This is a genomic window from Caulobacter segnis (assembly GCF_029543125.1).
GTDB classification, from domain to species: Bacteria; Pseudomonadota; Alphaproteobacteria; order Caulobacterales; family Caulobacteraceae; genus Caulobacter; species Caulobacter segnis_D.
On the sequence record NZ_JARQWW010000001.1, the window covers coordinates 1 to 110161 of the forward strand.

General features: G+C 67.4%; 108 protein-coding genes and 1 tRNA gene (1 of these 109 cut by a window edge). 44 read left to right on the plus strand and 65 right to left on the minus strand.

The annotated features are described in order from the left end of the window. The 5 genes from P7B02_RS00005 to P7B02_RS00025 all read right to left on the minus strand — a co-directional run. On the minus strand, positions 1-692 hold a 692-nt coding region (locus tag P7B02_RS00005; RefSeq protein ID WP_277784245.1), incomplete at its 3' end, for a GTP-binding protein. A 55-nt stretch (positions 693-747) separates the two neighbouring features. Next, positions 748-2826 (minus strand): elongation factor G, encoded by a 2079-nt coding sequence (gene fusA / locus P7B02_RS00010; protein WP_277784246.1) that lies wholly within the window; start codon positions 2824-2826, stop codon positions 748-750. Positions 2827-2917: 91 nt separating this feature from the next. Beyond that, positions 2918-3391 carry a 30S ribosomal protein S7 gene (gene rpsG / locus P7B02_RS00015; protein WP_269716105.1) on the minus strand — a complete coding sequence of 158 codons (474 nt, stop codon included), beginning with the start codon at positions 3389-3391 and terminating at the stop codon, positions 2918-2920. Positions 3392-3403: 12 nt separating this feature from the next. After that, on the minus strand, positions 3404-3775 hold the full coding sequence (gene rpsL, locus P7B02_RS00020) for a 30S ribosomal protein S12 (RefSeq protein WP_269716104.1): 372 nt from the start codon (positions 3773-3775) through the stop codon (positions 3404-3406). A gap of 306 nt (positions 3776-4081) precedes the next feature. Further along, positions 4082-4417, minus strand: coding sequence for a zf-TFIIB domain-containing protein (locus P7B02_RS00025; RefSeq protein ID WP_277784247.1), 336 nt, complete (start codon positions 4415-4417; stop codon positions 4082-4084). 161 nt (positions 4418-4578) lie between these two features. On the opposite strand from P7B02_RS00025, the gene P7B02_RS00030 reads away from it, so the two are divergent. The 3 genes from P7B02_RS00030 (at position 4579) to P7B02_RS00040 (ending at position 7064) form a co-directional block, all read left to right on the plus strand. Further along, the gene (locus tag P7B02_RS00030; protein WP_277784248.1) at positions 4579-5607 is read left to right on the plus strand and encodes a hypothetical protein; all 1029 of its coding nucleotides are present in this window, start codon (positions 4579-4581) and stop codon (positions 5605-5607) included. Positions 5608-5686: 79 nt separating this feature from the next. Further along, positions 5687-6250, plus strand: coding sequence for a hypothetical protein (locus P7B02_RS00035; protein WP_277784249.1), 564 nt, complete (start codon positions 5687-5689; stop codon positions 6248-6250). Positions 6251-6713: 463 nt separating this feature from the next. Beyond that, positions 6714-7064: a hypothetical protein gene (locus P7B02_RS00040; RefSeq protein ID WP_277784250.1), complete on the plus strand. Its 351-nt coding sequence runs from the start codon at positions 6714-6716 to the stop codon at positions 7062-7064. 63 nt (positions 7065-7127) lie between these two features. Here P7B02_RS00040 and rpoC read toward each other — a convergent pair whose 3' ends face one another. Next, entirely contained in the window at positions 7128-11327 is a 4200-nt protein-coding gene (rpoC, locus tag P7B02_RS00045) for a DNA-directed RNA polymerase subunit beta' (RefSeq protein ID WP_277784251.1), read from the minus strand. A gap of 92 nt (positions 11328-11419) precedes the next feature. Further along, positions 11420-15490, minus strand: coding sequence for a DNA-directed RNA polymerase subunit beta (rpoB, locus tag P7B02_RS00050; RefSeq protein WP_277784252.1), 4071 nt, complete (start codon positions 15488-15490; stop codon positions 11420-11422). A gap of 339 nt (positions 15491-15829) precedes the next feature. On the opposite strand from rpoB, the gene P7B02_RS00055 reads away from it, so the two are divergent. Then, positions 15830-17767, plus strand: a complete 1938-nt coding sequence (locus tag P7B02_RS00055; RefSeq protein WP_277784253.1) for a M61 family metallopeptidase — start codon at positions 15830-15832, stop codon at positions 17765-17767. A gap of 69 nt (positions 17768-17836) precedes the next feature. On the opposite strand, the gene rplL is transcribed toward P7B02_RS00055, so the two are convergent. Both rplL and rplJ read right to left on the minus strand, forming a co-directional pair. After that, positions 17837-18226, minus strand: a complete 390-nt coding sequence (rplL, locus tag P7B02_RS00060) for a 50S ribosomal protein L7/L12 (RefSeq protein WP_277784254.1) — start codon at positions 18224-18226, stop codon at positions 17837-17839. A gap of 50 nt (positions 18227-18276) precedes the next feature. Beyond that, positions 18277-18795: a 50S ribosomal protein L10 gene (rplJ, locus tag P7B02_RS00065; RefSeq protein WP_277784255.1), complete on the minus strand. Its 519-nt coding sequence runs from the start codon at positions 18793-18795 to the stop codon at positions 18277-18279. A 354-nt stretch (positions 18796-19149) separates the two neighbouring features. On the opposite strand from rplJ, the gene P7B02_RS00070 reads away from it, so the two are divergent. After that, the gene (locus P7B02_RS00070; protein ID WP_277784256.1) at positions 19150-19878 is read left to right on the plus strand and encodes a glutathione S-transferase family protein; all 729 of its coding nucleotides are present in this window, start codon (positions 19150-19152) and stop codon (positions 19876-19878) included. A 111-nt stretch (positions 19879-19989) separates the two neighbouring features. Here P7B02_RS00070 and rplA read toward each other — a convergent pair whose 3' ends face one another. From rplA to P7B02_RS00095, 5 genes are all read right to left on the minus strand, one after another. Beyond that, positions 19990-20679, minus strand: a complete 690-nt coding sequence (gene rplA, locus P7B02_RS00075; protein ID WP_277784257.1) for a 50S ribosomal protein L1 — start codon at positions 20677-20679, stop codon at positions 19990-19992. A gap of 3 nt (positions 20680-20682) precedes the next feature. Next, entirely contained in the window at positions 20683-21114 is a 432-nt protein-coding gene (gene rplK / locus P7B02_RS00080) for a 50S ribosomal protein L11 (RefSeq protein WP_277784258.1), read from the minus strand. 131 nt (positions 21115-21245) lie between these two features. Continuing rightward, on the minus strand, positions 21246-21809 hold the full coding sequence (gene nusG / locus P7B02_RS00085) for a transcription termination/antitermination protein NusG (RefSeq protein ID WP_277784259.1): 564 nt from the start codon (positions 21807-21809) through the stop codon (positions 21246-21248). Between the two features lie 6 nt (positions 21810-21815). Continuing rightward, positions 21816-22100: a preprotein translocase subunit SecE gene (gene secE, locus P7B02_RS00090; RefSeq protein ID WP_277784260.1), complete on the minus strand. Its 285-nt coding sequence runs from the start codon at positions 22098-22100 to the stop codon at positions 21816-21818. 106 nt (positions 22101-22206) lie between these two features. Next, a tRNA-Trp gene (locus P7B02_RS00095) sits at positions 22207-22282 on the minus strand. A gap of 224 nt (positions 22283-22506) precedes the next feature. On the opposite strand from P7B02_RS00095, the gene P7B02_RS00100 reads away from it, so the two are divergent. Beyond that, positions 22507-22686 carry a hypothetical protein gene (locus tag P7B02_RS00100; RefSeq protein WP_277784261.1) on the plus strand — a complete coding sequence of 60 codons (180 nt, stop codon included), beginning with the start codon at positions 22507-22509 and terminating at the stop codon, positions 22684-22686. A 51-nt stretch (positions 22687-22737) separates the two neighbouring features. Here the strand turns inward: P7B02_RS00100 and P7B02_RS00105 are convergent, their stop codons facing one another. Beyond that, a complete protein-coding gene (locus P7B02_RS00105; RefSeq protein ID WP_277784262.1) occupies positions 22738-23139 on the minus strand; it encodes a hypothetical protein in 402 nt (133 codons plus the stop codon). Positions 23140-23399: 260 nt separating this feature from the next. Between P7B02_RS00105 and P7B02_RS00110 the strand changes: the two genes are divergently transcribed. The 3 genes from P7B02_RS00110 (at position 23400) to P7B02_RS00120 (ending at position 27437) form a co-directional block, all read left to right on the plus strand. Next, complete coding sequence (locus P7B02_RS00110; RefSeq protein WP_277784263.1) at positions 23400-24233, plus strand: ferredoxin--NADP reductase; 834 nt, start codon at positions 23400-23402, stop codon at positions 24231-24233. Beyond that, on the plus strand, positions 24205-25467 hold the full coding sequence (locus P7B02_RS00115; protein WP_277784264.1) for a molybdopterin molybdotransferase MoeA: 1263 nt from the start codon (positions 24205-24207) through the stop codon (positions 25465-25467). The genes P7B02_RS00110 and P7B02_RS00115 overlap by 29 nt, the downstream gene beginning before the upstream one ends. Before the next feature lie 104 nt (positions 25468-25571). Next, positions 25572-27437: a nucleoside-diphosphate sugar epimerase/dehydratase gene (locus tag P7B02_RS00120; RefSeq protein ID WP_277784265.1), complete on the plus strand. Its 1866-nt coding sequence runs from the start codon at positions 25572-25574 to the stop codon at positions 27435-27437. On the opposite strand, the gene P7B02_RS00125 is transcribed toward P7B02_RS00120, so the two are convergent. From P7B02_RS00125 to P7B02_RS00135, 3 genes are all read right to left on the minus strand, one after another. Further along, positions 27434-28942, minus strand: coding sequence for a phospholipase D-like domain-containing protein (locus tag P7B02_RS00125; RefSeq protein WP_277784266.1), 1509 nt, complete (start codon positions 28940-28942; stop codon positions 27434-27436). The genes P7B02_RS00120 and P7B02_RS00125 overlap by 4 nt on opposite strands. A gap of 79 nt (positions 28943-29021) precedes the next feature. Beyond that, positions 29022-29366, minus strand: a complete 345-nt coding sequence (locus P7B02_RS00130) for a P-II family nitrogen regulator (RefSeq protein ID WP_277784267.1) — start codon at positions 29364-29366, stop codon at positions 29022-29024. Positions 29367-29404: 38 nt separating this feature from the next. Then, on the minus strand, positions 29405-30172 hold the full coding sequence (locus P7B02_RS00135; protein WP_277784268.1) for a methyltransferase domain-containing protein: 768 nt from the start codon (positions 30170-30172) through the stop codon (positions 29405-29407). A gap of 83 nt (positions 30173-30255) precedes the next feature. Here P7B02_RS00135 and gloB point away from each other — a divergent pair, with 83 nt between their 5' ends. Next, on the plus strand, positions 30256-30981 hold the full coding sequence (gene gloB, locus P7B02_RS00140; RefSeq protein WP_277784269.1) for a hydroxyacylglutathione hydrolase: 726 nt from the start codon (positions 30256-30258) through the stop codon (positions 30979-30981). Continuing rightward, positions 30978-31436 carry a hypothetical protein gene (locus tag P7B02_RS00145; RefSeq protein WP_277784270.1) on the plus strand — a complete coding sequence of 153 codons (459 nt, stop codon included), beginning with the start codon at positions 30978-30980 and terminating at the stop codon, positions 31434-31436. Before gloB ends, P7B02_RS00145 begins: the two co-directional genes overlap by 4 nt. Here the strand turns inward: P7B02_RS00145 and P7B02_RS00150 are convergent. From P7B02_RS00150 to P7B02_RS00160, 3 genes are all read right to left on the minus strand, one after another. Further along, positions 31366-32142 (minus strand): DUF4908 domain-containing protein, encoded by a 777-nt coding sequence (locus P7B02_RS00150; protein ID WP_277784271.1) that lies wholly within the window; start codon positions 32140-32142, stop codon positions 31366-31368. The genes P7B02_RS00145 and P7B02_RS00150 overlap by 71 nt on opposite strands. A 96-nt stretch (positions 32143-32238) precedes the next feature. Then, positions 32239-32964, minus strand: a complete 726-nt coding sequence (phbB, locus tag P7B02_RS00155; RefSeq protein ID WP_277784272.1) for an acetoacetyl-CoA reductase — start codon at positions 32962-32964, stop codon at positions 32239-32241. A 60-nt stretch (positions 32965-33024) separates the two neighbouring features. Next, complete coding sequence (locus tag P7B02_RS00160) at positions 33025-34200, minus strand: acetyl-CoA C-acetyltransferase (RefSeq protein ID WP_277784273.1); 1176 nt, start codon at positions 34198-34200, stop codon at positions 33025-33027. A 212-nt stretch (positions 34201-34412) separates the two neighbouring features. Between P7B02_RS00160 and phaR the strand changes: the two genes are divergently transcribed. Further along, positions 34413-35069: a polyhydroxyalkanoate synthesis repressor PhaR gene (gene phaR, locus P7B02_RS00165; protein ID WP_277784274.1), complete on the plus strand. Its 657-nt coding sequence runs from the start codon at positions 34413-34415 to the stop codon at positions 35067-35069. A gap of 39 nt (positions 35070-35108) precedes the next feature. Further along, positions 35109-35438 carry a hypothetical protein gene (locus tag P7B02_RS00170; protein WP_277784275.1) on the plus strand — a complete coding sequence of 110 codons (330 nt, stop codon included), beginning with the start codon at positions 35109-35111 and terminating at the stop codon, positions 35436-35438. A 151-nt stretch (positions 35439-35589) separates the two neighbouring features. Here the strand turns inward: P7B02_RS00170 and P7B02_RS00175 are convergent, their stop codons facing one another. Further along, a complete protein-coding gene (locus P7B02_RS00175; RefSeq protein ID WP_277784276.1) occupies positions 35590-36324 on the minus strand; it encodes a glycosyltransferase family 2 protein in 735 nt (244 codons plus the stop codon). A 76-nt stretch (positions 36325-36400) separates the two neighbouring features. Here P7B02_RS00175 and P7B02_RS00180 point away from each other — a divergent pair, with 76 nt between their 5' ends. Both P7B02_RS00180 and P7B02_RS00185 read left to right on the plus strand, forming a co-directional pair. Further along, complete coding sequence (locus tag P7B02_RS00180; RefSeq protein ID WP_277784277.1) at positions 36401-38068, plus strand: ArnT family glycosyltransferase; 1668 nt, start codon at positions 36401-36403, stop codon at positions 38066-38068. Then, complete coding sequence (locus tag P7B02_RS00185; protein ID WP_277784278.1) at positions 38068-38973, plus strand: hydroxymethylglutaryl-CoA lyase; 906 nt, start codon at positions 38068-38070, stop codon at positions 38971-38973. Before P7B02_RS00180 ends, P7B02_RS00185 begins: the two co-directional genes overlap by 1 nt. On the opposite strand, the gene P7B02_RS00190 is transcribed toward P7B02_RS00185, so the two are convergent. The 9 genes from P7B02_RS00190 to cysS all read right to left on the minus strand — a co-directional run bounded on the left by P7B02_RS00190 (position 38900) and on the right by cysS (position 46751). After that, the gene (locus P7B02_RS00190; RefSeq protein WP_277784279.1) at positions 38900-39823 is read right to left on the minus strand and encodes a helix-turn-helix transcriptional regulator; all 924 of its coding nucleotides are present in this window, start codon (positions 39821-39823) and stop codon (positions 38900-38902) included. The two genes, P7B02_RS00185 and P7B02_RS00190, sit on opposite strands and share 74 nt — an antisense overlap. A 75-nt stretch (positions 39824-39898) precedes the next feature. Beyond that, positions 39899-40327 (minus strand): nuclear transport factor 2 family protein, encoded by a 429-nt coding sequence (locus P7B02_RS00195; protein ID WP_277784280.1) that lies wholly within the window; start codon positions 40325-40327, stop codon positions 39899-39901. 97 nt (positions 40328-40424) lie between these two features. Continuing rightward, on the minus strand, positions 40425-41354 hold the full coding sequence (locus P7B02_RS00200; RefSeq protein WP_277784281.1) for a glycosyltransferase family 2 protein: 930 nt from the start codon (positions 41352-41354) through the stop codon (positions 40425-40427). Beyond that, complete coding sequence (thrS, locus tag P7B02_RS00205; RefSeq protein ID WP_277784282.1) at positions 41351-43324, minus strand: threonine--tRNA ligase; 1974 nt, start codon at positions 43322-43324, stop codon at positions 41351-41353. Before thrS ends, P7B02_RS00200 begins: the two co-directional genes overlap by 4 nt. Next, entirely contained in the window at positions 43321-43614 is a 294-nt protein-coding gene (yidD, locus tag P7B02_RS00210) for a membrane protein insertion efficiency factor YidD (RefSeq protein ID WP_277784283.1), read from the minus strand. The genes thrS and yidD overlap by 4 nt, the downstream gene beginning before the upstream one ends. Before the next feature lie 56 nt (positions 43615-43670). Next, entirely contained in the window at positions 43671-44144 is a 474-nt protein-coding gene (locus tag P7B02_RS00215) for an iron-sulfur cluster assembly scaffold protein (protein WP_277784284.1), read from the minus strand. Between the two features lie 5 nt (positions 44145-44149). Continuing rightward, complete coding sequence (locus P7B02_RS00220) at positions 44150-44596, minus strand: SRPBCC domain-containing protein (protein WP_277784285.1); 447 nt, start codon at positions 44594-44596, stop codon at positions 44150-44152. Between the two features lie 25 nt (positions 44597-44621). After that, positions 44622-45140, minus strand: coding sequence for a DinB family protein (locus tag P7B02_RS00225; RefSeq protein WP_277784286.1), 519 nt, complete (start codon positions 45138-45140; stop codon positions 44622-44624). A 192-nt stretch (positions 45141-45332) separates the two neighbouring features. Further along, complete coding sequence (gene cysS, locus P7B02_RS00230; RefSeq protein ID WP_277784287.1) at positions 45333-46751, minus strand: cysteine--tRNA ligase; 1419 nt, start codon at positions 46749-46751, stop codon at positions 45333-45335. A 167-nt stretch (positions 46752-46918) separates the two neighbouring features. On the opposite strand from cysS, the gene folE reads away from it, so the two are divergent. Further along, positions 46919-47551, plus strand: coding sequence for a GTP cyclohydrolase I FolE (folE, locus tag P7B02_RS00235; protein WP_277784288.1), 633 nt, complete (start codon positions 46919-46921; stop codon positions 47549-47551). A 1-nt stretch (position 47552) separates the two neighbouring features. On the opposite strand, the gene P7B02_RS00240 is transcribed toward folE, so the two are convergent. Then, positions 47553-48461, minus strand: a complete 909-nt coding sequence (locus tag P7B02_RS00240; RefSeq protein ID WP_277784289.1) for a DUF817 domain-containing protein — start codon at positions 48459-48461, stop codon at positions 47553-47555. A 50-nt stretch (positions 48462-48511) separates the two neighbouring features. Between P7B02_RS00240 and hisI the strand changes: the two genes are divergently transcribed. After that, a complete protein-coding gene (gene hisI, locus P7B02_RS00245) occupies positions 48512-48904 on the plus strand; it encodes a phosphoribosyl-AMP cyclohydrolase (protein WP_277784290.1) in 393 nt (130 codons plus the stop codon). Positions 48905-48962: 58 nt separating this feature from the next. Here hisI and P7B02_RS00250 read toward each other — a convergent pair whose 3' ends face one another. Together P7B02_RS00250 and P7B02_RS00255 are read right to left on the minus strand one after the other, a co-directional pair. Continuing rightward, on the minus strand, positions 48963-50663 hold the full coding sequence (locus P7B02_RS00250) for an alkaline phosphatase D family protein (RefSeq protein WP_277784291.1): 1701 nt from the start codon (positions 50661-50663) through the stop codon (positions 48963-48965). Positions 50664-50774: 111 nt separating this feature from the next. Next, complete coding sequence (locus P7B02_RS00255; RefSeq protein WP_277784292.1) at positions 50775-53324, minus strand: TonB-dependent receptor; 2550 nt, start codon at positions 53322-53324, stop codon at positions 50775-50777. A 91-nt stretch (positions 53325-53415) separates the two neighbouring features. Between P7B02_RS00255 and P7B02_RS00260 the strand changes: the two genes are divergently transcribed. Both P7B02_RS00260 and P7B02_RS00265 read left to right on the plus strand, forming a co-directional pair. Then, complete coding sequence (locus tag P7B02_RS00260) at positions 53416-54408, plus strand: RluA family pseudouridine synthase (protein ID WP_277784293.1); 993 nt, start codon at positions 53416-53418, stop codon at positions 54406-54408. 43 nt (positions 54409-54451) lie between these two features. Continuing rightward, positions 54452-56155 carry an acyl-CoA dehydrogenase family protein gene (locus tag P7B02_RS00265; protein WP_431355788.1) on the plus strand — a complete coding sequence of 568 codons (1704 nt, stop codon included), beginning with the start codon at positions 54452-54454 and terminating at the stop codon, positions 56153-56155. Positions 56156-56230: 75 nt separating this feature from the next. On the opposite strand, the gene P7B02_RS00270 is transcribed toward P7B02_RS00265, so the two are convergent. Genes P7B02_RS00270 through P7B02_RS00280 form a run of 3 tightly spaced genes read right to left on the minus strand, consistent with a single transcriptional unit; the run spans position 56231 to position 58850 of the window. Beyond that, complete coding sequence (locus P7B02_RS00270) at positions 56231-57517, minus strand: IS1182 family transposase (RefSeq protein WP_277784295.1); 1287 nt, start codon at positions 57515-57517, stop codon at positions 56231-56233. 56 nt (positions 57518-57573) lie between these two features. Further along, a complete protein-coding gene (locus P7B02_RS00275; protein ID WP_277784296.1) occupies positions 57574-58194 on the minus strand; it encodes a TetR/AcrR family transcriptional regulator in 621 nt (206 codons plus the stop codon). A 5-nt stretch (positions 58195-58199) separates the two neighbouring features. Then, positions 58200-58850, minus strand: coding sequence for a TetR/AcrR family transcriptional regulator (locus P7B02_RS00280; RefSeq protein WP_277784297.1), 651 nt, complete (start codon positions 58848-58850; stop codon positions 58200-58202). A 217-nt stretch (positions 58851-59067) separates the two neighbouring features. Here P7B02_RS00280 and P7B02_RS00285 point away from each other — a divergent pair, with 217 nt between their 5' ends. Both P7B02_RS00285 and P7B02_RS00290 read left to right on the plus strand, forming a co-directional pair. Continuing rightward, positions 59068-59265 (plus strand): twin transmembrane helix small protein, encoded by a 198-nt coding sequence (locus P7B02_RS00285; RefSeq protein ID WP_277784298.1) that lies wholly within the window; start codon positions 59068-59070, stop codon positions 59263-59265. A gap of 2 nt (positions 59266-59267) precedes the next feature. Then, positions 59268-59846: a cob(I)yrinic acid a,c-diamide adenosyltransferase gene (locus P7B02_RS00290; protein WP_277784299.1), complete on the plus strand. Its 579-nt coding sequence runs from the start codon at positions 59268-59270 to the stop codon at positions 59844-59846. Between the two features lie 4 nt (positions 59847-59850). Here P7B02_RS00290 and P7B02_RS00295 read toward each other — a convergent pair whose 3' ends face one another. Then, the gene (locus P7B02_RS00295; RefSeq protein ID WP_277784300.1) at positions 59851-60168 is read right to left on the minus strand and encodes a hypothetical protein; all 318 of its coding nucleotides are present in this window, start codon (positions 60166-60168) and stop codon (positions 59851-59853) included. A 177-nt stretch (positions 60169-60345) separates the two neighbouring features. On the opposite strand from P7B02_RS00295, the gene P7B02_RS00300 reads away from it, so the two are divergent. From P7B02_RS00300 to P7B02_RS00310, 3 genes are all read left to right on the plus strand, one after another. Beyond that, positions 60346-61095: an electron transfer flavoprotein subunit beta/FixA family protein gene (locus tag P7B02_RS00300; RefSeq protein WP_277784301.1), complete on the plus strand. Its 750-nt coding sequence runs from the start codon at positions 60346-60348 to the stop codon at positions 61093-61095. Continuing rightward, complete coding sequence (locus P7B02_RS00305; protein WP_277784302.1) at positions 61095-62039, plus strand: electron transfer flavoprotein subunit alpha/FixB family protein; 945 nt, start codon at positions 61095-61097, stop codon at positions 62037-62039. Before P7B02_RS00300 ends, P7B02_RS00305 begins: the two co-directional genes overlap by 1 nt. 108 nt (positions 62040-62147) lie before the next feature. Next, positions 62148-62696 carry a hypothetical protein gene (locus tag P7B02_RS00310; protein WP_277784303.1) on the plus strand — a complete coding sequence of 183 codons (549 nt, stop codon included), beginning with the start codon at positions 62148-62150 and terminating at the stop codon, positions 62694-62696. Between the two features lie 293 nt (positions 62697-62989). Here P7B02_RS00310 and P7B02_RS00315 read toward each other — a convergent pair whose 3' ends face one another. The 4 genes from P7B02_RS00315 to P7B02_RS00330 all read right to left on the minus strand — a co-directional run bounded on the left by P7B02_RS00315 (position 62990) and on the right by P7B02_RS00330 (position 64732). Then, positions 62990-63121 (minus strand): hypothetical protein, encoded by a 132-nt coding sequence (locus tag P7B02_RS00315; RefSeq protein ID WP_277784304.1) that lies wholly within the window; start codon positions 63119-63121, stop codon positions 62990-62992. A gap of 143 nt (positions 63122-63264) precedes the next feature. Then, the gene (locus tag P7B02_RS00320) at positions 63265-63918 is read right to left on the minus strand and encodes a glutathione S-transferase family protein (protein ID WP_277784305.1); all 654 of its coding nucleotides are present in this window, start codon (positions 63916-63918) and stop codon (positions 63265-63267) included. Next, the gene (locus P7B02_RS00325; protein WP_277784306.1) at positions 63915-64388 is read right to left on the minus strand and encodes an SRPBCC family protein; all 474 of its coding nucleotides are present in this window, start codon (positions 64386-64388) and stop codon (positions 63915-63917) included. Before P7B02_RS00325 ends, P7B02_RS00320 begins: the two co-directional genes overlap by 4 nt. Further along, on the minus strand, positions 64385-64732 hold the full coding sequence (locus P7B02_RS00330; protein ID WP_277784307.1) for an ArsR/SmtB family transcription factor: 348 nt from the start codon (positions 64730-64732) through the stop codon (positions 64385-64387). The genes P7B02_RS00325 and P7B02_RS00330 overlap by 4 nt, the downstream gene beginning before the upstream one ends. A gap of 163 nt (positions 64733-64895) precedes the next feature. On the opposite strand from P7B02_RS00330, the gene P7B02_RS00335 reads away from it, so the two are divergent. Together P7B02_RS00335 and P7B02_RS00340 are read left to right on the plus strand one after the other, a co-directional pair. Further along, complete coding sequence (locus P7B02_RS00335) at positions 64896-65774, plus strand: LysR substrate-binding domain-containing protein (protein WP_277784308.1); 879 nt, start codon at positions 64896-64898, stop codon at positions 65772-65774. Between the two features lie 117 nt (positions 65775-65891). After that, positions 65892-66770 carry a 3-hydroxybutyryl-CoA dehydrogenase gene (locus tag P7B02_RS00340; RefSeq protein ID WP_277784309.1) on the plus strand — a complete coding sequence of 293 codons (879 nt, stop codon included), beginning with the start codon at positions 65892-65894 and terminating at the stop codon, positions 66768-66770. A 19-nt stretch (positions 66771-66789) separates the two neighbouring features. Here the strand turns inward: P7B02_RS00340 and feoB are convergent, their stop codons facing one another. Together feoB and P7B02_RS00350 are read right to left on the minus strand one after the other, a co-directional pair. Further along, the gene (gene feoB, locus P7B02_RS00345) at positions 66790-68661 is read right to left on the minus strand and encodes a ferrous iron transporter B (protein ID WP_277784310.1); all 1872 of its coding nucleotides are present in this window, start codon (positions 68659-68661) and stop codon (positions 66790-66792) included. 3 nt (positions 68662-68664) lie between these two features. After that, entirely contained in the window at positions 68665-68970 is a 306-nt protein-coding gene (locus tag P7B02_RS00350) for a FeoA family protein (RefSeq protein ID WP_277784311.1), read from the minus strand. 127 nt (positions 68971-69097) lie between these two features. Between P7B02_RS00350 and P7B02_RS00355 the strand changes: the two genes are divergently transcribed. The 6 genes from P7B02_RS00355 (at position 69098) to P7B02_RS00380 (ending at position 75520) form a co-directional block, all read left to right on the plus strand. Further along, positions 69098-70636 (plus strand): UbiD family decarboxylase, encoded by a 1539-nt coding sequence (locus tag P7B02_RS00355; protein ID WP_277784312.1) that lies wholly within the window; start codon positions 69098-69100, stop codon positions 70634-70636. A gap of 179 nt (positions 70637-70815) precedes the next feature. Continuing rightward, positions 70816-72627 (plus strand): M14 family metallopeptidase, encoded by a 1812-nt coding sequence (locus P7B02_RS00360; protein WP_277784313.1) that lies wholly within the window; start codon positions 70816-70818, stop codon positions 72625-72627. A 65-nt stretch (positions 72628-72692) separates the two neighbouring features. Beyond that, positions 72693-73094, plus strand: a complete 402-nt coding sequence (locus tag P7B02_RS00365) for an MAPEG family protein (RefSeq protein ID WP_277784314.1) — start codon at positions 72693-72695, stop codon at positions 73092-73094. A gap of 50 nt (positions 73095-73144) precedes the next feature. Then, positions 73145-74476, plus strand: coding sequence for a TldD/PmbA family protein (locus P7B02_RS00370; protein WP_277784315.1), 1332 nt, complete (start codon positions 73145-73147; stop codon positions 74474-74476). Then, positions 74476-75255, plus strand: coding sequence for a 3'(2'),5'-bisphosphate nucleotidase CysQ (locus P7B02_RS00375; RefSeq protein ID WP_277785150.1), 780 nt, complete (start codon positions 74476-74478; stop codon positions 75253-75255). Before P7B02_RS00370 ends, P7B02_RS00375 begins: the two co-directional genes overlap by 1 nt. 31 nt (positions 75256-75286) lie before the next feature. Continuing rightward, complete coding sequence (locus tag P7B02_RS00380) at positions 75287-75520, plus strand: DUF4170 domain-containing protein (RefSeq protein ID WP_277785151.1); 234 nt, start codon at positions 75287-75289, stop codon at positions 75518-75520. A gap of 6 nt (positions 75521-75526) precedes the next feature. On the opposite strand, the gene P7B02_RS00385 is transcribed toward P7B02_RS00380, so the two are convergent. Further along, positions 75527-76192, minus strand: coding sequence for a tyrosine-protein phosphatase (locus tag P7B02_RS00385; RefSeq protein WP_277784316.1), 666 nt, complete (start codon positions 76190-76192; stop codon positions 75527-75529). Between the two features lie 101 nt (positions 76193-76293). Between P7B02_RS00385 and P7B02_RS00390 the strand changes: the two genes are divergently transcribed. The 5 genes from P7B02_RS00390 to lpxK are packed head-to-tail and all read left to right on the plus strand — an operon-like array spanning position 76294 to position 82078. Beyond that, the gene (locus P7B02_RS00390) at positions 76294-78075 is read left to right on the plus strand and encodes an ABC transporter ATP-binding protein (protein WP_277784317.1); all 1782 of its coding nucleotides are present in this window, start codon (positions 76294-76296) and stop codon (positions 78073-78075) included. Beyond that, positions 78072-78770, plus strand: a complete 699-nt coding sequence (locus P7B02_RS00395; RefSeq protein WP_277784318.1) for a lysophospholipid acyltransferase family protein — start codon at positions 78072-78074, stop codon at positions 78768-78770. Before P7B02_RS00390 ends, P7B02_RS00395 begins: the two co-directional genes overlap by 4 nt. Before the next feature lie 7 nt (positions 78771-78777). Continuing rightward, positions 78778-79788 (plus strand): cation diffusion facilitator family transporter, encoded by a 1011-nt coding sequence (locus P7B02_RS00400; RefSeq protein ID WP_431355760.1) that lies wholly within the window; start codon positions 78778-78780, stop codon positions 79786-79788. Further along, the gene (locus tag P7B02_RS00405; RefSeq protein WP_277784320.1) at positions 79785-81044 is read left to right on the plus strand and encodes a 3-deoxy-D-manno-octulosonic acid transferase; all 1260 of its coding nucleotides are present in this window, start codon (positions 79785-79787) and stop codon (positions 81042-81044) included. The genes P7B02_RS00400 and P7B02_RS00405 overlap by 4 nt, the downstream gene beginning before the upstream one ends. Then, complete coding sequence (lpxK, locus tag P7B02_RS00410) at positions 81041-82078, plus strand: tetraacyldisaccharide 4'-kinase (RefSeq protein WP_277784321.1); 1038 nt, start codon at positions 81041-81043, stop codon at positions 82076-82078. The genes P7B02_RS00405 and lpxK overlap by 4 nt, the downstream gene beginning before the upstream one ends. A gap of 64 nt (positions 82079-82142) precedes the next feature. On the opposite strand, the gene P7B02_RS00415 is transcribed toward lpxK, so the two are convergent. From P7B02_RS00415 to purD, 3 genes are all read right to left on the minus strand, one after another. Next, positions 82143-83414, minus strand: coding sequence for a metal-dependent hydrolase family protein (locus tag P7B02_RS00415; RefSeq protein WP_277784322.1), 1272 nt, complete (start codon positions 83412-83414; stop codon positions 82143-82145). A 7-nt stretch (positions 83415-83421) separates the two neighbouring features. Next, positions 83422-84495, minus strand: a complete 1074-nt coding sequence (locus P7B02_RS00420; protein WP_277784323.1) for a phosphotransferase family protein — start codon at positions 84493-84495, stop codon at positions 83422-83424. A gap of 81 nt (positions 84496-84576) precedes the next feature. Next, entirely contained in the window at positions 84577-85854 is a 1278-nt protein-coding gene (gene purD, locus P7B02_RS00425; protein ID WP_277784324.1) for a phosphoribosylamine--glycine ligase, read from the minus strand. Positions 85855-86062: 208 nt separating this feature from the next. Here purD and P7B02_RS00430 point away from each other — a divergent pair, with 208 nt between their 5' ends. The 4 genes from P7B02_RS00430 (at position 86063) to P7B02_RS00445 (ending at position 91453) form a co-directional block, all read left to right on the plus strand. After that, positions 86063-89347 (plus strand): autotransporter outer membrane beta-barrel domain-containing protein, encoded by a 3285-nt coding sequence (locus P7B02_RS00430; protein ID WP_277784325.1) that lies wholly within the window; start codon positions 86063-86065, stop codon positions 89345-89347. 208 nt (positions 89348-89555) lie between these two features. Continuing rightward, complete coding sequence (locus P7B02_RS00435) at positions 89556-90602, plus strand: sulfate ABC transporter substrate-binding protein (RefSeq protein WP_277784326.1); 1047 nt, start codon at positions 89556-89558, stop codon at positions 90600-90602. A 36-nt stretch (positions 90603-90638) separates the two neighbouring features. Continuing rightward, positions 90639-90908: a SemiSWEET family sugar transporter gene (locus P7B02_RS00440; RefSeq protein WP_277784327.1), complete on the plus strand. Its 270-nt coding sequence runs from the start codon at positions 90639-90641 to the stop codon at positions 90906-90908. A gap of 98 nt (positions 90909-91006) precedes the next feature. Continuing rightward, positions 91007-91453, plus strand: coding sequence for a hypothetical protein (locus P7B02_RS00445; RefSeq protein WP_277784328.1), 447 nt, complete (start codon positions 91007-91009; stop codon positions 91451-91453). On the opposite strand, the gene P7B02_RS00450 is transcribed toward P7B02_RS00445, so the two are convergent. The 4 genes from P7B02_RS00450 to petA all read right to left on the minus strand — a co-directional run bounded on the left by P7B02_RS00450 (position 91450) and on the right by petA (position 95049). Continuing rightward, positions 91450-92226, minus strand: coding sequence for a peptidylprolyl isomerase (locus P7B02_RS00450; protein WP_277784329.1), 777 nt, complete (start codon positions 92224-92226; stop codon positions 91450-91452). The genes P7B02_RS00445 and P7B02_RS00450 overlap by 4 nt on opposite strands. A gap of 83 nt (positions 92227-92309) precedes the next feature. Then, positions 92310-93167 (minus strand): cytochrome c1, encoded by an 858-nt coding sequence (locus P7B02_RS00455; RefSeq protein WP_277784330.1) that lies wholly within the window; start codon positions 93165-93167, stop codon positions 92310-92312. An 8-nt stretch (positions 93168-93175) separates the two neighbouring features. After that, positions 93176-94495, minus strand: a complete 1320-nt coding sequence (locus tag P7B02_RS00460; protein WP_277784331.1) for a cytochrome b — start codon at positions 94493-94495, stop codon at positions 93176-93178. Positions 94496-94500: 5 nt separating this feature from the next. Beyond that, positions 94501-95049 carry a ubiquinol-cytochrome c reductase iron-sulfur subunit gene (gene petA / locus P7B02_RS00465; RefSeq protein WP_277784332.1) on the minus strand — a complete coding sequence of 183 codons (549 nt, stop codon included), beginning with the start codon at positions 95047-95049 and terminating at the stop codon, positions 94501-94503. A gap of 183 nt (positions 95050-95232) precedes the next feature. Here petA and P7B02_RS00470 point away from each other — a divergent pair, with 183 nt between their 5' ends. Then, positions 95233-95691, plus strand: a complete 459-nt coding sequence (locus P7B02_RS00470; RefSeq protein ID WP_277784333.1) for a tRNA (cytidine(34)-2'-O)-methyltransferase — start codon at positions 95233-95235, stop codon at positions 95689-95691. Here the strand turns inward: P7B02_RS00470 and P7B02_RS00475 are convergent. The 5 genes from P7B02_RS00475 to P7B02_RS00495 form a co-directional block, all read right to left on the minus strand. Further along, entirely contained in the window at positions 95688-97079 is a 1392-nt protein-coding gene (locus P7B02_RS00475; RefSeq protein WP_277784334.1) for a porin, read from the minus strand. The two genes, P7B02_RS00470 and P7B02_RS00475, sit on opposite strands and share 4 nt — an antisense overlap. Before the next feature lie 394 nt (positions 97080-97473). Then, positions 97474-99003 (minus strand): SulP family inorganic anion transporter, encoded by a 1530-nt coding sequence (locus tag P7B02_RS00480; RefSeq protein ID WP_277784335.1) that lies wholly within the window; start codon positions 99001-99003, stop codon positions 97474-97476. Then, complete coding sequence (locus tag P7B02_RS00485; RefSeq protein ID WP_277784336.1) at positions 99000-99695, minus strand: carbonic anhydrase; 696 nt, start codon at positions 99693-99695, stop codon at positions 99000-99002. The genes P7B02_RS00480 and P7B02_RS00485 overlap by 4 nt, the downstream gene beginning before the upstream one ends. Before the next feature lie 80 nt (positions 99696-99775). Further along, a complete protein-coding gene (locus P7B02_RS00490) occupies positions 99776-101101 on the minus strand; it encodes an ATP-binding protein (RefSeq protein WP_277784337.1) in 1326 nt (441 codons plus the stop codon). Continuing rightward, positions 101098-101805 (minus strand): response regulator transcription factor, encoded by a 708-nt coding sequence (locus P7B02_RS00495; protein ID WP_277784338.1) that lies wholly within the window; start codon positions 101803-101805, stop codon positions 101098-101100. The genes P7B02_RS00490 and P7B02_RS00495 overlap by 4 nt, the downstream gene beginning before the upstream one ends. Positions 101806-102166: 361 nt before the next feature. On the opposite strand from P7B02_RS00495, the gene hemF reads away from it, so the two are divergent. Continuing rightward, positions 102167-103039 carry an oxygen-dependent coproporphyrinogen oxidase gene (gene hemF, locus P7B02_RS00500; protein WP_277784339.1) on the plus strand — a complete coding sequence of 291 codons (873 nt, stop codon included), beginning with the start codon at positions 102167-102169 and terminating at the stop codon, positions 103037-103039. Here hemF and P7B02_RS00505 read toward each other — a convergent pair. From P7B02_RS00505 to P7B02_RS00535, 7 genes are all read right to left on the minus strand, one after another. Continuing rightward, positions 103036-103833 carry an alpha/beta hydrolase gene (locus P7B02_RS00505; protein WP_277784340.1) on the minus strand — a complete coding sequence of 266 codons (798 nt, stop codon included), beginning with the start codon at positions 103831-103833 and terminating at the stop codon, positions 103036-103038. The genes hemF and P7B02_RS00505 overlap by 4 nt on opposite strands. Position 103834: 1 nt before the next feature. Further along, the gene (locus P7B02_RS00510) at positions 103835-104527 is read right to left on the minus strand and encodes a hypothetical protein (protein WP_277784341.1); all 693 of its coding nucleotides are present in this window, start codon (positions 104525-104527) and stop codon (positions 103835-103837) included. A gap of 75 nt (positions 104528-104602) precedes the next feature. Next, entirely contained in the window at positions 104603-105244 is a 642-nt protein-coding gene (locus tag P7B02_RS00515; RefSeq protein WP_277784342.1) for an Isoquinoline 1-oxidoreductase subunit, read from the minus strand. Positions 105245-105293: 49 nt separating this feature from the next. After that, complete coding sequence (locus P7B02_RS00520; RefSeq protein WP_277785152.1) at positions 105294-106517, minus strand: CCA tRNA nucleotidyltransferase; 1224 nt, start codon at positions 106515-106517, stop codon at positions 105294-105296. A gap of 81 nt (positions 106518-106598) precedes the next feature. Beyond that, positions 106599-107243 carry a CoA pyrophosphatase gene (locus tag P7B02_RS00525; RefSeq protein ID WP_277784343.1) on the minus strand — a complete coding sequence of 215 codons (645 nt, stop codon included), beginning with the start codon at positions 107241-107243 and terminating at the stop codon, positions 106599-106601. Continuing rightward, a complete protein-coding gene (locus tag P7B02_RS00530; protein WP_277784344.1) occupies positions 107240-107800 on the minus strand; it encodes a DUF1285 domain-containing protein in 561 nt (186 codons plus the stop codon). The genes P7B02_RS00525 and P7B02_RS00530 overlap by 4 nt, the downstream gene beginning before the upstream one ends. A gap of 28 nt (positions 107801-107828) precedes the next feature. Then, positions 107829-108362 carry a GNAT family N-acetyltransferase gene (locus tag P7B02_RS00535; protein WP_277784345.1) on the minus strand — a complete coding sequence of 178 codons (534 nt, stop codon included), beginning with the start codon at positions 108360-108362 and terminating at the stop codon, positions 107829-107831. Positions 108363-108570: 208 nt separating this feature from the next. Here P7B02_RS00535 and P7B02_RS00540 point away from each other — a divergent pair, with 208 nt between their 5' ends. Continuing rightward, positions 108571-109839, plus strand: a complete 1269-nt coding sequence (locus P7B02_RS00540) for an MFS transporter (protein ID WP_277784346.1) — start codon at positions 108571-108573, stop codon at positions 109837-109839. Here P7B02_RS00540 and P7B02_RS00545 read toward each other — a convergent pair. Further along, positions 109836-110161: the 3' portion of a GNAT family N-acetyltransferase gene (locus P7B02_RS00545; RefSeq protein WP_277784347.1), read on the minus strand. The gene runs 154 nt beyond the window's last position; the window shows 326 of its 480 coding nt (coding positions 155-480); its start codon lies off the right edge, out of view — the gene reads right to left on this strand; the stop codon is at positions 109836-109838. The genes P7B02_RS00540 and P7B02_RS00545 overlap by 4 nt on opposite strands.

Sequence of the window (110161 nt, forward strand, 5' to 3'; positions counted from 1 at the left end):
GTGACCACGGTGCCGCGGCCCGAGATCGAGAACACGTCTTCCACCGGCATCAGGAAAGGCAGGTCCACCGGACGTTCCGGCTGCGGGATGTACTCGTCGACCGAGGCCATCAGGGCCAGGATCTTCTCTTCACCGATGTTGGCGTCACGGCCTTCGACCGCGGCCAGGGCCGAGCCCTTGGTGATCGGGATTTCGTCGCCCGGGAACTGGTAGGACGACAGCAGCTCGCGAACTTCCATTTCAACGAGGTCCAGCAGTTCCTCGTCGTCGACCATGTCCACCTTGTTCATGAACACGACCAGAGCCGGCACGCCGACCTGACGGGCCAGCAGGATGTGCTCGCGGGTCTGCGGCATCGGGCCGTCAGCGGCCGAAACCACCAGGATCGCGCCGTCCATCTGCGCCGCGCCCGTGATCATGTTCTTCACGTAGTCGGCGTGGCCCGGGCAGTCCACGTGGGCGTAGTGACGGTTCGCCGTCTCATATTCCACGTGCGCGGTGTTGATGGTGATGCCGCGAGCCTTCTCTTCCGGCGCAGCGTCGATGTCGGCGTAGTTCTTGGCGGTCGCGCCGCCCGACTTCGCCAGCGTGATCGTGATCGCAGCCGTCAGCGTCGTCTTGCCATGGTCAACGTGACCAATCGTGCCGATGTTGCAGTGCGGCTTAGTGCGTTCAAACTTTTCCTTGGCCATTTCTCTAGCTCCAGGACCCCAGAGGGGCCTTCAATGGTTGGGTTTCTGGGGTGTTTTAGGCGTACTTCTTGATCACTTCGTCGGCGACGTGTTGCGGCACCGGATCGTAGTGGTCGTATTGCATGGTGAACTGGGCGCGGCCCTGAGACATGCCGCGCAGGGTGTTCACGTAGCCGAACATGTTGGCGAGCGGCACGAAGGCGTTCACCACCGTGGCGTTGCCGCGCATGTCCTGGCCCTGGATCATGCCGCGACGACCGTTCAGGTCGCCGATGACCGAACCCAGGTACTCTTCCGGCGTCACGACTTCGACAGCCATGATCGGCTCGAGCAGCTTCGGGGCGCCCTTCTCGCGCAGTTCCTTGAACGCGGCGCGGGCCGCGATTTCGAAGGCCAGCACGCTGGAGTCGACGTCGTGGTAGGCGCCGTCGATGAGGGTCGCCTTCACGTCGATCACCGGGAAGCCGGCGAGCAGGCCGTTGTCCTTGGCGGACTCCAGACCCTTCACCACGCCCGGGACGTATTCCTTGGGAACCGCGCCGCCGACGATGGCCGACTCGAACTGGAAGCCCGAACCCGGCTCGCCCGGCTCGAAGACCACCTTGATGCGGGCGAACTGGCCCGTACCGCCGGTCTGCTTCTTGTGGGTGTAGTCGATCTCGACCTTCTTGCCGAGGCTTTCACGATAGGCCACCTGCGGCGCGCCGATGTTGGCCTCGACCTTGTAGGTGCGCTTCAGGATGTCGATCTTGATGTCCAGGTGCAGTTCACCCATGCCCTTCAGGATCGTCTGGCCCGACTCGTGGTCGGTGGAGACGGTGAAGGACGGATCTTCCGCAGCCAGCTTGGCCAGGGCCACGCCGAGCTTTTCCTGGTCAGCCTTCGACTTCGGCTCAACGGCGATTTCGATAACCGGGGCCGGGAACTCCATGCGCTCCAGGATGACCGGCGACTTCAGCGGATCGCACAGGGTGTCGCCAGTGCGGGTTTCCTTCAGGCCGGCCAGGGCGACGATGTCGCCGGCGTAGGCTTCCTTGATGTCCTCGCGGTTGTTCGAGTGCATCAGCAGCATGCGGCCGACGCGCTCGCGCTTGTCGCGGGTCGAGTTCATCAGGGACATGCCGGTTTCCAGCTTGCCCGAGTAGATGCGGCAGAAGGTCAGCGAGCCGACGAACGGGTCGTCCATGATCTTGAACGCCAGAACCGACAGCGGCTCTTCGTCCGAGGCCTTACGCTCGACTTCTTCTTCGGTCTTGAAGTCGATGCCCTTGGTCGGCGGAATATCCACCGGTGACGGCAGGTAGTCGACCACGGCGTCGAGGAGCGTCTGCACGCCCTTGTTCTTGAAGGCCGAGCCGCAGAGGATCGGATAGAACGCGCCGGTCAGAACGGCCTTGCGCAGGCACTTCTTGATGGTTTCTTCCGACGGCTCTTCGCCGCCCAGATAGGCTTCCATCGCCTCGTCGTCGAGTTCGACGGCGTTCTCGATCAGGTAGTTGCGGGCCTCGACGGCCTTGTCCATCAGATCGGCCGGGATTTCTTCGTCGCGGAAGGACGCGCCCAGACCGTCATTGTCCCAGACCACGGCCTTCATGCGGACCAGGTCCACCAGGCCCTTCAGGGCGCTTTCGGCGCCGATCGGGAATTGGATCGGCACGGCCTTGGCGCCGAGGCGGTCACGGATCGACTCGACCGACTTGTCGAAGTCGGCGCCGATCTTGTCCATCTTGTTGACGAACACGATCCGCGGAACCTTGTACTTGTCGGCCTGACGCCAGACAGTTTCGGTCTGCGGCTCAACGCCGGCGTTGCCGTCCAGCACCGTCACGGCGCCGTCGAGAACGCGCAGCGAGCGCTCGACTTCGATGGTGAAGTCCACGTGGCCCGGCGTGTCGATGATGTTCAGACGCTTGCCGTTCCAGAAGGCGGTCGTCGCGGCCGACGTGATCGTGATGCCGCGTTCCTGCTCCTGCTCCATCCAGTCCATGGTCGCGGCGCCGTCGTGGACTTCGCCGATCTTATGGGACTTGCCGGTGTAGTAGAGGATCCGCTCAGTCGTCGTCGTCTTGCCCGCGTCGATGTGGGCCATGATGCCGAAGTTGCGGTAGTCTTCGATTTTATGCGTGCGGGGCATTGGGGTCGCCTTGCAGAAACGGGGCGGAAAACGTGCGGCGCGGGCGGTTTATCTCAAACCGCCCGCGCCTGAAAGGGTCTGGTAAGAAAGGTTACCAGCGGTAGTGCGAGAACGCCCGGTTGGCTTCCGCCATCTTGTGGGTGTCTTCGCGCTTCTTCACGGCGGTGCCGCGGTTGTTCGAGGCGTCGAGCAGTTCACCGGCCAGCTTCTCGGTCATGGTGTTTTCACCACGCTTGCGAGCGGCGGTCACCAGCCAACGGATGGCCAGGGCGCGACGGCGATCCGGACGGACTTCGACGGGCACCTGGTAGGTGGCGCCGCCGACCCGGCGGGAGCGGACTTCGATGGACGGCGCGACGTTGTCGAGGGCCGAGTGGAAGGTTTCCAGGGGACCCTGGTCCTTGCGCTTGGCTTCGAGGATGTCGAAAGCGCCATAGATGATGTTTTCGGCGACGGCTTTTTTGCCTTCGTACATCACGTAGTTCATGAACTTGGTGACGACGAGATCCCCGAACTTCGGATCGGGAAGAACGTCGCGTTTCTCTGCGCGGCGGCGGCGGGACATATCGGTTCTTCCTTACTTCGGACGCTTGGCGCCGTAGAGCGAACGGCGCTGCTTGCGGTCTTTCACGCCTTGCGTGTCGAGCACGCCGCGCAGGATGTGGTAGCGGACGCCGGGCAAGTCCTTCACGCGGCCGCCGCGGATGAGCACCACCGAGTGCTCCTGCAGGTTGTGGCCTTCGCCGGGGATGTAGCAAACCGCTTCGATGCCGGTCGTCAGGCGCACCTTGGCGACCTTACGCAGAGCCGAGTTCGGCTTCTTCGGCGTCGTGGTGTAGACGCGGGTGCAAACGCCGCGGCGTTGCGGGCAGCCCTTCAGGGCGGGGACTTTATTCCGTGCCGGCTTGGGTTGGCGCGGCTTGCGGATCAGCTGGTTGACCGTAGGCATTCTATTCCGTGCTCGTGGAGGCGTGTGCCTTTCGGCCGAGGCGCCTCGGGGGTCCTTGTTTATGGTCCGGTATTCTAGGACCCGCTGAACGCGAAAACTCGCCGGCTGCTGGGGTTCAGCGCTTCCGGCGGGCCTGGTCGTCCGTGCGGGACATCCGGTTTCTCGGGGACAGGCGCGAGACCGGCCCTCGAAAAGAGGGCGGTTGATACTCGCGAAGGCCCGTCGCGTCAAGCGTTTGGGCCTGGAGCCGGCCAGCAGACGGGCGAAACGGTTAATGCAAAGTTTCCGCCCGCCGCCGCCCCTGGGTCAATCGAAGATGTCGAAGAGGTCGAAGCCCTTCTTTTTCTTCTTGTGGCGATAATAGTCATCGCCGTCGTAGCGATGACGCCGTTCGCGGTCGTCATAGGGATGGCTGCGCTTCCAGGCGTCGGGGTCGCGGTGGAATCCTTCGACCTCACGCTCGAATCGCTCGCGCGCCTGGACAGCCTCGCCCTGCTCCTCGCGACCGGCGGAGAGGATCTTCTCCAGCTCGCCCCGGTCCAGCCAGACGCCCCGACAGGTCGGGCACATGTCCAGCTCAACGCCGGAGCGGTTCACCGCCTGCATGGAGGTGTTGCAGTTGGGACAGAGCAGAAGCGGCATGAAGATGATCTCCCTTTTCCACTGATTTAGGCGCGCCGAACCGTTTCGCCATGCTCAAGGCGATTGTTTGGCCTTTCCCTCGCCCCGATTTAGCCGCTGAATCCAAGGGAACCAGATTCGGTTTCGGAAGCTTGAGCATATTGGGCAGGGGCGGACCGGTCTTGGCGACACGCAGACAGGCCATAGCGAAGAGACGCCATCGCAACCGCGATGCGACGATCTTCACCATATCCCTGGCCGCGCACATCGCCGTCCTCGCCTGGTTCGGCAGCCATATTCCCGACGCCTACAAGCTGCCGACGCTTGAGGATCCGCCGGCGGTGGACGTGGAGCTGTTCACCCTGCCGCCCGAAGACCCGGTGGAGCCGGTTCCCGAGTTCGCCCTGCGCCAGATCGACCCGCAGGAAATCCCGCAGGAGACGCCCCCGCCCCCGCCCTCGGTGCCGCCGGTGGTCATGCCCCAGCCGCCGCAACCGCAGCCCCTGCCGACGCCCCCCGCGCCGCAGCAGCGGGCCGTGGTCGCCCCTTCGCCCACGCCGGCCCCGCCGCGTCCGGCCCCGCCGACGCCTGCCCCGCCCCGTCCCGTGCCGCCGGCTCCCGTTCAGGCTCCCCCTTCGCCCGCCCCGCCGGCCGTGGTTCCCGCGCCGCCGACACCGGCCCCACCCTCTTCCGCCGTCCAGCCCTCGCCGGCTCCGGTGGCCGCGCCGCGTGCGGCGGACCCGGCCCCGCCGCGCCCGCGCAAGGTGGACGAGGACGCCCCCGCCGCGAACGTCGCACCGCTTCGCATGGCGCCCGTGCCCGGCCCCGCCGCGCCGCCCGCCGGCTCCGGAGCCCCGCCCTCTGGCGGCGGCGGCGCTGCCGGCCGTGACTTCACTGTCCGTCGTGACGGGATCGCGCCTGGCCCCCTGCCCGGCGCCGAGGGCGGCCTGCGCGCGGCCCTGCGCCGCTCCGGCGTCGGCTGCGCCAACCAGGACGCCGTGAAGCTGACCAAGGCCGAGCGCGACAAGTGCCTGGAGCGGGCCGGCGCCAACGAGGCCGAGGCCACCTCGCCCCTGCTCGGCATCAACAAGGGCAAGCTGACGGCCATGGACCGCGAGAAGGCGGACAAGGACGCCTACAACGCCTATCGCGGCGCCCGGGACGAACAGAGCTTCCCTGGTCTGCGCAAAACGATCGGCAAGCGTCAGTAGTCCGCCCAATCTCGGTCACGATTTCGCCGCCGCCCCATAGCCAAGCTTCGGCATGGGAAGACGAGGCGCCGCGACGGTGTTGCGATGGACGACTGTGGCCGCCGTCTCCCTATTGATCCACGCCGCCTTGTTGGCCTGGCTGGGCCTGCGCGCGCCGCGACCACAGTACGGAGAGCCGGCGGATCAGGCCCTGATCGAGATGGAGCTCTCCGCCGCCATCGCCTCTCGTCTGCGCCAGGACGAGGCGGCCGAGCGCGCCCCGAAAAGGCTGCGCCTTCCCGCCCCCTTCGATCCCGCCCCGCCCAGGCCCCATCCCCCCACGCCGCCGCCTCCCGGCGCGCCCGCGCCCGACAGCGTCGTCGTCGATCTGCGTGCGGCGCTGAAGCGGGCCGGGGTCGGCTGCTCAATGGCGCTGAAGGGCGAGGAGCGCGAGGAATGCCAGACCCGGCTGGCCGCCCGGACCATGGCCCGGGACATCGCCCCATTGCCCGCGACCGCCGGGGTCAACGCAGCCGCCGAGCGCGACTGGTCCCGGGAGTCCGCCCGCCGCCAGCGGGAACGCGACAAGTGGACCGCCTTCACCCGCACCCCCGGCATCGAGACCAACGACCGCGTCGGCAAGGCGAAGGAGATTCCGTTCTAGGATAAGGCGAATTTCGCCATTCGCCTTCGGCGGCCCGCCAAGCTCTGGCATGGGATGGAGGAACGGTCGATCGCGCATCTGGCGGCGGACGGTGACGACGGCGCTGGCGCTCGCTGCGCACGTCACCCTGTTTGCATGGCTTGGCCTGCGAGCACCGGCGCCGAGCTACCGAACGTTCGATGATCCATCCCTGATGACGGTGGAGCTGACGCCCCGCCCCCCATTCATCGCGACGGCGCCCAGCCTGCGGGGAGCAGGGCCTGATCCGTTCGACGCGACACCCCAGCACACCAGATCAACCTCTGTCGTGGCCCAGCCGCCAACCTCCGCCATCGCCTCCCCGCAAGCTGCCGGGCCTTCGGGCGGAGCGGACGCTGATCCACGCGCCGTCGCGGCTTTGCGGGCTTCGGTAGGGTGCGCCCATCCCGAACGTCTCGCGCCCGAGGAACGTGAGCGGTGCGAGATGCGCCAGACCCACGCCATGGCGCGCGCGCCGACCCTGCCCGCCCTCACCGGCATGGACCCGAACATGACGGCTTACTACGGGGCTGTGGCCCGGGCGAAGGCTCCCAGTCCCCCGCCCGTAAGGGGCTTCTCCATGGAGAAGGGCATCGAACCCTTGGGTCACACCAGCCGTAACACCAATGGTCGAGGCCCGGTCCTCGGCTGCGCGATCCGTTGGGGGAACGGCAAGATCGAGACCCCGGACAAGCCGCCTCACGGCCTGAAATGGGGTCCCTGCGTAATCGGTCCGCCCGCCGGCAATCTCAGCCCCGACGTCAACGTTCCTCTGCCGTCCAAGATGAAGCCCTGAACGCGAAAACGGCCCGGGATCGCTCCCGGGCCGTCTCGTTTCTTCCGAAGGCTGTCGCCCGGCTTATTCGGCCGGAGCAGCCTCGTCCGCCAGGGCGATCTCGGTCGGCAGCGGCTCCATCGCCTGTTCGCGGGACGCGGCCAGGGCCTCGTCGCGCTTGGCGGCGATGCGCTGCAGGCCGCGCAGATAGGAGCCCGTGCCCGCCGGGATCAGACGACCCACGATCACGTTTTCCTTCAGGCCTTCCAGCGTGTCGGTCTTGCCCTGCACCGAGGCTTCGGTCAGCACGCGCGTCGTCTCCTGGAACGAAGCCGCGGAGATGAAGCTGCGGGTCTGCAGCGAGGCCTTGGTGATGCCGAGCAGGACCGGCTGCGTGATCGCCGGGCGGCCCTTGCGGGCTTCAGCCTTGGCGTTCTCGTAGTCGACCTCGGTCTTGTCGAGGTGGTCGCCCTTGATCAGACCGGTGTCGCCGGGCTCGAGGATCTCGACCTTCTGCAGCATCTGGCGAACGATCACCTCGATGTGCTTGTCGTTGATCGGCACGCCCTGCAGTCGGTAGACCTCCTGGATCTCGTTGACCAGGAAGTCGGCCAGCGCCTCGATGCCCTGGATGCGCAGGATATCGTGCGGATCCGGGTTGCCGTCGATGATGTACTCGCCCTTGGTCACGAAATCCCCGTCGTGGACGGCGATGTGCTTGCCCTTGGGGATCAGGAACTCGACCGGCTCGCCCTTTTCGCCATCGGCGCTTTCAGGCGTGATCTTGATCCGGCGCTTGTTCTTGTAGTCGCGGCCGAATTCGACGCGGCCGTCCATCTCGGCGATGACCGCGCAGTCCTTCGGACGGCGGGCTTCGAAGAGTTCGGCCACGCGCGGCAGACCACCGGTGATGTCCCGGGTCTTGGCGCTTTCGGTGGGGATACGGGCGATGATCTCACCCGGCTTCACCTCGTCGCCGTCGCCGACCGACAGAATGGCGCCCACCGGCAGGAGGTAGCGAGCCTCGCCGCCGTTGCTCAGGCGCTTGTAGGCGCCTTCGCCGTCCAGGACGCCGAGGGCCGGACGCAGGTCCGAACCACGGGTCGAGGCGCGCCAGTCGATGATCACGCGGTTGGCGATGCCCGTCGCTTCGTCGGTTTCCTCGCGGACCGAGAAGCCTTCCACCAGGTCTTCGGCGCGGATGCGGCCGGCGACTTCGGTGATGATCGGGTTGGTGTACGGGTCCCAGTCAGCGAGGCGGGCGCCGCGCTTGACCTTGTCGCCGTCCTTCACCTTCAGGCGGGCGCCGTACGGCGGCTTGTAGGACTCGCGGTCCTTGCCGTCGACCTGCACCGTGACGGTCAGGTTGCGGCTCATGACCACCAGATCGCCGTCAGCGGCCTGCACAGTGGCGCCGCCGCCGATGCGGACCACGCCATCGTTGCTGCTTTCGAAGAACGACTGCTCGGCCACCTGGGCGGTGCCGCCGATGTGGAAGGTGCGCATGGTCAGCTGGGTGCCCGGCTCACCGATGGACTGGGCGGCGATGACGCCGACCGCTTCACCGATGTTCACCGGGGTGCCGCGGGCCAGGTCGCGGCCGTAGCAGTAGCCGCAGGCGCCGATCTTGGCTTCGCAGGTCAGGGCCGAACGGACCTTCACCGACTGCACGCCCGCACCTTCGATGATGTCGGCCATGTTTTCGTCGATGTAGGTGTCGGCCGGGCAGACCAGCTCGCCGTCCGTGGTCTTCACGTCCTCGGCCGTGAAGCGGCCCAGGATGCGCAGACCCAGCGAGACGAGCACGTCGCCGCCTTCGACCACGGCCTTCAGGGTGATGCCCTTGGTGGTGCCGCAGTCTTCCTCGGTGATGATGGCGTCCTGCGCCACGTCCACCAGACGGCGGGTCAGGTAACCCGAGTTGGCGGTCTTCAGCGCGGTGTCGGCCAGACCCTTGCGGGCGCCGTGGGTGGAGTTGAAGTACTCCTGAACGGTCAGGCCTTCCTTGAAGTTCGAGACGATCGGGGTCTCGATGATCTCGCCGGAGGGCTTGGCCATCAGGCCGCGCATCCCGCCGAGCTGCTTCATCTGGGCTTGCGAGCCACGGGCGCCGGAGTGGGCCATCATGTAGATGGCGTTGATTTCCTTCTCGCGGCCGTTCTCGTCCTTATGCTTCATCTGAAGCTCGGCCATCATCTCGTCAGCGACGCGATCGGTGGCCTTGGCCCAGGCGTCGACGACCTTGTTGTACTTCTCACCCTTGGTGATCAGGCCGTCGGCGTACTGCTGCTCATACTCTTCAGCCAGCGTGCGGGTCTCGGCGACGATCGCCTCCTTCCGCTGCGGGATGATGATGTCGTCCTTGCCGAACGAGATGCCGGCCTTGGCGGCTTCCTTGAAGCCCAGACCCATCAGTTGGTCGGCGAAGATGACCGTCGCCTTCTGACCGCAGTGGCGATAGACCACGTCGATCAGATTGCCGATCTCCTTCTTGGTGAGCGGCTTTTCGATCAGCTTGTGGCCGGTCGCGGCGTTGCGCGGCAGCAGGGCGGCGATCTTCATGCGGCCCGGGGTCGTGTCGATCACCTTGGTGACCGTCTCGCCTTGCGGGTTCACTTCGGTGAAGCGCGCCTTGATCTTCGAGTGCAGGCTGACGACCTTCGCGTCCAGGGCGGACTCGATCTCGGCCAGGTTGCCGAAAATCTTGCCTTCGCCCGGCTCGCCTTCGCGCGCCATCGACAGATAGTACAGACCCAGGACGATGTCCTGAGACGGCACGATGATCGGGCGGCCGTTGGCGGGCGACAGGATGTTGTTCGTCGACATCATCAGGACGCGCGCTTCCAGCTGGGCCTCGAGGCTCAGCGGGACGTGCACGGCCATCTGGTCGCCGTCGAAGTCAGCGTTGAAGGCGGCGCAGACCAGCGGGTGCAGCTGGATGGCCTTGCCCTCGATCAGCTTGGGCTCGAACGCCTGGATGCCCAGACGGTGCAGGGTCGGGGCGCGGTTCAGCAGAACCGGGTGCTCGCGGATGACCTCCTCGAGGATGTCCCACACCTGCGGCTGCTCGCGCTCCACCATGCGCTTGGACTGCTTCACGGTGCCCGACAGGCCCTTGGCGTCCAGACGCGCGTAGATGAACGGCTTGAACAGCTCCAGCGCCATCTTCTTCGGCAGGCCGCACTCGTGCAGCTTCAGCTCCGGGCCCACCACGATGACCGAACGGCCCGAGTAGTCGACGCGCTTGCCGAGCAGGTTCTGACGGAAGCGGCCCTGCTTGCCCTTCAGCATGTCGGCCAGCGACTTCAGCGGACGCTTGTTGGCGCCCGTGATCACGCGGCCGCGGCGGCCGTTGTCGAACAGGGCGTCCACGGATTCCTGCAGCATCCGCTTTTCGTTGCGGATGATGATGTCCGGGGCGCGCAGTTCGATCAGGCGCTTCAGGCGGTTGTTACGGTTGATGACCCGGCGGTACAGGTCGTTCAGGTCCGAGGTCGCGAAGCGGCCGCCGTCCAGCGGCACCAGCGGGCGCAGCTCCGGCGGGATCACCGGCACCACGGTGAGCACCATCCACTCCGGACGGTTGCCGCTCTCCATGAAGGCTTCGATGATCTTCAGGCGCTTGGACGCCTTCTTCTGCTTCATCTCCGACGGGTTGCCGGCCAGCTCCTCGCGGAGCTTCTCGGCTTCCTTCTCCAGGTCGATGGCCTTCAGCAGGCCCTGGACCGCCTCGGCGCCGATCTCGGCGGTGAAGCTGTCGTCGCCGAACTCGTCCTGGCAGCGGATGTAGTCGTCTTCCGACAGCAGCTGGTGCTGCTTCAGCGAGGTCAGGCCCGGCTCGGTGACGATGTAGTATTCGAAGTACAGGACGCGCTCGATGTCCTTCAGCGGCATGTCGAGCATCAGGGCGATGCGCGACGGCAGCGACTTCAGGAACCAGATGTGCGCGACGGGCGAGGCCAGCTCGATGTGGCCCATGCGCTCACGGCGAACGCGGGCGAGGGTGACTTCCACGCCGCACTTTTCGCAGATGATGCCCTTGTACTTCATGCGCTTGTACTTGCCGCACAAGCACTCGTAGTCCTTCGTCGGGCCGAAGATGCGGGCGCAGAACAGGCCGTCGCGCTCCGGCTTGAAGGTCCGGTAGTTGATGGTCTCGGGCTTCTTGATCTCGCCGAACGACCACGAACGGATCTTCTCCGGCGAGGCGAGCGAGATGCGGATCTGGTCGAAGGTCGGAGCGGCCTGGACCGGATTGAAGATGTTCAGGACTTCCTGGTTCATCTTGGTTCCTTCTGCGGGATCTCCCGCGAAAATTCTGGGTGGAGAGGGCGACCGGGTCCCTCCCCCGCCGAGGCGGGGGAGGAGAGTTCCGATCAGCTGTTCTCCAGCTCCACGTTCAGGCCCAGCGAGCGCATTTCCTTGACCAGCACGTTGAAGCTTTCGGGGATGCCCGCTTCGAACGTGTCGTCACCGCGCACGATGGACTCGTAGACCTTGGTCCGACCGGCCACGTCGTCCGACTTCACCGTCAGCATTTCCTGCAGGGTGTAGGCGGCGCCGTAAGCTTCCAGAGCCCAGACCTCCATTTCCCCGAAGCGCTGACCGCCGAACTGCGCCTTACCGCCCAGCGGCTGCTGGGTGACGAGCGAGTACGGGCCGATGGAGCGGGCGTGGATCTTGTCGTCGACCAGGTGGTGCAGCTTCAGCATGTAGATGTAGCCGACCGTGACCGGGCGCTTGAACTGCTCGCCGGTCTGGCCATCGAACAGGATCGACTGACCCGACGGGTTGAGGCCCGCCATGGACAGGTGATCCTCGATGTCGCTGATGTGGGCGCCGTCGAAGACCGGGGTCGCGAAGGGCACGCCCTTGGAGAGGTTGCGGGCCAGTTCGACCAGCTCTTCTTCCGTATCGGGCAGCTCTTCGTTCGGGCCGTAGATCTCGCGCAGACGCTTCACCAGCTCGGCCTTCTGACCACCGTGCTGCCAGGCTTCCAGCAGGCCGGCGATCTGCTTGCCGAGACCGGCCGCAGCCCAACCGAGGTGGGTTTCGAAGATCTGACCGACGTTCATGCGCGAAGGCACGCCCAGCGGGTTCAGCACGACGTCGACGGCGGTGCCGTCTTCCAGGTGCGGCATGTCCTCGATCGGCAGGATCTTGGAGATGACGCCCTTGTTTCCGTGACGGCCGGCCATCTTGTCACCCGGCTGAAGCTTGCGCTTCACGGCCACGAAGACCTTGACCATCTTCATGACGCCCGGGGGCAGTTCGTCGCCGCGCTGCAGCTTGTCGACCTTGTCCTCGAAGCGACGGTCCAGACGCTTGCGGGCTTCGTCGAACTGACGGCGCATGGCCTCCAGCTCGCCCATGGCCTTCTCGTCGTCGAGCGCGATCTGCCACCACAGGCCCGGCTGGATTTCAGCCAGCTTGTCGGCGGTGACTTCACCACGCGTCAGACCCTTCGGACCCGAAACGGCGGTCTTGCCCACGATCAGCTCGCGCAGACGCGCGGTCATGTTGCGGTTCAGGATCGCGAACTCGTCGTCGCGGTCCTTGCCCAGACGGTCGATCTCGGCGCGTTCGATGGCGAGCGCGCGCTCGTCCTTGTCGACGCCGTGACGGTTGAAGACGCGCACTTCCACGATGGTGCCGGCGACGCCCGGGGGCAGGCGCAGGCTGGTGTCGCGGACGTCGGAAGCCTTTTCACCGAAGATGGCGCGCAGGAGCTTTTCTTCCGGCGTCATCGGGCTTTCGCCCTTCGGCGTGACCTTGCCGACCAGGATGTCGCCCGGCTGCACTTCCGCGCCGATCGCCACGATGCCGGCTTCGTCGAGGTTGCGCAGCGCTTCTTCACCCACGTTCGGGATGTCGCGCGTGATCTCTTCCGGGCCAAGCTTCGTGTCGCGGGCCATGACCTCGAATTCCTCGATGTGGATCGAGGTGAACACGTCGTCGCGGACGATGCGTTCGGAGATCAGGATCGAGTCTTCGAAGTTGTAGCCGTTCCAGGGCATGAACGCGACGAGCGCGTTGCGGCCCAGGGCCAGTTCGCCCAGCTCGGTCGACGGACCGTCGGCGATGATGTCCCCGGCGTTGATCTTGTCGCCCACGCGGACCAGCGGACGCTGGTTGATGCAGGTGTTTTGGTTCGAACGCTGGAACTTCGACAGACGGTAGATGTCGACGCCCGGCTTGTTCGGGTCCTGCTCCTGGGTGGCGCGGATGACGATGCGGGTGCCGTCGATCTGCTCGACCACGCCGGTGCGGCGGGCGACCACGACAGCGCCGGAGTCACGGGCCACGACGCCTTCCATGCCGGTGCCGACCAGCGGCGCGTCCGACTGCACCAGCGGCACGGCCTGACGTTGCATGTTCGAGCCCATGAGGGCGCGGTTGGCGTCGTCGTTTTCCAGGAACGGGATCAGGGCGGCGGCGACCGAAACGACCTGCTTCGGCGACACGTCCATCAGGTCGACGTTCTCCTTTTGCAGGAGGGTCGGTTCACCGTTGATGCGGCCCGGAACCAGGTCTTCGGCGATGGCGCCGTCGGTCAGCTTGATGTTGGCCTGGGCGATGACGTGCTTCGCCTCTTCCATGGCCGACATGTAGACGACTTCTTCCTGCTGCTTGCCCTCGACCACGCGACGGTACGGGCTTTCGATGAAGCCGTACTTGTTCACGCGAGCGTGGGTCGCCAGGGAGTTGATCAGACCGATGTTCGGGCCTTCCGGCGTTTCGATCGGGCAGATGCGGCCGTAGTGGGTCGGGTGCACGTCGCGCACTTCGAAGCCGGCGCGCTCGCGGGTCAGACCGCCCGGGCCAAGCGCCGACAGGCGGCGCTTGTGGGTGATTTCCGACAGCGGGTTCGTCTGGTCCATGAACTGCGACAGCTGCGAGGAGCCGAAGAATTCACGAACCGCCGCCGCGGCGGGCTTCGCGTTGATCAGGTCGTGCGGCATGACCGTGTCGATATCGACCGAGCTCATGCGTTCCTTGATCGCGCGCTCCATGCGGAGCAGGCCGACGCGGTACTGGTTCTCGAGCAGCTCGCCCACCGAACGGACGCGGCGGTTGCCGAGGTTGTCGATGTCGTCGATTTCGCCGCGGCCGTCACGCAGACCGACCAGCAGCTTCAGGACGGCAAGGACGTCTTCCTTGCGCAGGACGCGCATCTCGTCGGAAGCGTCCAGCTCCAGGCGCATGTTCATCTTCACGCGGCCGACCGAGGACAGGTCGTAGCGCTCGCTGTCGAAGAACAGCGACTTGAACATGGCTTCGGCCGCTTCGACGGTCGGCGGCTCGCCCGGACGCATGACGCGGTAGATGTCGAACAGCGCGTCTTCACGCAGGGTGTTCTTGTCCACGCGCAGGGTGTTGCGCATGTAAGCGCCCACCGTGACGTGGTCGATGTCGAGCACGTCGATGGTCGAGAAGCCTTGCTCGGCCAGGGCTTCGATCGAAGCCGGGTCCAGCTCGTCGCCGGCTTCGGCGTAGATTTCACCGGTCGAGAAGTTGACCGCGTCGCGGGCCAGGTAACGCCCCGTCAGGGCTTCCGGAGCCAGCAGCAGGGTGTTCAGGCCAGCGTCGGCGAACTTCTTGGCGTTGCGGGCGCTGATCTTCTGACCAGCCGGAGCCACTTCCTCGCCGGTGTCGGCGTTGATCAGCGGGAATTCCGGCTTCACGCCGCGCCAGCGTTCCGGCTTGTACGGGGTGGCCCAGCCGCCTTCACGCTTCTCGAAGGGAACGACGTCGTAGAAGGTCGTCAGGATCTCTTCGCCATCCATGCCCAAGGCATAGAGGAAGGTCGTGGCCGGCAGCTTCCGGCGACGGTCGATACGGACGTAGACGATGTCCTTGGCGTCGAATTCGAAGTCGAGCCACGAGCCGCGGTACGGAATCACGCGGGCGGCGAACAGCAGCTTGCCCGAGGCGTGGGTCTTGCCCTTGTCGTGGTCGAAGAACACGCCCGGCGAACGGTGCATCTGCGAGACGATGACGCGCTCGGTGCCGTTGACGATGAACGTGCCCTTGTCCGTCATGAGCGGGATGTCGCCCATGTAGACGTCCTGCTCCTTGATGTCCTTGACGGAGCGGGCGCCGGTTTCTTCTTCCGTTTCGAAGACGATCAGGCGCAGCTTGACCTTCAGCGGCGCCGCGAAGGTCATGTCGCGCTGGATGCACTCTTCGACGTCGTACTTCGGCTCTTCGAATTCGTACGAGACGTATTCGAGCACCGAGCGCTCGTTGAAGTCCTTGATCGGGAACACCGACTTGAAGACGGCCTCGATCCCCTCGTCGCGACGCTGACCGCTATAGGTCTCGCGCTGCAGGAATTGTTCGTAGGAGGACCGCTGAACCTCGATGAGGTTCGGCATCTGCACGGCTTCGGGGATGCGGCCGAAAGACTTCCGGATCCGCTTCTTGCCGGTGAACGATTGCGCCATTGATGTTCCCTGTGGGCCCGGAACGGAATCCGGGCTTCGGCTTTTTGTCGGTGTGTCCACCCTCGTCGCCCTTTCGGGAGACGGACACGTGACAAAGCCCTTTTATTTCAAAGGGCTCCCCTTCGCAGCGGTCAGAGGGTCAGGACCGCGCCTCGGGGCTGAAACGACCAAGGGACCTGCGCGTCAGACGCACCTGTCCCCATCGAATCTTGTTTGAAGCACGCGGATATAGTCCGCCCAGGGGGATAAGCCAAGAGGCTATCCACAGAATCCTCGCGGATTCCGGATCGCCGAGACGGCGCTTTTCGAGGGTTCCAACTTACGCTTAAGTCCGGCCTTATGAAAGTCGTGCTTTTGGCCGCCACGGCCCTGTCGCTCTCCTTCTCCGCCGCAAACGCTGCGCAGAACCCTCCCCCCCAGCCGCTTCCGATGACGCCGCCGATCACGGCGGCCCAGGACGTTCCCTATCCGGGCACGCTGAAGCTGTTCGTCGACGCCACCGACACCGACCGACGCATCATCCGCGTGAAGCAGTCGATCCCCGTGGACAAGGCAGGCCCCTTCACCCTGCTCTATCCGGAATGGCTGCCGGGCAACCACGCTCCGCGCGGCCCGGTGGACAAGGTCGCCGGCCTGGTGATCACCGCCGGCGGTCAGCGCATCGCCTGGACCCGCGATCCGGTCGAGGTCTACGCCTATCACGTGGACGTCCCGCAGGGCGCAACCAGCCTTGAGGTCGAGTTCCAGTTCGTCTCGCCCGTCACCACCGACCAGGGCCGCATCGTCGTCACCAACGAGATGATGAACCTGCAGTGGAACCAGCTCGCCCTCTATCCGGCCGGATGGTTCACCCGCCAGATCCCGGTGGAGTTGAGCCTGCGCCTGCCCGACCAGTGGAAGTTCGGCGTGGCCATGGACGTGGCCGGGACCGCCGACGGCGTCACCACCTTCAAACCCGTCTCGTTCGAGACCCTGGTGGACAGCCCCATGTTCGCCGGCCGCTATTACCGCCAGTTCGACCTGGATCCCGGCGGCCGCAGCCCGGTGAAGCTGAACGTGGTCGCCGACCGCGAGGAATTGCTGGCCGCCACGCCGGAGCAGATCGAAAAGCACCGCAACCTCGTGAAGCAGGCCGACAAGCTTTACGGCACGCGCCAGTACGACCGGTACGACTTCCTGCTGTCCCTGACCGACCGCATGGGCGGCATCGGGCTGGAGCACCATCGCTCCAGCGAGAACGGCGTCCCGCCCACCTACTTCACCGACTGGGACAAGCACGCCGCCAACCGCGACCTGCTGCCCCACGAGTACACCCACTCCTGGAACGGCAAGTTCCGCCGTGGCGCGGACCTGTTCACCCCGGACTTCTCGGTCCCCATGCGCAACAGCATGCTGTGGGTCTATGAGGGCCAGACCCAGTACTGGGGCTATGTCCTGTCGGCCCGTTCCGGCCTGCTGACCAAGCAGGAGACGCTGGAGGCCATCGCCTCAACCGCCGCCACCTACGAGGCCCGCGTAGGCCGCACCTGGCGCACGGTGCTCGACACCACCAACGATCCCATCACCATCGCCCGCAAGGCCGAGCCCTGGACCAGCTTCCAGCGGGGCGAGGACTACTACTCCGAGGGCCAGCTCGTCTGGCTCGACGCCGACACCCTGATCCGCGAGAAGACCGGCGGAAAGAAGTCCCTCGACGACTTCGCCAAGGTCTTCCTGGGCGCCGAGGGCAAGTTCGACGGCAGCTACACGCCGCTGACCTACGGCTTCGACGACGTGGTCGAGGCCCTGAACAAGGTGGTCGCCCATGACTGGGCCGGCTTCCTGAAGGCCCGCATCTATGACGTGGCCCCCAAGGCCCCGCTCGACGGCTTGGCGCGCGGTGGCTACCGCCTCGTCTACAAGGACACCCCCACCGCCTACTTCAAGGCCAATGAGAGCCGTCGAAAGACCACCGACCTGACCTATTCCCTGGGCGTGGTCGTCGGCGGCGAAGGCAAGCTCAGCGCCGTGCAGTGGGAAGGCCCCGCCTTCAAGGCCGGCCTGACCAACGCCGGCCAGATCATCGCCGTGAACGGCCTCGCCTATGACGCCGAACGCCTGAAGACGGCGATCACCGAGGCCAAGGGCGGCGCCAAGCCGATCGAGCTGCTGGTGAAGACGGCCGAGCGCTACCGCACCGTCCAGATCCCCTACCATGACGGCCTGCGCTATCCGGCGCTGGAGCGGATCGCGGGAACCCCGGCCCGCCTCGACGACATCCTGGCGCCCAGGAAGTAGGTCAAAGAAAAACGGCCCCGGATCGCTCCGGGGCCGTTTCCTGTAGCGTCAGAGCTGACGCCGACCAGATTACTTGATCTGGACGGTGGCGCCGGCTTCTTCGAGCTTCTTCTTGATCTCTTCAGCTTGCTGCTTGGAGACGTTCTCGACGACGTTCTGCGGAGCGCCTTCGACCAGGTCCTTGGCTTCCTTCAGGCCCAGGTCCGGACGGACGCCGCGGACTTCCTTGATCACGTTGATCTTCTTGTCGCCGCCGTTGGCGAGAACAACGGTGAACTCGGTTTGCTCTTCAGCGGCTTCAGCCGGAGCGCCAGCAGCGCCGCCAGCGGCGGGAGCAGCGAACGCGACCGGAGCGGCGGCCGAGACGCCCCACTTTTCTTCCAGCAGCTTGGACAGCTCAGCGGCTTCCAGAACCGACAGAGCGGACAGGTCTTCGACGATCTTTTCGAGCTTCGACATGATAGTTCCTTAGAGGATGAGGGATGTTGGGGAGATGACTGACAGTCCGCTTACGCGGCGTCCTTCGTGGCGTAAGCGTTGAAGACGCGAGCGAGCTGACCCGCCGGAGCCTGCAGAACGCCGGCGACCTTGGTGGCCGGAGCGTTGAGCAGCCCGATGAGCTGGCCGCGGATCTGGTCGAGCGAGGGCAGGGTCGCCAGGGCCTTGACGGCCTTCTCGTCCAGGATGGTCGTTTGACCCAGGATGCCGCCAACGATTTTGAACTTATCGTTGTCCTTGGCGTACTGGGCGACGACCTTGGCGGCGGACACCGGATCGGCGCCATAGGCGATGGCGACCGGGCCGACAAAGAGGGCGTCGCCCGCTTCACCTGCCGAGCCGTTCAGGGCCTTTTGCACCAGGGTGTTCTTCACCACCTTCAGCGCGGCGCCTTCCTTGCGGAGGCGCAGACGCAGGTCGGTCATTTCCGCAACGGTCAGACCCAGATAGTGGGTCACGACGACAGCGCCGGAGTCAGCGAAAACGCCCTTGAGCGTCTCGATCGACTCTTGCTTTTGAGCGCGGTCCATTGCGGTCTCCTACTCAGTTACAGCGGCCGGACCATCCGGACGCCGATATTGACTTCACGACGAAGGGATCGCTCCCATCGCGCTTGGTCGGTCTCGACTGTCCGAAGGATGCACGAGCCGCGCGCTCATCCGTCGGAACGGAATGGTGCGAGCAGAGCTCTTTGCTTCCCCGTCTCCCGGCGGCTGGAAAGGGCTCTTCCCAGTTATGGCTCCAGTGACCCTGGCGCCCCACAGTTCTCGGACAGGTTTCGCCGCCACGAGGGCAACGGAAGCGGCGCGTATAGTCGAAAAGCCCGCGGGACTCAACCCCGCCGCCGCTCAGGCGTTGAGCCTGCGCACAGAGCAGGAGAATCCATGGCCTACGAGCTCTATTACTGGCCCGGCATCCAGGGGCGCGGCGAGTTCGTCCGCCTGGCCCTCGAACAGGCCGGCGCGGACTATGTGGACGTCGGCCGGGGAAGCAAGGCGGACGGTCAGGGCGTGCCGGCCCTGACGGCCTTCCTGGAGGGCGACGCCACGACCCGCGCGCCCTTCGCCCCGCCCTTCCTGAAGGACGGCGATGTGGTCGTCGGCCAGACGGCGGCGATCCTCATGCACCTGGGGCCCAAGCTGAAGCTGACGCCCAAGGCCGAAGCCGATCGCCTTTGGGTCCATCAGATCCAGCTCACCATCGCCGACCTGACCGCCGAGGCCCATGACAGCCACCACCCTGTGGGCCTGAGCCTCTACTACGAGGATCAGAAAAAGGAGGCGGCCAAACGGTCCAAGGAGTTCCGAAAGCAGCGGATCCCCAAATTCCTGAAATGGCTGGAGACGATCCTGGCGGCCAATCCCGCCGGCGATCAGTGGCTGGTCGGCGACAAGCTGACCTATGCCGACCTGTCGGCCTTCCAGGTGGTGCAGGGCCTGCTCTACGCCTTCCCCAAGGCGACGAAGAAGACCCTGAAGGAGACGCCGAAGCTGGCCGCCTTGGCCGTGCGCGTCGCCGAACAGCCCAGGATCAAGGCCTATCTGGAAAGTGACCGCCGCCTGCCCTTCAACGAGGAAGGCATTTTCCGCCGCTACGCGGAGCTGGACTCCTGAGGGCAGGCCTGACCCCATCCGCTTCTTCGCGGGATGAGCGGCTTGAGTCACAAAAGAAAACGGCGGCGAGGGAGACCCTCGCCGCCGCAATCTTCAGCCGTGATCTGACGCTTAGGCGCCGACCGACGCCGCGTCGATCTTGAAGCCCGGGCCCATCGTGGACGACAGGCTGATCTTCTTCACGTACAGGCCCTTGGCGCCCGAGGGCTTGGCCTTGTTCAGAGCATCGACCAGAGCGACCACGTTGGCCTTCAGCGCGTCCTCGGTGAACGAGGCCTTGCCGACGCCGGCGTGAACGATGCCGGCCTTTTCGACGCGGAACTCCACGGCGCCGCCCTTGGCGTCCTTGACGGCCTGGGCGACGTTCGGGGTCACGGTGCCGACCTTCGGGTTCGGCATCAGGCCGCGCGGGCCGAGCACCTTACCCAGACGGCCGACCAAGGCCATCATGTCCGGCGTCGCGATGACGCGGTCGAAGTCCATGAAGCCGCCGTTGATCTTTTCGTACAGATCTTCAGCGCCCACATGTTCCGCACCAGCGGCCTTGGCTTCATCAGCCTTGGCGTCCTTGGCGAAGACGGCGACGCGGACGTCACGGCCCGTGCCCGACGGCAGGTTGACCACGCCGCGGACCTGTTGGTCGGCGTGACGCGGGTCGACGCCCAGGTTCACCGAGATCTCGATGGTCTCGTCGAACTTGGCCTTGGCATTGGCCTTCACCAGCTTGATGGCTTCGTCGAGCGCGAGGTTCGCGTCGCGGTCGCCGGTCCAGGCTTGGATGCGCTTGGGTTGCTTAGCCATGACTTAGGCCTCCACCACTTTCAGGCCCATCGCGCGGGCCGAGCCCTCGATGATGCGGGCCGCGGCTTCAACGTCATTGGCGTTGAGGTCTTTCATCTTCTTTTCGGCGATCTCGCGCAGCTGGGTGCGGGTGATCGAGCCGACGGTCTCGCGACCGGTCAGCTTCGCGCCGGACTTCAGGCCGGTGGCTTCCTTCAGGTAGAAGGTGGCCGGCGGCGTCTTCGTCACGAAGGTGAACGACTTGTCCTGATAGACCGTGATCACGGTCGGCAGGGGCGTGCCCTTCTGGACGTTTTCAGTCCGCGCGTTGAACTCTTTGCAGAAGCCCATGATGTTCACGCCGCGTTGACCCAGCGCCGGCCCGATGGGCGGCGAAGGCGTGGCGGAGCCGGCGGGCACCTGCAGCTTGATGTAGCCCAGGATCTTCTTTGCCATAGTCTCCTCGGTGGCCGGAAATCCGGCCGGTTGAGCCGTGGTGCGGGCTTGGCGTCCCTCCCACGGATTTGACGGACGGCCCGAAGGCTGTCCCGTTTCCCCCGCCGCCTAGGCCGCGGGGAATTTCGTCATCAGGCGATCTTCTCGACCTGATTGTATTCCAGCTCGACCGGGGTCGCCCGGCCGAAGATCGAAACCGTGACGCGCAGGCGGGCGCGTTCTTCGTCCACGTCCTCCACCGAACCGGTGAAGCTGGCGAACGGACCGTCGGTGACGCGCACTTGCTCCCCGATCTCGTAGGAGACGGTGGGCTTCGGACGCTCGACACCCTCTTCGATGGCGCCGACGATGCGCTGAACTTCGCGTTCCGGCACTGGGGTCGGCTTCGAGCCGCCCTGGGCGCCCAGGAAGCCGGTGACCTTCGGGGTGTTCTTGATCAGGTGGTAGGCTTCGTCGGTCAGGTGCATCTTCACCAGCACGTAGCCGGGGAAGAACTTGCGCTCGGCGTTGACCTTGCGGCCGCGGCGGATCTCGACGACGTCCTCGGTCGGGACCAGGATTTCCGAGAAGCTTTCTTCCAGGCCTTGCGACTTGGCTTGCTCGAGGATGCTGTCACGCACCTTCTTCTCGAAGTTCGAGTAGGCGTGGACGATGTACCACTTGTGGTTCGGGTTCGAGCCGGTTTGAGCGTTCATCGTCTCTTATCCTGCGTTCGCGAGGGCGAGGATCTGCGTCACGCCGGTGCGCAGGACCCAGTCGACCACAAAAAAGAAGATCGAGGTCATCACCACCATGACGAAAACCATCAGCGAGGTGATCCAGGTCTCCTTGCGGGAGGTCCAGGTGATCTTCTTCGCCTCGGCCATGACCTGTTCAAAGAACTTGGTCGGGCTGACCCGCTTCTTCGGCGCGGCTTCAGCCTTCAGCGCGGAAGCCTGACCCGCAGGGGCCATCGCCGCCGCCGTCTTGGCGGCGCGGGCTTTCATCGCTGACGGGGTCGATCCCGGTTTCCTGGCCATTAGCGGCTCGCGACCTTCTAAAACTGACATGACCGGCTGCGCGCGGGGCGTAGCCGGCTTTTCATATAGGTAGTGGCAGGAGTGGAGGGACTCGAACCCCCGGCCCTCGGTTTTGGAGACCGATGCTCTACCAGCTGAGCTACACTCCTAGACGTCGGCTTTCGCCGCAGTCCTCCGGGCAATGAACAGCGCGCCGGGAAGCGGTTGGGCCTTCCGGCGCGCTCGGCTCATGCGCCGGAGCCGGCTCGTTTAGCAGCGACATCGACGGGGAGCAAGGGGATCGGACAGCCCCTGAGGCGAGATCACATCATGGATCGAAGCGCCGCGCAGCGGCGTTTTCCGGCCAGTTCCTGCAAAAGAGAGGAAAGACGCCATGGATCAAGCCGCTTCCAGCGCCGGCCGCCCGTCCAATCGCGAAACCGAGAACGAGAATCTGAAGCCGGACCGCGAGGGCGAAGCGCCTCGCCCCGCCACCGAACCCGAGGGGTCGGAGTCCAGTCAAAAGACCGACAAGACCGCCACCGATCCGGGCTCGGGCGAGGCCAGGACCTGAAGGAGGCCAGGGCCCGGCGCCGAAGCGTCGGGCCCGCACCTTTTCAGAAAGCTACTGGGCCGTCGCCGGCTCGGTCGCCGCCACCACGGTCGGGGCGGCCGCCGAGCAACGAAGGCTCAGATACTCCCACTTCACATCGGTCAGGACCTTGCCGCAGTCGGACGATTGGCCGTTGTCCATGCCGGTGACCGCGACACTGACGCCCTTCGTCGGATCCGGAGCCGGGGAAGCCGACGTCACGTCATACATCACCCCGCCCGGACCACGCAGCGCCACGCAGGTGGCGCCGGTCGAGACGTTGGTGGCCGGCCGTGCGCAGCCGGAAACGTTGACGGACTTGCCCGCGACCGCCGCGACCTGGGTCTGGGACCCGGTTCCGGCGTTGCCGCAGGCCGACAAGGCAAGGATCGAAAACGCGGCGACAGCCGCGCCTTTCAACAACGCTACGCGCATCCATCCCTCCGTATATTTTACGCTCTCTGGTGGAGCAGGGACGACTCTGCGCCTCACATCAGGAGTCGGCAACGCATATTTTGACGTTCGCCGTAAAATCCTGCGCCATTTTTGACGATGTTGAGAATTTCATTGCGTGAGAGGCGTGAGTTGACATCGCCCCCTCGCCCATCACATGACGGTGCGTCGTCCGATGGGCCGTAGACGGCGATGTTGAGACACGTGCGCCGAAAGTCCGGCGCAGAAGGACCTTTCCGGCCATGACCGACACGGCTTTGCAGACCTCCCCCGCCCCGGCGCCCACGGGCGCGCATCACGTCGAGACGGTGCTGTGGGTGAAGCATTGGACCGACCGCCTGTTCAGCTTCGCCATCACGCGGCCCGCGTCCCTGCGCTTCCGTTCGGGCGAGTTCGTGATGATCGGCCTGCCGCCGCGCCCGGAGCTGGGCGAGACCAAGCCGATCCTGCGCGCCTATTCCATCGCCTCCCCAGCCTTCGCCGAAGAGCTGGAGTTCTTCTCGATCAAGGTGCCGGACGGTCCGCTGACCTCCCGCCTGCAACAGATCAAGGAAGGCGACCAGATTCTGCTGGGCAAGAAGCCCACCGGCACCCTGGTGCTGGACGCGGTGAAGCCGGGCAAGCGCCTGTTCCTGTTCGGCACCGGCACGGGCCTGGCGCCGTGGCTGTCTGTGGCCCGGGACCCGGACGCCTATTCGCGCTTCGAACAGGTGATCGTCGCCCACGGCGTGCGCGAGGTCGAAGAGCTGGCCTATCGCGACTTCTTCACCAGCGAGATCCATGAAGATCCGCTGGTCGGCGACGAGGCCAAGGCCCAGCTCGTCTATTATCCCACCGTCACCCGTGAGGCGTTCGAACGTCAGGGCCGCTTCACCACCCTGGTGGAGAACGGCCAGCTGTTCCGCGACCTGGGCCTGCCCGGCGGCAAGTTCGATCCGGAGCAGGACCGCGCGATGCTCTGCGGCTCCATGGCCATGATCAAGGACCTGGCCGCCCTGCTGGAGAGCCACGGGATGAAGGAAGGCTCCAACGCCGAGCCGGGGGACTATGTCCTCGAACGCGCCTTCGTCGGCTGACATCCGGAACCTGACCGTCGAGGACGCGCGCCGCCGCATGCTGGCGCGCGCCGGCTTCCTCGGCGCGGAGACCGTCCCGCTGCATGACGCCGCCGGCCGCGTGCTGGCGGAGGATGTGACGGCGGTCCGTGATCAGCCCCCCTTCGACGCCTCAGCCATGGATGGCTGGGCGGTGCGCGCCGCCGACCTGGGCGGCCCGCCTCTGAAGATCGTCGGCGAAAGCGCCGCCGGACATGGCTATGCCGAAACACTCCAAGTTGGCGAGACCGTCCGCATCTTCACCGGGGCGCCCGTGCCCGCCGGCGCCGACCGCGTGGTGATCCAGGAAGAGGCGGTCCGCGACGGCGACCTGCTGACGCCGAACGCCGGCTCCAACGCCCCAGCTTATGTCCGCCCGCGCGGCGGCGACTTTCGGGGGGGCGATGTGCTGCTGCACAGCAGCCAAGCCCTGACACCCTGGCGGCTGGCTCTCGCCGCCGCCGCGGGCCGCGACGCCCTGGCCGTCGCCCGCCGCCCGCGCATCGCCATCCTGACCGGCGGCGACGAGGTGGTCGCTCCCGGCGGCTCGCCCGGCCCTTGGCAAATATTCGACTCCGGCTCCGCCGGCCTGCTCGCCCTCGCCCGCCAATGGGGCGCGGCGGCGCGCGCCTATCCCCTCATCGGCGACGACGAAGACGCCATTGTCTCCCAAGTCTCCGAAATCGCCGCTCCAGTCTCTGCTTCAGTCTCCGAATTTTACGCCGATATCATCGTCCTTATGGGCGGCGCCTCGGTGGGTGATCATGACCTGGCCAAGCCCGCCCTCGCCCGTCTCGGATTGCGCCTGGATGTGGAGACGGTGAAGGTCCGCCCCGGCAAGCCCACCTGGTTCGGCAAGCTGGCCGACGGCCGCCTCGTGCTCGGCCTGCCCGGCAATCCCGCCTCGGCCTTCGTCTGCGCCGAGCTGTTCCTGCGCCCGCTGATAGAGGCCATGCTGGGCGCGGCGCCCGGCCCGGTCATGGAGGCCGCGACCCTCGCGGCGCCCCTGCCCGCCAACGGCCCGCGCGAGCACTGGATGCGCGCCCGGCTCGAAACGGACGAGGACGGAGCCTCGCGTGTCCGCGCCTTCCCCGATCAGGAATCCTCGCTGGTCACGGTCTTCGCCCAAGCCGACGCCCTGCTGGTGCGCCCCGCCGGAGCCCCCGCCGCCGAGGCCGGCGAGGTCGTCTCCGTGCTCCGTCTCGGGCGCATGTAAAGTAAATACTTTACACAATAACGAGACGCCGCAAAAATCGCATGCTAAGCCTTGCTCCGAGTCCGCGAGCCGCGGACGGGACGGCAAGGTTTCAGGAGCACGGCGTGGGTCGAGCGGGCAAGTTCGCAGTTCATGTCATGCTGGCCTTCCTGGCCGCCTTCGTCTCCTGCGCCATCTGCGTCGGCGGGACCTGGCCGGTGCCGGCCATCTTCGCCTCCGCCCTGGCCTTCGCCGCCTGCGCCGCCGTCGTCGAGATCGTCATCCAGATCGAGCGCGCGCCCTGGCGATTCGTCGCCCTGGGCGACATCCTGCGCCTGGCGCGCTCGTCCGCCCTGGCCATGAGCCTGTTCACCTTCGTGGTGTGGGCGACCCCTGTCGGCCTGCCCGGCGGCTGGCGCTCCGCCCTGCTGACCCTGATGGTCTATCCCGGCTTCCTGGCCGGCCTGCGCATCATCCGCCGCGCCATGCATGAGGGCTCGCTGGTGGAGGTGTTCATCGGCGGCCACATCGCCACCCGCTCGCCTCTGCTGATCGTCGGCGACACGCACGAGGCCGACGCCTTCCTGCGCGCGCCCACCACCGCGCTGGGCCAGACCTACGCGGCCATCGGCGTGATCTCGCCCTCACCCCGCGAAGTGGGCGAGGAGTTCCGCGGCGTCTGCGTCCTGGGTGACATCAGCCAGTTCGACGAGGTGCTGCAGCGCCTGCGTGAAAGCAACATCGGCCCGTCCGCGATCCTGTTCCTGTCGCACCCGGCCAGCCTGCCGGGCCTCGGCCCCGAGCGCCTGGGCCGCCTGAAGAGCGAGGGCGTCCGCCTGCTGCGCCATCCGGGCGGGGTGGTCGAACTGGCCAAGGGCCCGTCCGTGGCCGGCCTGCGCGAGATCAGCCTGGAAGAGCTGCTGGCCCGCACGCCCGTGCAACTGGACATGAGCGCCGCCCGCGAACTGGTCGCCGGCAAGCGCGTGCTGGTCACCGGCGCCGGCGGCTCCATCGGCTCAGAGATCTGCCGCCAGGTGGCGGGCTGCGAGCCGGCCAGCCTGACCATGCTGGACGCCTCGGAAGGCGCCCTCTTCCAGATCGGCCGCGAGATCGCCGAGGCCTGGCCCGACCTGCCCCAGCACGAAGTGCTTTGCGACATCCGCGACCGCGCCCGCCTGTCGTCCTGGTTCGCCGACAAGCAGCCGCAGATCATCTTCCACGCCGCCGCGCTGAAGCACGTGCCGCTGGTGGAGTCCCACCCCTGCGAGGGCGTGCTGACCAACGTGTTCGGCACCCGCAACGTGGTGGAGGCCGCCCGCGGCGTCGAGGCGGCGCACATGGTGATGATCTCCACCGACAAGGCGGTCGATCCGTCCAGCGTCATGGGCGCCACCAAGCGCATGGCCGAAACCCTGGTCCGCACCAGCGCCGGCCCCACGCGGTTCAGCGTCGTGCGCTTCGGCAACGTGCTCGGCTCCGCAGGCTCGGTGGCCACGGTGTTCCAGAACCAGATCGAGAAGGGCGGCCCCATCACGATCACCGACTTCGAGGTCGAGCGCTACTTCATGACCATCCCGGAAGCGGTGAAGCTGGTCTTGCGCGCCGCCGCCCTGTCGGCCGCCGAGGCGGAGCCGGAATCCGGCGTCCTGACCCTGGAGATGGGCGAGCCGGTGAAGATCGTCGATCTCGCCCGCCGCATGATCGAACTGAACGGCCTGGTCCCCGACAAGGACATCGAAATCCGCGAGATCGGCCTGCGCCCCGGCGAGAAGATCAGCGAAGAGCTGGTCGATATCGGCGAGGCCGCCCGCGCCCGCGCGCCGGGCATTCTGGAAGCCGTTCCGGGCGCGCCGCTCGTGCCCCTGGCCGAAACCGACCTCGCCGCCCTTGAGGCCCAGGCGCGTCAGGGCGACGCCGGCGCCGTGCGCGCCACCCTGTTCCGCATCGTCGAGCAGACCCGCCAGCTGACCGCCGCACGCCGCGCGGGCTAGCAGTCCTCCCGTCCCTCCATCACGCAGGGCAGCAGCACCGCCAGGTCCTGCTTCAGGCGCTTGCGGCGGTTCCAGGGGTTCCAGGCGTCCTTTGTGGTGGTCGGATCGCCCAGGTGCCATTTGGCGATGAAACGGGCGAAGGGGCCCGGCTTGCGAGCCTCGGCGTGAGGCAGCCGGCGCGGCTCACGGTCCAGGGCGTTGATGGCCGCGGCCAGACCGCCGAAGGACGCCATGGCCGCCCCCACCTCATCGCTGCGACGCTCCATATAGTGGCCGACCAGGCGCGAGCGGAACGCGCGGATGGCGGCGCGCATCGCCTCGCCTTCCGGCCCATGCTCGGCCTCCAGCGCCACGTCCAGCTCGCTGTCGAGACCGGTGGAGCGGTTGTTCAGATTGGCCGATCCGATCCGCAGGAAGGTGTCGTCGATGATCGCCACCTTGGAATGGACGATCACCGCGTTCCCGCCGGGCGTCAGGGGCGTGTAGGCCGAGAAGCGCCCCTGAACATCCGCCGAGCGCAGACGGTGGATCGCCGCTGAACGGGCGCTGTCCATGGTGATCTGGTCGAAATAGCTGGGGCTGTGCGCCGGTCCGATGGCGACGATCTCCGGGCCGTCCGCCTCCAGCAACCGCTCCACCAGCGCCTCAACGATCAGGGGCGAGGTCAGGTACTGGTTCTCCAGGACGATCAGCTGCTTGGCCGCCGCGATGGCGTCCAGATGCAGACGCAGGCATTCCCAATGCCCCTTCTGCCCCTTCCAGTCCGAAACCGTGCGGGCCAGGGCCACCTCCTGGCGGCGGGCGTGGATGGCGACGCTGTCGGGCCAAATCATCTCCCGCGCAGGCGGCAGGGGCGTCAGCGGCTCGCCGGTGGCCGTGCGCCAGCGCTGCACGAACAGCTCGCTCAGGGCCTGGCCCACCGGCCCCTCCATCATCATCGACACCTCGTGCCGCGCCGGATAGCGGCGGCCGTTGGGCAACCGGCGGCGTGGATCGTGGTCGTCGTGGTGACAGGTGTCCCAGCGGTCCGGCCCCATGTCGCCGCCGCTGATGAAGGCCAGACGACCGTCGATGATCACCGCCTTCTGGTGATGGCAGGCGCTCATGGGCAGGCTGTGGTCGAGGCGGAACTTGACGCGGGAATCCGCGAAATAGGCCTGGGCCCGTTGCGGCGCGAACCATTGGGACGCAGCGATGGGCGGCGGCATGTCCCAGGCCAGGATGCGCACATCGAGCGCCGGGTTCAGCGCCGCCATCCGGCGCAGCAACAGACCCAGACGGTCGGCGTGCTCCGGGCTTTTGCTGACCGGCGAGCGATCAGGAGTCAGACGGGTGAGCGGATCGAAGGTCCAGGCCAGGATCCAGATGGAGGACTTGGCCTTGAGCAGCGACGCTTTGAGGGCGGCGAAATAGTCGGCGCTGTCGATGAGGAAGGCGATCCGCTCGGCCTTCTCCTGTCGCCAGCAATTCACGCCGGGACGGATGACTTCCGTCGCCTCAGCCATGCGCCCCTCATCGAGAGTCCCGACATCCCACATGGACCGGGAACGCGCGAACCCGCCCTACGGCTCCGCTAGATGTTGATCAGCCCGAAATCGCCGAAGCGTCGCGCTCGCCCGTGCGGATTCGCAGGGCCTGCTCCAGGTCGATGACGAAGATTTTGCCGTCGCCGATCTTGCCGCTGTTGGAGGCGGTGACGATGGCGTCGCTCACCCCGGCCACGAGATCGTCGGAGACCGCGATCTCCAGCTTCACCTTGGGCAGCAGCTTCACTTCGTACTCGGCGCCCCGATAGATTTCCGTCTTGCCCTTCTGCCGGCCGTAGCCGCGCACCTCGGTGACGGTCAGGCCCGAAGCCCCGGCTTCCGTGACGGCGTCCAGCACCGCGTCGAGCCGGCTGGGTTTGATGATCGCGACGATCATTTTCATGCGGGGTCTCCGAGCAAATCGAGCAACCTAAGCTAGGCCTAAACCCCTGGCGTTTCCAAGCGATCCGAATATCTTGCGGGCGGAAGTCCCGCCGGCGCCGGCTGCAGGGCGCCGGGAACCAACACATGAGCCCTGGCGCGCACGCCGCGCGGCTTCACGGCGAAGGTCTGCTTCACAGCCTCCATCAGGATGATGCCCGCGAATCCCGGCCAAAGACGCGCGCCGGCCTGCTCGAATCCTTCAGCCCAGCGGGCGAAGGCGGTCATGGGCGGCACGTACAGGGCGCGGGTGTAGCCGGTGGGCTCCAGTTCCGCCTCGCGCAACAGGCTTTCAAGCTGCAGGCGGGTGAAAGGGCGGCCGTGGCCAAAGGGCGTGCCCTCCGCATTGGCCCAGGCGCCGTTGCGCGCGGCGACCGCGACGATCACCCGGCCTGTCGGGGCGGTGACGCGGCCGATCTCGCACAGGACCTCCAGCGGATCGACGCTCTCCTCCAAGGCATGAACGGCCAGCACCCGGTCGAACATGGCGTTGCGGAAGGGCAGGTCGCCGTCCTCCACCAGCACCGAGCGGTTCCGTCCCTGGCGGGGCCAGACCTCGACCCCCTGGGCCGCCGGCATGGCCGCCACCACACGGCGCGGGCGATGATCGAGATACTGCAGGAACGGCGTCGGATAACCGACGCCCAGCACATCCAGGCCCGCGGCGTCGCCCCAGGCCTCGCTGACCTTGCGGGTCAGCATTTCGCGCGCGGCCTTGCCTAAAGGCGAGCCGTAGAAAGCGCGGAGTTCGAGCACATCGCGGCGCATGGACGTTCTATAGCGGAGTCGTGGGCTTTAGGCTTACGTGCATTGGGCCGGCGCGCAAATCGCCATAGATCGTGAGCAACCTCATGACGATCATCATCCATCAGTTCCCCTGCCTGTCGGACAACTACGGCTTCCTCGTGCGCGACGACGCCTCGGGCAAGGTCGCGACCATCGACACCCCGGACGCCGACGCGATCCTGGCCGAGGCGGCGAAGCTGGGCTGGTCCATCGACCTGATCCTGAACACGCACTGGCACCCGGACCATGCCGGCGGCAATGCGGCGATCAAGGCGGGCACTGGCGCGCAAATCGTCGGCCCGAACGAGGTGACGCGCATCGCGCCGCTGGACCGCCCTGTCGGCGGCGGCGACACGGTCATGCTGGGCGAGACGGCCTTCGCGGTGATCGACAGCGGCGGCCACACCCTGGGCCATATCGCCTATCACGACGCCGCGGACGGCGTGGCCTTTGTCGGCGACACCCTGTTCGCCCTGGGCTGCGGCCGCCTGTTCGAAGGCACGGCCGAACAGATGTGGGACAGCCTGTCCCGCCTGACCGCCCTGCCCGACGACACCAAAATCTACTGCGCGCACGAATACACCGCCTCCAACGCCCGCTTCGCCCTGTCGCTGGAGCATGACGCGGCCCTGACCGCCCGCGCCGACGCGGTGTTCGCGGCGCGAGAGCGGGGCGAGGCCACCGTCCCCACCACCATCGGCCTGGAGAAGGCCACCAATCCCTTCCTGCTGGCCGGGAACGCCGAGCGCTTCGCCGCCGTGCGGGCGGCCAAGGACGCCTTCAAGGGATGAGCCACGCGCCGGCGGACATCGTGCGCCTTCTGGACCTGCGCCCCTGGTCGGGCGGGTGGTGGAAGGAGATGGGCCGCTACGAGGACCCCTTCCGCATCCAGGGCCTGCTGCTGGTCGAGGCCGGCCAGCCCATCGACATGCTGATGGAGACGGTGGAGGTTCTGAAGCTGAACAACGGGGCGCCTGTCGCCGTGACCTTCACCTCCCCGGCGGGCGAGGTGTTCGGCTGCACCCTGAGCGAACAGCAGCAGACGGCGGGGCCGGCGGGTTGGCGGCGGGAGATTCAGTGCCCCACGGGCTGGAGCCTGCTGACCCGGACCCTCATGCCCGGCTATCCGCTGGATGAACCCGCCGTGCCCAACACGCAGGTCGAGGCGGAGGCGGTCAGCGCTCCTCGGCTGCGGCGGCGATCTTCTCGGACGACGGCCGCCCGGCCAGGCCGAGGTCGGGGGTGACGGTGATCCGCACCACGCCCTTCTTGAGGTGAGCCGAGGGCTTCTTGCCCTCGTCGATCACCACCTTGTCGATCTTCGACACCGCCTGCTTGCCGCCCGGACGACGGACAAGCCGCGCCACCGCATCGGCCGCCAGGGAGGCGGCGTCGGCGGCCAGGGCCGAAGATTCGGCCGTCACGTCGGCCTCGAACGAGATCAGGCGCTGCGCCGCGCGGCTGGCCTTGGCGCTGGCGGCGGCCAGGCGCTGCAGCACCGCGCTCGGGCTCAGCGCCGGCAGTCGGATGGGGCCCGCCTCACCCGCCACGGCGGCGGCGGCGCCGGCCGGGCGCTGCTGGGTGAAGACCGTCAGCCCGCCCAGCTTGGTGGCGCGCAGGACCGGCTGGCCCAGGTCGTTCTTGTAGATGGTGTCGCCGCGCGGCGCGGCATGGGGCTCCAGCGCCCAGACCTCCGACTGCCCCTCGAAGCGGATCAGCGGACGGTCCTGGCTGCGGTCGAAGACGAAACGGACCCCGGTTTCGGACACATAACGCGCTGACGGCGGGGTCATGGCGCGGCGGGTTTCGCTGCGGCTGCCATACAGCGCCTCGCGCAGACTGCTGGTCTGAGCAAGGGCGGGCGAGGCGGCGACAAGCGCCGCAAGCACGCACAGCGCGCCCGTCCCGTTGAGAACGGCGGCCCGGGAGATCGCCGATCTACGTCCTACCATGTGTTAAGCAGATGCATCCCGACTGGGGCGGATTTTGGACGTGCCACGCCCCAGTCTTGACGCCAGTAAGCACTGCTATCAAGCGCCTCTCGCCGTTTAGGCGGCCATGTACTGACCGCCGTTGAGGGTGAGTGTCGCGCCGGTCACAAATCCGGCCCGCTCGCCCGACAGGAACGAGACCATGTCGGCGATCTCCTCGCCCTTGCCCAGGCGGCCGACAGGAATGCCGGCGATGATTCCCTGCAGCACGTTCTCCGGCACCGCCGCCACCATCTCGGTGTCGATATAGCCGGGGCAGATGCAGTTCACGGTGATGCCCTTCTTGGCGTTCTCCAGGGCCAGGGCCTTGGTGAAGCCGATCAGGCCGGCCTTGGCGGCCGAATAGTTGGTCTGGCCGACCTGGCCCTTCTGGCCGTTGATCGACGAGATGTTGACGATCCGGCCCCAGCCGCGCTCGCGCATGCCCTCGATCACCTGACGGGTCATGTTGAAGGCGCTGTCCATGTTCACGCGGATGACTTCCGACCACTGCTCGTAGGTCATCTTGTGGAAGAAGCCGTCGCGGGTGATGCCGGCGTTGTTCACCAGCACGTCCACCGGGCCGAGCTTGGACTCCACCTCGGCGATGGCGCGGGCGCAGTCCTCGAACACGCCCACATTGCCCTTCACGACCGTGACGCCGAGTTCGGCGGCGCACCTGGCGGCCGCCTCCTCATTGCCGGAATAGCCGGCGGCGACCTCAAGGCCATCGGCCTTCAGACGCTCCACAATGGCGCGACCGATGCCGCGCGTTCCGCCGGTGACGAACGCAACTCTCGCCATGAACTTCCTCCCTATGGGTCGTCTAGTCTTGGGCGCCGTTGCGTCAGTTGTCGAGCCGGGTCAGATCGCCTCGAGGCACATGGCGACGCCCATGCCGCCGCCGATGCACAACGTCGCAAGGCCCTTCTTGGCGCCCGAACGTTTCATTTCATGCAGCAGGGTCGTCAGAATCCGCGCGCCGGACGCGCCGATCGGGTGACCGATGGCGATGGCGCCGCCGTTGACGTTGGTCTTGGCCGGATCGAGGCCCAGCTCACGGACCACGCACAGCGACTGGGCGGCGAAGGCTTCGTTGCTCTCCACCAGGTCCAGGTCGGCGACGGTCCAGCCGGCCTTCTCCAGCGCCTTCTTGCTGGCCGGGATCGGGCCGGTGCCCATGATCTCCGGCTCGACGCCGGCATTGGCCCAGGACGCGATGCGGGCCAGCGGCTTCAGCCCGCGCTTCTTGGCCTCCTCGGCGCTCATCAGCACCACCGCGGCGGCGCCGTCATTGAGGCCCGAGGCGTTGGCGGCGGTGACCGAGCCGTCCTTGGTGAAGGCCGGGCGCAGGCCCGACACGCTTTCCAGCGTGGCGCCGTGACGGATGTATTCGTCCTGGTCGACGACCACGTCGCCCTTGCGGCCCTTGATGGTCACGGGGGCGATCTCGTCGGCGAACTTGCCGGCCTTCTGGGCGGCCTCGGCCTTGTTCTGGCTGGCGACGGCGAAGCTGTCCTGGTCGGCGCGAGTGATCTGCCAGCGGCTGGCGATGTTCTCGGCGGTCTGACCCATGTGATAGCCGTGGAAGGCGTCCCAAAGGCCGTCCTTGATCATGGTGTCGACGAAGCCGAGGTCGCCCATCTTCTGGCCGTTGCGCAGGTGGGCGGCGTGCGGCGCCTGACTCATGCTTTCCTGGCCGCCAGCCACCACGATGGCGGCGTCGCCGGTCTCGATCTGCTGAGCCGCCAGGGCCACGGCGCGCAGGCCGGAGCCGCAAAGCTGGTTCAGGCTCCAGGCCGGGCTCTCCACCGGGATGCCGGCGTTGACCGAGGCCTGACGCGCCGGGCCCTGGCCGGCGCCGGCCTGCAGCACCTGGCCCAGGATCACCTCATCCACATCCGCCGGAGCGACGCCTGCGCGCTCGATGGCGGCGGCGATGGCCACCTTGCCCAGCTCGTGGGCCGGCAGGCTGGAGAGGGCGCCGTTGAACGCGCCGACCGGCGTGCGAGCGGCGGAGACGATGACGATGTCGGTCATGGATAAAGCTCCCGTGGTTCCCGCGAGGCCGCCATCCCGTCCGAGATGCGGCCTTCGTTATTGTGCAGTGCGGTAGAATGCATGCCCGACGCCGGGAGTCACGCACGCATTTGTGTGACGCATACCTGTCGTCTGACCACTGGCGCACCGGACAGCTATGCACGATACTGCATCGCAGAACGGCCGAACGGGCCGCGCGCTTTGGGAACGAAATGTCCGAGAACAACGAAGCCGCAGAAGGCAAGGCGAACGCCAAGTCCGGCGAACGCGTGGTCATCAAGAAGTACGCCAACCGCCGCCTCTACAACACGGCGTCTAGCTCCTACGTCACGCTGGAGCATCTGGCGGAGATGGTGAAGGAGGGCGTGGACTTCGTGGTCTATGACGCCAAGACCAACGAGGACATCACCCGTCCGGTCCTGACCCAGATCATCTTCGAGGAAGAGAGCAAGGGTCAGACCTTGCTGCCCATCCAGTTCCTGCGCCAGCTCATCGGGTTCTACGGCAATTCGATGCAGGCCTTCCTGCCCAGCTATCTGGAGCTGTCGCTGGAGAGCTTCGCCAAGCAGCAGGAGCGCATGCGCTCCCAGTTCGAAACCCTGACGCCAGGCGCGTTCGCGGCCAAGGGCTTCGCCGCCGGCGCCTATGACGAGCAGATCCGCCAGAACCTGGCCCTGTTCGACCGCGCCATGAAGATGTTCTCGCCCTTCGCCTTCACGCGTCCGGGCGAGGAAGACGCCGCGCCCCGCGCCGCCGAACCCGCCGCCCCCGCGCCGCAGCCGGCCGCCAGCGACGACTCCCTGGCGGACCTGAAGCGCCAACTCGACGCCATGCAGCAGCAGATCGAAAAACTGGCCTCCAAGCCCTGACCACCGGTTCTTAACGAACACCGGCCTACGCTTTCGTCGATGACTGATCCGATCGACCCTACTCGTCGCTTGCCCGCCCCGCGCCGCGTCTTCCGCCGCGCGGTGGACGCACGCGCGACCGACGGTCATTCCAGCGACGAGCAGCCGGACGTCGAGACCGTGCATGTCAAGGAAGAGGTCGAGCCCGCGCCCCGCTCGGGCTTCACCGCCTTCGCCGCCCAACTCCTGGGTCAGAACGGCCAGAAGCGTGGCCTGCGCGGCGGCCAGGAAACCCTGGACACCGCCCGCTCCAGCTATCTGGGGGCGGAATGGTCGGGCGGCGCGGACCGCCGCCGGAAGAACGGCCGGGGACGTCAGACCGAGGTCTGAGACCGCCCGCGCCTAAGACTGGCGCCCGTCTTGCTGACTGGGAACGAGCCCTGGAGCCGTTCCCTTGTCGTTGTTGTCTTTCCGCCTGTTCGACGTCGCGTTCATCGCCCTGATCTTCACGGTCCTGACCTAGGACGTCGGCGGTTTCTGCCTACAGCTCGCTGACGCCGCCCGGCTGACGGGCGCGAGATTGCAGCCACATCACCCCGATCAGGTCCGAGAACGAGGCCTTCAGCCGGCCGAAGTTCGTGTACTTCGACGCGCCGGTCTCCCGCGCGCGGTGATGGACCGGCTCGAACGCCGTCTCATAGCCCTCACGCATCATCATGGCCGGCAGGTAGCGGTGCAGATGGTCGAAGTACGGCAGGCGCAGGAAGGCCTCGCGGCGGAACACCTTCAGGCCGCAGCCGGTGTCGGTGGCGTTGTCCTTCAACAGCTTTTGGCGCACCCCGTTGGCGAAACGGGAGGCATAGCGCTTGGACCAGCTGTCCTGACGCTTCACCCGCTCACCGCCCACCAGGGCCAGGGTCTCCGGCCCGGCGGCCAGGCGGTCCACTAGACGCGGCGCGTCGGCCGGATCGTTCTGGCCGTCGCCGTCCAGGGTCACCACGATGGCGCCGCGCGCGCCCAACACGCCCGTGCGGACCGAACGGCTCTGGCCGGCGTTCTTGGCGTGGCTCAAGACGCGAAGCTGCGGGATTTCGGCCTTCAGGGCGATGAGCCGCGCGGCCGTGTCGTCGCGGCTAGCGTCGTTGACGAAGACGATCTCGAACTTGCGGCCGGCGAAGGCGGCGGCGATCTCGCGCGCCAGGGCCGGGGCCGCGCCGCTCTCGTCGAAGACCGGAACGACGATAGAGACGTCAGGAGTCGCGGATTTAGCGTTCATCCGCCCTCAATAGCCGAAAAGACGGAGCGGGGAAGGTTAAGGATCACCCGGCCGCGTTCATGCTATCAAACGCTGCATGAGCCTCGAATCCCGTCTCGACGCCCTTAGCCGCGGCTGGCGCGCCCCTCTCTTCGCGGCGCTGATCGCCATGATCGCCGGTCTTCCCGGCCTGTTCGCCGTGCCGCCGCTGGACCGCGACGAGTCGCGCTTCGCCCAGGCCACCGCCCAGATGCTGGAAAGCGGCGACTATGTCGTCATCCGCTTCCAGGATCAGCCTCGATTCAAGAAACCCGTGGGCATCCACTGGATGCAGGCGCTCAGCGTGAAGGCGCTCTCGGCGGTCGAGGATCGGCAGATCTGGGCCTGGCGCGTGCCGTCCCTGCTCGGCGCCATGCTGGCCGCCTCCGCCTGCGCCTGGGGCGCGGGGGCGTTCTTCCGCCAGCGCACGGGCCTGATGGCGGGCGCGATCCTAGGCGTCAGCTTCCTGCTGTCCACCGAGGCGTTCATCGCCAAGACCGACGCCATGCTGTGCGGCCTGACGACCCTGTCCCTGGCGGCCCTGGCGCGGCTCTATTCCGCCGCCAACGGAGGGCCGAAGGCGGGGACCTGGACCCGGCTGTTCTTCTGGCTTGGCCTGTCGCTGGGCGTGCTGGTCAAAGGGCCGGTCAGCCTGCTGGTCGTGCTGCTGGCCGTGCTGGCCCTGTGTGTCTGGGACCGCAAGGCCGCCTGGCTGAAGGGCCTGGGCTGGACCTGGGGCGCGGCGGTGTTCGTGCTGGTCGTGGCCCCCTGGGCCTGGGCGATCACGGTGGCCACGGACGGCGCCTTCTGGGGCACGGCCATCGGCGGCGATCTGGCGCCCAAGCTGGCCGGCGGCCATGAAAGCCACGGGGCCCCTCCCGGCTATCACACCCTGCTGTCGTTCCTGCTGACCTTCCCGTCGGCGATCGTCCTGCCGGCGGCGCTAGCCCTGGGCTGGAGCCGCCGCAACGAGCCGGGCGTGCGCTTCGCCCTGTGCTGGCTGATTCCCACCTGGCTGATGTTCGAGATCCTGCCCACCAAGCTGGCCCACTACACCCTGCCCGCCCATGGGGCTTTGGCCTGGCTGATGGCGGCGTCGCTGGAGCAGCCCCTGGGCCGCGTCTCGCGCTGGATCGGCGCGGTGCTGGGCGTGCTGGGCGGCGTGATCTTCGCCGCCGCCTCGATCTATCTGATGTCGGAATATGGCGACGCCTCGGACGCCACGGCGGCGGCCATCGCGGCCGGCCTGTTCCTGATGGCCGGCGGGGTCGGGGCCTATCTGCTGGTCAATCGCGCGGCGGGGACCGCCGTGGTCACCGCCCTCGTCCTGGGCCTGCTGGCGCACAGCGCCTTCTTCGCCCTGCTGGCCCCGCGCCTGGAGCCGCTGTGGTCGTCCAAGCGGGTGTCCGACGCCCTGCGTGAGGCCAAGATCGACCCGCGCGAAGGGGTGACCCCTGGCCCGGTCGAGGTGGCCGGCTACGCCGAGCCCAGCCTGGTCTTCGCCCTGGGCGCCCGCACGGGCCTGGGCGACGCGCCCAACGCCGCTCAGGCGGTTCTGGAAGGCCGCCCCGCCGTGGTCGAGGCCAAGCAGGACGCCGCCTTCCGCGCCGATCTGGCCCGCATCGGCCTGACGCCGCATCCGGTCGCGGTCGTTGAGGGCTTCAACTATTCCACCGGCGATCCCGTCCGCCTGACCATCTATCGCGGCGAGCCGGAGGACCAGTAGTGAGCCGCTTCATCCAGATCGTCGAAGTCGGGCCGCGCGACGGCCTGCAGAACGAAGCCGCCGTCCTGGAGCCGGAAGAGCGCGCCGTCTTCGTCCAGCGGCTGGAGGCCGCCGGCGCCCGCCGGATCGAAACCGTCTCCTTTGTCAATCCGCGCCGGGTGCCGCAGATGGCCGGGGCGGAAGAGGTCATGGCCGCCCTGCCCGCCAATCCGAACGCCTCACGCATCGGGCTGGTCCTGAACCTCAAGGGATGGGAGCGCTGCGTCGCCGCCGGCTGTGACGAGGCCAATGTGGTGGTCTGCGCCTCCGACGGCTTCGGCATCCGCAACCAGGGCGCCTCGGTCAGCGAGCAGCTTCAGACCTTGGCTTCAGTGGTGGAGCACCGCAACGCCAATGGCGGTCCGCCCCTGTCCCTGACCATCTCGGTGGCCTTCGGCGATCCCTTCGACGGCGAGGTCAGCGACGACCAAGTGGCCGCCATCGCGGCGGAGGCCCATGCCCTGAAGATCGGCGAGATCGCCCTGGGCGACACCATCGGCGTCGCTGATCCCTGGACCGTCCGTCGTCGCATCGAGGCGGTGCGCAAGGCCGCGCCGGACGCCCGCCTGCGCATGCACTTCCACGACACCCGCAACACCGGCCTGGCCAACGCCTACGCCTCTGTGGAGGCAGGGATCGACGTGCTGGACGCCAGCGTCGGCGGCCTGGGCGGTTGCCCCTTCGCGCCGAACGCCACCGGCAATATCGGCACCGAGGATCTGGTCTACATGCTGGAGCGCGCCGGCTTCGAGACCGGCTACGACCTCGACGCCCTGATCGAGACGGCCAAGGTCATGTCGCAGCGGCTCGGCAAGGCGCCGGCCTCCTCCCTGGCCCGAGCCGGCGGTTTTCCGCCCAGGAGCTAGCCCGGAACGCCGCGGGCGTGAGGCCGAAGGTCCGGCGGAAGGCCTCTCCGAAATGACTGTGGCTTGAAAAGCCGAGGTCGAGCGCGAGGCCGGTGATGTCCTCGCAATCCGGCAGCTCGACCAGCGCCCGGCTCAACCTCAGCTGAAGCTGATAGCGATAGAGCGGCATGCCCTCCGAGCGCGTGAACTCCTGGGTCAGGTAGACTGGCGACACGCCGACCGCGCGCGCGATGTCCGCCAGGCTGAGCCGGCCGCAGCCGCGCTCGTGGATCACCTGCTTGGCGCGCTCCACCACGCGGGACGCCTGCCCTCTTCCAACCTGACCACCGCCGAACACCGCCTGAAGCACTTGGATCGCCAATTCATCTACCTCCAGCGCGGCCTCCTCGGGGAGGATCCGCAGACGATGGGCGGCGAGGCCGAGCCCGGGGACGGCCGGGCGGGACAACTCCCTGAACATCTCCGCGGGCCGCGCGCCATGCAGGCGGCACAGCTCCTCCATAACCTCCACGGCGGGGGCCACGGCCACCGCCGCATGGCCGACATTCCGCACCGGATGGCTGTCGGTGAACTCGATGTCAGCCGGAACCATCAGGGTGCGGTTGGCGTCGACCAAGGTCGAACGCCTGCCGACCGAATAGGTGAAGACCCCGAGATACGGCACCACCACCTGATAGAGCGAAGTCGCGCCCGTCGGCGGGCGCTCGTGCGAGGCGGCGATGTCGCGGATCGTCATGGTGCCGCTGTCGTGGATTGTCCTGCGATAATCGGCCGGCAGGCGCAGCCCCGTCTCCGGGTCCCGGTTGGCGCTGGCGCGCCGGCGGGCTTCCTCCAAGGAAACAACAGTCATCGCCAGACCTCCCCCGCCGCCGACGCGGCATTCACGACACAGGCAAGTTCGCCTCAGGCCGTGGGAAGTTACAGATCAGCGGGCCGGCAGGGCCACTTGGGCGAAAACATAGCGCCAGCCTTCAGGCGTGCGGACATAGGTGTCGCTGAACCACACCCGGCGATCGAAGCTGGTCCCGTCGGCACGGACACCCTTCACCCAGATGCGGGCGGTGACGATGGCGGTGTCGCCGAACACATGGACCAACTGGGTGCCCGGATCCTCGTCCTGCACCTCGTACTTTACACCCTTCACGCGGGTGATCAGTTCGTCCCGCGTCATGATCTGGCCGTCGCCCCAGACTTGGTAGAAATCCTTGTGCAGGATTTTATCCATGGCCTCGGTGTCGCTGCGTTTCACCGCCTCCTGATAGGCGACGTCGAGGGCCGCGACCGTCGCGCGATCATCGGCCAAAGCGGCCTGCGGGGCCGTCAAGGCGGCGGCCGCCGCGATGCCCAGAACCATTTTGCGTAGCTCCAAAACCCGTCTCCTATCTTGAGAGGGCCAAGCTACGGCGCACGGCCATGCGGCCGTTATCAGGATATTCAGGTGGCCGGCGCGCCTAGATGCGCTGGCCGGTCAGCTTCCACAGGGCCGGGCGGGAGACCGCCATGCCGATGACCAGCGGCGCCAGCAGGACGGCGGCGGCGCGGGGACCGAAGCTCTTGGCGCGCTTGATGAAGTAGCGGGCCAGGCCCATGCCCTTGTGGAACTCCACGAAGAGCGGGCTTTTCAGGCTGGTGTGGCCCAGGTGGACGACCTTGGCGGCCGGCTGGAAAAGGACCTCGCCGCCCAGCTCGCGGGCGCGCCAGCAGATGTCGATATCCTCCACATGGAGGAAGAAGCTCTCGTCGAAACCGTCCAGGGCCTCGAAATCCTCGCGGCGCATGGCGAAGCAGGCGCCGGAGATGGTCGGCGTCGGGACCGTCGCCGTGGGCAGCGGATCGGTGGTCTCGCGGTGGATTTCGTATCGCTTCAGGCTGCTGAAACGGCGCGACAGCTGGCCGAAAGACAGCAGACTGGTCCACGGGGTCACCTCGCCGCGGCGGGCGCCGCGCTGCTCGGTGCCGTCCTCGTTGATCACGCAGGCGCCGACCAGGCTGGGGATCGGCCGCCCTTTCAGCGCCTGGACCAGGCTGCGCACGCAGTCGGGCTGCAGGAAGGCGTCAGGGTTGAGGAAGACGACATGCCGTCCGCCAGCCGCCCGCGCGCCCATGTTGGCGCCCTTGGCAAAGCCGACATTGCCGTGCCCCTGCAGCAGACGGACCCGGGGATCGGCCCGCTCCAGGGTGCGCAGCATCTGCTCGTCCCGTTCGTCCGAGCCGTTGTCGACGATGATGAACTCATCGACCATCGGCTCGGCCAGCACCTGATCGATGCTCGACGCCAGGGCTTCGCCGGTCCGGTACACGACCATCACGACGGAGACGCCAGGCGTCACGGGCGTGGCGCCCGCGATCAATTCAGATACGGGACGAACAGAGACGTTCATGCAGGCTCCACCATTGCGCCGGTCCGAGCTGCCGGCCGCACGAAGGGTGCGGTCCGCAGGTCCGGCGGCGTGGCTTCGTCGGTCAGCGCGTTCACCGCGTCCGACAGCGACAGGATCAGTTGCCCCTCCCCGCCCAGGCGGCGGATCGCCACCTGGCCAGTCTCGGCCTCCTTGCGGCCGACCACGACAATGGCCGGAACCTTGGCGAGACTATGTTCGCGGATCTTGTAATTGATCTTCTCGTTGCGCAGGTCGGTCGTGACCCGCAGGCCGGCGGCCCGCAGCGTCTCGGCGACCTTGTTGGCGTAGTCGTCGGCGTCCGAGGTGATCGTGGCGACCGTCACCTGGGTCGGCGCCAGCCACAGCGGGAACGCCCCGCCGTAGTTCTCGATCAAGATGCCGATGAAGCGCTCGAACGAGCCCAGGATCGCGCGGTGCAGCATGACCGGACGCTGCTTTGAGCCGTCCTCGGCCACATATTCCGCGCCCAGGCGCTCCGGCAGGACGTAGTCCAGCTGGATCGTGCCGCAGGTCCAGGTCCGGCCGATGGCGTCCTTGACGATGAAGTCGAGCTTCGGCGCGTAGAACGCCCCGTCGCCCTCGGCGATGATCGGCTCCACGCCGGCCTTGCGGGCGGCGTTCAGCATCTGGGTCTCGGCCTTGTCCCAGAACTCGTCCGAACCGGCGCGCTGCTCCGGCCGGGTGGCCAGGGCGATGTGGTCGGTGGTCATGCCGAGTTCGGCATGGACGGTCTGGCAAAGCGTGATGAACTTCGCCGTCTCGTCTTCGATCTGGTCTTCACGGCAGAAGATGTGCGCGTCGTCCTGAGTGAAGCCGCGCACGCGCATCAGGCCATGCAACGAACCCGACGGCTCGTAGCGGTGACAGGCGCCGAACTCGGCCATGCGCAGGGGCAGGTCACGATAGGACTTCTGGCCGAAGTTGAAGATCTGCAGGTGGCCCGGGCAGTTCATCGGCTTCAGCGAGAGCTCTTCGCCCTCCACCGTCTCGCAGACGAACATGTTGGGGCGGTACTTCTCCCAGTGGCCGGACTTCTCCCAGAAGGAGCGGTCCAGGACCTGGGGCGTCTTCACCTCGATATAGCCGGCGGCGTCCAGCCGGCGACGCATATAGGCCTCCAGCGTGCGCCACAGGGCCCAGCCCTGCTTGTGCCAGAACACCATGCCCCGGCCTTCTTCCTGGATGTGGAAGAGGTCCATGGCGCGGCCGAGCTTGCGGTGATCGCGCTTCTCCGCCTCCTCGAGGCGGGTGACATAGGCTTCCAGCTCGGCCTCGGTGGCCCAGGCGGTGCCGTAGATGCGTTGAAGCTGGGCGTTGTTGTGGTCGCCGCGCCAGTAGGCGCCGGCCAGCTTGGTCAGCTTGAAGGCCTTGCCGATGTGCTTGGTCGAAGGCAGGTGCGGACCGACGCAGAGATCTTTCCAGTCCCCCTGCCAGTACACGCTGATCGCCTCCGTCTCGGGAAGATCGCGAATGATCTCGGCCTTATAGACTTCCCCGATCTGTTCGAAATGCGCGATGGCTTCATTTCGATCCCAGACCTCGCGACGAATTTTGTCATCGCGGTCCACGATCTCGCGCATCTTCGCCTCGATCTTGGGCAGATCGTCCAGGCTGAACGGCTCATCGCGGGCGAAGTCGTAGTAGAAACCGTCCTCGATGGCCGGGCCGATCGTGACCTGGGTGCCGGGGAAAAGCTCCTGCACGGCCTGGGCCAGGATATGCGCGGTGTCGTGACGGATGGTGTCCAGGACGTCGGCGGCGTCGCGGGTCAGCAGCTCGAACTTGCCGCCCTCGATCAGCGGGCGGTCGAGGTCGTACAGCTTGCCGTCCAGGCGCACGAGCACGGCCTTCTTCTCCAAGGACTTGGAGATAGAGGCGGCGACGTCACGGCCCGTGGCGTTCTTCGGATACTGACGGTGAGAACCGTCGGGAAACTCAAGGTCGATCATGCTTCACATTTCCATCGGCGTGATCGTTCGGCGTCTTCGCGCCCAACTGATTCACGCGATGTCGCAGGATTAACCGGCGGCGGATCGTAGCCCCATCCCCCAAATGGGTGACAACGGCAGATTCTCCGGAACGCCAGCCAAGAGCCTTTGACAGGTCCATGCCCTTTCAAGACCTGTGCCGCATACTCCGAACACGTCGGCATGTAACGACACCTTGGCCCCAAGAGAGGCGAAAGGATCGACTTATAGGCCTTTAAGGCACAGTCGATGGTGCGGTCGTAGAGGTTCATGCCGGCGCAGCCGTACAGTAATAACTTAACCCGTTATCGCAGATGCTGCGAAAGGATCAAGCGGCGCCGGCGCTGCTAGTTCGTGTTTTCGTCACGTCGCGGACATTCGACGCGGCCTGGACGGCCTCGACCGCGGCCTCGAACGCCAGCAGCGTCGAGGCGTGGCGGGCGGGATAATCCTTCACCGGCTCCAGCACGGAAAGCTCCGAAAACCGCCCCGTGGGAACGGGACCATTGGCCTTCAGCATAGCACGCAGCGCGTCGCGGGTCAGCGTCAGCTCGGCAAGATCGGTCCCCAGAACGTGCGCGCCCAGCACCGCGGCGGTGGCCTGGCCCAGGGCGCAGGCCTTCACGTCCTGCGCATAGTCGGCCACCCGCCCCTGCTCATCGAGGGTCACATCGACGATGATTCGGCTGCCGCACAGCTTGGCGACCTTCTCGGCGCTGCCTTGCGGCGCGGCCAGCCGGCCGGCGCGCGGCATGTCCGCCACCAGGGCGAGGACGCGCGCGGAATAGAGGTCGTCGATCATCGGCCTTATTTGGCGCTGACCTGGCGTTCCTGCCAGATGGCCTCGGCTTTTTGGCGCAGGGCCTCGCCCATGGCCTCGAAACCGGCCTTGATGGCCCCGCGCTGCTTCTTGATGAGAAAGCTGCCCAGGCCGGCATAGAGCTCCCCGTTGGAGAAGATCACGCCGTTGTTGCTCATCGCCTCGATCTCGAAATAGCGGATCGAGCGGACAAAGCCGTTCATGCCGCTGCGGCGCAGGTGGAGCTGCTCGTAGGGCACCCACTCCATCACCGTGGTCTCGAGCTTGTCGCCGTCGGCGTCGGTCAGAACCAGCGGCGCGCCGATGCGGATCGCGCCCTCCGCGCCGGGATACAGCGGATTCCACGACGCCCAGCCGGGCAGGTCGGCCAGCAGCTCCCAAACGACTTCGGCCGGAGCCTGGACGCCGATGCGGTGTTCGTACTTGAAGGTCATGGCGCGCCCTTTAGCACAGGACCCGTCAGGCGCGGAAACCGATCCCGCTTTCGCGCTGATAGATCACCAGATCCAGCGACGGGGCCTCATGTCCCAAGCGGGTCAACACGTCGTGCGCCTGCCCGCGATGGTGGGTCTGGTGGTTGAACAGGTGGGCCAGGGCCGCCCACAGGGGCTGAGCCACCTGCATCCCGTCGGCCTTGCGGGTCCAGCGGAAATCGGCGGCCAACTGCTCTTCGTCCAGCCGGGCCACGAAGTCGACCAGCTTGCCGTCCTCCACCTCCCGCGCCACGCGCAAGGCGCCGAAGTCGTCGAACAGAATGGTGTCGAGCGTCCAGGACGGCGCGGTGCGGCCATTGAACCGCGCGCCCCAGATGCGGTCGGTCAGAAGGATGTGGTTCAGCGCGCCATGCAGGGAGCGGAAGAACGCCCCCTGGTCGGACTTGTAGTCCGCGTCGGAGACCTTGGCGCAGGCCCCATACAGCGTCGCATTGGCCCAGGCGTTGTACCCGGCCATCATCCGGCAGTGCTCGTGCAGGCTCATCGAATACTCCCCCGCGCGGGAACAAAGCGGAGTCGCGCTTGGAGAACAAGCCGCCGCCACTCCTCCCCCGTGCAACGGGGGAGGGGGACCGCGATAGCGGTGGAGGGGGCGTGACTGGGCTCAGCGGATGGGGTCGCCCCCTCCACCATGCTGCGCATGGTCCCCCTCCCCCGCTTCGCAGGGGAGGAGTTTCTACTCCTTCAACCGCCAGGTCGCGCCTTGCGGGCCGTCCATGACCTCGACGCCCAGGGCGGCGATCTCGTCGCGGATGGCGTCGGCTTGCGCCCAGTCCTTGGCCTTGCGGGCTTCGAAGCGGGCGGCGATCAGGCCTTCGACCTTGGCCTTCAGGTCGTCGCCAGCGGCGCCCTGGAACCAGGTTTCGGGATCGGCCGTCAGGAAGCCCAGGGCGTTGGCCGCCTCCAGCAGCGCGGCGAGACGGCGCCGCGCCTGGCTGATCGAGGCTTCCTTGCGCTCCACGAGGGTGAGTTGCTCGCGCAGGTCACGGTAGAGCGAGAACAGGGCCGCATAGGCCGCCGGCGTGTTCAGATCGTCCGACAGGGCCTCATAGAACGCCTTCAGGTCACTTTCACGCGCGTCGTCCGGATCGTCCACGCCCAGACGCTTGGCGTCGAGCAGGGCCTGGTAGCAGCGGTCCAGCGCCTCGCGGCTCTGCTCGATCAGCTCCGGCGTCCAGTCCAGGGGCTGACGGTAGTGCGCGCTCAGCAGGGCCCAGCGGATCACTTCGCCCGGCACCTTCTTCAGCAGTTCGTGCGGCAGGATCACGTTGCCCAGGCTCTTGGACATCTTCTCCCCGGCCATGTCGAGAAAGCCGTTGTGCATCCAGTAGCGCGAGTAGGTCGGCAGGCCATGGGCGCAGCGGCCTTGGGCCAGCTCGTTCTCATGGTGAGGGAACTGCAGGTCGATGCCGCCGCCGTGGATGTCGATGGGCAGGCCCAGCTGCGCGTCGATCATGGCGGAGCATTCGATATGCCAGCCGGGGCGCCCCTCGCCCCACGGGCTTTGCCAAACGGGCTCGCCGGGCTTGGACGGCTTCCACAGCACGAAATCGGCAGGATGGCGCTTATAGGGCGCGACCTCGACCCGGGCGCCGGCGATCATGTCGTCCAGCGGACGGCCCGACAGCTGGCCGTAGTCCTTGAAGTTCTGGGTGTCGAACAGCACGTGGCCTTCGGCGGCGTAGGCCGAGCCGTTCTCGACCAGCTTGCCGATCATTTCGATGATCGCGCCCATGTGCTCGGTGGCCTTGGGCTGCAGATTGGGACGAAGCGCGCCGAGCGCGTCCATGTCCTCGAGATAGGCGGCGAGGTAGCGCTCAGTGATCACCGAGATGTCGACGCCCTCTTCCGCGGCCTTGGCGTTGATCTTGTCGTCCACGTCCGTGACGTTGCGCGCATAGACCACCGCGTCGTCGCCGAACTCCTTGCGCAGCAAGCGATAGAGCACATCGAAGACCACCACCGGGCGGGCGTTGCCGATGTGTGCGTAGCCGTAAACCGTCGGCCCGCAGACATACATCGTCACCCGATCAGGATCGGCGGGAACGAAGGTCCGCTTTTCGCGGGCCATGGTGTCGTACAGCTTCAGGGTCATAGGTGACGTCACGGCAGAGGTTGCGGAGGGGGTGGGGCGCCCCATATAGCTATCTGTCCGGCGCATGACCACGCTTAGAGCGACGCGCCGATGTGAAGGGTGGCACGCGTAATTCCGGGGCGACAGGCGCTCCGGCGCAACTCAGCCCTGGAAAGACCTCGACAGACATGGACGCTTCTACCCGCGAGCGAACCCTCATCGGCGTGCCCGGTGTTGATCTTGAACCCGTGAAGCGCCCGTCGCGCGAAGAGGCCATGGAGGCGGTCCGCACCCTGATCGCCTGGGCCGGCGACGATCCGCGCCGCGAAGGCGTGATCGACACCCCCAAGCGCGTCGTCGACGCCTATGGCGACTGGTTCTCCGGCTATCAGGCCGACGCCGCCAAGGAGCTGTCGCGCACCTTCGAGGACGTGCAGGGCTATGACGACCTCGTCATGCTCCGCGACATCGAGGTGGAGAGCCACTGCGAACACCACATGGCCCCGTTCCTGGGCCGGGCCTATGTCGCCTACATGCCGACCAACAGCGTCGTGGGCATCTCCAAGCTGGCGCGGGTGGTGGAGATTTTCTCCCGCCGCCTGCAGACCCAGGAGACCATGACCCAGCAGATCGCCGACGCCATCTGCGACAGCCTGAAGCCGGCCGGCGTGGCCGTGCTGATCGACGCCGAGCACCAGTGCATGACCACGCGCGGCGTCCACCACCGCGACGTGTCGACCATCACCACCCAGTTCCGCGGCGTCTTCAAGACCGACGCCGACCTGCGCCAGCGCTTCCTGGACTTCGTGAACCGGAAGTAGTTCAGGCGGTCTGGTCGATCTGATCCGATAGAGGCGCGTGCCGTCCGGTCCGCGCCTCTTTCACGTCCGCCTCCCTGGGCGGATGGACCAGCGACACCAGCACATAGGACAGCAGCATCAGCAGGTACCAGGCCCCGAGCTTCGAGATCGAAACCATGCGCCAGCCGTACTCCTGACTGGGATAGACCCAGGCGCGCCCGAGGGTGCCCAGGTTCTCCGCGAACCAGATGAACAGGGCCACCAGCAGCAGCCCCACCACCACCGGCATTCGCCGCATCTTCAGGTCGGGCGTGAAGGTGAACCAGCTGCGCCCGAAGATCACCAGTGACAGGACGTAAAGCCCAACCCGGATGTCCGGCAGGTAGTGGTGGGTGAAGAAGTTCAGATAGGCCAGCAGGGCCAGGATCCACGGCGCCCAGATCGGCGGGTAGTTGATGAACTGGATGTCGAACAGCCGCCAGATGCGGGCGATGTAGCTGCCGACGCAGGCGTACATGAAGCCGCTGAACAACGGCACGCCGCCGATCCGCAGCAGGCTCGACTCCGGGTAGATCCAGGAGCCGTGGGCGGTTTTGTAGATCTCCATGATCGTGCCGACCACATGGAAGATCGCGATGACCAGCGCCTCGCGCGGCTTCTCCAGGCCCAGGGCGATCAACCCGCCCTGGATGGCGATGGAGGCGATGACGAGGAAGTCGTAGCGGGCGAAGGGCGCATCCTTCGGCCACAGCAGCATGGTGCCGACCAGCAGCACCAGCATCACCGCCCCGAACAGGCAGGCCCAGGCCTGCTTCAGGCCGAACAGCAGGAATTCGTAGGCGTAGCCATGCCAACGGCCGCGCTCGGCCCAGGGCCGCGCCCAGCGGTCCATGTCCGCCACGCGGCCCTTGATGCGGTCGTTGAGGTTCATGCCGGCACGACGCTATCGCATCGCGGCGCGTTCAGCGCCATAAGCCTTGCATGACCAGCTTCCCGACCGCTCCCGACACCCATGCCCTGGAACGCGGCGACATCATCGCCCCGCGCTTCGACGCCAACGGCCTGGTGGCCGCCGTCGCCACGGACGTCCATACGGGCGAGGTGCTGATGCTGGCCTGGATGAACGCCGAGGCTCTGCGCCTGACCCTGGAGACAGGTGAGGCGCACTATTTCAGCCGCTCCCGCAACGCCCTCTGGAAAAAGGGCGAGACCAGCGGTCAGATCCAGAGGGTCGTCGAGCTGCGGGTGGACTGCGATCAGGACGCCGTCTGGATCAAGGTCGAGGCCCAGGGCGACGGCGGCGCCTGCCACGTCGGCTTCAAGTCCTGCTTCTACCGCGTGGCCGAGGACGGCCGCCTGGTGGAGCGGCCGTAGTCTTCGTTGTCTCGCCCGCGTCTTCCAAATCATCGCGGGCGAGTCTTCGAATTCTCCGTCAGATCTTGGCCGGCTTCTCGACCCCGCCGCCCTTCACCGGGGCGACCTGATAGGTGGCGATGATCCGCGTCTCGTACTGCGGCGAAGTGATGGTGGAGACCGCCATCAGATCCCCACGCGCGCTGTCGTTGGTCAGGGTCAGCAGCACGAAGCCCTTGGCGTGGGCGTCGCAGAACAGGACCTCCTTGTTGCGCTCCACGAACGCCTGTCCGATCGGCGCTTGAGGCAGGTAGTCGCCGAAGCCCGGGCTGGTGATCGACGAGGCGCCGAACTCCGCCGCCACCCGCTTGCCGGCGGCGTCATGCAGGTCGTTGACCCAGAAGGTGTGGCTGTCGCCGGCCAGAACAATCGGCGCGGCCTTGGCGGCGGCGAAGGCCGCATACAGCCGCTCGCGCTCGACGGGATAGCCGTCCCAGCTGTCGAGGTTGCTCGGCACATCGAAAGCCGACAGGGCCGTGGCCTGCGCCAAGCGGGTCTGCACGAACTCCGGCAGGCCGGCCTGCAGGGCGGCCCATTTCTCCGGCCCCATGGTCTTGGGCAGGTTCGGCGCGGCCACGCGGCCCATGACCACCTGGTTGCCCAGCACCTGCCAGGCCGTGCCCGACTTGACCGAGGCGGCCAGTTCGCCGGCCAGCCACTTTTCCTGCGTCTCGCCCAGCATGCGGCGGGACGGGTCCATCCACTTGGCGGCGAAAGCCTTCACGTCCGGCTTGCCGTCCACCAGGGTCAGGTCGGTGTCGTAGTCCAGCTGCTTGCTGCGGGCGGTCAGGCGGGTCTCGACCATCAGCAGGGTCGCCACATCACCAAACTGGAAGCTGCGCCAGGCGCCTTCGAGGCCGTTGGCCGTCTCGCGGATCGGCATCCACTCGTAATAGGCCTTCAGCGCGGCGGCCTTGCGGGCGGCCCAGTCGCCTTCGCCCTTGTCGGAATTGTGGTTTTCAGCGCCGCCCAGCCAGGCGTCATTGGCCGTTTCGTGGTCGTCCCACACCACAATCCATGGCGCGCGGGCGTGGGCCGCCTGCAGCTGCGGGTCAGCCTTGTAGTGAGCGTGACGCGTCCGATAATCGGACAGGGTGATGATCTCGTGCGGCGGCTGCGGCGTGCGGCCGATCTTCGAGCCCACGGCCATGCCGTAGTCCTCCGGGCCCGCCCCGTACTCATAGATGTAGTCGCCCAGGTGCAGCACAGCATCCACGCGCGGCAGGGCGGCGATGGCGCCATAGGCGTTGAAGAACCCGCCCGGGTACAGCGAGCACGAAGCCACCGCCAGCACCACGTCCTTGGTAGCGCCCCTGGGCAGGGTGCGGGTGCGGCCGGACACCTGCGCGGCCTGCGGCTGACCGGCGACGACCTGACGGAAACGGTACCAGTAGTCAGTGGCGGGCTTCAGGCCCGCCACATCCACTTTCGCCGTGAAGTCGCGGCCCGCATCCGTCGGAACCTGGCCCTGCGCGACGACGTGCTTGAACTCCGGATCGGACGCCACGTCCCAACGCAGGGCGATGGTCTCGGCGGTCTTCGGGTCCGCGGGCGTGGCCCGGGTCCAAAGGATCACCCGGTCGGCCAGCGGGTCGCCGGAGGCGGCGCCATGGTCGAAAGAAACCTTGCCGGCATAGGACTTCGGAGGCGTCACCGCGCCCGCCGGAGCAGCCGCGCCGAAACCCAGCAGCGCCAGCGCGCCTCGACGATTGATCTTCATGGTTTCCCCCTCGTTTTGGCCCGATGGTCCGACAGCTTGGGACAAAGAAAAAGCCCCCGTCGACGACAGGGGCTTTAGCTTCGGCCTATGACCGGTCCATGACGGACGCGGTTAGTTGAACTTCCAGGCCATCGACACGCCGTACATGCGCGGCGCGCCGGCGATGAAGGTCGGCAGGCCCAGGCTGTCGCCCGTGTTGCCGGCGTCGATGAGGTATTCCTTGTCCAGGGCGTTGTTGACGAACGCCTCCAGCACCAGCGGGTAATCGGCCGGCGTATAGGCCAGGCGCAGGTTCAACAGGCCGTAGGCCTTCTGCAGCTCGTCCTGGACGGTGTCGGCCACGAAGGTGCGCGGCGGGCGCTGATATTGTGGCAGGTCGTTGTTGTCGTCGAAGAAGATTTTCGAACGCCAGCTGTAGGTCGGGCGGAAGTCGAACTGGCCGCCCAGCGCGTCCACGCGGAACGAAGCGCCCAGCGACAGGGAGTGATCCGGCGACAGGCGGAAGTGATTGCCGTCATAGGCGCCGCCGTCGAAGCGGGCGTGGCTGTAGGCGTAGGTGCCGAACAGGTCGACATTCCCCGTCACCGCCCAATCCGCCTGGCCTTCGAAGCCGTAGGCCTTGGCCTTGCCGGCGTTCGTCGTGATGAACAGCGTCCCCTGCTGCTGGATGGTCTGGAAGTTGTCGTAGTCGAAGTAATAGACCGCGCCTTCCAGACGCAGGCCCTGCTCGCGCAGGTGCGTCTTCACGCCGATTTCGTAGCTGTCCACCGTCTCGGCCTCCACACGCTCGAAACGCGGGGCGGCGTACGGCGTGGCTGGCGACCCGGCCTGCATCACTTCCGGACGACGACCGCGAGCATAGGAGGCGTAGATGTTGGCGTCGTCCGTCAGGGCGTAGCGGCCGACCATGCGCCAGGTGAAGCTGGAGTCCTCGTTGTCCGCCGAGAAGGCCTGGCCGTTGCCGGTGGTCGGCTGGAAGGTCAGGCCGAAGTTTGGCAGTTGAGAAGTCGGGATCTGCTGCACGATCGGCAACTGCAGGGCGGTGACGATGCCGTTGGCCAGGGCCAGGTTGGCCGCGGTTCCGCTCGCCGCCAGTTGGGCCGCGCCGATGACGCCGCCCAGGACGGAGCGGCCGCCGAAGGTGGCCGAGGAGAAGGTGGTGGTCTTCTCGTCGCGGGTCCAGCGCAGGCCGGCCGACAGCTCCAAGCGCTCGGTGGCGCGGAAGGTCACGTCGCCGAACACGTCGATGCTGTCCAGGTCGCCGCGGTTGATGGCGCCTTCCTGGTGGTTCGGGCGCAGGTTGGCGGCGATGGCCGCGGCCTGGGCCGAGGTCAGCAGCAGGCGGTTGCCGCTGAGGCCCGCCGCGATGCCCTGCACCAGGGCGCCGGTGAAGGCGGTGTTGTTGAACACGGCGGCGGGGGCCGGGGTGGTCGGCGCGAAGCCCAGGCCCGCGGCGCCGGCGTTCAGTTGGCCCGTCAGGACCGCCAGGCCCATGCGCTCGTCGAACTGAACGGGCGTGCGCTGGCTGCCGTCTTCATGGAAGAAGTCGCCGCCGAAGAAGCCGGTCCAGCGGCCGCCAGCGTCGTAGTTGATGCGGAGCTCCTGGCTCCACTGGTTGCCCTTGCCGTGGTTCAGACCCGTGAGGATCGGCAGAGCCAGACCATCCGGATCATAGACCTCCTTGGATTCGAACTGACGCCAGGCGGTGATCGAGGCCAGGGTCAGGCTGTCGGTCAGCTCATAGTTCACCAGGGCGGTGGCGCCCTGCACGGTGCGGTCGACGCCCAGGTCGCCCACGCCGAAGCTGGCCGGAGAAGCGAGAGCCGCCGGCTCCCAGGCCTTGCGGCCGGCCAGGACCTGGCCGGTCAGCGGGCTGGCGGGCGAGAAGCCGCCGGACTTGAAGGCCGTGCCGGTCGGATTGTCGTTCTGGTAATTGTAGATCAGGTCGGCGCTCAGCTTGCCGCCCGAGCGGTACGACAGGGTGCCGCGCAGGGCATAGGTGCTGATCGAGTTGAAGGCGTCACCGCCCAGGGCGTTGTCCACATAACCGTCGCGTTCGCGCAGACGACCGGCGAGACGCACCGCGAATTGCTCGTTCAGCGGCAGGTTCACGTAACCTTCGGCGTTCACCTGGCCGTAGTCGCCGCCGCCCAGCTTGGCCCAGGCGGACATGGCCGACGGATCAGCCTTGGCCTGGATCAGGTTCACCGCGCCGATCATGGCGCCGCGGCCGTAGAGGGTCGATTGCGGGCCCTTGGCCACTTCGACGCGCTCCAGATCGAACAGCTCGATGTAGGAGCCTTGGGCCTTGGAGATCGAGACGCCGTCCTGGAACACCGACACCCGTGCCTCGGCGGTGGCTTCGGTGGAGTCCGAGGTGATGCCGCGCATCACGAAGCCCGGATTGTTCGGCGACTGGTCCTGGACCAACAGGCCCGGCGTGAAGCGCGAGAGCTGCTGGAAGTCCTGCACGCCCAGCTTTTCCAGGCGGTCGCCGCTATAGGCCGTCAAGGCCATCGGCACGTCGATCGCGGCCTGTTCGCGCTTCTGCGCAGTGACGATCAGCTCGTCGATCAGGTCGTTGTTCTGCGCGTGAGCCGCTCCGGCGAAGAGCGCGGAGAAGCTGACCGCCGCCAGCAGGCTGGTTTGGAACGGACGCATCTATTATCCCCCTGGGTAACCGAGAAGCGGCGCAACGGCCGGCTGCTCCCGGTTCTGCAATTTGGTTGTGACGCCTATATGAAGAACCGCGATGCGCGAAGACCTGCCTGAAGACGAAACCGATTTCGAAGTCCGGCTGGTGCAGATTGGTGACGGCGCAATCGGCGACAGGCTGGACAAGGCCTTGGCCGCCGCCGTTCCTGATCTCTCTCGCGCGCGCCTTCAGGCGCTGATGGCTGACGGGCTGATCCGCCGCGACGGCGCGCCTGTCACGTCCGGCTCGGCGAAGGCCGTCGTCGGCGTGTACGAAATCCTCATCCCGCCCCCGGCCCCGGCGGAGCCTTTGCCGGAAGCCATCCCGCTCACCGTGCTGTTCGAGGACGAACACCTGATCGTCATCGACAAGCCGGCCGGCATGGCGGTTCACCCAGCGCCGGGCACAGACAGCGGCACCCTGGTCAACGCCCTGCTGCATCACTGCGGCGACAGCCTGTCCGGCGTCGGCGGCGTGGCGCGCCCGGGCATCGTCCATCGCCTGGACAAGGAGACGTCGGGCGTGATGGTCGCCGCCAAGTCCGACGCGGCGCACCAGGGCCTGTCCAAGCTGTTCGCCACGCACGACATCGACCGCGTCTATGTGGCCTTGACGCGCGGCGCGCCGCATCCATCGAAGGGGACCGTCGACACCCTGATCGGACGCTCCAGCAGCGACCGCAAGAAGATGGCCGTGCTCAAGAGCGGCGGTCGCCAGGCCATCACCCACTACGCGGTGGAGAAGAGCTTCGGCCCGCAGGAAAAGCCTTTGGCCGCGCGGGTGTCCTGCCGCCTGCAGACCGGCCGCACGCACCAGATCCGCGTCCACATGGCGTCCAAGGGCGCACCCTGCCTGGGCGATCCCGTCTATGGGTCCGGCACGCCCGCGCCCGTAGTGCGAGAAGCGATCGCCAGCGCCGGACTGACACGCCAGGCGCTGCACGCGGCGGTCCTGGGCTTCGTCCACCCCATCACGGGTGAGACCCTGCGCTTCGAGACGTCCCTGCCCGCCGATATGGCGGCGCTGGAAGCCGCGCTCGGCACGCTTTGACGATCATGCTGCACCGCACTGTTCGCAGGTGCGAGGTGGGCCTATAGTTTCCGCCAACAACGAGAAGACGCAGGGGAGAGAGACCTTGGCGGAAGCCCTGATCCTGGCTGGATTGACCGATCTGCTTCGCGAGGCGGCGGAAGGCGCGAAGGCTTTCGTCCGCGCCGCCAAACCCGCCGTGAAGGCCCGCATCAGCGTAAACGGCAAGATCGACCGCAAGCTGGCGGACGACGAGCAGCACGCCGTCCACGGCTTCGGCTGGTACGCCGCCTATGCGGAGCTCATGACCCAGGTGGCCGAGTGGGCCGCCAACCTCGACGACGAGGGCCGCTTCGGCGAGATCGAGTCTCTTCTCGCCCAGCTTTTGTTCGCCGAGTACGCCAGCCAGTTGGTCGGCGGCATTCCGATGAACCAGGGGGAGATCATCCGGCCCTCTGACCTCGGCGTCGGCGACGATGCGGTGGAGCACCTGTTCACCCCCGCCCTGACCGTCTTGCTCTCCCAAGGCGGCGGCCAGGGCGTGAAGACCCGTCTGGCCCGCCGGCTGGCCGAGGCGCGCGGCCGCGCCACCCTGGAGAACACCGGACTCGACGAAACCTTCGAAATGATCCGGGACCAGTTCCACGCCTTCGCCCAGGAGAAGGTCGTTCCCCACGCTCACGAGTGGCATCTGAAGGACGAGCTGATCCCCCTGGAGCTGCTGGAGGAGCTGGGCCAACTCGGCGTCTTCGGCCTGACCATTCCCGAGGAGTACGGCGGCTCCGGCCTCGGCAAGACCGCCATGTGCGTGGTGTCGGAAGAGCTGTCTCGCGGCTGGATCGGCGTCGGCTCCCTCGGCACCCGATCGGAGATTGCCGCCGAGCTGATCCTGACCGGCGGCACCGAGGAGCAGAAGAACGACTGGCTGCCGGTGATCGCCTCGGCGGAAATCCTGCCCACCGCCGTCTTCACCGAGCCGAACACCGGCTCCGATCTCGGCTCGCTGCGCACGCGCGCCACGCTGGAGGGCGGCCAGTACGTGGTGACCGGGAACAAGACCTGGATCACCCATGCGGCCCGCGCCGACATGATGACCCTGCTGGTCCGCACTGATCCGAACACCACCGACTATCGCGGCCTGTCCATGCTGCTGGCGCCGAAGATGCGCGGCGACGAGGACGAAGCCTTCCCTACCCCAGGCATGACCGGCGGGGAGATCGGCGTCATCGGCTATCGCGGGATGAAGGAGTACGAGATCGGCTTCGACGGCTTCACCGTCCCGGCCGAGAACCTGCTGGGCGGGGTCGAGGGCCAGGGCTTCAAGCAACTCATGGCCACCTTCGAGAGCGCCCGCATCCAGACCGCCGCCCGCGCCATCGGCGTGGCGCAGTCGGCCATGGAGACCGGCCTGTCCTACGCCCTGGACCGCAAGCAGTTCGGCAAGGCGATCTTCGAATTTCCCCGCGTCCACAACAAGCTGGCCATGATGGCCGCGGAGATCATGGGCGTGCGGCAGCTGACCTATTTCGCCGCCCGGCGGAAGGACGACGGCGAGCGCTGCGACCTGGAGGCCGGCATGGCCAAGCTGATCGCCGCGCGCATGGCCTGGGCGGCGGCGGACAACGCCCTGCAGATCCACGGCGGCAACGGCTTCGCCGTGGAATACGCCGCCAGCCGCCTGCTGGCCGACGCGCGCATCCTGAACATTTTCGAGGGGGCCGGGGAGATTCAGGCCCAGGTCATCGCCCGCCGTATGCTGGAGGACTAGGAGCCTGTCCACGTAATCGTTTTGACGATTGAAGTTGGACTGAGGCGGGAAGGTTGATGCAGGCGAATGGGGGCCTCAGCCCGCTGCCCTGGCCAGTTTGAGCAGGTTGTGGGCGGTGCAGATGAGGCTCCACTCGGCCTTGGCCTTTTGGAAGCCCCGAAGCAGGAACTGCCTGAACCCTCTGGCGTGCTTGATATGGCCGAAGACCGGTTCGACGACCTGCTTTCGCAATCGGTAAGGCGAGGCGCGTCCGGCGCGTCGAAGCTTGTCGGCCATGGCCGCCATCAGGGGAGACGTCTTGAAGTCGCGCCTGGTTTTGCGGTTCGGCGCCAGGTAGGCGCGGATGCGCCGCTCCTCGAGGGCGGCCAGATTGGCCTCGTTGGCGAAGCCGCTGTCGGCTGAGACGAGCTTGAGCTTGCGGCCCAGATTGCTGCGGGCCTGATCCACCAGGGGAATGAGCGCGCCATAATCGGCCGGATTGGTCGCCAGCCTCTGGGCGACGATGACCTGGCCGTTGTAGCCGGCGATGAAGCCGTCCCTGGTCGGCTGTATGCGGCAGTCGGGATCGGTGAAGTTGCGCTGGGCGTTGGGCGGCGGGCCGCCGTCCTTGGCGCGCCTGGGCCTGCCGCGGTTCTGCATGCCAGAGGACGGACCCGGACCGTCCGGATCGCGGTCATCCGGATGCTCGGCCGCCTCCGCCTCCAGCTCGGCGCGCGCCTTGAGGATGCGCTCCAGCCGCTGCTGCTTGTCGGCCATCCAGGCCGGCGTCTCGTCGCCGCGCCGGTCGGCCCCATGGCGCACGTCGTCCAGCTCGTCGGCGACCCTGGCCTTGCGCATCCATTCGGCCACCTGACGCTGCAGCTCCACCTCGGTCTGCTTCATGCGCCCATAGCTCATCGCCTTGTGGCGTGAGGCGTTGGCCTTCAGCTTGGTCCCGTCCGCCGCCACGTGGCCCAGCCCCACCAGACCCGCGGCCTGGCAAAGCTGCAGCACCTGCACGAACAGACCCTCCAGGGCCTTCAGGTGGCGCAGGCGAAACTGATTGATGGTCCGAAAATCGGGGCGGTTCATCCCGGTGACCGCCATGAAGTCCACCCGCTCCTCGCAGGCCCGGGCCAGCTTGCGCGAGGAGTAGACACCTTGGGCGTACCCGTAGAGCAGCAAAGCCGTCATCATCCCGGGGTGGAACGGCGGGTAGCCCCGACCCTCCGAATAGGTCGACAGGATCGCCGACAGATCCAGCCCTTCCCGCACCGTGTCCCGCACGAAGTGCGAAAGGTGATCGGCAGGCACGAACTCATGGATCGACGGCGGCAGCAGCCACGTCTGGTCCACATCCCACGCTCGAAACGTCTTGCTCATGGCCTGAGTGAATCAGGCCAAATCCCCGCCGTCGAGCCGATTACGTGGACAGGCTCCTAGCTCGCCTTGGCGGCGAAGCCCCTGGCGATCATTTCGACCTGACGGGCGAAGAGGCCCATGATCTCGGCCTCGCCGGCGCCGTGAGCGACCATGCGGAAGTTCCAGGCGTAGGCCCCGGCCACGGTGTCGACAATCAGGTCCACATCGACGTCCGGCGAAACCTCGCCCCGCGTAATGCCGTCCAGCAGCACCTGGCGCATATGGCCGAGCAGGCGCTGGTTATGCCCGAAAGGCCGCGCGCCCGGCGCGGGGTACGGATCGAAGGCGAGGCCGATATGGGCCAGCATCACCTTCGGCCGCTGGGAGTCGAAGCTGAAGATCACGCGCATTACCCCGACCAGCCGGTCGGCGGTCGAGCCCTCGAGCTCGGGGATGCGGCGTTCAAGCTCCTGGTAGAGCCCCTCCTCCGCCCAGTCATAGACCACGTGCTGAAGCACTTCGGCCTTGGAGGCGAAGGTGGTGAAGACGCCACCGATCGACACGCCCGCCCTTTCGGCGATGACGCGGATGGTGGCGTCCTCATAACCGATCTCCGCGAACAGCTCGCGAGCGGCCTTAAGGACCTTCTGGCGCGTGGCCAGCTTCTGCGCCTTACGGATGCCCAGGGGCTGATCCATCGGACTTAGGGCCGAGCGCCCCGCAGAAGCATCGACAGCTGCGACGACAGACGAGCCGTCAGCTGCTCAACGCCCAGTTCGTCGAACACGGCGCGGCGGTAGTTGACCAGATACAGGTCCCACACGGTGTCCAGCAGCAGGCCCAGATCGACCGTCTTGGCGATCTCGCCGTCGGCCACGCCGCGCTTCAGCGCCGCTTCGACCAGAGCCAGGAGCGGCTTCAGGGCCGCGCGATGCTCGTTTTCGTTGTTGGCGTCGCGGGTCCAGGACGCGGAGATCACGGCCTGAACCATCGGCAGCTGCTTCAGATAGAGGCTGTAGCCCGCGCCGAACATGCCCAGCAGCACCTGCTCGACACCCTTGGCGTCGGAAGCGGCGGCGGACATCTGCTCGTGGAGTTCCTCCAGGTCGCCCTTGATGATGGCGTCGAACAGCTCGCTCTTGTCCGCGAAGTTCGCGAACACGGCGCCAGTCGACATGCCGGCAGCCTGGGCGATGTCACGGATGGTGGCGCCTTCATAGCCGCGCTGAATGAACAGCGTGCGGGCGGCTTCCAGGACTTTCTCGCGCGTGCGCTGCTTGGCGATCGTGCGGCGGTTGACCTTGACCGGAGGAGCTTCGGACTCGGCCTCGATGGTGAGGGGTTCGTAGCTCATGAGGTGAAGACGAGCGCGAAGCGGGTCGCGTCCTTATGACGGTTCATATCTCTGCTTTAATCCTTGGCGGCCGGTTACACCCGACCCGTTCAGCCCCACAGCCAAGCCAAGAACTAACACCTAACAGCAATTTTTGCAAATTTCGTTGAACATGTTCTCTGAAATTTGAAGAGGCATGCTCGTGGCGCGGCGAGGGCCGTGGCAGTACCATGACGCAATGGACACGCTTTTCCTCATCCTCGTTCCGATCGCCCTGCTTTCCGTGCTCGGCGTGCTCGGCATCGGCCTCTACACCCTGGCGCGCGGCGGGGCTGGATCGTCCGCCCGCTCCAACAAGCTGATGCAGCTTCGGGTGGTCCTGCAGGCGGTCGCCGTCGGCGTCGTGCTGGCGGCGGTCTGGATCAAGAGCCGCTAGGCGTGGTCACGCTCAACCGCATCTATACGCGCACCGGCGACAAGGGCATGACGCGCCTGTCCACCGGCGCGCCGGTCAGCAAGGCCTCCTTGCGGGTCGAGGCCTATGGCGCGGTGGACGAGACCAACGCCTGCCTTGGACTCGTGCGGCTGCACACGGCGGACGACGCCGTGCTCGATCCGATCCTGGGCCGCATCCAGAACGAGCTCTTCGATCTGGGGGCCGACCTCGCCACCCCGGAACAGCACGGCAAGCCGGACTGGGAGCCGCTGCGCATTCTCGATAGCCAGGTCACGCGGCTGGAAGGCGAGATCGACGAACTGAACGCGGCGCTGTCGCCGCTCAACTCCTTCGTCCTGCCGGGCGGCACGGCCACGGCGGCCTATCTGCACCAGGCCCGCACGGTCTGCCGGCGGGCGGAGCGCCTGTGCGTGGCCCTGATGGCCGAGCCGGGCGAGATCGTCGGCGAACCGGCGCTGAAATACCTGAACCGCCTGTCGGACCTGCTGTTCGTGGCCTCGCGCCACGCCAACGACAAGGGCGCGGGCGACGTGCTCTGGCGGCCGGGCGCGACGCGTTAGGCGCTTACTTCTTCGGCGGGGCCGCCGGGGCGGCTTCCTCGGCCGGGGCCGGCTCGGCGGGGGCGTCCGGGATCGACTGCGGCGCGACCTTTTCGGTCGTGTTCGGGTCTTCAGCCTGGAATGGCTTATTGGGCCGGCCGGTGATCATGTAGAGCGGCACGGGCACGGCGCAGGTGCGCGTCGCCGGATCCCACCAGTTGCCCTTCAGCTCACAGCGCTTGCCCGGCCACACCCAGAAGACGTGGTAGACCAGCACGGCGGCGCAGCTGACGGCGAAGATGACCAGAAAGATGATCTTCAGGCGGGTGAGGAACCGGTTCATGGGGCTCGCCTTTAGTCGGCCGGAACGCGCTTTTCTAGGGGCGAAGCGCCGCGGACGCCGGTCTTTCGCCACAAACCTGACGTTGACGCTAACGGAAGCTTGCAATGCGCGCCGGAGGCTTTAATTCCGAAAGAGACGCAGGAACGCTTAGTAAGTCAGACAAAGAGGCTGAACCCTATGAAGGTGCTGGTCCCGGTCAAACGGGTGATCGACTACAACGTCAAGGCGCGGGTCAAACCCGATCAGACCGGCGTTGATCTCGCCAACGTGAAGATGTCCATGAACCCGTTCGACGAGATCGGGGTCGAGGAAGCCGTCCGCCTGAAGGAAAAGGGCGCCGTTGAAGAGATCGTCGTGGTCTCCATCGGCCCGGCGCAGGCCCAGGAGACGATCCGCACCGCTCTGGCCATGGGCGCCGACCGCGGCATCCTGATCCAGACCGACGCCGATCCCGAGCCCCTGGCGGTGGCCAAACTGCTGAAGGCCGTCGTGGGCGAGGAAAGCCCTGGCTTCATCATCATGGGCAAGCAGGCCATCGACGGCGACAACAACGCCGTGGGCCAGATGCTGGCCGCCCTGCTCGACTGGCCGCAGGCCACCTTCGCCTCGAAGGTCGAGCTGTCGGGCAAGTCCGCCAAGGTCACCCGCGAGGTCGACGGCGGCCTGCAGACCCTGGACGTGGACCTGCCGGCGGTGATCACCGCCGACCTGCGCCTCAATGAGCCGCGCTACGCCAGCTTGCCTAACATCATGAAGGCCAAGAAGAAGCCGATCGACACCAAGTCGCCCGCCGACTACGGCGTCGACGTCGCGCCTCGCCTCAAGGTCCTGAAGGTCACCGAACCGCCGAAGCGCTCCGCCGGCATCAAGGTCGAGACCGCGGCCGACCTCGTGATGAAGCTGAAGAACGAAGCGGGGGTGCTCTAATGGCCGTTCTCGTCATCGCCGATCACCACGAAGGCGTGGTGCGCGACACCACAAACAAGACCGTCACCGCCGCCCAGGGCTTCGGCGGCGACATCGACATCCTCGTCGCCGGCAAGGGCGTGGACTCGGCGGCCAAGGCCGCGGCCGGCATCGCCGGCGTGCGCAAGGTGCTGACCGCCGACAGCGACGCCCTGGGCCAAGGCCTGGCCGAGGCGTTCGAAGCCACGGTCGTTCCGCTGGCCGCCGGCTACGACGCCGTGCTGATCCCCTCGACCTCGCAGGGCAAGAACGTCGCGCCGCGCATCGCCGCCAAGCTTGACGTCTCGCTGATCAGCGACATCATCGAAGTGGTCGACGCCAAGACCTTCGTGCGCCCGATCTACGCCGGCAACGCCCTGGAGACCGTCCAGACCAGCGACGCCAAGGTGGTCGCCACCGTTCGTCCCACCGTCTTCAAGGCCGCGGCCGAAGGCGGTTCGGCCTCGGTCGAGAAGGCCGGCGCCGCCGGCGCTCCGGCCCACACCCGCTTCGTCTCGGAAGAGATGGTCAAGTCGGACCGCCCGGAACTCGGCGCCGCCAAGATCGTCGTCTCGGGCGGCCGCGCCATGGGTTCGGCTGAAGAGTTCCAGCGCGTGATCGAGCCCCTGGCCGATCTGCTGGGCGCCGCCGTCGGCGCCTCGCGCGCCGCCGTGGACGCCGGCTACGCCCCGAACGACTACCAGGTCGGCCAGACCGGCAAGGTCGTCGCCCCGTCGCTGTACATCGCCGTCGGCATCTCGGGCGCCATCCAGCATCTGGCCGGCATGAAGGACTCCAAGGTCATCGTCGCCATCAACAAGGATGCCGACGCCCCGATCTTCCAGGTCGCCGACTATGGCCTGGTGGCGGACTACAAGACCGCCATTCCGGAACTGACCGAGGCCCTCAAGGCCGCCGGCAAGTAAGACTTCTCCACCGCTGGAGACCTAAGGCCCGGAAGGCGACTTCCGGGCCTTTTTGCATGCGCGCCCGGCCTGCTTGCCGACTCGGGCGAACACCCGCACAAATGGTTAATGGCCCTTACGCCGCTCAATAACGCGTCCTTCCTGCGCCAGCCGACCGGTCGGCCGGACGGCGACGCTGCGGCGCGCGGCAGGCCTGCCGTCAGCACTCCAGCGCCCGAGACCACCGCTCGCGCGCCGCTGCCGTCGGAAACCGCCACGCCGGAGCAGCTGGCCCGCCAGCAGCAACGCGGCCTGGCCGCCACCAAGGCCTATGACGACGCCGCGCCGGCCGAGACGCTCTACGCCACGGTCCGCGCCGGCGCGGAGGTGATCGCCGAAATCGCCAACAGCGGCGCGGTCACTTCGCGCGGCTCGGCCCTCACCCTCGGCGGTCCGGACGAGCGCGGCCTGCTGGGCCCCGAACTGGCCGCCCACCGCGCCGACAAGATCGCCACGGCCTACGGCGCCAAGGTCGAGATGGCGGCCACCGCCCAGACCCAGGAACAGTACGAGGACGAGGTCACCGCCCGCGCCCTCGCCCCCCGCCGCGAGGTCGGCGCCTACGCCAAGACCTATCAGTCCGGCGAGGACGCCGCCTGGTGGAAGAAGGACGTCTAAGGCCAGGCCGGAGACAAGCTCCGAAGTCCGCTCATTGTCGCCTCCCCAGGCCCTGTGCCTTGGGTCCCTGGTTCAGCGGCCAGGGCGTTGGCGGGCGGCTGGCTCTGAGCAAGCGGATGCAGGGACCCTCGCCACAAAGCTCCGCCGTTTCTGGGCCCTAGGCACAAGGCCTAGGGTGACGGAGTTTGGGAAAGGCAGCAGTCACCCGCCCTCAGAGGTGCGAGGGGATAGCCGAAGCAGTCGCACCAAAGAGAAAAGACCCGGAGGCGTTCTCCGGGCCTTTCTTTTGATCGTCAGCGGGGGCTTTCAAGGACTAGCCCCTCGGTCCAGCGCAACTCGTCCTTGTGGACGGGATTGGGCAGGACGCCATGGGCGCTAAGAGTCAGGACGAGCGTGCTCACGCCCGCGATCAGCAGGATCTTCATCACACCATCACCTATGGAAAGAACGTGGGTCAGCGGCGCGCCGTGACCCGAACATGCCTCCGCATGGGGTTCGTTGACCAACGATAGGTTTTCGATGGAGATGTGAGGCGAACTAACAACTATATGGCGGGATAATCCGCGGCCTAGTCCCGATCCGGCGCCCCCAGCGGGAAGTAATAGCGGAAGCGCCGTGCGTCATCGACCGCGCGAGCGAAGGACGGGCGTTGCAGCAGGCGCGCGCGATAGGCCAGCAGATCGGCGTAGCGCTCGGGGATCTCGTAGGTCCAGTCGGCGTAGAACAGCGAAGGCGCCGCGGCGCAGTCCGCCAGGGTGAAGGCCTCGCCCACCGCCCAGGTGCGTCCCTGCATGCGCTGATCCAGCCAGGCATAGCTGGTGTCGAGCATCTTGCGCGCTTCGTCGACGCCATAGGGATCACGGCTCTCGGCCGGGCGCAGGGCGTCGTACACAAACTTGCCCTGGGGTGTCATGACGTAGTTGTCGAAGAAGCGGTCGAGCATCCGCACCTCAAGAGCGAGGTCGGGGTCTTGGGGGATCAGCTTCACCGGCCCCGCGTGATGGGCTTGCAAGTGCTCGATGATGATGGACGCCTCCATCACCACGCGGCCGTTGTCGCGCAGGATGGGGAAGCGCTTCATCGGCCACAGGGACGCCAGCTCCTCGCCGACGCCTTCGTCCTCCAGCATCCGATAGGTGAAGGGGATGTCATTCTCGTAGAACGCGATGAGCGCCTTCTGGCAGTAGGACGAGAAGGGGTGAGCGAAGAGTTCGATGGTCATGCGAAGGCCGGAGCCTCTCGCCCCTCGATCAGGGCGACAAGGTTCTCCACGTGCCAGGTCGTGCCGTGCTCCCGGCCCTTCACCGCCTCGCCGCCGCCGCTGAAGTAGCTGCCCTGTTCGGTGTGGATCAGCCGGGTGGTGTCGCCCTCGGCCCGGAACTCCAGCGTCATCAGGGAGACCGATAGCTTATCGTCGTTATGGAAGAGGTCGTAGACGAGGATGATCCGCTCATTCTCGACGATGTCGTGATAGGTGGCCTGGAAGTCGCTCACCATGCCGCTGGGCCAGCGGGCGCGGAACCGCTCCACGCCGCCGACGCGGAAGTCGAAGTCGCGGTTCAGGGTTTCGATGTCCGACGGCGTCTTGAACCAGGCGCTCTTGGCCTCAAGGCTGGAATAGGCCGCGAAGACCCGCGCGGGTGAGGCCTTCAGCACCCGTTCGATCGTGAACATGGCGTTGGTGATGCTCATTGATCCCCCTCCTGAGGGGCGGTTTGGGCCAGATAGGCCTCCAATTGATCGTATTGCTGCTCCCAGAAGCGCTTGCGCTCGGCGATCCAGCGCTCGACCTGGGTCATGACGCCGACGTCCAGGGTGCAGGTGCGCACGCGGCCCACCTTCTCGCTCTTCACCAGCCCGGCCTCTTCCAGAACCTTCAGGTGCTGGGTGACCGCCGACAGGGTCATGGGCAGGGGCTTGGCCAGCTCGCTGACCGAGGCGGGGCCAAAGCTCAGGCGCTCCACCATCGCCCGGCGTCCGGGATCGGACAGGGCGTGGAAGGCGAGGTCGAGCGGCGCGGCTTGATACTGTAGCATTCACTTAAGTGTTCATGCGGCCGGAGAAGAGTCAAGCGCCGCCAGGACAGGTGGAGACAGACCGCCCCCTCTCTGTGTCCGATCAGTCCCACAGCAGCGCTTTGTTGCGCTGCAAGGCGTTGAAAGCCGTTGGACTTCGCTGGCGGAGACCTATCTTGGCCGCATGGCGACCCATGTTCCGTATAACAGTCTGCGCGCGCTCGAGGCCGCCGTCCGTCATCGCAGCTACAGCCGCGCGGCGCGGGAGCTGAACGTCACCCACGGGGCTGTCAGCCAGCAGATTCGCCGGCTTGAGGACGAACTGGGCCAGACCCTGTTCCTGCGCTCCGGCAACGACATGCACCCCACTCCCGCGGCTGAGGATCTGGCCAAGGTGGTGGCGAAGTCGGTGACTGAGCTGACCAACGCCATGGAGGACGCGCGCTTCCAGGCCTCGCTCTGCCCGCTGGTGATCTCGATCGGGTCGTCCTTCGCCCGCCGCTGGCTGGCGCCGCGCATGGGGGCCATCTCGAAGATCGAGCCGGCGTTGGAGGTGCGGACCGACGACGGGCTCGCCAATCTGCGCAGCGACGGCGTGGATGTGGCCATCCGCTTCGGCATCGGCCCGTGGACGGGCCTGGAGAGCCGCCGAATCTTCGCCGACAGCCTGGCCCCCGTATGCAGCCCCGCCTTCCTGGAGCGGCACCCGCTGGAGAAGCCGGAGGACCTGGCGAACGTGCCGCTGCTGCGCCACACGGGCATTCCGTGGCGGATGTGGTTCGAAGCCCAGGGCCTGCCGACCCCGCCCGCCGCCCTGCGCGGACTGCGGTTCGACGACACCTCGTTCATGCTGGACGCCGCGGTTCAAGGGGTGGGGGTGGCGCTGGGCAGGATCGGCTTCGCCAAGGACGAACTGGCGGCCGGAACCCTGGTCCGCCCCTTCGCAGGCGAGGTGGACATTCCCACCGCCCACCACTTCGTCTGGCGGGCCGACAGCCACAAGCTGGCGCGCATCGAAGCCCTGCGGGACTGGATTCTGGCCGACTCCGCAGCCGCCTTCTAGGCGCCGCTTCGCTGCGCCGCAGCAATCGCTTGTCGATCATACGGTCGTTCGTGCTACATACCGCGCTTGTTTTTTCAGCTGCGGCGCCGCCGGAGCGTTCAAGCCAAGGCTTGGGGTATGGTTGATATCAAGTCGGTAGGCGTCATCGGCGCTGGTCAGATGGGCGCCGGCATCGCGCATGTGGTCGCGCTGGCTGGCTATGATGTGCTGCTGCACGATCTTTCGAAGGAACGGATCGACGCGGGCGTCGCCCTGATCGAGAAGAACCTGGCGCGTCAGGTCGGCCGCGGAATCATCGACGACGCCGCCATGAAGTCCGCCCTGGCCCGCATCAAGCCGGCCGAGGACGTCGCCGCGGTCGGCGGCGCAGACATCGCCATCGAGGCGGCCACCGAAAACGAAGAGATCAAGAAGTCGATCTTCCGCAGCCTGGTGCCGCACCTGGGTCCCGACACCCTGCTGGCGTCGAACACCTCGTCGATCTCGATCACCCGCCTGGCCTCGGTCACCGACCGGCCGGAACGGTTCATCGGCCTGCACTTCATGAATCCCGTGCCGATCATGAAGCTGGTGGAGATCATCCGCGGCATCGCCACGGACGTTCCGACCTACGAGACGGCTGTCGCCTTCGCCCAGTCCCTGGGCAAGACCACCTCGAACGCCGAGGACTTCCCGGCCTTCATCGTGAACCGCGTGCTGGTCCCGATGATCAACGAGGCGATCTACACCCTGTACGAAGGCGTCGGCACCGTTGACGCCATCGACACGGCCATGAAGCTGGGCGCCAACCATCCGATGGGCCCGCTCGAACTGGGCGACTTCATCGGCCTGGACACCGTCCTGTCGATCATGAACGTGCTCTATGAGGGCCTGGCGGACAGCAAGTACCGTCCCTGCCCGCTGCTGGTGAAGTACGTCGAGGCCGGATGGCTGGGCCGCAAGAGCGGCCGCGGCTTCTACGACTACCGCGGCGAGACACCGGTTCCCACGCGCTAAGCCGCCGTAGCGGGCTGGGTCACCCCAGCCCGAACGCGCTCGCCACGCGGAACGTCACGAACGCCGCCAGGTAGGCCAGCCCCACCATGTAGAAGAACATGACCGACGGCCACAGCCAGCCGTTGGTCTCGCGCTTCACCACGCCCAGGGTCGGGGCGCACTGGGGCGCGAACACGTACCAGGCCAGGAAGGCCAGGGCCGTGGCGATCGACCAGTGGCTGGACAGGGTCGAGGCCAGGGCGTCCGTGGCGCCGTCCGCCTCGCTGACCGCATAGACCGTGCCCAGCACCGCCACCGCGACTTCGCGGGCGGCCATGCCCGGGATCAGGGCGATGGACATCTGCCAGTTGAAGCCGATGGGCTGCATGACCGGCTGGATGAAGTGCCCGATCATGCCGGCGAAGCTGTAGTCGATGGCCGGCTCGGTCGCGCCTTCCGGCGGATAGGGGAAGGTCGACAGCACCCAGACGATGATCATCAGCGGCAGGATGATGCGGCCCGCCCGGCTCATGAAGATGCGCGCCCTGATCCACAGGTTCATCAGCACGTTCTTGATGTCGGGCGTCTTGTAGGTCGGCAGCTCCATCATGAAAGGCTCCACCGAACCCCGCCAGAAGATGCGGCGGATGACGAAGGAGACCAGCAGGGCGCTGATGATGCCGGAGGCGTAGAGGCCGAACATCACCAGCCCTTGCAGGCTGACGAAGCCCCACACCGTGGTGTTGGGAATGAAGGCGGCGATGATCAGGGTGTAGACCGGAATCCGCGCCGAGCAAGTCATCAGCGGCGCCACCAGGATGGTGGTCAGGCGGTCCTGCTTGTTGTCGATCACCCGCGTGGACATGATCCCCGGGATCGCGCAGGCGAAGCTGGACAGCAGCGGGATGAAGGCCCGCCCATGCAGGCCGGCGCCGCCCATGATCTTGTCCATCAGAAAGGCCGCGCGGGCCATGTACCCGCTGTCCTCCAGCATGATGATGAAGAAGAACAGGATCAGGATCTGCGGCAGGAACACCACCACGCTGCCCACCCCGCCGATCAGGCCGTCGACCAGCAGGCTCTGCAACAGACCGTCCGGCAGCACGCCTTTGATCAGCTCGCTCAGGGCGGCGAACCCCGCCTCGATGCCGTCCATGGCCGGTCCTGCCCAGGTGAACACCGCCTGGAACATGACGAACAACAGGCCCAGCAGGAGGGCGATGCCCGCCACCGGATGCAGCAGGACGCCGTCGATGCGGCCGGTGATGGTGTCGGGACGCTCGGCCGGCTTCACGCAGGCCTTCACGATGCGGCGCGCCTCGGCGTGGGCGTTGCGCAGCTCGGCGGCGGTCGGCTCGTGCCAGACGTTGTCGTGCGGCTTGACCGTGTCGGCCACGGCGTCGACCTGCTTCAGCAGGTCCTCCAGACCGCGCTTGCGGGTGGCGACCGTGGTGACGATCGGCGCGCCGATCTCCTTGGACAGGCGCTCGATGTCGATCTGCAGGCCCTGGCGCTGGGCGATGTCGAACATGTTGAGCGCCAGGACGAACGGCCGGCCCACCTGCTTCAGCTCCAGCACCAGGCGCAGGATCAGGCGCAGGTTGGTGGCGTCGGCCACGCAGACCACCACGTCGGGCGGCGTCTCGCCCTCCAGGCGGCCGAGCACCGCGTCGCGGGTCACCACTTCATCCGGGCTGCGGGCGCGCAGGGAGTAGGTGCCGGGCAGGTCGAGGACCGAAAGCGTGCGGCCGGCCGGCGTGGTCAGGTGACCTTCCTTCCGCTCGACGGTGACGCCGGCATAGTTGGCCACCTTCTGCCGGGCGCCGGTCAGGGCGTTGAACAGGGCGGTCTTGCCGGAGTTTGGATTGCCCACCAGCGCGGCGCGCAGCGGGGAAAGCGTCACGTCAGTCAAAACTCAGTTCCCGGACTCAAAACGAACATTGATGGCGGCCGCTTCCTTGCGGCGAAGGGCGACGCGCATGCCGTCAACGCGCACGGCGATGGGGTCGCCGCCGATCATGCCTTCGTGCAGCAGCTCGATATCCGCGCCTTCGACAAAGCCGAGCTCCAGCAGGCGGCGCTCCAGCTCTTCGGCCCCCAGGACGCCATGCTTGCTGTGATCGCCCACATGGACGATGACGCCGCGGTCGCCGGGATGCGCCGTGCTGAGGGCGCGCACGTCGCCCGTCCGCATCTGCTCCGCCAGGGTGCTGTCGTGCATGTCGGCTCCTGCAAAAATGTTGCGAACGATTATCAGTCCAGCTCCACCGTGTCGATGCGACGGTTGGGCTTTGCGTCCTTCCGCCTGACCGCTAAAGCGGGGCGGCGCAGTCTGCACGGAAGTTTTCATGGCCTACCGATCCCTCCGCGAATTCATGGCCATGCTCGAGGCGAAGGGCGAACTGGTCCGCGTCTCCGAGCCCGTATCGTCGGTCCTCGAAATGACCGAGATCCAGACCCGCCTGCTGGCGACCGGCGGCCCCGCCGTGCTGTTCGAGAACGTCATCAAGGCCGACGGCACGAAATCCGAGATGCCGGCCCTGGCCAACCTGTTCGGCACGGTGGCGCGGGTGGCCATGGGCGTGACCCTGGGCGGTGAAAGCCGCACCACCGCCGGCGAGCTGCGCGAGGTCGGCGAACTGCTGGCCTTCCTGCGCCAGCCGCAGCCGCCCAAGGGTCTGAAGGACGCCTTCGACATGCTGCCCCTGGCCAAGACGGTCATGAGCATGCGCCCCGCCGTGGTGAAGAAGGCCCCGGTGCAGGAGGTCGTCCTGACCGGCGACCAGATCGACCTCAGCAAGTTGCCGATCCAGACCTGCTGGCCGGGCGAGCCCGCGCCGCTGATCACCTGGCCGCTGGTGGTGACCAAGGGACCGGGCAAGGAGCGCGAGGACGACTTCAACCTGGGCATCTACCGGATGCAGGTCCTGGGCAAGGACAAGTGCATCATGCGCTGGCTGGCCCACCGCGGCGGCGCCCAGCACTACGCTCGCCACAAGAAGACTGGCGCCCGCGAGCCCTTGCCCGCCTGCGCGGTCCTGGGCGCTGATCCGGGCACCATCCTGGCCGCCGTGACCCCGGTGCCGGACACCCTGAGCGAATACCAGTTCGCCGGGCTGCTGCGCGGCGCCAAGGCCGAGCTGGTCCCGGCCAAGACCGTGCCCCTGATGGTCCCGGCCCAGGCCGAGATCGTGCTGGAAGGCCACGTCCTGCTGGACGAGTACGCCGACGAAGGGCCGTACGGCGACCACACCGGCTACTACAACAGCGTCGAGAAGTTCCCGGTCTTCCAGGTGACGGCGATCACCATGCGCAAGGACCCGATCTACCTGACCACCTTCACCGGCCGTCCGCCGGACGAGCCGAGCGTGCTGGGCGAGGCGCTGAACGAGGTGTTCATCCCGCTGATCCGCCAGCAATTCCCGGAGATCACCGACTTCTGGCTGCCGCCCGAGGGGTGTAGCTACCGCATCGCCGTGGTGTCGATGAAGAAGGCCTATCCCGGCCACGCCAAGCGCGTGATGCTGGCCGTGTGGAGCTATCTGCGCCAGTTCATGTACACCAAGTGGGTGATCGTCGTGGACGACGACATCAACGCCCGCGACTGGAAGGACGTCATGTGGGCGGTCAGCACCAAGATGGACCCGGCGCGGGACATCACGGTGATCGAGGACACCCCCATCGACTACCTCGACTTCGCCAGCCCCCAGAGCGGGCTGGGCTCGAAGATCGGCCTGGACGCCACCGACAAGTGGGAGCCCGAGACCCATCGCGAATGGGGCGAGGAGATCCGCATGGACCAGGACGTCATCGACTCGGTCAGCGAGAAGTGGTCGCGCCTTGGCCTGCCCGGCGGCGGCGCTCCCATCTGGAAACCGAAGAAATAGGTACGTGCTTCGACTGGACGCTTCGCGTCCGCTCAGCATGACCAAGGCTTGCTGATTTCGTCATCCTGAGGAGACGTGTCGAAGGACGCAAACAGACAGCCGCTCATTCCCGCGAAGGCGGGAACCCAAGCGGACCATCAGAATGGACCCCCGCCCGCGCGGGGGAGAGCGGAAGAAAAATGAACAGGCTCGGCGTCACCCTTCTCTTCACTAGCCTCCTCTCCACCACCGCCCTGGCGGCCCCTTGGGACAGCGAAATCCTGCCGCCGGCTCCGGCCTGGAAGGGCGCGAGCGAGAAGCTGGTCGCCAAGCCGAACGACCCGTGGATCACGCCGTCGGAGAAGACGGGCCTGACCGACAGCCCCAGCTATGCCGACACCCGGGCTTATCTGGAGCGCCTGGTCGCCGCGTCGAACGGCCTGCTTAAGCTGGAGGTGTTCGGCAAGTCGCCCGAGGGCCGCGACATGCTGGTGGTCGTCGCCAGCAAGGACGGCGCGACACTCGATCCCACCAAGCCGGTGTTCCTGGCCCAGGCCGGCATCCACCCGGGCGAGATCGACGGCAAGGACGCCGGCCTGATGCTGCTGCGCGACATCGCCCTGCGCGGGAAATCGAACCTGCTGGATGGCGTGAACTTCGTCTTCGTACCGATCTTCAGCGTCGACGGGCATGAGCGGGCCGGGCGCTTCAACCGCCCCAACCAGCGCGGCCCGGTGATCCAGGGCTGGCGTCACACGGGCCAGAACCTCAATCTGAACCGCGACTACGGCAAGCTCGACGCGCCGGAGATGCGGGCCATGCTGGGCCTGATCAACAAGTACGACCCGGCCCTCTACATGGACATCCATGTGACGGACGGCGTCGACTACCAGTACGACATCACCTACGGCTGGGAAGGCTATCTGGGCCGCTCCTTCCACCGGTCGCCGGCCATCAGCGACTGGCTGGACAAGAGCTTCCTGCCCGCCACCGAAAAGGCGCTGAAGGCCGCCGGCCATATCCCGGGCGAGCTGATCTTCGCCAAGGACGACCGCAATCCGAAGGACGGCCTGACGGTCGATCCGTCCGGCCTGCGCTTCTCCACCGGCTACGGCGACGCCCGCCACACGCCGACCGTGCTGGTCGAGAACCACTCCCTGAAGCCGTACCGCCAGCGCGTGCTGGGCACCTATGTGCTGCTTGAGGAGAGCCTGAAGGTCGTGGCCCGTGACGGCGCTGCGGCGAAGGCGGCGGCCGCCGCTGACCGTCAGCTCCGGCCGACCGACGTGGCGATGAACTACGAGGCTTCCGACAAGCCGGTGGGCCAGCGTCCGTTCCTGGGCATCCAGTACGAGACCTATCAGAGCCCCGCTTCGGGCGGGACGGAGGTGCGCTGGCTGGGCAAGGCCGATCCGAAGCCGTGGATCGAGACGCTTTACGCCGCCCAGCCCAGCCTGAAGATCAAGCCGCCCGTCGCCTATTACGTCCCGGCCACCAAGCCGGAGATCATCGAACGCCTGAAGGTCCACGGCATCCGCGTGGAGCCCCTGACCGCGCCCCAGGCCGTGGCGGTGGACATGCTGCGCCTGCCCGACGCTAAGGTCATCCCGCGCGGCAACGAAGGCCATATCCAGATCACGGCCGGCAAGGCGGCGCACGAGGCCCGCACCGTCACCTTCCCCGCCGGATCGGTCCGCGTGCCCGTCGACCAGCCGCTGGGCGAACTGGCCGTCCTGCTGCTGGAGCCCGAGAGCGAGGAGAGCTTCTTCGCCTGGGGCTTCTTCCCCGAAATCCTGCAGCGGGTGGAGTACATCGAGGGCTACGCCATCGCGCCGCTGGCCGAACGCATGCTGGCCGCCGATCCGAAGCTGAAGGCCGAATTCGAGGCCAAGCTGGCGACCGATCCCGCGTTCGCCAAGAACCAGAACGCCCGCCTGGCCTGGTTCTACGCCCGCACCCCCTATTACGACGAGCGGCACCTGCTCTACCCCGTCGGGCGGCAGGTGCAGTAACCCCGAAACTTGCGGGCGTGCACAAAGCGGCGCCTATTGAGCACGGGGCGTAGAGGAACTTCGCGTTGAACAGTTTGACTTCAGGACCCGCGGCGGCGCTGTGGGTGGGCCTGCACATCCTGCTTTTGCTGGTGCTTTCGGTTCGGGTGGTGCGTCTGCGACGCCGTCACAAGGTCGCCCTGGGCGACGGCGGGCATCCGGACCTGGCCCAGGCCATCCGAGCCTTTGGCAACGCTACTGAGTACGCCCCCATCGGCCTGATCGGCCTGGTGCTGCTGGCCCAGCTCGGCGCCCTGCCCCTCGCCATCCATCTGGGCGGCCTGCTGCTGTTCGTCGGACGCCTGGTCCACGCCATCGGCCTGTCCAACAGCGGCGGAGCGTCTCTGCCGCGCGCCGTGGGCATGCTGGTCAGCTGGATCGCCTTCGTGTTCATCGCCGCCGTCCTGCTGATCTACGCGATCGTCTGACGCGGGCTGGGCGCTTGCCCCGCAAGGGTGCGGCGCCCCATATGGCGGCCATGGATCAAAACCTCCTCAACGACGTCATCGGCGCCGCGCTCAAGGCCGGAGCCGACGCGGCCGAGGCCGTCTTCGCCGAACGCCAGTCCCTGTCCGTCACCGTCCGCATGGGCGACCTGGAGGAGGTCGAGCGTGAAGAGGCGCAGGACCTGGGCGTCCGCGTCTTCGTGGGCCAGCGCCAGGCCGTGGTGTCCGGCTCCGACCTGTCGACCGAGGGCCGCCGCAAGCTGATCGAGCGCGCCGTGGCCATGGCCCGCCTGGCCCCGGAAGACCCCTATGCCGGCTTCGCGCCGCAGGATCGTCTAGCCAAGGGGCCGCACGCCGACCTCGACCTTTATGACGCCTATGAACCTTCGGCGGAGTCGCTGGAGGACAAGGCCCGCGTCGCCGAGGCCGCCGCCCGCGCCATCGAGGGCGTGACGAATTCCGACGGCGGTTCGGCCGCCTGGTCGTCGTCCAACTGGCTCATGGCCACCAGCCACGGCTTCACGGGCGCGCACCGCGCCACCGGTTTCTCGCTTTCCGCCTCGGCCATCGCCGGGGAAGGCGCGGGCATGGAGCGGGGCGGCGAAGGCCGCAGCCTGCGCCATGCCGAGGACCTGCCCTCGCCTGACGCCATCGGCGCCGAGGCCGGCCGCCGCGCCGCCGCCCGCCTGGGCGCGCGCAAGATCGAATCGACCACCGCGCCGGTGATCTTCGAGAACCGCCTGGCGACTTCGCTGCTCGGCCCGCTGCTCGGCGCCATTTCCGGCCCGGCCGTGGCGCGCGGGGTGTCGTTTCTGAAGGACAAGCTCGGCCAGCAGATCTTCACCAAGGGGATCGAGCTGATCGACGATCCGCATGTGGTGCGCGGCCTGGGCTCCTCGCCCTTCGATGATGAAGGCGTGCTGAGCAAGCGCATGGCCCTGATCGAGGATGGGGTCCTGACCACCTGGCTGCTGAACAGCGCCGCCGCCCGGCAATTGGGCCTGGAAACCACCGGCCACGCCTCGCGCGGGCTGGCGGGACCGCCCGGCGTCTCGACCTCGAACCTGACGTTGAAGCCGGGGACCGACGACCTCGCCGCCCTGATGAAGGGCGCGGGGACGGGTCTGCTGGTCACCTCCATGTTCGGGCCATCCCTGAACGGCAACACCGGCGACTGGTCGGTGGGTTGCTCGGGCGTGTGGTTCGAAAATGGCGAGGAGGCCTATCCGGTCACCGAAATCACCGTCGCCGGCAACCTGATCGACATCTACGCCCGCCTGATCCCTGGCTCGGACCTGGAGATCCGGGGCTCGGCCAACTCGCCGTCTATCCTGGTGGACGGCTTGGCGATCGCCGGCAAATGATCGCGGACCTCGCCCTCATCCGCACGGCGGCGCTGGAGGCGGGGAAGCTGGCGCTGACGATGCGCGCGGCGGGTCTGAAGATCTGGAACAAGGACGGCGGCTCGCCGGTCACCGACGCCGACCTGGCGGTGGACAAGCGGCTGCACGAGATCCTGACCGCCGCCCGCCCGGACTATGGCTGGCTGTCTGAGGAGACGATCGACGACCCGGAGCGCCTGACCCGCCGCCGCCTGTTCTGCGTCGATCCCATCGACGGCACGGCGGCGTTCCTGAAGAACAAGCCGTGGTTCACGGTCTGCATCGCCGTGGTCGAGGACGGCCTGCCGGTCTGCGGCGTGGTCTATGCGCCGGCTCTGGACGAGATGTTCGAGGCGGTGGCCGGCCAGGGCGCGACCCTGAACGGCGCGCCGATCCAGCCGAGCGCCGCCGTCGAATTGAACGACTGCGCCATGCTGGGCGACGCGCGGATGTTCCAGCACCCCGAATGGCCGCAGCCCTGGCCGCCCATGCGGGTGGAGAGCCGAAACTCCATCGCCTATCGCCTGTGCCTGGTGGCCGACGGCCGGTTCGACGCCGCCGTGGCCCTGACGCCCAAGAATGAATGGGACCTGGCCGCCGCAGACCTGATCGTGCGGGAGGCCGGCGGACTGGCCACGGACCACTTCGGCCGGCGCTTCACCTACAACGCGCCGATTCCGAAGGCGCCCAGCGTCATTTGCGCCGCTCCGGCGCTACACCCGTTGATCTTGGAGCGCGTCGCGCATATCGGACGCCCGTAACCTCCCAATCCAGCCTCGACAAAGAAGGCATCTGCGCAACATGAGCGACAAACAACTCCTGCACATCGTCATCGGCGGCGAACTGAAAGACGTGGCCGGCATCGAATTCCGCGACCTGTCCCAGGTCGAATTCGTCGGCGCCTATCCGACCTACGAAGACGCCCACAAGGCCTGGAAGGCCAAGGCCCAGGCGACCGTGGACAACGCCCACGCCCGCTACTTCATCATCCACGCCCACAAGCTGCTGGATCCGAGCGTGGCCTAAGGGCCCCTATTCCCGCCGCAGCAGCTTCTCGGTCAGCACCGAGCCCAGCATGCCGGCGCGGAAATCGGCCTTCATCGAGACCGGGTCGTAGGCGTCGCTTTCGACCCACTCGGTGAAGGTCTGCCCCTTGGGCTCCCCCTCCGCCAGATAGCGCTCGAACACATAGTCGAGCACCCCCGTCTTGCCCTGCTTCACGTGAAGGTAGCGCAGGGAAAGCTCCTTCATGGCCTCGCGGATCGGCAGGCCCAGACGATAATGGGCGTAGAACACGCTCATGATCCCCGCACGGTCCGCGCCGGACTTGCAGTGGATCAGGGCCGGGTACTCGATGGTGTCGTACAGCACCTTGGCGCCCAGGGCCCGCTCGCGGATCGGCACCTCGCGGCTGGTGATCACGAAGTCCACGAAGTTCAGGCCCAGCCGCTCGCAGGCGTCCTTCTCCAGGGCGTAGAACGCGCCGTCATAGCCGCCGCGCAGGTTCACGATGGTCTTGATGCCCTGCTTCTTCCAGCGGGCGATCTGGAACGGCCAGGGCTGGTTGGTGCGCACCAGCTCGGGGCTGACCCAGTGGGCGTTCTGGAAGCCGATGCGCAGGAACGCGTGGTCCTTCCACCAATAATCCCAATAGGCGCGCAGGCGGCCGCCAAAGGTCGTCAGGTCGTAAGCGGGCAAGCAGGGGCTCCTTGGCTGGCCGCCTAAGTAGGGCCGCATTGCCCGGACAGCAAATGCCCTGTGCTTGACAGATTCCCTCCCAAGGCCGACCCACTGCCCCGATGACTGACGCCGCAGCGCCCGAGACGACCAACCGCGCCCTGGCGCGGCGTGTGTTCGAAACCTATCTGCGCCCGCGCTGGAAAGGCCTGGCCGTGGCCGTGGGCTGCGCCGTGCTGGTGGCGGTCCTGACCGGCGCCCTGGCCCAGGTGCTGAACCCGGCGATCAACGACCTGCTGGTGACGCGCAAGCCGAACGCCCTGGTCATGATCCCCCTGACCATCGTGGTGCTGGCCCTGGCCCGCGCCGCCGCCCAGATCGTCCAGGCGACCCTGGTCAACCGCATCGGCCACGGCATGGTCGGCGATGTGCAGACCGAGCTGTTCGGCAAGCTGGTCCGGGCCGACCTGGCCCGCCTGCGCGCCGCCCATTCGGGGCAATTCGTCTCGTCCGTGCTCTATGACGCCGGCCTGATCCGCGAGGCGGCGACCAGCGGCATCGTCAACTACACCCAGCACGCCCTGACCGTGACAGCCATGGTCGTGGTTATGCTGATCAACGACTGGTCCCTGACCCTGATCGTCCTGCTGGCCGGCCCCATAGCCAGCGCGGTGATGCGTCGCTTCTCGAAGAAGACGACCAAGGCCGCCAAGGGCGCCATGGCCGAGACCTCCGCCCTGTCCACCGCCGTCATGGAAAGCCTGGACGGCGTGCGGGTGGTGAAGATCGAGAACCGCGAGGCCTTCGAAGAGGCCCGCGTGGCCGAAGTGATCGAGCGCCGCCAGGGCCACATCATCAAGGGCGCCAACGCCCGCGCCCAGGCCGCCCCGACCACCGAAGCGCTGATGACCGTCATCACCGCCGGGGTCCTGGCCTATGCCGGCTGGCGGGCCAGCAGCGGGGCCATGAACGTCGGCGCCTTCACCGCCTTCCTGGTGGCCCTGGCCGCCGCGTCGCAGTCCCTGCGCCAGCTGGCCAACCTGCAGACCGTGATGGCCGAGGGCCTGACCGCGGGCCGCCGCCTGTTCGCCGCCCTGGACGTGGAGCCGGAGGTCCGCGACGCCTCGGCAGCCGTCAATCTGGACGATAAGGGCCAGTTCGCCATCGCCTTCGAGAAGGTCGGCTTCTCCTATGGGACCCACGCCAGCGCCCTGGTCGATGTGTCGCTGAAGGCGGCGCGCGGCGAGACCGTGGCCCTGGTCGGTCCGTCCGGCGGGGGCAAGAGCACCCTGCTGAACCTGATCCCACGCTTCTACGACGTGGGGGCGGGCCGGGTGACCATCGACGGCCGCGACATTCGGGAATTCACCCTAGCCTCCTTGCGCAGCCATATCGGCCTGGTCACCCAGGAGCCGTTCCTGTTCGACGACACCATCCGCGCCAACATCGCCTACGCCCGGCCGGAAGCGACCCAGTTGGAGATCGAGGAGGCGGCCAAGCAGGCGGCCGCCCACGAGTTCATCGTCACCCTGCCCGGCGGCTATGACACCAAGGTCGGCGAGGCCGGCGCACGCCTGTCCGGCGGCCAGCGCCAGCGCATCGCCATCGCCCGCGCGTTCCTGAAGGACGCGCCGGTCCTGCTGCTGGACGAGGCCACCAGCGCCCTCGACACCGAGAGCGAGGCCAAGGTCCAGGCGGCGCTGGAACGGCTGATGGCCGGCCGCACGACCCTGATGATCGCCCACCGCCTGTCGACCGTGCGCCACGCCGACCGCATCTATGTGATCGACGCAGGCAAGGTGGTCGAGGAAGGCACCCACGTGTCCCTGGTCCGCCGCGGCGGCCTGTATTCGCGCCTCGCCCTGGCCCAGAACCTGGACGCAATGCCGGAGCCGCAGGGTTGAGGCCGCTTCGCAACCCCGTGGTGATCAGCGTCCTGTCCGCTGTGTTCGCCGCCTATCTGCGCTTCGTCTTCGCCACCCTTCGCTGGACGCGTGAGGGGCAGGAGAACGCCGCCGCCGTGGCCGCCATGCGCGACGAGAAGGGCGTGATCATCTGCTTCTGGCACGCCCGCATCCCGCTTTCCCCCGCCGCCTGGAAGCAGGGGCCGGAGCGCCAGCCGGTGCGCGCGCTGATCTCCCACTCCTCGGACGGCGAGTTCATCGCCCGCGCGGTGGGCCATATCGGCTTTCCGGCCATTCGCGGCTCATCGAAGAAGAAGACCGATCCGGCCAAGAACAAGGGCGGGGAGCAGGCCTTCCGCGACATGATCAAGTGGGTGCAGACGCGCGGCGGCGTCGCCCTGACCCCCGACGGCCCGCGCGGCCCGGCGGAGGTGATGCAGCTCGGCGTCGTCTCCCTGGCCCGCTTCACGCGCGCCCCGGTGCTGATGCTGGGCCTGGCCTGCCGCCCCTGCCTGCGCCTGGGCACCTGGGACGGGACGGTGCTGCCCCTGCCTTTCGGGCGCGCGTCCATCGTCTGGGAAGGACCGTTCGAAGCGCCCCGCGACGCTGACCCGGAGGCGCTGGCCGCCGATTGGGGTCGCCGCCTGACCGCTGTGACAGAACGCGCCGAAGCCCTGCTGGCGAAGCAGCCCTGACCGTGGGATGAAGGGCGTCATGGGGCATGATCACCACCATCATCACGGACACGACCACCATCACGGCCATGGGCACGACCATGGACACGACCATGGACACGGGCACAGCCACGCCCATGGTCACGGCCATCATCATCACGCCCCCACGGACTTCGGCCGCGCCTTCGCCATCGGCACCGCGCTGAACCTGGGCTTCGTGGTGGTGGAGGCCGCCGCCGGCTTCTGGACCAACTCGCTGGCCCTGCTGGCTGACGCCGGCCACAACCTGTCCGACGTCTTGGGCCTGATCATGGCCTGGGTGGCGGCGGAGCTGGCCAAGCGCGCCGCCACCCCGCGCCGCACCTACGGCCTGCGCAAGGGCACCATCCTGGCGTCCTTGGCCAACGCCGCGACCCTGCTGTTCGCCATCGGCGCCATCGCCTGGGAGGCGGTGCGCCGCTTCCAGGCCCCGCATCCGATCGAGGCGGGTCCCGTCATGCTGGTCGCCGCCATCGGGGTGGTGATCAACACCGGCACCGCCCTGATGTTCATGCGCGGCAGCAAGGACGACCTGAACGTTCGCGGCGCTTTCCTGCACATGGCGGCGGATGCGGCCGTATCGGCCGGGGTGATCGTGGCGGCCTTCGCCATGAGCCTGACCAACTGGGTGTGGATCGACCCCGTCGTCAGTCTGGTGATCGTGCTGGTCATCCTGCTCGGCACCTGGGGCCTGCTGCGCGACAGCCTGGATCTGGCGCTGGACGCCGCCCCGCGCGGGATCGACCCGACCGCCGTCCGCGCCTGGTTGGAAGGCCTGCCCGGGGTGACCGAGGTCCACGACCTGCACATCTGGGCCATGAGCACCACCGAGACGGCCCTGACCGCCCACATCACCCGGCCTGTCGGCGATGACGGCGACGAGTTCCTGCACGCCGCCTGCGCCGGGCTGAACGCGAAGTTCCGCATCGGCCACGCCACCTTGCAGGTGGAGCGCGGCGGCTCGGCGGATTGCCGCCTGGCCCCGGCGCACGTGATTTGAGCGCCTCCCGGCACCTGCGCCTGTACCAGACCGCGACGCGCCTTCTTGAGCCTGCCGCGCCGCTGGTCCTGCGCGCCCGCACCCTACGCGGCAAGGAAGACCCGACCCGGCTGAAGGAGCGGCTCGGCAGGGCCAGCGCCCCGCGCCCGGACGGCAAGCTGGTCTGGCTGCACGGCGCCAGCGTCGGCGAGGGCCTGTCCCTGCTGCCGCTGATCGAGGGGCTGCGGAAGGCGCGGCCGGAGCTGTCGATCCTGGTCACCTCCGGCACCGTCACCTCGGCCGAGATGCTGCGCCGCCGCCTGCCGGAAGGCGTGATCCACCAGTTCGTGCCGGTGGACGCGCCCAAGGCCGTGGCCCGTTTCCTGGATCACTGGCGTCCTTCGCTCGGCGTCTTCGTCGAAAGCGAGCTGTGGCCCAACCTGATCACCCTAGCCGACGCCCGAAAAATCCGCCTGGCCCTGGTCTCCGCCCGCGTGACGGAGAAAAGCGCCGCCGGCTGGCGCAAGGCGCCGGAGATGGCGCGCGAGCTGATCGGCGCCTTCAGCCTGATCCTGTCGCAGGACGACCTGACCGCCGGCCGGCTGGGCGAGTTCGGGGCCAATGACGACGGCCGCCTGAACCTGAAGCTGGTCGGCGCGCCCCTGCCGGTCGACGAGGCCGAGCTGAAGGCCGCCAAGAAGGCGGTGGGCAAGCGCCCCGTCCTGCTGGCCGCATCGACCCATCCGGGCGAGGACGAGATCATTCTGACCGCCTTCAAGTCGGTCGGCGGCGACGCCCTGCTGCTGCTGGTCCCACGCCATGTGGAGCGGGCGGACGCCATCGTCGCCCTGGCTCGCGATCGCGGGCTGTCCGTGGGCAAGCGCAGCGCCGGCGATCCGCTGGGCGCCGATACGGTCTATGTGGCCGACACCCTGGGGGAGCTGGGCCTTTGGTTCCGCATCGCCCGCGGCGCCTTCATCGGCGGCAGCCTGGTGGAGGGCCCCGGCGGCCATAACCCGGTGGAGCCGGCGCAACTGGGCTGCCCGGTCATCACCGGGGCGTTCGTGGACAACTGGCGGTCGGTCTATTCGCCGCTGGTGAAGAACGGCGTGGCCACCGTGGTCCGCACCGCCAACGACCTGACCGCCGCCTTCTACGCCCTGCTCAAGGAGCCAAAGATGGCGAAAGCCCGGGCCGAACGGGCCCTGGGCATGATCGGCGACGAGCGCGAGGTGCTGGACGCCGCCGTCCGCCGCCTTGCCATGCAGATCCCATGAAGCTCGCCACGCCGCGCTGGTGGTATGTGCGCGAGAGCGCGCCCGCGCCCATCACCCGCGCCTTGCTGACGCCCGTGTCGTGGATCTGGGCCGCCGTCACGGCGAACAAGATCGCCAAGACCGTTTCGGTCGATCCGGGCGTCCCGGTCGTCTGCATCGGCAACCTGACCGTCGGCGGGGTCGGCAAGACCCCGATCGTGCGCGAGATCGTCCGCCTGCTGCGCGCCGCCGGGATCGAGGCCCACGGCCTGTCGCGCGGCTATGGCGGCAGGCTGGCGGGGCCGGTGCGGGTCGATCCCGCCGACCACACCGCCGCCGACGTCGGGGACGAACCGCTGATGCTGGCCGGCGACATGCCGTTCTGGGTGTCGCGTGACCGGCCCGCCGGCGCCCTGGCCGCAGCGGCCGCGGGGGCTCAAGCTGTGGTCATGGACGACGGCCACCAGAACCTGTCCGTGAAGAAGACCCTGTCCCTGGTCGTGGTGGACGGGGAGACCCGCAACAACGAATGGCCGTTCGGCGACGGCGCGGTGTTCCCCGCCGGCCCCATGCGCGAGCCGCTGAAGGCCGGGTTGGCCCGCGCCGACGCGGTGATCGTTCTGCTGCCCGCCGACCTGCCGTCGGCCGATCCGGAGCTTCTGGCGCTGTTCTCGGGAAAGCCAGTGTTCATCGCGCGGCTGGAGCCCGCCGCCCCGCCGCCGTCAGGGCCACAGGTCGGCTTCGCCGGGATCGGCAAGCCATGGAAGGTGGAGCGGTCGCTGGCCGCCGCCGGCTGCGACCTGAAGGACTTCGCGCCCTTCCCCGACCATGGCGCCTATGACGAGGCGACGCTGGAGGCGCTGGCCCGCCGCGCCGAGGATTTCGACGCCGGCCTGGTGACCACTGAAAAGGATTGGGTGCGCCTGCCCCCGCAATGGCGGGAGCGGATCAAGGCCTGGCCCGTGCGGGCGAGGTTCGAGGATGAGGCGGCGGTCGAGGTGCTGTTGACCTCAACACTCTCCGCTCATCCCCGCGAAGGCGGGGAACCAAGCTGACGCTCAGCTCCCTCACCTAGAAGCCGCATGGGCCCCCGCCTTCGCGGGGGTGAGCGGGTTTTTGTTAGTAAGCCACGCCGCCCTTCATCACGAAGGAGACGTTCTTCAGCACGGTGACGTCCTTCAGCGGATCCCCCTTCACCGCGATCAGGTCGCCGGCCTTGCCGGGGGTCAGCGAACCGATCTCGTTGCTCATCTTGAAGTGCGCGGCGGCGTTCACGGTCGCTGTCTGGATCGCTTCCAGCGGGGTCAGACCGGCCTTCACCAGCAGGGCAAATTCCCCGGCGTTGTCGCCGTGGGCGGAGACGCCGCTGTCGGTGCCGAAGGCGATCTTCACGCCGCCATTGTGGGCCTTGCGGGCCATGTCCAGCATCTTCGGACCGGCTTCCAGGGCCTTGGCCGTCTGGGCCGGGGTGAAGAAGTTGCCCGGGCTGGCGGCGATGCGGGCCACGAAGTCGCCGGCCATGAGGGTCGGGACCAGATAGGCGCCGTTCTTCTTGAACAGGGCGATGGAGGCGTCGTCGAGATAGGTGCCGTGCTCGATGGAGTCGCCGCCGGCCTTGAGGAAGGCGTTGATGCCGTCGACGCCATGGGCGTGGGCGGTCACCTGGCGGCCCATGCGGTGGGCGCTCTCGACGATGGAAGCGAGTTCGTCCTCCTGGAACTGCTGGGCCAGGCCCGCCGCGGTGTTGGACAGGACGCCGCCGGTCGCGGTGATCTTGATGATGTCCGCGCCCTTCCAGACCTGCTCGCGCACCGCGCGGCGGCAGTCCTCGGCGCCGGAGCAGACCGATTCCGGACGCAGGACGTGCATGACGTCCTCACGGAAGCCGTTGATGTCGCCGTGGCCGCCATGGACCGAGACGGCCGAACCGGCGGCCAGGATGCGCGGACCGGCCACGTCGCCGCTGGCGGTCGCCTTGCGCAAGGCGAAGATCGCTTCGTTATCGCCGCCGAGATCGGCCACAGTGGTGAAGCCGGCCTTCAGGGTCCGCTTGGCGTAGCGGGCGCCGACCATGGCCTGCTCGGCGGAGGACTGGGTGACCTCCAGCAGACGGCTGTTGGGGTTCTGTTCGCTGGTCAGGTGGACGTGGCTGTCGATCAGGCCCGGCAGAACGAAGCTGTCCTTCAGGTCGACGACATTCCCTTCGCCGGTGAAGCCATCCTCGATGCGGACCACGCGGCCGTTGTCGATGACCACCGTCTTGTTGGTCTCGACCTTGCCCGTGGCGGGGTCGGCCAGCAGGCGGCCCGCCTGGACATAGACCGGCGCGGCGTGCGCGGCGGTGACGGCGAAAGCCGCGAGAGCGGCGCCGGCGGCGAGGATGCGTTTCATGAGTGGATCAGGCTCCGGCCTTCTGTGCGAAACCCCAGGCGCCGGCGGCGAGCAGGGGAACGCGGGCTTCCATCAACTGGGCGTGGGCGCTGGCGGCGGTGCCGTCGCGAACCCGGCCGACGATTCCCTGACAGATTCCGGCTAGGCGGAACAGGTTGTAGGCGAAATACCAGTCAAGCTCCGGCAGGCCGTCGCGGCCGGTCAGCTTGCAGTACTTGTCCACGGCCTCCTGCACGGTCGGGATTCCATAGGCCGGCAAGTCCGCGATCTCGGCCAGGCCGCCGCGCTGCTCGCCCGGCATGACCCAGCTCATCAGGAAGTAGCTGAAGTCGGCTAGGGGATTGCCCAGGGTCGACAGCTCCCAGTCCAGCACCGCGATCACCTTCGGCTCGGTGGCGTGCAGGATCATGTTGTCGATGCGGTAGTCGCCGTGGACGATCGAGGTGGCGTCATCCGACGGCGCGGTGGCCGGCAGCCATTCCATCAGCTGGTCCATGGCCTTGATGGAGGTGGTCTCCGAGGCCTTGTACTGCTTGGTCCAGCGGTCGATCTGTCGGGTGAAGTAGTTGCCCGGCTTGCCGTAGTCGCCCAGGCCGATGGCGGCGTAGTCGGTATTGTGCAGGCGGGCCAGGGTCTCGATCTCGGCGTCGTAGATCGCCCGGCGCTGCGGCGGCGAATATTCCGGCAGGGTCCCGTCCCACAGGATGCGGCCCTCCACCATGTCCATGACGTAGAACATGGTGCCGATGACGCCCTCGTCCTCGCAAAGGGCGTAGGCCTTGGCCACCGGGAAGCCGGTCTTGCCCAGGGCGGAGATCACCTTGAACTCGCGGTCTACAGCGTGGGCCGAGGGCAGCAGCTTGCCCGGCGGCTTGCGGCGCAGGACGTATTTCCGGCCCGGCGTGACCAGCTGGTAGGTCGGGTTGGACTGGCCGCCCTTGAACTGGCGGACCTCCAGCTGCCCGGCATAACCCTCGACATTGGCCTTCAGCCAGCGTTCGAGGGCCGCCTCGTCGATGCTGTGACGCTCATCCACCGGCTTTGTGCCGGAGTTGAGTTCCTGTGCCGACGCCTCGACCATCTTACGCTCCCTGACACCGTTCTTACGCTTGTTTGAAAGCGAGTTTAGCGGCGGGCGCGAAGAGCGCCAGTCCCGAAGACGTCAGGAACCCTTGGGAAGCGCCCGCCAGCCGATGTCGCTGCGCTGGAAGCCGCCCGGGATCTTGATCGTCCCGACGGCGGCGTAGGCCAGATCGCGCGCCTCGCTGAGGTCGACGCCCAGGGCGCAGACGTTCAGCACCCGGCCGCCGGAGGTGACCAGGCGGCCCTCCGCATCGCGGCTGGTGCCGGCGTGGAAGACCCAGGCCTCGTCGCCAAAGTCGGCCTCCGCCCCCTCGATCACCGCGCCGGTCTTGGGCGCGTCGGGATAGCCCTCGGCGGCCATGACCACGCAGATGGCGGCCTCATCCTTCCATTTGGGCTCCGGCTGCTCGGCCAGGGTCCCGTTCGCGGCGGCCAGCAGATAGGGCACGATGTCCCCATCCAGGCGCAGCATCAGGGTCTGGCATTCCGGATCGCCGAAGCGGGCGTTGTACTCAACCAGCTTGGGACCATCCTGGGTCAGCATCAGGCCGGCATAGAGCACGCCGCGATAGGGATGCCCCTCGGCCGCCATGCCCTTCACGGTCGGGTCGATCAGCTCGCGCTTGGCCTGGGCGATCAGGGCTTCGGTCAGGACAGGCGGCGGGGAATAGGTGCCCATGCCGCCGGTATTGGGGCCCTTGTCGCCGTCATAGGCGCGCTTGTGGTCCTGCGCCGCGCCGAACAGCACGGCGGTCTCGCCGTCGCACAGGGCGAAGAGGGAGGCCTCCTCCCCGTCCATGAACTCCTCGATCACCACGCGGGCGCCGGCCGTGCCGAACCGGCCGCCCAGCATGTCGAGCACGGCGGCGTCGGCCTCGGCCCGGTCGGCGGCGATGACCACGCCCTTGCCGGCGGCGAGGCCGTCGGCCTTGATCACGAAGGGGGCGGACAGCTTGTCGAGGAAGGCGCCGGCGGCCTCGGCCGTCTCGAACACGCCATAGGCGGCGGTCGGCAGGTCGTGGCGGGCGCAGAAATCCTTGGTGAAGGCCTTGGAGGTCTCCAGCCGGGCGGCGGCGACGGTCGCGCCGAAGCAGGGAATCGAAAGCTCGGCTAGGCGATCGGCGATTCCAGCCTCCAGCGCCACTTCCGGACCGACCACGACCAAATCGGCCTCGATCGAACGGGCCAGGGCGACCAGCCCCTCCACGTCATTCGCCTTCACCGGCCGCGTCTCGCAGACGGCGGCGATGCCCGGGTTGCCCGGCGCTGCGACAAGGCGCTTCACCAGCGGCGAGGCGGCGATTTTCCAGGCCAGGGCGTGCTCACGCCCCCCCGAACCGACGAGGAGAATGTTCATGTCCGGGCCTTTCACCCTCGTGCGCGCCCAGGGTCAAGCGCCCACGCTATGAATTAAGGCGCATCGAACATATGGCGCGCTTCAAAACCATGGGTTAGACCGTCACGCAGGCGGGGGCCCCAATTTCCGTCAGCGGTGGGAAAAGACCGCATTTTCGCCGCAACGGCGCCGGACGTAGTCTCCGGCAATCTGAGGTGTAGTTAGGTCCATGCAGCGCAAGGTTCTGGTAGCGACAGTCGCCGCCGCCCCCCTTCTGGCTCTGTTCAGCGCCGCACAGGCCGAAACCCAAGTCACCAGTGAGCGTACGACTCCGATCGCCACGGCGACCGCCGCGAACGGCGCGCCGGATTCGATCAACGTCACGACCGCCGGTTCGATCAAGCTGACGGCCGCCGGTGCGGCCATCACGCAGAACAGCAGCCACGCCGTCGTCAACGCCGGCACGATCAGCACCGAGAACGTCAACGACTCGACCGGCATTCTGATCCTGGGCGGTCAGACCGCGAACGTGACCAACAGCGGCGCGATCAACCTGCTCGAAACCTACGAGGCCAAGGACGCCGACGGTGACGGCGAAGTCGACGGCCCCATCGCCGAAGGCGCGCGCCGCTTCGGCATCCGCGCCACCGGCCCCGGCGTCGTGAACGGCTTCATCGCCCACAGCGGCACGATCGCCATCGAAGGCAATGATTCGGCGGGCATCAGCCTGGAGACGGCCATCGCCGGCGCCCTGAACAGCTCGGGCGTCATTTCCGTGACCGGCTCGCGCAACTACGGCATTCATGCCGGCGACATCGGTGGTTCTGTCTTCGTGACGGGCGGCGTCTCCGCGCTCGGCGAAGGTTCTGTCGGCGTCGCCTTGGACGGCGACGTTGGCGGAGCGGTCAAGCTGCAGAGCGCCATCAACGTCCGCGGTTATCGCTATACTGTCCGGCCGGCCTTCGCCGAAGATCGCGCCCTGATCGATGCTGACGACATGCTGCAGGGCGGCTCCGCCGTTCGCGTCGCCGGCAATGTCGCGGGCGGGGTCCTTTTTGACGTCGCGACGGTTCCGGACACGACCGACGCGAACAAGGACGGCGTTGTCGACAATCCCGATCGCGACGGCGACGGCGTCGCGGACGCGGCCGAAAGCACTTCCGTGATCAACGTGATGGGCTCCGCGCCGGCGGTTGTGATCGGCTCGAACACCCGCGCCACCACGATCGGCGTGGTCGGAGCGAACGAGAACGCTTTCGGCGTCATCCAGCGCGGTTCGGTCAGCGCCATCGGCCTGTATGACGGCGTGTCTTCGACGGCGATGCAGTTTGGCGGAAACAACGGCTTCGCCACCAATATCGCCGGCGGCGTGGTCAACAGCGGCGCCATCACTTCGGGCCTCGGGGAGACTGCTCCCCAGACCCGGGAGGCAAACTCCACCGCGCTCCAGTTCAACGCCGGCGCATCGACGCCGAAACTTCTGAACAGCGGCTCGATCCTGGCGTCGACCATCACCGAAGGGGCCCACGAGGCCCGCGGCGTTCAGATCGAGGCTGGCGCCCGCCTCAACGAAATCTACAACTCCGGCCTCATCACGGCGACCTTGAGCGGCGAGAAGGGCAACGCCGTCGCGATCCGTGACCTGTCCGGAACCCTGAACACCATTCACAACACCGGCCGCATCACCGCCCTGGTGACGCCGACCGACGACGCGGACGACAAGGACGACGCCGACACCAACGCCGAGAACGAGGTCGTCACCGGCCGAGGCATCGCCGTGGACGCTCGCGCCAACACGACCGGCGTCTGGCTGGTGCAGCAGGGCACGCCCACCGTTCCGACCGACACGAATGGCGACGGCGTGGTCGACGCCATCGCGGACGCAGACGGCGACGGCGTGGCGGATGGGGCGGAGCCTTGGATCCTGGGCGACGTGCTGTTCGGCTCCGGCGACGACCGTCTCGAGCTCTACAACGGCAACCTGCAGGGCGCGATGTCCTTCGGGGCCGGCGCTGACGGGCTCTATATCGGCGGCGGCGCCTCAGCGATCGGCGACCTGCGCGACAGCGACGGCCGTCTGGTCGTGAACGTGGCCAACGGCCTGCTGTTCACCACCAACGCCGAGACCATCAACGCCACCAGCCTGAATATCGGCGCGGGCAGCTCGCTGATCGTCACGGCCGATCCGGCCAACAACACCGCGACCAAGTTCGTGGTCGGCCAAGCCACCATCGGCGACGGCGCCAAGATCGGTCTGTCGCTGAAGAGCTTCCTGCAGGAGCCGCAGCGCTACACGGTCATCCAGGCCGGCAGCCTCACGGTCGGCAACCTGGACCAGTCGCTGCTGGCCCAGACGCCGTACCTTTACGTCACGACCGCTTCGGCCAATCAGGCCGCCGGCGAGGTCTATCTCGACGTGCGCCGCCGTACGGCCGCCGAGGCTCAGCTGAGCGGATCTCGCGCCGCCGCCTACGACGCCGTCTATGACGCCGTCGGTTCGAACAGCGCCCTGTCGACCGCCTTCCTGGCCAAGAACGACCGCGCCAACTTCCTGGCCATCTACGACCAGATGCTCCCCGACCAGGGCGAGGCGATGTTCGAAGCGCTGGAGTACGCCAACCAGGCCGTCTCCGCCGCCATCACCCTGCGCCCCGACCGCGCGGCTGAACGCTACGGCCCGGACAGCTTCTGGATCCAGGAGATCAGCGGGCTCGTCCGCCGTGAGGGCGAAGGCGGCAGCCTGGGCGCCGACGCCCAGACCTTCGGCTTCGTCGGCGGCTACGAAAGCATGGGCGACAAGGGCGGGGCTCTGGGCCTGACCCTGGCCTACATGAACATCGAAGAGCACGACCAGGCGGCTCGGGTGGGCGAGAACACCACGGCCTCGATCGTCCAGGGCGGCATCTATGGCCGCAAGGCCATGGGCAATCTGATCGTCAGCGCCCGCGGCGGCGTCGGCTACGCCTGGTTCGACGGCGAGCGCCGTCTGATCTCGCCGGAAGACAACCTCGACATCAGCAATAACGCCAAGTGGAACGGCCTGACGGCCTCGGCCAGCCTGGGCGCCTCGTATGAGGTCAGCGTCGGCCGCTACTTCATCCGTCCCGAGACGAGCCTCGACTACGTTTACCTGAACGAGGACGAGCGGAACGAGAACGGCGGCGGTTCGGGCTTCGACCTGATCGTCGACGAGCGCAAGTCCAACCGCCTGAGCGGTGAAGCCGCCCTGGCCATGGGCGCGCAGTTCGGCCGCGACATCTGGTGGCGTCCGGAAGTCCGCGTCGGTTACCGCCAGACCATCTCGGGCAGCATCGGCGACACCGTGGCCCGCTTCGGCGCAAACGGCACGCCCTTCACCCTGGTGGCCGCCGACGACAAGGATGGCGCCCTGACCCTGAACCTGGCCCTGCGCGCCGGCACGGCCATGTCCTACCTGGCCATCGAAGGCGGCGCGGAAAAGCGCAAGCGTTCGCAGCGCTACAACGTCCGCCTGTCCGGCCGGATGATGTTCTAAGAGGCCAACACCTCTCAAACGGCTTGGGGCCGCGCTTCGACCGAGGCGCGGCCCTTTTGCTGCGAGCTTTTCTAAACCTCGCCGCAGATGTCATTCCTAGCGTGACAATCGAATTTGAACTTCCTTGCACGACGGAGCCCTGGCGCCCCGGCCGCGTTTGAGCAAACTGCGGCTGAGCTGTCGGCGGCGTCCGGCAAGGAGCACGATCATGAGCAAGACCTTCGACAGCCTCTCGCGACGCGGCCTGATCGGCGCGGCCGGCGCGGGTCTCGCCCTCCCTGCGGCGCTGGGCGGCCAGGCGGCGGCGCAAGGCGCCCAACCGGTCACCCTGCTCAATGTCAGCTACGACCCCACGCGTGAGCTCTACAAGGCGGTCAATGCCGCCTTCGCCAAATACTGGAAGAGCCGCACGAACCAGGAGCTGACCATCAACCAGAGCCACGGCGGCTCGGGCAAGCAGGCGCGCTCGGTGATCGACGGCCTGCAGGCGGACGTGGTCACCCTGGCCCTGGCCTATGACATCGACGAGATCGCCGCCAAGGGCCGCCTGCTGCCGGCCGACTGGCAGTCGCGCCTGCCGCAGAACTCCACCCCCTACACCTCGACCATCGTGTTCCTGGTGCGGAAGGGGAACCCCAAGAACATTCACGACTGGAGCGACCTGATCCGCCCGGGCGTCAATGTCATCACGCCGAACCCCAAGACGTCCGGCGGGGCGCGCTGGAACTATCTGGCCGCCTGGGCCTGGGCGCTGAAGCAGCCCGGCGGCACCCCCCAGAAAGCCGAGGCCTATGTGCGGGAGTTGTTCAAGCACGTGCCGGTCCTCGACACCGGCGCGCGCGGCTCCACCACCACCTTTGTCCAGCGCGGCATCGGCGACGTCCTGCTGGCCTGGGAGAACGAGGCGCATCTGGCGATCGATGAGCTGGGCTCCGGCAAGGTGGAGATCGTCACGCCGAGCCGTTCGATTCTGGCCGAGCCGCCCGTGGCCATCGTCGACAAGGTCGTCGACCGGCGCCGGACCCGCGTCTATGCCGAGGGCTATCTGAACTTCCTCTACAGCCCCCTCGCCCAGGACCTGATCGGCCAGCATCACTATCGCCCGCGCAACGCCGCGGCGATGGCCAAGTACGCCGCCAAGTTCCCGCAGATTCCCCTGGTCACCATCGACGAGGCGTTCGGCGGCTGGAAGAAGGCGCAGGCGACGCACTTCTCCGAAGGCGGCGTGTTCGACCGGATCTACCGCAGGAGCTGACGCGGAACCGCCCTGTCGAGGAGGCATTGAGCCGGCATGGACAAGGCCTGGCTCCCTACTCTGATCGGCACGGCGGCGGCGATCTGCTCGATGACCAGTTTCGCGCCCCAGATCCTCAAGATCTGGCGGGAGCGCGACGCCTCGTCTGTTTCCCTGCGCACCTACGCCATCACGGTCACAGGCTTCGTGCTTTGGGTGATCTACGGGACGATGCTGGAAAGCTGGCCTCTGGTCGCCTCGAATACCGTGTGCGTGCTGATGTCGGCCACGGTTCTGGCCATGAAGTGGCGATTCCACCGAGAGTAGATTTTAAGTGTAATTTCGTCACAGGCTCTTAACCCTGCCACGCTAAGTTGTGATCAAGTCGGGCGGGGACGAATGCTCCGCTGGGAGGGGTGATTACCATGGCGTTAGGCATAAAGCCTCGCCGTCGGTCTTGGCGGCGTCGCAAATCCATCTTCATTCCCGTGGTCGTTTCGGCCGCTGCACTGGCGCTGGTCGGCGCTTGTCAGGGCGGATACGGCGATGGCTCGGCGCTGAAGCGATACGCCAAGGCGCAGATCGAGCAGCAGGATCCCAAGGCCGGCCGCGTCCGGGTGCTGAACGCCAGCGTCAGCGCCGACGGCAAGGTGATCTGCGGCGTGACCCGCATCGGGCGCTACCGCACGTCGCCCTACGCCCTCGTGATGGACAAGGCGCGGCCGTCGAACAAGACGGTGCGGGTGGAGATTGAACCCTCCATCGACCACGCCCTTGATCCGCATTGGGCGCGCATGGAGACCCTGCGCCAACAGACGGCCATTCCGGCCCTGTGCCAGCGCGCCGGCGTGCCGATCGCCGACGCCGCCTAGTCGGTCCGGACCGGTATCTCCACGTCGCAGACGCTGAAGTCCGCGCCCTTGGCGGCGCGGACCTTGGCGACCAGCACCTTGAACGCCGCGCCCTGTTCGTTGAGCACGGACAGCTTCGGCCGTTCCGCGACCGGCATGTCGGCGGCCACGCGCACCTTCAGCATGTGATCGGGCTTGGCCGGGGGCTCTCCGGCGGCCAGGGCCTTCACCGCGTCCATGCCGCTGACCACCCGGCCCCAGACCGTATAGTCGCGGTCCAGACGCCGCGTGGCGTCCAGCATGAAGAAGATCTCGCTGTTGCCGGTGTTGGGGTCGGCCTGCCGCCCCATGCCCGCCACGCCGGTGCAATAGGCGCCCCAGCCCCTCAGAGGCTGCCCAGGCTTCGGAGGAACCGCCTGGAGGGGCGTTGCGCCCAGGAACCCCGACCAGGCGTCAGAGGCCTGCGCAGCGGCCGCTACGGGGGTCTGCGGGGGCAGGCGGAACTGGAACTCCGCCGGCAAGTCCGGATGGTTCGACGTTCCGCCGTCCTTGTTGTTCGGGTTTCCGGTCTGGGCCACGAAGCCGGGGATCACCCGATGGAACTGCAGCCCGTCATAGACGCCCTCGCGCGTCAGCAGCTTCACCCGCTCAACCGACTTGGGAGCGAACTCCGGCCGCATCTCGATGACCACCCTGCCCTTCTCGGTGTCGATCAGCAGGGTGTTGTCGGGGTCCAGCGGCCGCCAGTCAGGGGCGGCGACAGAGGCGGCTGCGAGCAGGGCGGCGATGATCATGGCCGCAGCCTAGCTTGGATCGGCCAAAGAAAAACCCGCCTGGCGAACCAGGCGGGCTTTCCGAACTTCAGAACCGAAGCCGCTTAGTGCGACTGGTTGCGCCACACCCGGCGGTAGCTGGCGTACAGCAGGCCGGAGAACAGCAGCAGGTAGAGGATGACGGCGAAGCCGGTCTGCTTGCGCTCGACCATCTTCGGCTCGGCGGCCCACATGAGGAAGGCGGCGACGTCCTTGGCCTGCTGGTCGACCGTGGAGGGCGTGCCGTCGTCGAAGGTGACGAGGCCGTCCTTCAGCGGCGGGGCCATGGCGATGAAGCCGCCCGGCGGGACGTGGTCGTGCGAACCGCCCCAAACGCCGGTCAGATCGCCCGGCATGTAGGGGTTGTAGTGCTGGCCCGCGGCGACGGTCAGTTCCTTCGGCGGGGTCTTGTAGCCGGTCAGCAGCGAGTAGATGTAGGCGGGACCGCCCGAGCGGGCCTTGGCCAGCACCGAGAAGTCCGGCGGCATGGCGCCGCCGTTGCTGGCGCGGGCCGCCGGCTCGTTCGGGAACGGCGCCGGGAAGTGGTCGGCCGTGGTGCCCGGACGCTGGATGACGTCGCCCGTTTCGGAGTCGATGTCATTGATCTGATACTCGGCGGCGATCGCCTTGGCCCAGGGGCTGTCGTTCGGGTTCGAGTACTTCTCGCTGTAGAACGGGCCGTCCTTGTCGCCGAGGTTCCGGAAGGAGACCAGCGTCATGGAGTGGCAGGCCGAGCAGACCTCGCGATAAACCTTGAAGCCGCGTTGCAGCTGGGCCTGATCGAACTTCCCGAACGGACCTTCGAACGACCAGTGGACGTCCTTCGGCGGCAGCGGATGGCCGGCGGCGAGCGACGGGCTGGCCGCAAGCAGCCCACCCATCAGACCGAAGGCCGCTGCGATGACGGAGACTTTGCGCAGCATGGTCGAACTCAACCCTTCATTTCGGGGGCCGCGACCGCGCCGTCGGGAGCCGAGGCGGGGTGGGACAGAGCGGGAGACGCGATGGTTTCCGGCACGGGCAGCGGCTTCTCGACGAGGCCAAGCACCGGCAGGATCACCAGGAAGAAGCCGAAGTAGTAGAGCGTCGCGAAGCGGCTCAGCCACACGAAGCTGTTCAGGTCGGCGTCGATCACGCGGAACGTGGTCAGGTGCGGGATGACGTGGTCGTCCGGCAGCTTGGCGCCGCAGAAGCCCAGGATGATGCAGACCACCAGCAGGATGGCGAAATACATCTTGGCCATCGGGCGGTAGCGCATCGAGCGGACCTTCGAGGTGTCCAGCCACGGCAGGGCGAACAGCACGCCGATGGCGCCGAACATCGCCAGCACGCCGCCGAGCTTGTCGGGGACAGCGCGCAGGATCGCGTAGAACGGCAGGTAGTACCATTCGGGCACGATGTGGGCCGGGGTCACCAGCGGGTTGGCCGGGATGTAGTTGTCGGCGTGGCCCAGGGCGTTCGGCATGTAGAAGATGAAGATCGCGAACAGGATCAGGAAGACGCTGACGCCGAACGCATCCTTCACCGTGGCGTAGGGCGTGAACGGGACGGTGTCGGCCTTCGACTTCGGCTCGACGCCCATCGGGTTGTTCTGGCCGGCCACGTGCAGCGCCCAGATGTGCAGGACGACGACGCCCGCGATCATGAACGGCAGCAGGTAGTGAAGCGCGAAGAAGCGGTTCAGGGTCGGGTTGTCCACCGCGAAGCCGCCCCACAGCAGGGTCGTGATCGACTCGCCGACGATGGGGAACGCGCCCAGCAGGTTGGTGATCACCACCGCGCCGTGGAAGCTCATCTGACCCCAGGGCAGAACGTAGCCCATGAAGCCGGTGGCCATCATCAGCAGGTAGATGATGCAGCCCAGGATCCACAGCACTTCGCGCGGGGCCTTGTAGGACCCGTAGTAAAGGCCGCGGAGCATGTGGATGTAGACGGCGATGAAGAACATCGACGCCCCGTTGGCGTGCATGTAGCGGATCAGCCAGCCGTAGTTCACATCCCGCATGATGTGCTCGACGGAGGCGAACGCGCCGGCCGCGCTCGGGTTGTAGTGCATCACCAGGATCACGCCGGTGATGATCTGCGAGACCAGGCAGACCGACAGGATGGCCCCGAAGGTCCACCAGTAGTTCAGGTTCCGCGGGGTCGGATAGTCGATGAAGCTGTCATAGCCGAGACGGATGATCGGCAGCCGGCTGTCGAGCCAGCGCGTGACCGGGGTCTTCGGTTCGTAGGTCGAATGTCCGCTCATGGATATTAGCCGATCTTGACCTTGGTGTCGGAAAGGAACTCGTACTCGGGAACCACGAGGTTCTTCGGCGCGGGGCCCTTACGGATCCGGCCGGAAGTGTCGTAGTGCGAGCCGTGGCACGGGCAGAACCAGCCGCCGTAGTCACCGCCGCCGAAGGTCGGCACGCAGCCCAGATGGGTGCAGGACCCGACCAGGACCATCCACTGGGCCTTGCCGTCCTTGTGACGCTCAGCGTCGGTCTGCGGATCCGGCAGCGAAGCCGTATCGTCCTTCACCGCCTCGGCGATCTCCTTCTGCGTGCGGTTACGCACGAAGAGGGGCTTGCCGCGCCACTTGATGGTGACTTGCTGGCCTTCGGCGACCTTGGTCAGGTCGAACTCCACGCTGGCGAGCGCCAGCGTGTCGGCCGAGGGGTTCATCTGGTCGACGAACGGCCAGACCAAAGCTGCGGCGCCGCCGGCGCCGGCGGCGATGGCCGCGATGTGGATGAAGTCGCGCCGGCTGGGATCAGCCTGGCCCGGTTCTGTCGTTGCGCCTGCGGCGGTATCGGCCACCTGGTCACCCTTCAACGATGGCGCTGATGTGGCGCCGGCCCTAAACGCCTTCCCCCTGCAAGGTTCCGGCGCAATCTGCAACAACAAGCTGAGGCTTTGAGCGGGTTTCGACGTTGCGACCTGTCGCCGCAAACGCGTAACTCCCCCCAATCCCCTTCAAGTCGTGTGGTTGGATCGCTTAGAATGCGTCTCGCGCTTTTTCAACCGGACATTCCGCAAAACCTTGGCGCCGCCATCCGTTTAGGCGCCTGTCTGGGCGCCGAAATCGACGTGATCGAGCCTTGCGGATTCCCGTTATCCAATCCGGCGCTCAAGCGGGCCGCGCTCGATTACGGCCCGCTGGCCAAGGTGGAGCGCCATTCTTCATGGTCCAGCTTCCTGTCGTCTCCTGATCGAGATCAAGGCCGGCTCGTGCTTTTCACCACACAGTCGGCGGTTCCTTTTCAGACATTCGATTTTTCTGCGGGCGACACGCTTTTGTTCGGCCGCGAGAGCGCCGGCGCCCCGCCCGAGGTGCATGAAGCCGCCCAGGCGAGGCTCTACATTCCGCTGCAGAACGGCGCCCGATCGCTGAATCTGGTCACCGCCGCCGCCATGGCCCTGTGCCTGGCGACGGAGCGCACCAACGGCTGGGCCGCCTAGAAGTCGAGCTCGACCCGGGCCCCGCCCACGTGAACGTTGTAGTCTCGACGACCGTCCAGAAGCGGCGAGGCCCCCTCGTAATGGATGAGGCCGTAGTTCAGGTTGAACCGCAGGTTGTCGACCGGCGTCCAGATCAGGGCCGCCAGACCCGCGTGCTGCCGCCCGCCGCGGATCGCGCCGCTGTCGAGGTCGAGATAATCGTAACGCAGGCTGGCCTGAAGCGAGCCCCAGCCGCCCTCGCCCCAAGGCCGCACGGGCGTGCTGCGGTCGAAGATGCCGTTCTTGTAGGCGCGCGTGTCGCCCGGCGTCAGGAACCGGCCGATCTCGAGATACCCGCCGAAGAATCGCGCATCGGGATCGTCGAAGCGGTCGGCGTTCAGCCAATGCCCCTCGGCCACCGCATGCCAGGGCCCGGTGATCAGCGCCGCCTCGACGCCGTGCGTGAACTCTTCGTCGACCCGCAGCGGCCCGGCGCTGATCAGACGGGTGTCGGTGACGTGCAGATAGGGCCGCTGGCGATAGCGCACCGTCTCGGAATCCAGCCGCCTGCGGTCACGCCAGTGAGCGGAGGCGGCCAGGTGGATCTGGCTGTCTCCCACACGCGGAGAGTAGACCACGCGGCCGTCAAGGCCGATGCTGTCGTTCTCGTCGCCGGCGGGACTGTCTTCGCCGTCCGAAGACAGGCTGTCGATGTCGTCGCTGAACACCCCGGCCTGCAGCAGCCAATCGCCGCTCCGGCGCTGGCCGGAAAGACCCAGGCGGCGCTCGAAGGCGAAGGCGTCGGTGAAGGCCGCCCGCTCCATGAACGAGCCGGTCGTGTCGCCGGTAAGCTCGTCGAGCGACTGGAAGGGGTTCTGATTGCCCAGGGTCAGCAGCCAGCCCGCGACGTTCCAGGTGACGAAGGTGTCCACCAGGTCGACGCCGTTGTCGGAGAACTCCAGCTCCAGCTTGTAGCCGAAGTCCTTTGACAGGCTCCCCTCCCCGCCCAGGCGGATGCGGCGCGCCTCGTTGGCGTATCCCAGGCTTTGATCGGGCCAGTCCGGCCGCCCCACCCAGCCGGCGTCGAACTGCAGACGTCCCTTGGCCTTGAAGGTCATGCCGTCCTGGCTGAAGCGGGGCGACCCCTTCCAGGTGATCTTGAGATCGTCCTCGGCCTTGGCGGCCGTCTGGACGGGCGCGGGCGGCGCGGAGGGCGTCGGAGCGGCAGGTGAGGGCGCAGGCGCGCTCAGCGCCTCCAGCCGGGCCTCCATGGCCTCCAGGCGGGCCTTGAGCGCCTCCACCTCGCTGCGGAGCGCCGCAGCCTCCTCGGCGGGCGTCATGGCCGCTTGCGCGGCCGCAGCGGCGGGCATGGCGAAGAGGCAAGCCAGGCTGGCGGCGCTGCCGATCATCAGGCGCATCTTCGAACCGGATACTTGTCAGCGAGGCACGAGCAAACCCCGCGCCGATTTACAGAATGCCGACGAACGGCGCCAGCTTGCTTGACAGTTTTATGACGAAAGAGGCCCAACCATCCCGCGAAGGATGGCTGGGCCTCTGTTCAAATCGCTGTCCCGCCGGAAAAAGCAGTCCCTCCTGCGCGCGCAGCCCTGGAGGTCTGCGAGGAACGGATCGACGTCTGGCTGGGACTTGCCGACATCTAGAATGACCGTGAGGGGACGGCCATCCACCCCGACCTGGAGCAGGTCGGAGCCGCCCTCGACGTCCCGGTAAGGACGCCAGCGCGCAGGAGGGGCGGCGACACGCCCGGGGATGCACGTCGCCGCCAACGGCTGCAGGGTCGGCTTACGCCGGCACCAATCGCCGCAACTTTTCGTTCGCGCCGCTCATCTCGACCTTCACCCCCGCATCGCGGATGCGCTGGACCCAGTCGTTGAGCATTTCGGCGCAGGTGTGGTCGATGTGGGCGAGGCTCTCGAGGTTGAGCTTCACCGTCCCGCGGGCGGGGGTGGATTCCAGCGCCGCCGACAGCTTCGGCAGGGAGACGAAGGTCGCCGTGCCGTTCAGGGTCAGGGAGCTGTTCTCCTCGTCCGCGCTCTGCTCGATGTTGAGCTTGGCGCGACGGATGTGCGGGATCAGTTCGACCAGCGACAAAGCCATGCCGACGAGCACGCCGGTCAGCAGGTCCGTGGCCACCACCATGATCAGGGTGCCCGCCCAGATGGCGGCCGGCATCGGGCCATACTGGTGAAGCAGGTGACGAACGTGCTTCAGGCTGATCAGACGGAAGCCGGTGACCACCAGGATCGCCGCCAGGGCGGCCATCGGAATCTGGCGCAGCAGCCAGGGAGCCAGGGCCACGAGAGCCAGGATCCAGACGCCGTGCAGGATGGTCGACATGCGGGTCATGGCGCCGGCCTGGACGTTGGCCGAGCTGCGCACGATCACGCCCGTCATCGGCAGGGCGCCGGCGAAGCCGCAGAGCATGTTGCCGATGCCCTGAGCACGCAGCTCCTTGTCGTACTTGGTGCGGACGCCGTCATGCATGCGGTCCACCGCGGCGGCCGACAGCAGGGTTTCGGCGCTGGCGATGAAGGCGATGGCGATGGCCAGGGTGATGATCGTCGGATTAAAGAACATCGACAGGGCGTCGCCGCTCGGCGGAACCACCGCGGCGAAGATCGACGCGGGCACTTCCACTCGGGTGACACCGAGAGAAAGACCAGCGGCGAGGAAGGTGCCGGCGAGAACCGCGATCAGCGCGCCCGGAACCAGACGCAGGGCCTTGGGACGGAACTTCTCCCAACCCAGCATGGCGATGATTGAGAAGACGCCGACCAGAGCCGCTTGCTGAACAGCAGCGCCGCCGGCGCCGAGGCCCAGGACGCGCCCCGGAGCCGCCACAAGGTTCTCAACGCCGTTGGCCAGAGGCTTTGCGTCGAAGAGAACGTGGAACTGGCCAGCCACGATCAGCACGCCGATCCCGGCAAGCATGCCGTGCACCACGGCGGGCGAGATGGCGCGGAACCAGCCGCCCAGGCGAAGCACGCCGGCCAGCACCTGGATGGCGCCGGCGAGGATCAGCACCGGACCGAGGGCGGTGAGGCCGTGGTCGCGGATCAGTTCGAAGACAATGACCGCCAGACCGGCCGCGGGGCCGCTGACCTGCAGCGGCGAGCCCGCGAGGGCGCCGACGACGATACCGCCGATGATGCCCGTGATCAGGCCCTTTTCAGGCGGCGCGCCCGAAGCGATCGCGATGCCCATGCACAGCGGCATGGCCACAAGGAAGACGACGATCGAAGCGGTGAAGTCCCGCACAATCGTGCGGGACCCGGCGCCTGAGGTCGCGGAAGTCGTCGACGCGGTCGTCATTGAGCGGCGACCATCGGTTCGACGTCAGCCGCGCGGCGCTCGGCGTGAGCCAGGGCCACCGGCATCGGCTCGCCTTCACGGACGAGCTGGAAGCGGCCGGTGTCGCCGTTCAGCGCCTGGACCGTGCCGGCGTGAATGTCGAAGAACCAGCCGTGCAGCGCCAGCTTGCCCTGGGCGATAGCGGTGGCCACCGACGGGTGCGTGCGCAGGTGCGCGATCTGGGCGACCACGTTCTCCATGGCGACCGCGCGCTCGAATTCCGGCCCCTGCAGGGTCGGATAGCAGTCGCAGGCGACCTTGTGGGCGGCTTGCGAGTGACGCAGCCAAGCGGCCACGTTCGGCACGTGCTTCAGAACGTCTTCCTTGCCCAGCGCCTTCATCGCGCCGCAGTCGGAGTGACCGCAGACAATGATGTCGCGCACGCCCAGGACGACGACCGCGTACTCGACCGTGGACGAGACGCCGCCGTTCATGGTGGCGAACGGGGGGACGATGTTGCCGGCGTTGCGGCAGACGAAGAGATCGCCCGGCTGCGCCTGCATGATGTGCTCAGGAACCACGCGGGAGTCCGCGCACGAGATCATCAACGCCTTGGGGCTCTGCCCGTCGGTCGCGAGGCGGGCGTAGAGATCGCTTTGAGCAGAGAAAACGCGGTCCTTGAAATCCAGGACCCTGCCAATGAGGTCGTTCACGCCGAATGCTCCTTAGGCTTTTCCTATTGGAGCAAAGGTAGAGGCCCTAGTTTGCTGCAGCGCGGCGCGCTTGTAAGGAATTATTGCTGCAACGCGACTGGAAGACGAATTTGGGCGCTGAGACCGCCCTCCGGTCGATTGACCAGTCGCAGCGACCCGTTCTCCCGCCCCAGAATCTGATCGACGATGGCCAGGCCCAGGCCGAATCCCTGGGTGTCTCGCGGGCGTGCGGGATCGAGCCGCCCGAAGGGCTGACGCACCCGCTCCAGGTCTTCCGGCGCGATGCCGGGGCCATGGTCCTCCACCGCGACCACGATGCAGTCGTCCTCACGCCCCACGGTCACCTGGATCGGCTGAGCGCCGTAGTGAAGCGCGTTCTCGATCAGGTTGTTGAGCGCCCGACCCAGGGCGATCGGGCGGACCACCGCGTCGGCGTGCTTGTCGCCGCTGTACCGCGCCTTGATCCCTCTATCTTGCAGATCGTCCACGGCGCTCGCGGCCAGGACGGCGACGTCCAGGCGGATCTGCGGCTCCGGATCCTCCGCCCCGCCCAGATAGGCCAGCAGGGAGGAGACCATGGAGCTCATCTCCTGCACGTCCCGCTCCACCTCACGGCGGATTTTCTTGTCGCTGATCGCATCGAGACGCAGGGCCAGGCGCGCCAATGGCGTACGCAAGTCATGGCTCACCCCGACCAGGGCCTGGGTGCGGTCGGAGATCAGGCGGTCGATGCGCAGTTGCATGTCGTTGAAGGCGCGGACCACACGGCGGACCTCGCCAGGCCCCTCTTCCTTGAGCACCGAGCGCCCGCCGCGGCCGATCCGCTCGGCGGCCATGGCCAGGCTGCGCATGGGGCTCAAGGTCTTGTGCAGCATGAAGCCGGCAAGCAGGGCCAGGATCAGCGCCGGCGCCAGGGCCGAGGTCATCCGCGCGAAGGACAGGCGGTTGCTGGTGATGACGCCAGCCGCCTTGAACTCCATCCAGGTGCCGTCCTCGAGCTGCAGGTCGCCCTGCACCCAGCCGTGGTTGCCCGGCTTTATATGCGTGCGCAGGGCCGCCTGGGCGAGCTCCGGCTCCCACTGGATGATCTGCTCGTCGATGCGCGGCAGGGCGGCCGTGTCCGGACGCGGCGGCTCGATCTTCGACGGCAGCCAGCGGATCTGGAAGCGGCTGCTGGACAGCTCCTTGGATAGAAGCGCTCGCCCGTTCAGCGGCTGATCGGACATAAGACGGCGCGCCACCGCCAGGTGCTCGCCCACACGATGCGCGTGTTCCGAACGGGTGGTGACGTTGCTGGCGCGCTCATAGACCAGCGTGCTCATGCAGAACTCGACGCCGAGCGCGAGCAGAAGGATCGCGAAAATCCGTCCGGCCAGACCGACCTTTGCGTGGCCGAGCCAGCTCACCCCTGGGTGACTTCGGTGTTGAACATGTAGCCCACACCCCGGATCGTGATGATCGGCGCGGCGCCGCCCTCGATGGAGAGCTTGCGGCGCAGGCGGCTGACAAGAACGTCGACGCTGCGGTCGGAGGTGTCGCCCAGGCGCGTGCGCGACAGCTCGATCAGGCGCTCGCGGGCGATGATCCGCTGCGGGTTCTCAAGGAAGCTGGCCAGCAGGTCGAACTCGGCGCCGGTCAGGCTGACATAAGCGCCGGTGGGCGAGAACAGCTCCCGCCGCGCGATGCTGACGGTCCAGCCGTCGAACTGCAGCCGCTCCTCGCCGCCCGGCTTGCGGGCTACCGGATGGCCGCGACGAAGCACGGCGCGGATGCGGGCCACCAGCTCGCGAGTGCTGAAGGGTTTGACCAGATAGTCGTCGGCCCCGACCTCCAGTCCCACCACGCGATCCGTCTCGGTGCCGCGGGCGCTGATGAAGATGATCGGGATGTCGTGGTCCTGGCGCAGTTGCCGGCACAGGTCGATGCCGTTGCCGCCCGGAAGCATGATGTCGAGCAGGATCAGGTCCGCCGGTCCGTCCTTCAGCGCGGCCCACATCTCCCCGCCGGAACCGACGGGCAGAACGCGATAGCCGTTCTGCTGGAGCACCCGGCTGGTGATCGTCCGCAGCGCGGGATCGTCCTCGACGAGCAGAATTTTGGGCGAAGGCATGAAATCAACAAACGGGGGACGAAGTTACAGGGCGACCTAGGAACCCCTACGCCCAAGGTCAACGACGCCAAACGTCGCTGTTCGATGGAAAAGGGATAACCGCCGTCGCGGAAACACTTCCTTACAGAGCGCGGGCGAGAAGAAGCCCTTGGCGTCGCAAGGTCAACCCTCAAGCCGTCGCGTCACGCGGCGGGCAAGGCGCCCAGGCAGATGACGCTGCACAGGCTCATCACGCCGGCCGCGACTGTGAACAGGATCGATTTCATGTTGCGCTTCCCAATGTCGGGCTGCTTTTAGGCGCGGCGGCTGCGGATGCAGCTTAATTCGGCTTCATGACCTCGCGTCCATCCGGCGGCTTCCCTTGAACGACACCGACCTCCTCGACACCCGCAAGGCCCTTGCTCAGCAATGGTTTGAAACTTTGCGCGACCGGATCTGCGCGGAGTTCGAGCGTCTGGAGGAGGAGGCTCCGGCCGAGCTGTACGCCGGCGAGCCGGGCCGTTTCGAGAAGAAGCCCTGGACGCGCGAGGCGGGCGGCGGCGGCGTCATGTCGATGATGCATGGCCGCCTGTTCGAGAAGGTGGGCGTACACACCTCGGTCGTGTTTGGGACCTTCACGCCCGAAATGGCCAAGACCATTCCCGGCGCCGCCGAGGACCCGCGCTTCTTCGCCACCGGCGTCAGCCTGATCGCTCACATGACCAATCCGCGCGTGCCGGCGGTCCACATGAACACGCGCTTCATCGCCACCACCAAGCACTGGTTCGGCGGCGGGGCCGACCTGACGCCGCTGCTGGAGACCCAACGCAGTCAGGAGGCGGACGACGCCGTCGCTTTCCACGCCGCCCTGCAGCGGGCCTGCGACGCGCACCACCCCGACTGGCACGCCAAGTACAAGGCGTGGTGTGACGAGTACTTCTTCCTGCCGCACCGGAACGAGCCGCGCGGCGTGGGCGGCATCTTCTACGACCACCACGACAGCGGCGACTGGGAGAAGGATTTCGCCTTCACCCGCGACGTGGGCGAGGCCTTCCTCGACATCTATCCGAAGATCGTCCGTCACCGGATGGACGAGCCCTGGACCGAGGCCGACCGCGAGGAGCAGCTGATCCGTCGCGGCCGCTATGTGGAGTTCAACCTGCTCTACGACCGCGGCACCATGTTCGGCCTGAAGACCGGCGGCAACGTGGACTCGATCCTCAGCTCCATGCCGCCGATGGTGAAGTGGCCCTAGGCCCAGCCGGGCTCGTCGCTGAGCAGGAAGTCACGTGCGTACCGGATCGCCTTGCCCTGTGTAGGCTTGAGCGGCGTTGTGTCTCCCGGCGGGAAATAGTCGCTGTGCGTGAAGCCTTCGCGGTTTTCGATGCGCACCCAGTTCGGCGTCTTGAACCGGGGCCCGTAGCGGCCCAGCGCGCCTCGGAACGGGCTGTCCTTGTCGCGGAACAGCAGGTCTCCGGCGAAGTCGCCAAGCGGATACGCGACGGCGAGGACCTTGTCCTTGCGTGACGCCAGGCCCGTCAGTTTCTGCGCCTTACGCAGACTGACGTCATAGGGCCGCTCCAGGCAGTTGTCGTCCGTGGCCGCCGCCATCAGGCAGACGCGGCCGACCCGATCGTCCGGCAAATGCGCCGCCGCCTCCAGCGCCAGGCGCCCGCCCAGGCTGTGCGAGACAAAAGCGAAACGGGGCGCTGACGCCATCCGCGCCTGGGCGTAGCGGGCGAGCGCTTGGCCGCCCTTGACCGCATCCTCCCATTCGGCCGGATAGTTGATCACCGGGACCCAGAAGTCGCCAGGCCACAGCACCCCGATGAAGACGTGGCTCTGCGGCAGCTTCAACGCCGCGTCGAGACGGGCCAGGGAGCGCAGGCCAGACTTGTAACGCACGTTGAAGCCGTGGACGCCGAACACGACTGTCCGCCCCCGGATCTCGCCGTTGACGGCTTCGTCGGCGATCAGTCTGGCGCCTGGCCCGCCGTCGCCGCTCATCATCTGCGGCTGGCTCTCCCGCAGGTTCAGATAGAGCGTCATCCTAGAGGACCTTGGCCGCCTTGACCGCCTTGGCGGAGGCTGACAGCGCCGCGACCAGATCCTTCGCCACGGGGGCCATGGGCACCGCGGCGGCGCCGGCGGCGAGGGCGAGCATCAGTTCCCGCGCCATGGCGTCCGACCAAGTCCACGACTGCTGAAGAAGCGCCCAGGCGACAAGCGCCAGCAGGATGGCGAAAAACGCCGCCCAAAGACGCGCCGCGTTTTTGTAATGCTGCTCGGCGATGTCGAAGGCGGCGTCCAACTTGGCCTCAACCACCGCCTCGACCCGCCCCAGCAGGGTGAGCTCGACGTCGCTGAGATCGCCGCCGGTCTGAAGCTTGCCGGCGACTGACTTGAGGCTGGCCTCCTTCACGTTCCCCGCCTTGGCCAGCTGATCCACGGCGCCGTCCACGAGACCGAGGCGCAGTAGTGAGCGGATGATCGCCTTCTGCTCCGCGCGCGGCCGCCCGTTCACCCAGTGGGCGGACAGCATGGCCGACCAGTTCGGTCCCACCGCAGCGCTCAGGGCGCCGTCGAATTCTCGCGTCACCGCCAAGATGCGCTTGAAGCCGATGCTCGAAAGCCAGCACCCCGGCGCGGCCTTGATCGCCTCCACCAGACCCATGGCTGCGGTCCCGAGTCCGGCCGTCGCCAGGATCGCCGTGATCAGAAGCTGCAGATTGTCGGTCAGCATGTCCGCCCTCCCAGAGACGGACGAAGCCTAACCTTGAATCCAACTCAAGATTGTAACGACGCCGTTATCCCCGCTTCAGGCGGGGCAGGCCGCGCCGGTGTCGATCCACGCCTTGATCAGCTCGCCAAAGCGCTTCTGGTCGCCGGGCGCGGGCTCCCGGCCGGCGCCGGGGTTCCAGCCCCAACCGACCAGATGGTCCTCGGCCATGTGGTGGTGCAGCTCGGCCAGGGTCTTGCCGCCATTGCGCGCCGGGTCCTGGATCTGCGTGCAGATCTGGCCGAGCGAGCGGCCCTGCCAGGCCATTTCGATGGGGGCGAGCGCCCATTTCGGATCGCCGGGCACGCTGCGGATGCGGTCGCCCATGGCCGGCACGTTCTTCTCGTGGTGGCAGGACAGGCAGGGCAGCCCCGGCACACCATGACCCGACTGACCGCCCTGCATGGGCGGGTTGTGCGGGATCATCTTCATGCCCTGGGTCGGGGTCCGGTCGGCCGGGTGGCAGTTGAGGCAGCGGGGGTGCTGGATCACCTTGCCCGCCTCAACGAACAGGGCCTGGGATCGCGCCTTGGTGTCGGCGATGGAGGCGAAGGCGCTGACGGGCTGCAGGCCCTGCGGCGCGGCTGCCGTTCTCGGCGCCGCCGCCTGCACGGTCGACAGGGCGACCGCCCCGGCGAGGGCGACGCCGCCCGTGATCATCAAGAGGGTGTGTGCGCGCATGGGACCGGCCTCCATGGCGCACAACGGCGAAGGTCGCCGAGCGGTTGCCTTAGTAGGCCAGGCCCTGGGCCACCGCCTTCAGCCGTTCGATGGCGGAGAACTTGTCCTCCAGGAAATCCTGATCGACCCACCAGGTCTCCACCTCGCGCCGCACCTGGCCCACCAGCGGCCCCTTGGGCACGCCGGCCGACAGGATCTCGTCGCCGCTGATCGGGAACGGCGGCGGGGTCCAGGTCTCGGCCAGGGCCAGCAGTCCCCGCCATTGCGGGGTCACCGCCGAGCGGTCGGCGGCGGCCCAAGCCAGCTTGATGCGGTCGGCGAAGGCGTTCTGGCCGAGGGCGTAGATGGCGCGACGCGCCTCCCGCGGGCTCATCCAGCTGACGATGCGCGGCTCATCCACGCCAGCGGCGGCCTGCAGCCGCCCCTTTTGGGCGTTGGACAGGCGCAGGCGGTCAGCCATGGCGCCGACGGCCGCCTCGTCGCCGCCGACCAGGGCGGCCAGTCGCAGATCGGCGTCGCAGGTGAAGAGCTGCTCTGTCTCCACCTCCACCAGTCCCTCGAAGCGGGACAGGTCGCCGGCCTCCGGCAGGATCACGCCCAGGACGCCGGTGGCGGCCATGAGGCGGACGGCGCCGCGCGGATCATCGGCGGCCAGCAGTTTCAGCAGCTCCTTGGCCACCCGCTCGGCGGAGCAGCGCCCCAGCATGTCCTTGGCCGCGCCGCAGGCGGCCAGGGCCGCCGCGTCCGCCTCCCCCCGCCCGTACCAGGCGTGGAAACGGAAGAAGCGCAGGATGCGCAGATAGTCCTCCTCGATCCGCGTCGCCGGATCGCCCACGAAGACGATGCGGCCAGCCTTGGCATCGGCCACGCCCTCGCCCGTCGGATCGAAAATCGCGCCTCGGGCGTCAGCATAGAGAGCGTTCAAACGGAAATCCCGCCGCGCCGCGTCCTCCGCCCAGTCGTCGGTGAAGGCGACCACCGCGTGGCGGCCGTCGGTCTCCACGTCGTGGCGCAGGGTGGTGATCTCGAATGGGCGGCTGTTGCTGATCGCCGTCACCGTGCCGTGCTCGACGCCTGTGGGGATGGCGCGCAGGCCCGCCGCCTCGATCGCGGCGATGGTCTGGTCGGGCAGCAGGGCGGTGGCGATATCCACGTCGTCCACTGGACGGTTCAGCACGGTGTTGCGGACAGACCCGCCCACGAACCGGGCGCAGCCCGGGCCGCCGGCCGCCTCCAGGGCGTTGATCACCGCCTGGGTGGCCGGATCGCTCATCCACGGCCGCACGCCGATGCTGTCGGTCACGCTACGCTCCCTCGCTTTTCCGGCAACCTAGCACCCTGCCCCGGCGGAAGCTCAATCCTCGCCGTAAAGCCGTTCCCATAAGGCGCGCAGCATTCCGGCGGTCGCCCCCCAGATCAACCGCTCCTGCCAAGGCATGGCGTAGAACCAGCGGCGCGTGCCGTCCGGCATGTCGTAGAACTGCCGCTGGTGGTTCGCGGGATTCATCAGGAAGTCGAAGGGCGTCTCGAACACGTCCGCCACTTCGGCCGCGCTGGCGGTCAAGGTGAAGCCGGGCTTGATGAAGCCCACCACAGGCGTGACGTGATAGCCCGTGCCGGTGCGATAGGGCGTCGATAAACCAGCCAGATGCACGAGGGCGGGATTGAGGGCGATCTCCTCGTCCGCCTCGCGCAGGGCCGCGTCCCACGGGGTCTCGCCCGGGTCCATGCGGCCGCCGGGGAAGCCGATCTGGCCTGCGTGGTTGCGCAGGGTGTCGGCGCGGCGGGTCAGGATCACCGTCAGCCCCTCCGGCCGTTCGACCAGTGGCACCAGCACCGCCGCCTCGCGCAGCTTCACCGGCTCCAGGGTCTTCAGGTCGGGATTGAGGTCGAAGTCGGAACGGAAGCCGCCGCCGGCCTCGGGATCGAAGCTGCTCAGGGTGTCGAGCCGGCTGGTGATGAAGCTCCGCTGCTCGGCGGCCATGAACGGCGCGCTCATGCGGTCGGCCCCACCGGGAACCAGGCGCCGCCGGATTGGACGCAGAAGCGCCGTCCCTCGGGCGTGTCGCGCTCCGCCGCCATCTCCACCAGTTCATAGAAGACCGGCCGGGCGATCAGGGCCTCCAGCCCGCGACGCACATGCAGGTACGGGCGCGGCTCACCCGTCGCCTCGTCCATCTCCACACGGATGGCGTTGTCGGGGCCGGCCTCGACCTCGTCGCCCACATTGGTCTGGAAACGCAGGGTCTCGCCGACGCGGTCCACACGGATGGCGATGAAGGGCGCGTCCTCCACCTCGATCCGCATCTTTTCGACCGGCGTGACCAGGTGGAAGCCGTCAGGGTCCTTGCGCAGGACGGTGGAGAACAGCCGCACCAGGGCCTCGCGGCCGATGGGCGTGCCCTCATGAAACCAGACCCCGTCCTTGCGGATGCGGATGTCGATGTCGCCGCAGTGCTCGGGATTCCAAAGATGCACCGGCGGCAGGCCGCGCGAACCAGCGGCTTTCGCCGCCTCGGCCACTCCATCCAGTCCGGTCTTCTGCTCCTGCGCCATCGGACCTCAGTTAGGCCCGTTCAGGCGATCAGGAAAGCGGCGCCGATGCGGGATCGATCACGACATCGCCCGAAAGGCCGTCCGCCCCGCCTTCGCGCAGGGCGCGCACAAGAAGGCGGCGCGCCTCCACCGGCCCAGGCAGATGGATGCCGACCGCCGCCTGAACGAAGCCGATCTTGGCGAAGAAGGGCGGATTGCCGACCAGCAGCACCGCCGGCCAGGCCGCGCGCGCCGCCGCCTCGCAGGCCGCAGCCACCAGGGCCTGGCCCAGGCCTTCGCCCTGCCGCGACGGGTCCACGGCCAGCGGGCCCAGGAAGGCGCAGGGCGCGCCGCCGATCCGCACCGGCCACAACCGAACAGAGCCCACCACCTCGCCGTCGGAGCGTGCGGCGAAGCACAGGTCGGTCAGCGGACGGTTGCCCTCACGCAGGCGTTCCGACGTCTTCACGAAACGGCCCGGCCCGAAGGCGCGGTTCAGCAGCCTCTCGATGGGACCGGCGTCGGCCGGGGTCTCCAGGGAGATTTCGTAAGCGGCGTCGAGAGAAGCGGTGTTGACGGTCATCGGCCTTGGGCGAACGGAAGACGGGAGAGATGGCTCCCGGTCATCGCGGCCGGGAGGCGTTACGAGCGCGTCGAGCGCGGGGTTCGTCGCTGGCGTCGCATGCCTGCCCCACATAACCGTCAAAGATGACCGGCGCGCATAAGGCTGATGACGCCCCGGGTCAACAGCGTTGCCATGGTCGAGGCTGCGGCGCATGGTGCCGCCGCCCATGACCGAGCCATCATCCAGCGCCGACGCGCCCGCCGCAGCCTCCCTCAAAGCGCTGCTTCGCCAGCCTGATTTTCCCAAGTTCTGGGCCGCGCGCTTCATCGCCATCCTCGGCGTTCAGATCCAGGCCGTGGCCCTGGGCTGGCAGGTCTACGCCCTGGCGCGGGAGACGGGTCACACGGTGGCCGAGGGCGCCTTCTGGGTCGGGATGATCGGCTTGGCGCAGTTCCTGCCGCTGTTCTGCCTGACCCTGATCGCGGGCGAGGCCGCCGACCGCTATGACCGCCGCCGCACGGTGGTGATCTCGATCCTGGTGGACAGCTGCACCGCCGGGGTCCTGGCCTGGCTGGCCCTGACCGGACACACGGGCCTGTGGCCGATCTTCGCGGCGTCGGTGCTGTTCGGCGCATCGCGCGCCTTCCTGTCTCCCGCCAACAGCGCCATGGCCCCCATGCTGGTCCCGCGCGAGCTGCTGCCCCGCGCCATCGCCTGGAACTCCCTGGCCTGGCAGTCGGCGTCGATCATCGGCCCGGCCCTGGGCGGCCTGCTGTGCGCCGTCTCACCCGGCCTCGCCTTCGGCAGTTCGGTGGGCCTGTACCTGACCGCCGCCCTGCTGCTGTCGCTGATCCGCACCCCCACCAAGCCCCAGGCCCAGCCCGGCTCCCGCGTGGCCCTGATCAAGGAGGGGCTGGCCTATGTGTGGAGCAACAAGATCGTCTTCGGCTCCATCTCGCTGGACCTCTTCGCGGTCTTGCTGGGCGGGGCCACGGCCCTGCTGCCGGTCTTCGCCCGCGACGTGCTGCACGTGGGACCGGAAGGGTTCGGCATCCTGCGCGCCGGGCCGGCCATCGGCGCGACCATCGTCGGCGTCTATCTGGCCGCCGTTCCGATCCGCCGGCACGCGGGCGTCGCCATGTTCACGGGGGTCGCCCTGTTCGGCCTCGCGACCATCGTCTTCGGCCTGTCCAAGTACCTGTGGCTGTCGGTCGGCGCGCTGGTGGTGTTGGGCGGCGCCGACATGGTCTCGGTCTTCATCCGCCAGACCCTGGTGCAGATCGTTACCCCCGACGCCATGCGCGGCCGGGTGGCGGCGGTTTCGGGTGTGTTCATCAGCGCGTCCAACGAACTGGGCGAGTTCGAAAGCGGCCTCGTCGCCCGTTTCATCGGCCCCGTGGCGGCGGCGGTGGTCGGCGGCGCGGGCGCCCTGGCGGTGACCGCCATCTGGGCCAAGCTGTTCCCGGTCCTGCGCAAGGCGGACCGACTGACCTAGGCTTTGGCGAGGTCCCGCATGGCCTCGCCGTCCAGACGCCAGATGCGGTAGCTCTCCTGCCCCACGGCGCCTTGGCGAGCATAGAACGCCGCGCCGTCGAGATTGTAGTTCGACACCGCCCATTCCACGCGGGCGCAGCCTTCGTCGATCGCCCGCCTGGCCAGGCTGCCCAGCAGGATGCGGCCGACGCCCAGGCCACGCGCGGCGGGCCGCACGAACAGGTCCTCCAGATAGATGCCCCGCCGCCCGGTCCAGGTGGAGAAAGTGTAGAACCACACCGCCCCGCCCAGCGCCTCGCCATCACGCTCCGCGATGTCGCAGA

What these genes read in the sequence shown, in the direction of transcription:
- hisI (WP_277784290.1), top strand. Translation starts at nt 48,512, where the DNA reads ATGACCAGCTTCCCGACCGCTCCCGACACCCATGCCCTGGAACGCGGC.
- P7B02_RS00255 (WP_277784292.1), bottom strand. Translation starts at nt 53,324, where the DNA reads ATGCGTCCGTTCCAAACCAGCCTGCTGGCGGCGGTCAGCTTCTCCGCG.
- P7B02_RS00340 (WP_277784309.1), top strand. Translation starts at nt 65,892, where the DNA reads ATGGTTGATATCAAGTCGGTAGGCGTCATCGGCGCTGGTCAGATGGGC.
- P7B02_RS00040 (WP_277784250.1), top strand. Translation starts at nt 6,714, where the DNA reads ATGCGCCAGACCCACGCCATGGCGCGCGCGCCGACCCTGCCCGCCCTC.
- rplJ (WP_277784255.1), bottom strand. Translation starts at nt 18,795, where the DNA reads ATGGACCGCGCTCAAAAGCAAGAGTCGATCGAGACGCTCAAGGGCGTT.
- P7B02_RS00275 (WP_277784296.1), bottom strand. Translation starts at nt 58,194, where the DNA reads ATGGATCAGCCCCTGGGCATCCGTAAGGCGCAGAAGCTGGCCACGCGC.
- P7B02_RS00440 (WP_277784327.1), top strand. Translation starts at nt 90,639, where the DNA reads ATGGACAAGGCCTGGCTCCCTACTCTGATCGGCACGGCGGCGGCGATC.
- P7B02_RS00250 (WP_277784291.1), bottom strand. Translation starts at nt 50,663, where the DNA reads ATGAAGATCAATCGTCGAGGCGCGCTGGCGCTGCTGGGTTTCGGCGCG.
- P7B02_RS00260 (WP_277784293.1), top strand. Translation starts at nt 53,416, where the DNA reads ATGCGCGAAGACCTGCCTGAAGACGAAACCGATTTCGAAGTCCGGCTG.
- purD (WP_277784324.1), bottom strand. Translation starts at nt 85,854, where the DNA reads ATGAACATTCTCCTCGTCGGTTCGGGGGGGCGTGAGCACGCCCTGGCC.
- P7B02_RS00435 (WP_277784326.1), top strand. Translation starts at nt 89,556, where the DNA reads ATGAGCAAGACCTTCGACAGCCTCTCGCGACGCGGCCTGATCGGCGCG.
- P7B02_RS00195 (WP_277784280.1), bottom strand. Translation starts at nt 40,327, where the DNA reads ATGGTTCTGGGCATCGCGGCGGCCGCCGCCTTGACGGCCCCGCAGGCC.
- P7B02_RS00305 (WP_277784302.1), top strand. Translation starts at nt 61,095, where the DNA reads ATGGCCGTTCTCGTCATCGCCGATCACCACGAAGGCGTGGTGCGCGAC.
- P7B02_RS00225 (WP_277784286.1), bottom strand. Translation starts at nt 45,140, where the DNA reads ATGAGCCTGCACGAGCACTGCCGGATGATGGCCGGGTACAACGCCTGG.
- P7B02_RS00150 (WP_277784271.1), bottom strand. Translation starts at nt 32,142, where the DNA reads ATGGTAGGACGTAGATCGGCGATCTCCCGGGCCGCCGTTCTCAACGGG.
- nusG (WP_277784259.1), bottom strand. Translation starts at nt 21,809, where the DNA reads ATGAACGCTCAAACCGGCTCGAACCCGAACCACAAGTGGTACATCGTC.
- P7B02_RS00525 (WP_277784343.1), bottom strand. Translation starts at nt 107,243, where the DNA reads ATGAGCGCGCCGTTCATGGCCGCCGAGCAGCGGAGCTTCATCACCAGC.
- P7B02_RS00180 (WP_277784277.1), top strand. Translation starts at nt 36,401, where the DNA reads ATGAGCCTCGAATCCCGTCTCGACGCCCTTAGCCGCGGCTGGCGCGCC.
- P7B02_RS00105 (WP_277784262.1), bottom strand. Translation starts at nt 23,139, where the DNA reads ATGCGCGTAGCGTTGTTGAAAGGCGCGGCTGTCGCCGCGTTTTCGATC.
- P7B02_RS00160 (WP_277784273.1), bottom strand. Translation starts at nt 34,200, where the DNA reads ATGACCGACATCGTCATCGTCTCCGCCGCTCGCACGCCGGTCGGCGCG.
- P7B02_RS00455 (WP_277784330.1), bottom strand. Translation starts at nt 93,167, where the DNA reads ATGCTGCGCAAAGTCTCCGTCATCGCAGCGGCCTTCGGTCTGATGGGT.
- P7B02_RS00200 (WP_277784281.1), bottom strand. Translation starts at nt 41,354, where the DNA reads ATGAACGTCTCTGTTCGTCCCGTATCTGAATTGATCGCGGGCGCCACG.
- P7B02_RS00415 (WP_277784322.1), bottom strand. Translation starts at nt 83,414, where the DNA reads ATGAAACGCATCCTCGCCGCCGGCGCCGCTCTCGCGGCTTTCGCCGTC.
- P7B02_RS00420 (WP_277784323.1), bottom strand. Translation starts at nt 84,495, where the DNA reads ATGGTCGAGGCGTCGGCACAGGAACTCAACTCCGGCACAAAGCCGGTG.
- P7B02_RS00025 (WP_277784247.1), bottom strand. Translation starts at nt 4,417, where the DNA reads ATGCCGCTTCTGCTCTGTCCCAACTGCAACACCTCCATGCAGGCGGTG.
- P7B02_RS00430 (WP_277784325.1), top strand. Translation starts at nt 86,063, where the DNA reads ATGCAGCGCAAGGTTCTGGTAGCGACAGTCGCCGCCGCCCCCCTTCTG.
- P7B02_RS00190 (WP_277784279.1), bottom strand. Translation starts at nt 39,823, where the DNA reads ATGACTGTTGTTTCCTTGGAGGAAGCCCGCCGGCGCGCCAGCGCCAAC.
- rplK (WP_277784258.1), bottom strand. Translation starts at nt 21,114, where the DNA reads ATGGCAAAGAAGATCCTGGGCTACATCAAGCTGCAGGTGCCCGCCGGC.
- P7B02_RS00495 (WP_277784338.1), bottom strand. Translation starts at nt 101,805, where the DNA reads ATGCCTTCGCCCAAAATTCTGCTCGTCGAGGACGATCCCGCGCTGCGG.
- P7B02_RS00445 (WP_277784328.1), top strand. Translation starts at nt 91,007, where the DNA reads ATGGCGTTAGGCATAAAGCCTCGCCGTCGGTCTTGGCGGCGTCGCAAA.
- P7B02_RS00335 (WP_277784308.1), top strand. Translation starts at nt 64,896, where the DNA reads ATGGCGACCCATGTTCCGTATAACAGTCTGCGCGCGCTCGAGGCCGCC.
- P7B02_RS00100 (WP_277784261.1), top strand. Translation starts at nt 22,507, where the DNA reads ATGGATCAAGCCGCTTCCAGCGCCGGCCGCCCGTCCAATCGCGAAACC.
- P7B02_RS00360 (WP_277784313.1), top strand. Translation starts at nt 70,816, where the DNA reads ATGAACAGGCTCGGCGTCACCCTTCTCTTCACTAGCCTCCTCTCCACC.
- fusA (WP_277784246.1), bottom strand. Translation starts at nt 2,826, where the DNA reads ATGCCCCGCACGCATAAAATCGAAGACTACCGCAACTTCGGCATCATG.
- P7B02_RS00370 (WP_277784315.1), top strand. Translation starts at nt 73,145, where the DNA reads ATGGATCAAAACCTCCTCAACGACGTCATCGGCGCCGCGCTCAAGGCC.
- yidD (WP_277784283.1), bottom strand. Translation starts at nt 43,614, where the DNA reads ATGAACCTCTACGACCGCACCATCGACTGTGCCTTAAAGGCCTATAAG.
- P7B02_RS00535 (WP_277784345.1), bottom strand. Translation starts at nt 108,362, where the DNA reads ATGACCGTCAACACCGCTTCTCTCGACGCCGCTTACGAAATCTCCCTG.
- P7B02_RS00510 (WP_277784341.1), bottom strand. Translation starts at nt 104,527, where the DNA reads ATGCTGACCGACAATCTGCAGCTTCTGATCACGGCGATCCTGGCGACG.
- P7B02_RS00315 (WP_277784304.1), bottom strand. Translation starts at nt 63,121, where the DNA reads ATGAAGATCCTGCTGATCGCGGGCGTGAGCACGCTCGTCCTGACTCTT.
- P7B02_RS00285 (WP_277784298.1), top strand. Translation starts at nt 59,068, where the DNA reads ATGGACACGCTTTTCCTCATCCTCGTTCCGATCGCCCTGCTTTCCGTG.
- P7B02_RS00505 (WP_277784340.1), bottom strand. Translation starts at nt 103,833, where the DNA reads ATGACGCTCTATCTGAACCTGCGGGAGAGCCAGCCGCAGATGATGAGC.
- P7B02_RS00170 (WP_277784275.1), top strand. Translation starts at nt 35,109, where the DNA reads ATGACTGATCCGATCGACCCTACTCGTCGCTTGCCCGCCCCGCGCCGC.
- P7B02_RS00310 (WP_277784303.1), top strand. Translation starts at nt 62,148, where the DNA reads ATGGCCCTTACGCCGCTCAATAACGCGTCCTTCCTGCGCCAGCCGACC.
- phaR (WP_277784274.1), top strand. Translation starts at nt 34,413, where the DNA reads ATGTCCGAGAACAACGAAGCCGCAGAAGGCAAGGCGAACGCCAAGTCC.
- P7B02_RS00475 (WP_277784334.1), bottom strand. Translation starts at nt 97,079, where the DNA reads ATGATCGGCAGCGCCGCCAGCCTGGCTTGCCTCTTCGCCATGCCCGCC.
- P7B02_RS00220 (WP_277784285.1), bottom strand. Translation starts at nt 44,596, where the DNA reads ATGACCTTCAAGTACGAACACCGCATCGGCGTCCAGGCTCCGGCCGAA.
- P7B02_RS00530 (WP_277784344.1), bottom strand. Translation starts at nt 107,800, where the DNA reads ATGGCGCAGGAGCAGAAGACCGGACTGGATGGAGTGGCCGAGGCGGCG.
- rpsL (WP_269716104.1), bottom strand. Translation starts at nt 3,775, where the DNA reads ATGCCTACGGTCAACCAGCTGATCCGCAAGCCGCGCCAACCCAAGCCG.
- thrS (WP_277784282.1), bottom strand. Translation starts at nt 43,324, where the DNA reads ATGATCGACCTTGAGTTTCCCGACGGTTCTCACCGTCAGTATCCGAAG.
- P7B02_RS00070 (WP_277784256.1), top strand. Translation starts at nt 19,150, where the DNA reads ATGGCCTACGAGCTCTATTACTGGCCCGGCATCCAGGGGCGCGGCGAG.
- rpoC (WP_277784251.1), bottom strand. Translation starts at nt 11,327, where the DNA reads ATGAACCAGGAAGTCCTGAACATCTTCAATCCGGTCCAGGCCGCTCCG.
- P7B02_RS00115 (WP_277784264.1), top strand. Translation starts at nt 24,205, where the DNA reads ATGTCCTCGAACGCGCCTTCGTCGGCTGACATCCGGAACCTGACCGTC.
- folE (WP_277784288.1), top strand. Translation starts at nt 46,919, where the DNA reads ATGGACGCTTCTACCCGCGAGCGAACCCTCATCGGCGTGCCCGGTGTT.
- rpoB (WP_277784252.1), bottom strand. Translation starts at nt 15,490, where the DNA reads ATGGCGCAATCGTTCACCGGCAAGAAGCGGATCCGGAAGTCTTTCGGC.
- P7B02_RS00480 (WP_277784335.1), bottom strand. Translation starts at nt 99,003, where the DNA reads ATGACGACCGCGTCGACGACTTCCGCGACCTCAGGCGCCGGGTCCCGC.
- P7B02_RS00280 (WP_277784297.1), bottom strand. Translation starts at nt 58,850, where the DNA reads ATGAGCTACGAACCCCTCACCATCGAGGCCGAGTCCGAAGCTCCTCCG.
- P7B02_RS00355 (WP_277784312.1), top strand. Translation starts at nt 69,098, where the DNA reads ATGGCCTACCGATCCCTCCGCGAATTCATGGCCATGCTCGAGGCGAAG.
- P7B02_RS00470 (WP_277784333.1), top strand. Translation starts at nt 95,233, where the DNA reads ATGCGTCTCGCGCTTTTTCAACCGGACATTCCGCAAAACCTTGGCGCC.
- P7B02_RS00460 (WP_277784331.1), bottom strand. Translation starts at nt 94,495, where the DNA reads ATGAGCGGACATTCGACCTACGAACCGAAGACCCCGGTCACGCGCTGG.
- P7B02_RS00215 (WP_277784284.1), bottom strand. Translation starts at nt 44,144, where the DNA reads ATGATCGACGACCTCTATTCCGCGCGCGTCCTCGCCCTGGTGGCGGAC.
- P7B02_RS00135 (WP_277784268.1), bottom strand. Translation starts at nt 30,172, where the DNA reads ATGCGCCGCGATGTGCTCGAACTCCGCGCTTTCTACGGCTCGCCTTTA.
- P7B02_RS00400 (WP_431355760.1), top strand. Translation starts at nt 78,778, where the DNA reads ATGAAGGGCGTCATGGGGCATGATCACCACCATCATCACGGACACGAC.
- P7B02_RS00295 (WP_277784300.1), bottom strand. Translation starts at nt 60,168, where the DNA reads ATGAACCGGTTCCTCACCCGCCTGAAGATCATCTTTCTGGTCATCTTC.
- P7B02_RS00325 (WP_277784306.1), bottom strand. Translation starts at nt 64,388, where the DNA reads ATGAGCATCACCAACGCCATGTTCACGATCGAACGGGTGCTGAAGGCC.
- P7B02_RS00130 (WP_277784267.1), bottom strand. Translation starts at nt 29,366, where the DNA reads ATGAAAATGATCGTCGCGATCATCAAACCCAGCCGGCTCGACGCGGTG.
- lpxK (WP_277784321.1), top strand. Translation starts at nt 81,041, where the DNA reads ATGAAGCTCGCCACGCCGCGCTGGTGGTATGTGCGCGAGAGCGCGCCC.
- P7B02_RS00240 (WP_277784289.1), bottom strand. Translation starts at nt 48,461, where the DNA reads ATGAACCTCAACGACCGCATCAAGGGCCGCGTGGCGGACATGGACCGC.
- P7B02_RS00330 (WP_277784307.1), bottom strand. Translation starts at nt 64,732, where the DNA reads ATGCTACAGTATCAAGCCGCGCCGCTCGACCTCGCCTTCCACGCCCTG.
- P7B02_RS00055 (WP_277784253.1), top strand. Translation starts at nt 15,830, where the DNA reads ATGAAAGTCGTGCTTTTGGCCGCCACGGCCCTGTCGCTCTCCTTCTCC.
- P7B02_RS00125 (WP_277784266.1), bottom strand. Translation starts at nt 28,942, where the DNA reads ATGGCTGAGGCGACGGAAGTCATCCGTCCCGGCGTGAATTGCTGGCGA.
- P7B02_RS00320 (WP_277784305.1), bottom strand. Translation starts at nt 63,918, where the DNA reads ATGACCATCGAACTCTTCGCTCACCCCTTCTCGTCCTACTGCCAGAAG.
- P7B02_RS00110 (WP_277784263.1), top strand. Translation starts at nt 23,400, where the DNA reads ATGACCGACACGGCTTTGCAGACCTCCCCCGCCCCGGCGCCCACGGGC.
- gloB (WP_277784269.1), top strand. Translation starts at nt 30,256, where the DNA reads ATGACGATCATCATCCATCAGTTCCCCTGCCTGTCGGACAACTACGGC.
- P7B02_RS00540 (WP_277784346.1), top strand. Translation starts at nt 108,571, where the DNA reads ATGACCGAGCCATCATCCAGCGCCGACGCGCCCGCCGCAGCCTCCCTC.
- P7B02_RS00390 (WP_277784317.1), top strand. Translation starts at nt 76,294, where the DNA reads ATGACTGACGCCGCAGCGCCCGAGACGACCAACCGCGCCCTGGCGCGG.
- rpsG (WP_269716105.1), bottom strand. Translation starts at nt 3,391, where the DNA reads ATGTCCCGCCGCCGCCGCGCAGAGAAACGCGACGTTCTTCCCGATCCG.
- P7B02_RS00450 (WP_277784329.1), bottom strand. Translation starts at nt 92,226, where the DNA reads ATGATCATCGCCGCCCTGCTCGCAGCCGCCTCTGTCGCCGCCCCTGAC.
- P7B02_RS00300 (WP_277784301.1), top strand. Translation starts at nt 60,346, where the DNA reads ATGAAGGTGCTGGTCCCGGTCAAACGGGTGATCGACTACAACGTCAAG.
- P7B02_RS00145 (WP_277784270.1), top strand. Translation starts at nt 30,978, where the DNA reads ATGAGCCACGCGCCGGCGGACATCGTGCGCCTTCTGGACCTGCGCCCC.
- rplL (WP_277784254.1), bottom strand. Translation starts at nt 18,226, where the DNA reads ATGTCGAAGCTCGAAAAGATCGTCGAAGACCTGTCCGCTCTGTCGGTT.
- P7B02_RS00520 (WP_277785152.1), bottom strand. Translation starts at nt 106,517, where the DNA reads ATGAGCGATCCGGCCACCCAGGCGGTGATCAACGCCCTGGAGGCGGCC.
- P7B02_RS00350 (WP_277784311.1), bottom strand. Translation starts at nt 68,970, where the DNA reads ATGCACGACAGCACCCTGGCGGAGCAGATGCGGACGGGCGACGTGCGC.
- P7B02_RS00515 (WP_277784342.1), bottom strand. Translation starts at nt 105,244, where the DNA reads ATGCGCGCACACACCCTCTTGATGATCACGGGCGGCGTCGCCCTCGCC.
- phbB (WP_277784272.1), bottom strand. Translation starts at nt 32,964, where the DNA reads ATGGCGAGAGTTGCGTTCGTCACCGGCGGAACGCGCGGCATCGGTCGC.
- secE (WP_277784260.1), bottom strand. Translation starts at nt 22,100, where the DNA reads ATGAAAGCCCGCGCCGCCAAGACGGCGGCGGCGATGGCCCCTGCGGGT.
- P7B02_RS00175 (WP_277784276.1), bottom strand. Translation starts at nt 36,324, where the DNA reads ATGAACGCTAAATCCGCGACTCCTGACGTCTCTATCGTCGTTCCGGTC.
- P7B02_RS00270 (WP_277784295.1), bottom strand. Translation starts at nt 57,517, where the DNA reads ATGAGCAAGACGTTTCGAGCGTGGGATGTGGACCAGACGTGGCTGCTG.
- cysS (WP_277784287.1), bottom strand. Translation starts at nt 46,751, where the DNA reads ATGACCCTGAAGCTGTACGACACCATGGCCCGCGAAAAGCGGACCTTC.
- rplA (WP_277784257.1), bottom strand. Translation starts at nt 20,679, where the DNA reads ATGGCTAAGCAACCCAAGCGCATCCAAGCCTGGACCGGCGACCGCGAC.